Source organism: Nocardioides sp. InS609-2 (assembly GCF_023208195.1).
Taxonomy (GTDB): Bacteria; Actinomycetota; Actinomycetes; order Propionibacteriales; family Nocardioidaceae; genus Nocardioides.
This window is the reverse complement of record NZ_CP060034.1, coordinates 4,031,879-4,142,576: the sequence shown is the minus strand read 5'-3', so window position 1 is coordinate 4,142,576 and position 110,698 is coordinate 4,031,879. Positions and strand designations below refer to the sequence as shown.

Here is a 110,698-nt window from a genome sequence, read left to right as displayed (position 1 = left end):
CCGAACCCCTCGCGCGGCGAGCACCCCGACTGGGGCACCTACGTCTTCAACTTCGGCCGCCGCGAGGTGCGTAACTTCCTCGTCGCCAACGCGCTCTACTGGCTGGAGGAGTTCCACATCGACGGGCTGCGGGTCGACGCCGTCGCCTCGATGCTCTACCTCGACTACTCCCGCGAGCCCGGTCAGTGGACGCCCAACGTGCACGGCGGCCGCGAGAACCTCGAGGCGGTGCAGTTCCTCCAGGAGATGAACGCCACCGTCTACAAGCGGGTGCCCGGCGCGATGGTGATCGCCGAGGAGTCGACGTCGTGGCCCGGCGTCACCAAGCCGACGTCCGAGGGCGGCCTGGGCTTCGGCTTCAAGTGGAACATGGGCTGGATGCACGACTCTCTCGGCTACGTCGAGAAGGACCCGATCCATCGCAGCCACCACCACGGCCAGATGACGTTCTCGATGGTCTACGCCTACTCCGAGAACTTCACGCTCCCCATCAGCCACGACGAGGTCGTGCACGGCAAGGGCTCCCTGCTGCGCAAGATGCCCGGTGACCGCTGGCAGCAGCTGGCCAACCTGCGCGCCTATCTCGCGTTCATGTGGGCCCATCCCGGCAAGCAGCTCATCTTCATGGGTTCTGAGTTCGGCCAGGAGTCCGAATGGGCCGAGGCCCGCGAGCTCGACTGGTGGCTGCTCGAGCACCCCGAGCACGAAGGCGTGCGCTCCCTGCTGCGTGATCTGAACCGCGTGTACACGCAGACGCCGGCCCTCTACAAGCTCGACAGCGACCCCGCCGGGTTCGAGTGGATCGACGCCAACGACGCCACCCGCAACGTGTTCTCGTTCGTACGTCGGGCGCCCGGCGAGCCGGACCTGGTGTGCGTCGCCAACTTCGCGGCCGTCCCGCACGAGGGCTACCGCCTCCCGCTGCCCGCCGCCGGCTGCTGGGACGAGGTGCTCAACACCGACGCGTCGGTCTACACCGGCTCCGGGGTCGGCAACCTGGGCATCGTCGAGGCCGTCACGGGCGAGCACCACGGTTGCCCGGCGTACGCCGACATCGTCGTGCCGCCGCTGGCGACGGTGTGGCTGCGCCGCGAGTCCTAGAACCGGGGCTCGGGACGCATCCACTCGCGCAGATCAACTGATCAACTCAGGTGGATCATCTTGAGCATGCCCATGAGGGCGTGCGGCATGCCGTTCATCCTGGGGTCGGGAAAGAAGCACATGATGACGTACTGCCCCGGCGGCAGGTCGTAGTTCACCGTCATCTTCCGCCCGGAACTGAGCGTCGCCGTCTCCAGGCTGCCTGGCAGGAACCAGGGGGGCGGCGGCCCCTGCCCTCCACTCCTCAGTGCCTCGAGCACCTGGTCGGTCGTGGTGCCCTCCGCGACCTGCTGGAGGATCACGAAGTGCGGCGTGGTCCGGTCGGCGTTCTTGAACAGGAAGGTGCCCTTGGCCGGCAGCAGGTTGGAACCGCCCCACTTCGGACCGGTGCGGCCGATGATCTTGCCGTCCACGTTGGGGGTCCTGGCGCGCTTCACCGCGCCTGCGCTGAAGTCGGCGTGGCCGCGCGACGCGAAGGAGAACACGGTGTAGTCGCCGGCCTTCGGCAGCACCACCGTGCCGCTCCCCCCTGGCTGGAAGCCGCCGAGGAACTCGGTGTTGGCGATGGCGCGCCTGAGCGCCTTCACGTCGCCCTTGTCGGCGGCGGCGGCGTCCTTGGCGAAGTCGGCGTGGTCGTAGCCGGGGTCGAACATCAAGATCTCGGCAGTCCCCTTCCCCTTGACGTGGATCTTCACGCGACCGGCGCGGAGGCCCTGGGCACCACGGATGGTGATCGCCCTCTTGGCGACCGTGATGGTCATCGAATTGGCGGCAGCCTCGGCACGTACCGCCGAAGCGGCAAGGGGCACCAGGAGCGGTGCCGCCACGAGACTGGTCGTACACGCCACGGCGATGCCGCCGCGCACGGCCTTGAGTAACCGCATGAGCGACTCCTTCGGTCACGGAACATGGACCCCACAACCGTGCTCCGGAAGGGCCTGCCCCGCATCGCCCGCACGGGGTATTTTCCACGATCCTGGGGATGCCGAACTCGGGTCGATTGTGCGATAACTGGCCAGATGACCACGTCTCGCCGGCGCGCCGCCTGGCTTGCGGGCGCGCTGTGGGTCGTCCTCGCGCTCCCCCTCGCGGCGGGTCCACCGTCGGCCCCGAACGCCAGCGCCGTGGTGAGCCCGGCGTCGGCCACCCTCGTGGTCAACCGGGGCTCGCTGGCCTTCTCCCCGAAGGAGGTGACACTCGGCGGCGGCGGCACGCTCACCCTGGTCAACCTCGACTCCTTCGATCACACCGTCACCTCGGTGGCCACGGCCACCGACGGCACACCGCTGTTCGACGTCCGGGTGCCTGCCGGCACGAGTGCCACCATCACCGGCGTCGAAGCACTCGCCGAGGGTTCCTACGCTTTCTACTGCAAGCTCCATCCCCAGATGCGGGGGGTGCTCGTCGTCGAGGGCGGCGGTGGCTCCGTCACGCCTCAGCTGCCGTCATTCGACCAGCCGCTCGTGGTGCCACGAAAGAAGCGCGGCACCGAGATCACGATCCCGATGCGCCTGGCCCGGGTGCGGGTGCTGCCGACCGGCCCCGCGACGCGGATGTGGACGTACGGCGGCACCTACCCCGGCCCCACGATCGTCCGGCCGGCGGGCGGGGAGACGCGGGTGCGGTTCGTCCACCGGCTGCCGCGCCGGGCCGGTGCCCTGACCGTGCACCTGCACGGTGACCACCACGCATCCGAGCACGACGGGCAACCGACCACCCAGCTGGTGCGCCCGGGGCGCGCGCGGACCTACGAGTACCCGCTGACCTACGGCGGTCTGCCCGAGCCGAGCTCGTTCTTCTTCTACCACGATCACCGGATGAACCGGACGGCTCGCAACAACTGGCGCGGGTTGCAGGGCATGTTCGTGGTCAAGGACTCCTCCCAGGCATCGTTGCGACTGCCCACAGGCCTGCGCGACGTGCCACTCATGCTGGCCGACCGATCGTTCCGCACCGACAACGAGCTGACCAACCCGTTCGCACACGGACCCCGGATGGTGGGTCACCACGGGGCAATGGCGTGGCTGGGTCCGCGCGCACCGCCGGACGACGCCACGGTCGGGACGCACGTGCTCGTCAACGGCCGCTACGCGCCGTACCTTCGGGTCAGCGCGACCCGATACCGGCTGCGCCTGCTCAACGCGTCCCACTTCTCCAGCTACGCCATCGGCCTCTCCGACGGCCGGCCGTTGCTGCAGATCGGCACCGGCAACGGTCTGCTGCACAAGCCGGCGGTCCGCCAGCGGGTGCTGCTCGGTCCGGCTCAGCGAGCAGACGTGATCGTGGACTTCCACGGTGCGAACGGCAAGAACCTGGTGCTCGACTCCGTCCCCGCCGCCACCGGCGAGACGGGCGCGGACGCCCGCCAGGTGGCCCTCATGCAGTTCCGCGTGGGCGCCGAGGCACCCGACCGCTCGCGGCTACCGGCGCGGCTGCCGTCCCCCGATCTCGTGCGGGTCCCCGCGAAGGTGTCGAAGACCTGGACCTTCGACCTGGGCGGCAGCCATCGTCACGGCACCTTCTGGTCCATCAACGGGCAGGCTTTCGACCCGGGACGTGTCGACCACCGGGCACGTCTGGGCACGGTCGAACGGTGGCGGTTGCGCAACACGAGCGACATGACGCACTCCGTCCACATCCACGCCGAGCAGTGGCGCACCGTGCTGCGCGACGGCAGGCGTCCGCCACCGTGGGAGCGAGGCCTCGAGGACACCTGGCGCCTCGAACCCGGCGAGGTGGTCGAGGTGGCCACCCGGTTCGAGGACTACACCGGGCCGTTCATGATCCACTGCCACATGCTCGACCACGAGGACCACGGCATGATGGCTCGCTTCGACGTGGTCGACTGACGCGTGCACTTCGCGAGCACACGAGGTCTTTCGCTCGACCGGCAAGTCACGGCAGGATCACCCAGATGACCACCTTCGTGTTCGACTTCGCCGACGGCAACAAGGACCAGAAGGACCTACTGGGCGGCAAGGGCGCCAATCTGGCCGAGATGACCAACCTCGGGCTGCCGGTGCCACCCGGCTTCACCATCACCACCGAGGCCTGTCGGGCCTACCTCGAAAGTGGTGGCCAGCCCGACACCCTCGAAGCCGAGGTGAGCGAGCACCTCGCAGACCTCGAGAAGAAGATGGGCCGCACCCTCGGTGACGCGAGCGACCCGCTTCTGGTCAGCGTGCGTAGCGGCGCGAAGTTCTCGATGCCCGGGATGATGGAGACGGTTCTCAACATCGGCCTCAACGACGAGTCGGTCGCAGGGCTGGCGCAGCACAGTGACGACGAGCGGTTCGCGCTCGACTCCTACCGGCGGCTGCTGCAGATGTTCGGGTCGACGGTGCTCGACGTGGACGCCGAGCACTTCTCCGACGCCCTCGATGCGGCGAAGAAGGCCAAGGACACCACCGAGGACCTCGATCTCGACGTCGAGGACCTGCGCACCCTCGTCGAGGACTTCAAGGCGCTGATCCGCGAGCACGCCGGACGCGAGTTCCCGCAGGACCCGCGCGAGCAGATGGAGCTGGCCACGAAGGCCGTCTTCGACTCGTGGAACACCGACCGGGCGGTGCTCTACCGCCGCCAGGAGCGCATCCCCGAGGACCTCGGCACTGCCGTCAACATCCAGGCGATGGTGTTCGGCAACCGCGGGATGACCTCGGGCTCCGGCGTCTGCTTCACCCGGGATCCCGCCAGTGGCGACCAGGGCGTGTACGGCGACTACCTGCAGAACGCCCAGGGCGAGGACGTGGTCGCCGGCACCCGCAACACCGTGTCGCTGGCCGACATGGCCGAGATCGACAAGGAGTCGCACGACGAGCTCATCGAGATCATGGAGACGCTCGAGAAGCACTACAAGGACATGTGCGACATCGAGTTCACCGTCGAGGACGGCAAGCTCTGGATGTTGCAGACCCGCGTCGGCAAGCGCACCCCCGAGGCAGCCTTCCGCATCGCCGTACACATGGCGGACGAAGGCCTGATCGACATGGACGAGGCGCTGCGCCGGGTCAACGGCGAGCAGCTCGCCAACCTGATGTTCCCGCGCTTCGACGTCAACGCCGAGCGCACGCTGCTCGCCAAGGGGATGAACGCCTCCCCCGGTGCGGCCGTCGGCAGGGCCGTCTTCGACTGGGCGACCGCGGTCGAGTGGGCCGAGAACGGCGAGGACGTCATCCTGGTCCGCAAGGAGACCACGCCGGAGGACCTGCACGGGATGATGGTCGCCCGCGGCGTGCTCACCAGCCGGGGCGGCAAGACGTCGCATGCCGCCGTGGTCGCGCGCGGCATGGGCCGCACGTGCGTGTGCGGTGCCGAGGCTCTCGACGTCGACACCCGTGAGGGCGAGTTCACCGTCCGCGACGGCAAGACGATCCGCGAGGGCGACGTCATCTCCATCGACGGCTCGACCGGCGAGGTCTTCGACGGCGCGGTCCCGGTCGCCGACTCGTTCGTGGTCCGCTACTTCGAGGGGCAGGAGGTCGACGAGCCGCTGGTCGAGGCCGTCGCCCGGCTGATGGACCATGCCGATGCCGCCCGCCGGCTGCGGGTGCGCACCAACGCCGACACTGCCGAGGACGCTGCCCGGGCCCGCCGCTTCGGCGCCCAGGGCATCGGCCTGTGCCGGACCGAGCACATGTTCCTCGGTGAGCGTCGCGGCCTCGTGGAGAACCTCATCGTCGCGGAGAGCGACGATGAGCAGTCGGCGGCTCTCGACGAGCTGCTCCCCCTCCAGCGCCACGACTTCCTCGAGATCTTCGAGGCCATGGACGGGCTGCCGGTGACCATCCGGCTCATCGACCCGCCACTGCACGAGTTCCTGCCCGACCTCACCGACCTGTCGGTGGCGATGGCCGTCGCCGACGTGCACGGACACCGCAAGAAGCGCCAGCGCAAGCTGCTGAAGGCCGTCCAGCGCCTGCACGAGTCGAACCCGATGCTCGGCCTGCGCGGCGTACGCCTCGGCATCGTGATCCCCGGGCTGTTCACGATGCAGACCCGGGCCATCCTCGAGGCGGCCGCGGAGCGGATCAGGGGCGGCGGGTCCGCCGAGCCCGAGATCATGATCCCGCTCGTCGCGAGCGTCCGCGAGCTCGACCTGGTGCGCGCCAGGATCAAGCAGGTCGCCATCGACGTACAGGAGGAGACCGGGACCACCGTGCCACACAAGATCGGCACCATGATCGAGCTGCCGCGAGCCGCGATGACGGCCGGCGAGATCGCCGGGTCGGCGGAGTTCTTCTCCTTCGGGACCAACGACCTCACCCAGATGACGTGGGGCTTCTCCCGCGACGACGTCGAGGCGTCCTTCTTCAGCACCTACCTCGAGCAGGGTGTCTTCCCGGTCTCGCCGTTCGAGTCGCTCGACATCGACGGAGTCGGCTCGCTCGTACGACGCGCGGTCGAGGACGGCAAGGCGGCGAATCCCGAGCTCCACCTCGGTGTCTGCGGCGAGCACGGCGGTGACCCGGCGTCGATCCACTTCTTCGACGAGGTCGGCCTCGACTACGTGTCGTGCTCACCGTTCCGGGTGCCTGTCGCCCGGTTGGAGGCGGGTCGCGCGCGACTGACCTGAGCATCCACTGGCTAGGGTGACGACGTGACCGCACATCCCGAGCCGCCCACGCTCTCGGACGGCACGATCAGCTTGCGGGCCACGACGATCGGCGACAACCACCTGGCGGCGTTCATCGTGGAGTATCACGGAGCGCCCGTCGGTGCCGTCGAGGTCACACCCGAGGGCGAAGCCGGTGGCAGTCTGAGCTGGCGACTCGCGATCGACCAGCGAGGCCGTGGCTTCGCCACCCGCGCGGTCCGCGTGCTCGCCGACTGGGCGCTGACCGGGCGTGAACAGGGCGGCCTGGGCCTGCTGCGCGTCGAGGCCCGCGTCGACCCTCGCAACGAACAGTCCCTGCGCGTCGCAACGCGATCCGGCCTGCGCCGTGAGGGCGTGCAGCGCGTGGTCGCGGGCATGGGCGATGATGCCGACGCCACCGAGTACGTCGTCCTCGCGCGCCTTGCAGACGACCCGCCGCTCAGCGACCCGGCGAGCTTCCGGGCGCTGCTCAACTCGTTCCTGCCGCGCAAGCGTGCGATCAGCCAGCTGCTGGTGCGCGACCATGACGCCCGCGTGCTGCTCTGCCAGCTCACCTACAAGCACGACTGGGACCTGCCAGGCGGCGTTGTCGAGGTCGGCGAGTCACCACACCTGGCCGCCGGCCGCGAGGTCGAGGAGGAGCTGGCGCTCCACATCGAGCCCGGCAGGCTCCTGCTCACCGACTGGCTGCCCCCGTGGGGTGGCTGGGACGACGCGCTCTGCCTGGTCTTCGACGGCGGCGTACAGGATCCCGCGATCGTGGCCGACGTCGTGCGCCAGGAGCGCGAGATCCGCGACGTCGCGTTCTGCACTCCCGAGCAGGTGCGCGACCGGGCCGCCGACTTCACCGCCCGCCGTATCGAGTCGGCGATGAAGAACCTGACCGGCGGCCCGGCCTACACCGAGTCCGGCCGGGACCACCCCCCAACAACCGTTTGACAGTCGATCGACTGTCGGCAACACTGACCTCCCAACAACTCTTGGAGGGTCAGTGGAAAAGCAGATCTCGGCGCTCCGCGCCACCGCTCACCCGGTGCGCCTGCGCATCTTGTCGCTGCTGACCAATACCGCCATGAGCGCCGCCGAGGTGGCCCGTGAGCTCGAGATCAGCCATGCCAGCGCGTCGTACCACCTGCGCACGCTCCTCGACGTGGGCGAGCTCGTGGAAGCAGGCGAGGAGAAGATCCGGGGCGGCGTCGCCAAGCGCTACCGCTACCCGCACGAACACGGCGGACTCCCGACAGCCGGCCCCAAGCCGACGCGCGAGGAGTTCACCGCCTATCTCAAGGCGCTGCACCGCGAGGTCGAGCGCCGCTCGCAGCTCCCCCGCACGGGCAAGGTCGGCTACAGCTCCGACATCGAGGGCTGGGTGCCACCCGCGATCTACCAGGAGGCCGCCGCTCTGATCTCGCAGGCCTCCCAGCTGCTGCACGACCACAACGCCGCACCGCGCACGAAGGGCACCATCCACATCTCCGCCACCCTGACCGCGTTCACCCTGGACGGTGGATCGTGACATCCACGGGCACCTGGGGCGACGCCATGGCGCCCCTGCGCGAGCGCAACTTCCGCTACTACTTCGCCTCTCGCACGGTCAACCTGCTCGGCTCGATGATGGCCAGCATCGCGCTCGCCTTCGCGGTCCTCGAGATCACCGACGACCCCAAGGCGCTGGGCCAGGTGCTGGCCGCGCACACGATCCCGATGGTGGCGCTGCTGCTGTGGGGCGGCGTCGTCGCCGACCGCTTCCCACGCGAGCTGGTGCTCCAGTTCTCCAACCTCACGTCCGCGATCTCACAGGGCGCGATCGCGGTGCTTGTCATCGCAGGGGAGGCGGAGCTGTGGATGCTCGTGGTCCTGAGCGCGGTGCACGGCACCGTCTCGGCGCTCAGCTTCCCGGCGATGGCCAGCATCATGCCGCAGCTGGTGCCCCGCGACCAGCTGCAGCGGGCCAACGCGCTGATGTCTCTGGTGCGCGGCGGCCTCACGATCCTCGGACCCACGATCGGCGCCCTGCTCGTCGTCTCCGTCGGCGCGGGCTGGGCGCTGGGCGTCGACGCGGCTACCTGGCTCGTGTCGGCCCTGCTGCTGGGCTTCGTGCGCATCCCCCGCGCCGAGAAGACCGATGAGCAGCCGGGCACGCTGTCGGAGCTCGTCGCCGGCTGGACCTACGTGCGGCAGACCACCTGGCTGTGGGCTGTGGTCCTGGGGTTCGGCTTCCTCAACTTCATCCAGGCGGGCGCGTGGAGCACGCTGGGTCCGGCGGTCGCTGAGCGGACCTTCGGCCCGCAGGGCTGGGGGTTGATCCTCTCCGCCGAGGCCATCGGGCTCTTGCTCATGACGCTCGTGCTGCTGCGCATCCCGCTCCAGCGACCGCTGCTCTACGGCATGTGCGGAGTCGCCTGCCTCGGCCTGCCGATCTTCATGCTGGGCGCCCACCCGAATCTGTGGTGGCTGGTGCCGGCCGCATTCGTCGCCGGCGCCGGCACCGAGGTCTTCTCGATGGGCTGGAACCTCGCCATGCAGGAGCACGTGCCCGACGAGATGCTCTCGCGCGCCTACTCCTACGACGCGCTCGGCTCCTTCGTCGCGGTCCCGATCGGCCAGCTCGCCTTCGGGCCCCTCGCCGCGGCGTACGGCTTCAGGGACGTGCTGATGGTGAGCGGCGTGGTCTACGCGCTCATCTGCTGCCTGGTGCTGTGCTCCCGCTCCGCTCGACAGCTGCAACGGCTTCCTGCAGCGGACGACGTGGAGGTCGCACGGTGACCAGGAGGCCCACGAGCATCACCACGCCACCGATCGCCTCGGCAGTAGCCGGGGTCTCCCCCAGCAGCGCCCATGCCGCGGTCATCGAGACGACGGGCACGAGCAGGATCCACGGCACGACGGCGGCGGTCGGCCAGCGCGCCAGCAGCGAGTTGAAGATCGAGTAGCCCACCAGGCTCGCCAGCACCACGGTGTACGCCGTCGAGGCCGCCGCCTGCCACCCGAAGGCGGCGAGCCCGTCGGTCACCCCCTCGACGCCGTCGATGGCGAGCGCCAGCGCGAGAGCCGGCACGGGCACGAACACGGCCGACCACACGGTCACCGACAACCCCGCGCGCACCTTCGACGCCCTGACGACGACGTTGCCGACTGCCCACGAGAGCGCCGCCAGCACCGTCAGGAGCAGTGCCAGGAGCGGCACGTTGCCGCCGCGGCCGGCCGCGATGACGAGGAGACCGAGCGTCCCCAGGGCAACACCGCAGAACTGCGCCGTGCTGGGCCGCTCCCCCAGGGTCGCGGCGCTCAGCACGACCGTGAAGACGATCTGCGCCTGCAGCACGAGGCCGGCCAGGCCGGGCGGCATCCCGGCCGCGAGGGCGCCGTACAGAAGGCCGAACTGGCCGAGCGACATGGTCAGCCCGACCGCGGCGAGCACGCGCCACGACACCTGCGGGCGGCGTACGAAGAAGATCGCCGGCAGGGCCACGCCGACGAACCGGAACACCAGGAAGAGCAGTGGCGGCACCCCGACCATGCCCCAGTCGATGACCAGGAAGTTCACACCCCAGATGACCGCCACCGCGGCCGCCAGCATCGAGTCACGACGAGTCATGGGCTCATCCTGCGGCAACAGACAATGCAGCACCATCAAACGTTCGACCACCCAACCGTGTAGCGTTGCTGCATGATCGACCTCGCCGCCCTGGCCTCCCTGCGCGCTGTCGACCAGCACGGCTCGGTCGGCGGGGCGGCCGACGTCCTCGGCTACACCCCCAGCGCCGTCTCGCAGCAGGTGAAGCGGCTGGAGCGGCAGACCGGCGTCGCGTTGCTCGAGCGGGTGGGCAGGGGGGTGCTGCTCACGCATGAGGGACGACGCCTCGTCGAGCGTGGCGGCCGGCTGCTCGACGATCTCGAGTCCCTGCAGTCGGGGCTGCACGCCGACACCGGGCAGGTGTCGGCTCGTCTGCGCGTCGCGACGTTCTCGACCGCCCTGCGGGGCCTGGTGGCCCCGGTCGTGCGGGCACTGCTCGACGACCACCCCGATCTCCGGCTGACGCTCGTCGAGCACGAGCCCTGGCAGAGCATCGACCTGGTCGCCACCGGCCGGGCCGACCTGGCCATCGCGCACAACTGGGGCGACGTACCCCTGACCATCCCCGACCACCTCGTCAGCGACGTCGTCGCGCACGACCGCGCCGACGTCGTCATGCGCCGTGACCACCCGCTGGCCGGGCGGGCCACCGTCACTCCGCACGACCTGGTCAGCGAGTCGTGGATCGCCACCCCGGAAGGCACGATCTGCCGTCAGTGGCTGCGCCGGATGTACGACGACACCGGTCACCCGCCGCGGATCGCGCACGTGGCCGCAGACTTCGACAGCCACCTGGCGCTCGTGCAGGCGGGGCTCGGCATCGCGCTCGTGCCTCGCCTGGGTCGCTCGCCGCTCGGACCCGAGCTGGTCGCGGTGCACGCGCACCGACCCGAGCCCACGCGCGAGATCGTCGCCGTGCACCGGTCGTCGATGTCGGCCTCGCCCGCCATCAGGTGCGTGCTGGCGGCCCTGACGCCTCTCAGAACAGGGCGGATGCCAGGGCTCGTCGGCCGGTGAGGACCCGCTCGTCGTCGTTGCCGACGGCGGAGAACAACCCCAGCAGGTGGTCGCGCGCCTTCGTGCGCTCGTCACCGACCGTGCGGCGTACGACGTCGACCAGACGCGCGAACGCGTCGTCGACGTGGCCGCCCAGCATGTCGAGGTCGGCCACGAGGGTCTGCGCGTCGATGTCGTCGGGGTCGGCCGCGGCCGCGGCCCGCGCCTCGTTGAGGTCGACGCCCTGGGTGCGCAGCAGCACCTTCGCCATCGCGAGACCGGCCACCGCCTCCACGTCGGCGGGGTTGGCGTCGACGAGCTTCTGGTACTCCGCGACGGCGGTGTCGATGTCACCCTCGCCCAGTGCATCCTGGGCAGGCGCGTAGCGCGGGTCCACGGGCGGCTCGGCGTCCTCGTCCACGGCTGCCGGCGCTTCGGCTCGGCGCGGTTGGTGGCGCGTGGTGATGCCCTGCGTGGTGAACTGCTGGACCACGGTCGTCAGGGCGGTGCGCAGCTCCGCGATCGGCAGCGCGTCCTGGAACAGCGGCATCGGCCGGCCGTCGAGCACGGCCACGACCAGCGGGATCGACGGGATCTGCATCGCCTGGGCGATCTGCGGTGCGGCGTCGATGTCGACGAGGCCGACCAGGAACCGACCCTCGAACTCGCCCGACAGCGTCTCGAGGTCGTCGGCGAGCTGACCGCTCTCGGGCATCCGGGTGCGGGAGTAGAACGCCAGCAGCACCGGCGCCGACATCGAGCTCTCGATGACCTGCTGGAAGTCCTGCTCGGTCACGTGCACGGAGTACGCCGACCCGCCGGCGGGTCCGCCGGGGCCTCCGGTGGGAGCGCCGGCAGGCGCGGCCGGAGCCGCGGGGCGCTTCAGTGCCGACAGGTCGATGGCACCAGGACGGGAGAACGGTTGCTGCGTCATACGGCCATTCTCACCAACGGGTGGTCGCGGCCGCCAACCGCCTCCGTCCGGCACACCTCAGCCGAGTGCTGCCCCGACCACCTCACGCGCCTCCGCCTGCACCCGGGCGAGGTGCTCGGGCCCCCGGAACGACTCGGCGTAGATCTTGTAGACGTCCTCGGTGCCCGACGGCCGGGCGGCGAACCAGGCGCTCTCGGTGGTCACCTTGAGGCCGCCGATGCCGGCTCCGTTGCCGGGCGCCTCGGTGAGCTTCGCGGTGATCTCCTCGCCGGCCAGGGACGTCGCCGCCACGTCGTCGGGCGACAACGCCGCGAGCTTGGCCTTCTGCGCGCGGTCGGCCGGCGCGTCCACCCGCGCGTACGCCGGGTCGCCGTGCTGGGCGACCAGGTCGGCGTAGTGCTGCGAAGGGCTCAGACCCGTCCGCGCCAGGATCTCCGAGGCGAGGAGCGCCAGGATGATGCCGTCCTTGTCGGTCGTCCACGTGGTGCCGTCCATCCTCAGGAACGACGCCCCCGCGGACTCCTCGCCGCCGAACCCGAACGAGCCGTCGATGAGTCCGGGCACGAACCACTTGAAGCCGACCGGCACCTCCACCATCGGCCTGCCAAGCGACGCGGCGACCCTGTCGATCATCGACGACGACACCAGCGTCTTGCCGATCCGCGCGGTGTCCGGCCAGCCCGGCCTCGCTCCCCCGAAGAGGTAGCCGATCGCGACCGCCAGGTAGTGGTTGGGATTCATCAGGCCGCCGTCCGGGGTCACGATGCCGTGCCGGTCGGAGTCGGCGTCGTTGCCGGTCGCGATGTCGTACGCGGCTCCGCCTTCCAGCAGCTCGACCAACGAGGCCATCGCCGACGGCGACGAGCAGTCCATCCGGATCTTCTCGTCCCAGTCGAGCGTCATGAACCGCCACGTCGGGTCCACCAGCGGGTTCACCACCGTCAGGTCGAGACCATGCCGTTCTCCGATCTCTCCCCAGTAGTGCACCGAAGCACCGCCCAGCGGGTCGGCGCCGATCCGGACGCCGGCCTCCCTGATGGCCGCGAGGTCGACCACCGACGGCAGGTCGTCGACGTAGGTCCCCAGGAAGTCGTACGACGAGCAGCCGGCGCGTGCCCGCGTGAACGGCGTACGCCGCACGTCGGCCAGGCCGCCCCTGATCAGCTGGTTCGCCCGGGCCGCGATCACCGACGTCGCGTCGGTGTCGGCTGGCCCGCCGTGCGGAGGGTTGTACTTGAAGCCGCCGTCGGACGGTGGGTTGTGCGAGGGCGTGACGACGATCCCGTCGGCCAGTCCCGGACCCGTCGACCGGCCGGCGTTGGCGCGCAGGATCGCGTGCGACACCGCAGGCGTTGGGGTGTAGCCGTCCGCTGCGTCGACCAGCACCGTCACATCGTTGGCGTCCAGCACCTCTATCGCGGATGCCCACGCCGGCTCGGAGAGCCCATGGGTGTCGCGGCCGATGAACAGCGGGCCGTCGTACCCCTGCTCGCGGCGGTAGTCGCAGATGGCCTGCGTCGTCGCGAGGATGTGCGCCTCGTTGAACGACGTCTTCAGGCTGGTGCCACGGTGGCCGCTGGTGCCGAACGCGACCTGCTGGTCGACGTCGTCGGGATCGGGGACGCCCGTGTAGTAGGCCGTCACCAGGTGGGCGACGTCGACGAGGTCGGAGGGCTGGGCCGGGGTGCCGGCTCGTTCGTTGCTCACACAGCGAAACTAGCGACGCGCGCAACGACCCGGCCAGGGCCCCCGGTCAGAAGCGCGCCGGCTCGCGGTACTCGCCCCACTCCGCACGCAGCGCGTCGCAGATCTCGCCGAGCGTGGCCTCGACCCGGCAGGCCTCGAGCATCGCCTCGATCATGTTCTCGTCGGTGCGGCCGACCTCGACCATCCTGGTCAGCGCAGCCGCCACCACGGCATCGTCGCGGCCGCTCTTGCGCTCGGCCAGCAACCGCACCTGCTCGACCTCGACCTCGTGGCTGACCCGCAGGATTTCGAGGTCGTGGGTGACGGACTCGTGGTGGCAGTTGACGCCGACGATCCGCTTCTCCTTCTTCTCGAGCGCGACCTGGTACTGGAAGGCCGCCTCGGCGATCTCGGACATGAACCAGCCGTCCTCGATGCCGCGCAGCAGCCCCTTGGTCATCGGGTTCTCGTCGCCGCGCGAAGCGGCCGCCAGCCCCTCGATGTCGTCGTGGGTGAGCCCAGAAGTCGTAGGGCCGCCCATCGAAAGAATCTTGTCGAAGATCGCGTTGGCCTCGGCCTCGATCTTGTCGGTGAGCGCCTCGACGTACCAGCTGCCACCGAGCGGGTCGGCGACGTTGACGACGCCGGTCTCCTCCATGATCACCTGCTGGGTGCGCAGCGCGATCTCGGCGGCCTGCTCGCTGGGCAGCGCGAGAGTCTCGTCGAGGGCGTTGGTGTGCAGCGAGTTGGTGCCACCGAGCACGGCCGACAGCGCCTCGATGCCCGTGCGTACGACGTTGTTGTACGGCTGCTGGGCCGTGAGCGAGACACCGGCGGTCTGGGTGTGGAACCGCAGCCACTGCGCCTTCTCGGTCTTGGCGCCGTAGACGTCGCGCAGCCAGCGGGCCCAGATGCGGCGGGCCGCGCGGAACTTGGCGATCTCCTCGAAGAAGTCGACGTGCGCGTCGAAGAAGAACGACAGGCCGGGCGCGAAGACGTCGACGTCGAGACCGCGCGAGAGGCCCAGCTCGACGTAGCCGAAGCCGTCGGCGAGGGTGAAGGCGAGCTCCTGTGCGGCCGTCGAGCCGGCCTCGCGGATGTGGTAGCCGGAGACCGAGAGCGGCTTGTAGGCCGGGGCCTTCTCGACGCAGTACTCCATCAGGTCGCCGATCAGGCGCAGGTGCGGCTCGGCGCCGAAGATCCACTCCTTCTGGGCGATGTACTCCTTGAAGATGTCGGTCTGCAGCGTGCCGTTGAGGACGCTCGTGTCCACGCCCGCACGCTCGGCGGCGACGATCATCATGCAGAACACCGGCACCGCAGGGCCGCTGATCGTCATCGACGTGGTGACCTGACCGAGGTCGATGCCGTCGAAGAGCGTCTCCATGTCGGCCGCGGAGTCGATGGCCACGCCGCAGTGCCCGACCTCGCCGAGCGCCTTGGGATCGTCGGAGTCGCGGCCCATCAGGGTCGGCATGTCGAAGGCGACCGAGAGCCCGCCACCACCGCGACCGAGGATCATCTTGTAGCGCTCGTTGGTCTGCTGCGCGTTGCCGAAGCCCGCGAACTGGCGGATCGTCCAGGTGCGCCCGCGGTAGCCGGTCGGGTAGAGACCGCGCGTGAACGGGAACTCGCCCGGCCACTCGGAGTCGTCGGCGCCGTAGGCGGGCTCGACCTCCACGCCGGAGAGCGTGCTGAAGTCGACGTCACGCACGCGACCCGAGTCGACCGAGCCGTCGTAGCGCTTCTGCCAGCGCTCGCGCGCAGTGTCGTCTGTCATGACCCGATACTAGGACGTCCTAGTATTTTTTCCCAGCCGCACTTCCCGCTCCACCGCCAGGGAGGCACCGACTGCCGGCAGACCCGGGACCAGCTGGCGGGTACGGCGGTCGTCCACGGGGCTCATGACGTCCATCGAGAGCGCCGTCAGGCAAAGGCGCCGGACCTGCGGGAGAGCCAGTCCGACCGACATGGCCGCGGCGAGCAGGACGGCACGCGGCACCCGGCGCGGTTGCCCCGCCCAGCCACGGGCCAGCATCAGGCGACGTGCCAGCTGCTCGAGCGTCAGCAGCTCCGGCCCGACGATGTCGAGTGTCGCGCCGCGCAGACCCGGGTCCTCGACCGCACGCACGACCAGCGCCGCCACGTCTCCGACGTCGACCCACGGGATCGGGTTGTCTCCCCGCCCGAGGACGACCGGCCGCCCGGAGCGCCCCCCGGACTGCGTGAGCACGTCGAGCCAGGTCTGCACGAAGGCACTGGGCCGGATCACCGTGCCGGCACAGCCGGAGCCGGCCAGGCGTCGTTCCGCAGCATGCTTCGCCCGCGCCAGCTCCCAGCCGGCATCTGCCGCGGCGCCCCCGACCGAGAGCAGGACGACGTCGGCGCCCTCTCGCGCGGCCGCGTCGATCAGCGGCACGTTGCCGTCGCGGTCAACCGAGGCCGGGCTCACCCTTCCCTTGCCGACGAGCCCCTGCACCACCGACACCACCACTCGTGCGCCGCTCACCGCGCGCGCGACCGCGTCGGCGTCGCGGATGTCGCCCTGAACACTCTCGACCATCGGGGACACCGGACCCGAGTTCACGCCGCGGCTCAGCGCGCGGACCTGGTGTCCGTGGCCCGCCAAGGTTGCGGTGACCTGACTACCGAGACGGCCAGTCCCTCCGGCCACAAGGATCACGGGCGTGGTCCGACCAGGTTGACGACGGCCTCGTCGGCCGACGTCGCCTCGGTGTCGACCGGCTCCATGAAGAAGCGTGCAGCCTGAGCCCGGTCGTCGACCAGGTCGAAGATGATCACACCTCGCGGCTGGTGTCGTCCGCCGTCGAGTCGAACTCCGTTCATCGTCCACTCACTCCAGACACGCTGGCCGCTCTGGGCCGTCGCCAGGACGCGCACCTCCAGGTTCGGCACCCGGGCGAACATGCCCGTCCAGTTGCGACGTACCTGGCCGGTCCCGATGAAGTCGCGCCCGGGGTGACAGGGGTTGGTCAGCGTGTAGTCGTCGTGGAAGCAGTCCACGATGCCGTCGACGTCGTGGGCGTTGGTGACGTCGCGCAAACGCTCGGCGAATCCGCGACCGTCCATGGGCCAGCTCCATTTTGATATAGTCCGCTGTAATCAATACTAGGAGTGTGGACCCGCGTGACAGGGACCGTCGAGACCCGCGCGTACGACACGTCGTCGCGGCGCGCCCGCGCGCAGGAACGTCGTACGCGCGTGCTGGACGTCGCGTGGGAGCAGTTCCGAAGCCAGGGCTACGCAGCGACGACCGTCGGCGCCGTTGCGCGCGCGGCCGGGGTCTCCGAGCAGACCATCTACAAGACGTACGGCGGCAAGGCCGGGCTGGTCCGGCACCTACGCCTCCGAGCGCTCGAGGGCGACGAGCACTCGGAGCCAGCCGAACGCCGCTCCGACCGCCTTCGCAGCAACCCGGACCCGCGCCGGATCGTGGCCGGCTGGGCGCGGCTCGCCAGCGAGGTCGCACCCCGCGTCTCCCCCATCCTGCTGCTCGTCCGCGACGCGGCGCTCACCGACCCGGGCCTGCAGGGACTCGCCGTCGAGGTGGACGACGAGCGCAGGCGCCGGATGCGTGAGAACGCCGAGTCCCTTGGGCGAGCAAGTCACCTGAGAACCGATGTGTCGACCGAGCAGGCGACCGACGTGCTGTTCGCGGTCAGCTCGCCCGAGATGTTCGAGCTGCTGGTCATCCGCTGCGGCTGGGACCTGCCTCGCTACGCGACGTACGTCGAGGACACGCTCTGCGCCGCGCTACTGCCGGGTTGAGCCTCTCTCAGCGAACCCATCCGTACAGCTGTCCGTCCCGCACCTCGACCTGCGTGGGCGGGCGCGGGGTCGGATGGTCGCGCAGATGCGCAAGCAGGTTATTCCGGCCGCGCACGGACACGTCACCGTCGGTGAACCTCACGTAGGGATGCAGCAAGGACCTCACGTCGGCCCATTCCTGCTGCTCCACGAGGTCCCACACCCGCGCCGCAGGAGCCGGCAGCTCCGGCAGCTCATGCAGCATCTTCGGCGTGCACATCCGCCAGGCGTCCACCACCAGCTCGCGCATCTCGGCCTCGTCGAGCCGCGCCAGGTGCGCGCAGACCCACTGGTAGCGCAGGTCCGATGTCGGCGGCAGGAAGAACGTCTCCGGGTCCGACGCGACCAGCCCGTCACGCTCCGCCAACGGGTACCCGAACCCCATCGCCAGCTCGTCGCGGGAGAACGCGACGTAGACGATCTGCTTCACCTTGAGCTTCCAACGACCGCGCACCTGATGCTCGTAGGTGCGCGGCAGCGCGAGTCCCACGCGGCGTACGTCGTCGGAGGTCGCCATCTCAGAAGTCTCCGGCTGCCCGCCGTACCGGAGTCAAGAGGTTCGAGACCGCGGCCAGCTGGTCGTCGTCGAGGGCACCCAGCCCGAAGTCGGCCGCGGTGAGGTCACGCGTCGCTGCCTCGACCAGCGCACGGCCCTCGTCGGTGATCTCCGCCAGCACGGCCCGCGCGTCATCAGGATGCTTGCGTCGTACGACGAGGCTCGAGGCCTCGAGCCGCCGCACGATCGACGTGACCGATGTCGGGTGCACCTGGAGTCGCTCCCCCATCTTGCCGAGCGGCAGCGAGCCACGCGACGAGAACGTCAGCAGCACCAGGGCTTCGTAGCGGGCGAACGTGAGCCCGTGTGGCTTCAACAGGGCGTCGAGCCGACCGATCACGAGCTGCTGCACGCGCATCAAGGAGGTGACCGCGTGCATGGCGCGCACCCCGTCCCAGCGCAGCCCCCACTGGCGCGCGGCCTCGGCGATAGGGTCGAACGGCAGCGTCATCAGTTGACCGCGCGGGGCCCGCGCAGGCCGGCGCGCTGCACCACCCGCTGGATGGCGAGGTCGCGCTGGTCGGGCCGGCCGACGAAGCGGATGTCGCGCAGCCCCTGCTCCTGCGCGGCCGACTCGAAGATGAAGTGGCCGTAGCCGAGGATCCGGCCGATCAGTGGCTTGGCCACGGTGATGTCGAGGATCCGCGAGAGCGGCATGGTGGCCAGCTGCTGCGAGAGCACGCCGTGCACCCGGAAGACCCGCATGTTGGTGATCACGAAGACGTCCATCTTGGCGTGCAGCGCCAGCCAGCCGGCGTGCGCGGCGATGCCGCCGGCCAGCAGGAACGGGAACCACGCCAGGTCGAGGTCGACGAACGGGAAGGCCACCAGCAACACGACAGCCAGCAGCGCCTCCAGGGCCGGCCGGAGGTAGGCCACCGGGTGCTTGCGCACCTCGTCGACGACGACCTCACCCTCCTCGCGCAGGAGGTGGCGACGGATGTCCGGCTCGGTCACGGAGGCGATGAGACCCATCAGGGACTCAGAGCGCGTCCACGAAGTCGATGATCGCCCGGAACAGGTTCTGCGTGAGCTCCCAGGTCTTGCCGGCGCCGTCGCTGGCAGCCACGGCGAGCCCGTTGGGGTCGGTGAACATCCAGAAGCCGAGGAACACCACGACCAGTACGAGGAGCACCTTCTTGACGTTCATCGATGACTCCAATCGTTCGCGGTCGTTGCATGGTCCAGCGCGCCCGAGGTCGAAACCGGGACGCGCACAGGTCGCCACATTGGTACCACCCGTCCTGCGACCGGGCCGGGAGGCGCGCCCTGCGGCATTCCTGAGACACCGGCACCCGGTTGGTGTCAGGCTGGACACGTGACTCTTGCACTGCCCTCTCGGGCCGCAGCCACCGTCTGCCGGCTGGTCGTCTGCGTGCTCCTCGGCACCTTCCTGAGCGTGGCCGGGCCTGCCCACGCCGCCGACACCGCTCCCCCGGATACCGCCATCACGATGGGCCCGGCTGCCACGCTCACGCCCGGCCCGGTCTTCTTCGAGTTCACCAGCACCGAGCCCGGCACCTTCCAATGCGCGATCGACGGCGGAGGCAGGTTCCCGTGCGAGACGCCGTACGCCGCGACGGTCACGACCCTGGGCCCGCACACGTTCACGGTCGCCGCCGTCGACCCGTCCGGCAACATCGACCCGTTGCCGGCGACGTACGGTTTCACCATCGTGGCGCCGACGCCGGTGCCCGCGACCGTGAGCGCCAAGGCCGTCTCCGGGAAGCGCAAGCTGCGGGTCGACGTGGATCCTGACTGGGACACCGGTGACTACGAGCTGACCGTGCAGAAGCAGAAGTCCGGGACGTGGAAGACCATCCGGCGCTCGAGCACCCGCGGCAGCCGCGACGTACGCACGATGGACCTGCGGGGCGGCAGGTACCGCGTCGTGACCAGCCCAGCCAACGGGCTGGCCCCCGCCACCAGCGGGACGGTCCGGCTCAGGCGCTGATCGCGTTGACCAGCTCGTCGGCGGCGGAGTAGGGGTCGGTCGTGCCCTCGGCCACCGAGGCCGCGAGGCCGTCCAGCGACGCGTGGCCGTGCAGGTCGCCCCAGCGCGCACGCAGCGCGGTCATCGCGATCGCCTCGATCTCGTCGCGGGCCCGGCGGGCGCGGCGTACTTCGAGCTGACCCGACTCGATCAGCCAGGCGCGGTGCTTGTCGATCTCGACCACCACCTCGTCGAGACCCTCGTTCTTGGCGGCGATGGTCTTCACGATCGGCGGCTTCCACCAGCCTTCGGGTCGCTCGCCGAGCGCGAGCATCGAGCGCAGGTCGCGTCTCACCTGGTCGGCGCCGTCACGGTCGGCCTTGTTGACGACGTACAGGTCACCGATCTCGAGGATGCCCGCCTTCGCGGCCTGGATGCCGTCGCCCATGCCCGGCGCCATCAGCACCAGCGTGGTGTCGGCGAGCCCGGCGATCTCGACCTCGCTCTGGCCGACACCCACCGTCTCGATGAGTACGACGTCACAGCCGGCCGCGTCGAGCACCCGGAGCGCCTGCGGAGTCGTCCAGGCGAGGCCGCCGAGATGCCCGCGCGAGGCCATCGACCGGATGTAGACGTCGCGGTCGGTCGCGTGGTCCTGCATCCGCACCCGGTCGCCGAGCAGCGCGCCACCGGAGAACGGGGACGACGGGTCGACCGCCAGCACGCCCACTCGCTTGCCGGCCTTGCGCAGCTCCGTGACCATCGCGTTGGTGGAGGTGGACTTGCCGACGCCGGGCGAGCCGGTGATGCCGACGATCTGCGCGTGGCCGGTGTGCGGCGCCAGCGCCGTCATCACCTCGCGCAGCAGCGGCGACTCGTCCTCGACGAGCGAGATCAGCCGGGCCACCGCACGGGCGTCACCCTCACGCGCCCGGGAGACGAGGTCGGGGACCGACGCCGTCGAGCGGCGCCGTCCCCTACCTTCGCTGGTGGCGCCACTCACGCCTGGGGGACGCGAATGATCAGCGCGTCGCCCTGACCGCCGCCACCGCACAGGGCAGCAGCGCCCACGCCACCGCCGCGGCGCTGGAGCTCGAGCGCGAGGTGCAGCACGATGCGGGCGCCCGACATGCCGACCGGGTGGCCGAACGCGATGGCGCCGCCGTTGACGTTGACCTTGTCCTGGTCGACGCCGAGCTGGCGGGCCGACTCGATGCCGACGGCCGCGAACGCCTCGTTGAGCTCGAAGAGGTCGATGTCGGCGACGTCGATGCCTTCCTTGGCGGCCGCCTTCGCGATCGCGTTGGCCGGCTGCAGCTGGAGCGTGGAGTCGGGGCCGGCGACCTGGCCGGAGGCGCCGATCTCGGCGAGCCAGGTCAGCCCGAGCTCCTCGGCCTTCGCCTTGCTCATGACCACGACCGCGCACGCGCCGTCGGAGATCTGAGAGGCGGAGCCTGCGGTGATGGTGCCGTCCTTGGAGACCGGGCGCAGACCGGCGAGCGACTCGGTGGTCGTGTCGCCGCGGATGCCCTCGTCCTGCGAGACGATGACCTCACCCTTGCGGGTCTTGATCGTGACCGGCACGACCTCGTCGTCGAAGAGGCCGTTCTTCCAGGCAAGCGCCGCCCGCTGGTGCGACTGGGCGGAGAAGGCGTCCTGCTCCTCGCGGCTCAGGTTGGTGCCCGCGGAGTTGCACGTCTCGGTCAGGTTGATCATCGCCTGGTCGGTGAACTGGTCGTAGAGCGCGTCGTAGGCCATCGAGTCGACGAGCTTCGTGTCGCCGTACTTGAAGCCCTCACGCGACTTCGGCAGCACGTGCGGGGCCTGAGTCATCGACTCCATGCCGCCGGCGACGACGATCTCGTGCTCGCCCGCGCGGATCAGCTGGTCGGCCAGCGCGATCGCGTTGACACCCGACAGGCAGACCTTGTTGATGGTGATGGAGGGGACGGTCATCGGGATGCCGCCCTTGACGGCCGCCTGGCGCGCGGTGATCTGGCCGGTGCCTGCCTGGATGACCTGGCCCATGATCACGTAGTCGACCTGGTCGCCCGTGACACCGGCCTTCTCGAGCGCGCCGGCGATGGCGACGCCGCCCAGGTCAGCGGCCGACTGGTCCTTCAGACCGCCGAGCAGGCGGCCGATCGGGGTACGTGCCCCGGCGACGATGACGGATCCGGTGCTGCCTGACATGCGGTGCCTCCACTGGAAGTTCGGGTGTTGCTCTCGACGATACCCATCGGGGACCCGCCTTCGGGAGGGTGTACGGACGGCTCGGGATGTCTCACATGTCACACCCCCTCGCGCCCGGACCTGTCGTCGTACGACGATGTCGGCCATGACCGCACCAGTCCCCCCACTCGACAGCTCGGGCCTCGAATCCGTGCAGCACCTGTTCACCGCGATCGACCACGTGGGCGTTGCCGTGCCCGACCTCGACGAGGCGATGGCGTTCTACCGCGACGTCTACGGCATGGAGGTGCTCCACGAGGAGACCAACGAGGAGCAGGGCGTCCGCGAGGCGATGGTGGGCGTCGGCGGCACCGGGTCCTGTATCCAGCTGCTCGCTCCGCTGTCGGCGGAGTCGACGATCGCGAAGTTCCTCGACCGCTCCGGCCCGGGGCTCCAGCAGCTCGCCTTCCGGGTCGTGGACGTCGAGCAGGTGTCGATGATCCTGCGCGAGCGCGGCCTGCGTCTCCTGTACGACGAGGCGAAGCGCGGCACGTCCGACAGCCGCGTCAACTTCATCCACCCCAAGGACACCGGCGGCGTGCTCGTCGAGCTGGTCCAGCCGGCCGGGTGACCTCCCCCACACCACTAGCCGGGTGAAGTTACCTCCCGGTAGCCTTCGCTCGATCCGCATCAGACTGCCCCCCGCCAGGAGACAAGCCAGTGCAGAACATCCTCGACGCGATATCAGCCAGCCAGGCCGGCAACGCCCTGACACCCGACGACTTCGCCAACCTCGACCTTCCCGAGTCCTACCGTGCCGTCACGATCCACAAGGACGAGGCGGACATGTTCGAGGGGGTGGCCTCGAAGGACAAGGACCCCCGCAAGTCACTGCACGTCGAGGACGTCGCGCTCCCCGAGCTCGGCCCCGGTGAGGCCCTGGTCGCGGTGATGGCAAGCGCCATCAACTACAACACCGTCTGGACCTCGATCTTCGAGCCGGTCTCGACCTTCGGCTTCCTCGAGCGCTACGGCAAGCTCTCCCCTCTCAGCAAGCGCCACGACCTGCCGTACCACGTGGTCGGCTCCGACCTGTCCGGCGTCGTGCTCAAGACCGGCGTAGGCGTGCACTCCTGGAACCCCGGCGACGAGGTCGTCGCCCACTGCCTCTCGGTCGAGCTCGAAAGCTCCGACGGCCACAACGACACGATGCTCGACCCGGAGCAGCGCATCTGGGGCTTCGAGACCAACTTCGGCGGACTGGCCCACGTGGCACTCGTGAAGTCCAACCAGCTGATGCCCAAGGCGGCCCACCTCACCTGGGAGGAGGCCGCCTCCCCCGGCCTCGTCAACTCCACGGCGTACCGGCAGCTCGTCAGCCGCAACGGCGCCGGCATGAAGCAGGGCGACAACGTGCTGATCTGGGGTGCGAGCGGCGGCCTCGGTGGCTTCGCGACGCAGTACGCCCTCAACGGCGGCGCAACCCCGATCTGCGTGGTCTCCAACGAGGAGAAGGCCGAGATCTGCCGGTCGATGGGTGCCGAGCTGATCCTCAACCGCTCCGAGGAGGGCTGGAAGTTCTGGAAGGACGAGAACACCCAGGACCAGAAGGAGTGGCGTCGCCTGGGGATGAGCATCCGCGAGCTCACCGGTGGCGAGGACGTCGACATCGTCTTCGAGCACCCGGGCAAGGAGACCTTCGGCGCCTCCGTGTACGCCGCCCGCAAGGGCGGCACGATCGTGACCTGTGCCTCGACGAGCGGCTACATGCACCAGTACGACAACCGCTACCTGTGGATGAACCTCAAGAAGATCGTCGGCTCGCACTTCGCCAACTACCGCGAGTCGTGGGAGGCCAACCGGCTGATCTCGAAGGGGATGATCCACCCGACCCTGTCGAGGACCTACGCGCTCGAGGACGTCGGCCAGGCCGCGCTCGACGTGCACAAGAACGCCCATCAGGGCAAGGTCGGCGTGCTCTGCCTGGCGCCCGAGGAGGGGCTCGGCGTGCGCGACACCGAGATGCGTGACAAGCATCTCGACCAGATCAACCGCTTCCGCGGGGTCTGAGGCGCCCCACCCGTCCCACCCCACCCCGGTTCGTCGACTGGATGCCCTTCGGTCCGCGAGCCGGGGTGTCTCAGCGACCCGACATCAGGGACACTGACCAAGTTGGGGTCGCCGGACCCTGCCACACACGCGACGAGAAGGGTGCGCAACACATGAGCCGCGACGAGGGCCTGTCCATCTTCGACGAGGAGCCCGACGAAGAGACCGGGAATGCCGACGAGGAGCCCACTCAGGTGCTGCCCGTGGCGTCGAAGCAGGCTGCTCCCGAGAAGGCCGCGCCTGCGAAGGCTGCCGCGCCTCCGGCTCCCGCGAAGCCCGCCGCCGAGAAGCCCGCAGTCGAGAAGCCTGCGGAGCGCACCCAGCAGGCTCCGGCCGTGCCGGCTGCCGCTCCTGCCGTGACGACCCCTCCGGCCCAGAGGCCCGCGCCGGTGATCCCGCCGATGCCCGCTCCCCGTGCGGCGCCCAGCACGCCTGCGCCGGCCGCTCGCCCGGCTCCGGTGGCTGCCGCGACCGGACCCACGCTGTCCACCGCCACCTCGAGCGTGCCGACCTTCCCCGCCGTACGCCGCGGGGGCTACGACAAGGACGCCGTCGACGCAGGAGTGCGCCAGCTCCTCTCGGAGAAGTCCGGCCTCGGCAGCAGCCTGAGCCAGTCCGAGCAGCGGGTGATCGACCTGCAACGTGAGCTCGAGTCGGTCAAGGCCCAGCTCGCCGAGAACGAGACCCCGTCGTATGCCGGTCTCGGTGGTCGGGCGACCTCGATGCTCAAGCTGGCCGAGGACGAGGCCGCCGACGTCCGCGAGGCGGCCCTGCGCGACGCCGACGAGATCCGCTCGCAGGCCAACCGGGATGCCAAGGCGATCCGTGCCGACGCGGCGCGGGAGGCCGAGGACATGCGGCTGGTGCAGCTCAAGGAGCTCGACGAGACCCGCACCCGCATCACCGCCGATGCCGAGCAGGAGCGGGTGCTGGCCAAGACCGAGGCTGACGACCACCGTGCCTCGGCGCAGCGCGAGGCCGACCAGGTGCGCCTGGCCGCCCAGCAGGAGACCAATGAGTTGCGCACGTCCGCCAAGCGCGAGGCCGAGCAGGCCCGAGCCGCAGCCGACCGAGAGGTGCAGGAGGCCCGGCGCACTCTCGCGGTGGAGAAGGAGCGGCTCGCCCGCGAGGCCACCGACCACCACTCCAACGCGACCGCCGAGACCGCTCGACTGGTCTCCGAGGCCGAGCAGCGCGCGACCGCTGCCGAGCAGCGCGCCCGCGAGGCCATCACCCAGGCCACCGCCCATCGTCAGCAGGCCCAGTCGGAGTCCGAGGCGCTGCTGGCTCGCGCCCGCCGCGAGGCCGAGCAGATCGTGGCCACGGCCAAGACCCAGGCCGACTCCGTCGCGTCGAGCGGCACGGCCGAAGCCGAGCGTGAGCTCGCCGTGGTCAGGGCCGAGGTCGACCGGATGACCAAGCGCCGCGACGCCATCGCCGCCCAGCTTGGCGCGCTGCGCGACGTGGTGTCGGGCTTCGCCGAGGACGAGTCCTGAACCCGCTGCTGCGTCCCGGCAAGGCAGCGGCCGAAAGAGCTGAAGCCGCAGCGGCCGACGCGACGAAGCAGGCCGAGTCGGCCGAGGTCGCACGCGAGGCGGTCGAGACCAGGGCGACGGAGTTCGGGGCGCCCGGGAAGCCCTTCGAGCGCCACTCGCCGTTCTACATCGGCTTCTTCGGCGGCGTCGGCGCACTGCTGGCGTTCTGGCTCGGCACCCAGATCCTGGCCATCGGTTCCACGCTGATCCTGATCGTCGTGGCGCTGTTCCTCGCCGCCGGCCTCAACCCGGCCGTCGAGTGGTTCCAGGCCCGTGGCCTCAAGCGGTCGTGGGCGGTCTTCGCCGTCATCACGATCGTCGTGGTCGCCCTGGTCGGCTTCGTGATGGCGATCGTGCCGGTGATCTCCGACCAGGTCGCACAGATCACCCAGAACTCCCCCGGCTGGCTCGACAACCTGCAGCAGAACAAGCAGGTCCAGCGCCTCGACGACAAGTACGACGTCATCGCCAAGATCAAGGAGAAGGTCGAGCAGGGTGACCTCGTCTCGAGCATCTTCGGCGGCGCACTCGGCATCGGCCTCAAGGTCGTCTCGACGCTGCTCAACGGCTTCGTCGTCGTGGTCCTGATGCTCTACTTCCTCGCCGGCCTCGACGCCACCAAGAGCGCGATCTACCGTCTGGCCCCGGCCTCGCGTCGACCGCGCGTCGCGAAGCTCGGCGACCGGGTGATCCGGAGCGTCGGCGGCTACGTCTCCGGGGCGTTCATCGTCGCCCTGTGCGCCGGCGTGACCAGCCTGATCTTCCTGTTCGTCGTGGGCCTCGGCAAGTACGCCGTGGCGCTGGCGTTCGTCGTCGCGCTGCTCGACGTCATCCCGATGATCGGCGCCAGCATCGGCGCGGTCGTCGTCACGGCGATCGGCTTCGCGACCGACCCGAAGATCGGCATCGCCTGCCTGATCTTCTACGTCGTCTACCAGCAGCTCGAGAACTACCTGATCTACCCGCGGGTGATGTCACGCTCGGTCGACATCCCCGGGTCGGTCACGGTGATCGCGGCGCTCGTCGGCGCCGGGTTGCTCGGCGTCGTGGGTGCGCTCCTCGCGATCCCCACCGCGGCCGCCGTACTCATGCTGACGCGGGAGATCTTCATCCGCCGGCAGGATGCGCGCTGACCACCGTCGTACGACGCTCCCCCAGCTTGACGACCACCACACCGGCCAAGATCAGCACACCGCCGAGCACCTGCACCTGGTGCGGCACCTCGTCGAGCAGCAGCCACGCGAAGAGCAGCGCGAACAGCACCTCGACCAGCGCGACGAACGACGCGAGTCGTGAGCCCAGCCGTCGGGATGCCGCGATGCCGGTGACGTAGGCGAGCGCGGCGGTCACCACGCCCAGGCCCAGCAGCGGCAGCCACCAGGCCACCGTGGTGCCGTTGTAGGTCACCGGCTGGGTCGAGACCGCCATCGGCACGATGCCGACAGCACCTGCGACCAGCAGCGCCAGCGCGCCCAGCGTCATCCCACCGGCTGCCAGCACGATGGGCGGCAGCCCGGTGGTCTCGCTGGCCGACAGCACGAAGTAGACCGCCGCCCCGGCCGTCGCGCCGAGTGCCCAGAACACACCGACAGCGCTCAGGTCTGCACCGGAGAGCAGGTCGAGGACGAGCACCAGGCCGAGTGCCGCCAGCACCGCACCGGCCAGCGTCAACCGGCTCGGACGCTCGCCGTGCCGTAGCCAGAGCCAGCAGATGACCGCGACGGGAGCCGTGTACTCGATGAGGAGAGCGACCCCGACCTGCATGTGTGACACCGCGTTGAAGTAGGCGAGCTGGCAGCCCGCGATCGCCACGAGCCCGAAGCCGGCCATGATCGGCAGGTTCTTGCGCAGCAGGTGCCAGCGCCCGCCCAGCAGGACCAGCGCCGGGACCATCAGCACGACCGTCGCGATCGAGACCCGGACCGCCACCGCGGCACCCGCACTCCAGCCGGCATCGAGCAGGCCCCTGGCGAGGTTGCCCGAGAGGCCGAACGACGCGGCCGAGACGACGGCCAGGCCCAGCCCGGCCCCCAGCCGGGAACCACTCACCACCGTGTTGTCATGAGTCATTGTCGTCATGACGCATGACGTTAGTCCGCGATGTTGTAACCTGTCAACATGCTTTTCACCCATGACACCGAGGTGAGCCTCCAGGCTGCGGTGGTGCTCGCCAACTCCGCCGAGGAGCCCGACACGCTCACCACGGTGGCCGAGCTGGACGCGTTCTACGAACAGTTCGAGTACACCGGTCGCCGCGACGGCGACGAGGCCGAGCTGGCTGACGTCCGTGCGCTGCGTCCCGCGCTACGCACGCTCCTGACCAGCACGCGCGACGAGGCGGTTGCCCTGGTCAACCTGATGCTCAGCGAGGCCGACGCGCTCCCCCAGCTGGTGCGGCACGACGAGTGGGACTGGCACCTGCACGCTGTCGGCCCCGACCGGCCGCTGCGCACCCGGATCGCCGTCGAGACGGCCATGGCCATGATCGACATGATCCGCGCCGACGAGACGTCGAGGCTGGGCGTGTGCGCCAACGACACGTGCGATGGCCTGGTGCTCGACCTCTCACGCAACCGCTCGCGCCGGTTCTGCAGCACCACCTGTGGCAACCGCGTTGCCGTTGCCGCATATCGATCGCGCCAGAAGGGCTAGGCGGATGTCTTCTTGATCGCCGACGGCGAGCCGCTCTAGAAGTCGAACCCGTCGAACATGTCGCCGATGCCACCGAAGGCGTCGCCGACGCCTTCGCCGATCGCGCCGATGCCCTCACCGAGGCCGTCGAAGCCGCCGCTGAAGAGCATGCCCATGAACATCCACTCCATCGGGCCGAAGGCGCCGTAGTAGCCCATGGCGTAGGGCTGGTAGGCGCGACCACCCTGCCAGTAGGGCACCCGCTGCGACCCGACCATCACCTTGCGGATGTCGGGCTCGGCACCGGCCCGGACGCGCTCGGCATCGAGCTCGCAGGCTGGTACGTCGCGTTGGGCGCCGCCGGGCGGCGTGTACGACACGTCGGCCACCGACAGGCCGTGCCGTGGGTCGAAGAAGCACGGTGGCCGGCGCGTAGGCAGCGGCAGGCCGTCGACCCGGGCCCGTACACAGGCCATTGCGTAGCGGCCGTCCTCGAGGATCTCGGTGACGTGCCGGACCTGCTCGGGCTCGGTGAGGTAGTCGGCGGCGTGCTTGGCCGACTCGTAGGAGTCGAGCGCCCGCTGGTAGTCGGCGTTGGCGCCTTCGGTGAGCTCGCGTCCTGACATCTCCACGTCGAAGTGCTGGAGCTCGACGCCCAGGGCGGTGACGTCCTCGTCGACGAGGCGCTTCACCGGGGCCAGCTCGGTGACCTTCTTCTCTGCCGCGCGGCGCTTGCCGTTGCGCGACATGAGCGCGACGCCACCGATAGCGGCCACGATGACGAGGATCAGGACGACGTACTCCATGGCGACAGCGTACGTGGCTGGGGCAACCGGCTCGGCGCCCGGAAACCCCCGAAATGACCCGGAATGAAAGGCAGGCCACGACTCTCGCATCGAGTCGCGGCCTGCCGAGGGCACTGTCCCCCGGAGTAGGCCAACCCCTGTGTGGCCTACTCCTGTGGTGCCTGGCATGAGCCTTCCGCAGGAAGGCATTTGCGGGCATCGGTAGTCCTACCTAAACCTTGAGCGGGTAGACCGATAAGTTCTGCACTGTGCTGACACCGTGCATCGGTCGCGAGCGGGTCCGGGAGCTCCTGGATTCCGCACTGTCGAGCTCGCGCTGGGTCAGCATCGTGGGCCCTCCCGGCAGCGGAAAGACGCTGCTCGCACGGCACGCCACGGCCGGGACCTCCGGTGCCGCGTGGGTCAACGCCCGCGGCCTGCGAGACACCGACGCGGTGCTGACCGCGTGCCTCGACGTGCTCGATGTGGAGGCCGCCCCCGGCGACACTCCCGAAGGTGCGCTCTGCCGCGCCCTCGACGGCTCCGACACCCTGCTCGTCGTCGACGGTGTGGACGTCGACGCCCCCGGACCCGACACACTCGGGGCGACCTTCCAGCAGGTGCTGGAGACCACGAGCACCGCCCGGCTCGCCATGACCGCGCTGACGATGGCCGGCCAGCCCGCCGAACGCGTCGTACGCGTCGGGCCGCTGCCGGTGCCCGGCATCCACGAGCCGCTCGCCGGGCCGGCGGTGGACCTGATGCGCAACCGGGTCGAGACTGCCGGCGGCTACCCGATCGACCTGGTCGCCAACGAGTCCGACGTACGCCGCCTGCTCACCGCCGCGGGCGGGTTACCGCTGCTGATCGAGCAGTTCGCGGTGCAGATCGCCCTGGTCGGCATCGCCAACGTGGTCCCGGCCGCCTCCCTGTCTGAGGCCGTGCACGCGTCGTACGAGCTTCTCGACGACGACCAGCAGCTGTGCTTCCGGCGGATGGCGCAGATGTCGAGCCCGGTGGGCATCGACGTGCTCGCCGAGATCGCCGGCGTGACCCGCGAGGTCGCGGCACCTCTCGCCGCGCGGCTGGTGCGGCGCAGCCTGCTCGAAGTGCTGCCCGACGGGCGTTTCGACATGCTCTCGCCGATCCGTCGGCACGGCGCGTTCCTCACCGCGTCGACCGACGACGGTGCGCAGGCGCGCGCCGGGCTGCTGCGCTGGGCCGACCGGGCGGCTCCCGACCACGAGAACTTCGGCGCCGCCGACGCACCCTGGCTGGGCGACCTGCCGGTCATGCGTACGGCGATCCTCGGGGCGTGTGCCGACGCAGCGACCCGCGACACCGGCTACGCGCTCGCCAACCGCATCTTCTCCTCGCTCTACACCTCCATGCGAGCCCGCGAGGCCGTCGAGATCCTCGAGGCGGCGCTCGTCAGTGGCGATGGGCCGGCGGCCATCGGCGCGCAGGTGGCTCGCCGGGCTGGCATCGCGGCTTCCGAGGTGCGTGGCACCTACGAGGGCCTGTGGTTGCTCGACCGGGCCGACGAGCACGCTCTCAACGCCGATGACACCGACCTGCAGCTGGCCAACACCGCCTCGATCCGCGCGGAGATGCACCTCGACGCCGGCGACCTGACCCGGGCCGAGAAGGAGGCGCAGCGCGCCATCGACCTCGACGCCGTCAGCCGGTCCATCGTCCGTCAGGCCACCCGCACGCTCACTGACATCGCCGTCTCGCGCGGCAACTTCCCGGCCGCGACCCGCGCAGCGGCGTCGATCATGGCCAGCACCGACGCCAACGACGAACGCTGGATCACGCTCTCGGCCCGCACCCTGCTCGGCAAGGTCGCGCTCGAGCAGGGCCGCACGGTCGAGGCCGCGTCGGCCGCGCGCGCAGTGCTGCGCGATGCCCGCGAGCTCGCCGAGGACCGCGTCGCCCTGCTCGCCGAGACCCTGCTGCGCACCCTCGACCACGACTACACACCGATGGACGTCGACCGCGAGACCCTGCCGTGGGCCGTCCGGCTGCCGGTGCTCGCCCAGGACGCACGCGACCTCTTCGCGGCCGGCGACCTGCCGCGAGCGGCCGGGCTCGCCGCCGACGTCGTCGTACTCGCCGACAGCAGCCGACTCGGCCGCGACGCCGTCGACGGCAGGCTGCTGCTGGGCCGCGCCTTCATCGCGCTCGGCGACATCGACCAGGCCGCTACGACGCTGCTCAACGCCCTCGACCAGGCCACCACCATGCCGATGCCGCTGCGCATCGCAGACGCGCTCGACGGCCTGGGGTACGTCGCGGAGCAGCGTGGCCAGTCGGAGAGCAGGCTGCTCGCCGCGGCCGCCGTTGCGCTGCGGGCGCCACGGCACGCGACGGCCTGGGGCTACTCCGCTGACTATCCCATCGAGCCCGCACGAGTGGCCCCCCACGGCTGGATCGAGCGCGGCGAGTTCACCCAGGCCGGCCTCCGCAGCGTGGCCGCCATCTTCACCGGAGCCCCCGACCCCGACTCGCTGCGCGCCACTCCCCTGGCGCTGCTGACGCGGGCCGAGCGCCAGGTGGCCGACAAGATCGCCGACGGGCTCACCAGTCGCCAGATCGCCGACCAGCTGTTCATCTCCCCGCGCACCGTCGATGCCCATCTCTCGCACATCTACCGCAAGCTCGACATCAGTACCCGGGCCAAGCTCGCCGCCATGGTGGCCGACGACCGCGCGAGCTGAGACGCGCTAGCGTCGTGCGATGACCCCGCTCGCCGTCGTCGTCGCCACCTGTCTCCTTTCGCTGTCCACGATGTCGCCTTCGGCAACGGCGCGGCTGAGCCGCTTGCGTCGCCGAAGGCCCGGGCCGAGCGGGCCGATGCGCCCGCCCTGCGCGTCAAGCCCCTCGTGACCGGGCTCAGCACCCCGTGGGACGTCCAGTCCCTCGGCGGCGGACGCCTGCTGATCACCGAGCGCGAAGGACAGCTGTCGCCGTGGCGCCGCGGCACGCGTCGTACCGTCGCGTTGCCGACCGACCTCGTCTGGGCGCAGGGCGAGACCGGCCTGATGTCGCTGGCGATCGACCCGGGCTTCGCAGACAACGGCCGCATCTACACCTGCCTCGGTGGCTACGCCAAGAGCGGCAACGACGTGCGCGTGCTCGCCTGGAAGCTCGACACCGAGGCGGCCACGGTCAGTGACCCACAGGTCTTGATCTCCGGTCTGCCGGCCACCAGCGGGCGGCACGGCGGCTGCCGGTTGCTCATCACGCGCGATGGCGCGCTGCTCGTCGGCACCGGCGACGCCGCCGTCGGCACCAACGCGCAGGACCTCGGGTCGCCGGGCGGCAAGACGCTGCGACTGAACCGGCGCACCGGCGCCCCGTGGCCGGGGAACCGCTGGATCGACTCGTCGGTCCCTGCCACCCGCTACGTCTTCACCTACGGTCACCGCAACGTGCAGGGACTGTCCCAGCGCACGGACGGCAGCCTTTGGTCGGCCGAGCACGGCCCCGACCGCGACGACGAGGTCAACCGGCTGCGCAGCGGAGGGAACTACGGCTGGAACCCCGTGCCCGGCTACAACGAGTCGGTCCCGATGACCGACACCTCGCTGCCCGGTCGGCAGATCAAGGCCCGCTGGAGCTCCGGCAGTCCCACCGTGGCCACCTCGGGCGCCGCGTGGGTCGCCGGCCGTGAGTGGGGGGCGTACGCCGGCACCCTCGCCGTCGCGGCACTCAAGGGCGAGCGCGTGCTGTTCATGAAGTTCGATGCACAGGGCAAGCTGCGCAACGTCCGCACGCCCCCTGCCCTGCGCAAGTACGGCCGACTGCGCTCGATCACGCAGACACCTCGCGGTGACCTGTTGATCACCACCGGCAACGGCACCGGTGACCGGGTGCTGCGGGTGCGGCCACGCCGGAGCCCCTGACGGCTGTCAGCGGGCGGAGTAGTCCCTGAACCCGCGCTTGGTCTTGCGACCGAGGTAGCCCGCGGTGACCAGGTGCTCGAGCAGCGGCGCCGGTGAGAACCCGGGCTCGCGGAACTCCAGGTAGAGCTCGCGCTGGATCGCAAGCGAGACATCGTTGCCGACCACGTCGAGCAGTTCGAACGGGCCCATCGGCAGAGCGCAGCCCTGCTTCATGGCGACGTCGATGTCGTCGGCGGTCGCGTAGTGCGCCTCCAGCATCTTGACGGCGTCGTTGAGGTAGGGGAACAGCAGCGCGTTGACGATGAAGCCGGCGCGATCGCCGCACGAGACGGCCACCTTGCCGAGCTTCCCGCACAGCGCGCGGGTGGTCTCGGCGACGTCGTCGGAGGTCGAGACGGTGGTGACCACCTCGACGAGCTTCATGATCGCGGCCGGGTTGAAGAAGTGCATGCCGACGACGTCCTGCGGCCGCGACGTGGCCTTCGCCAGCGCGATGATCGGCAGGGACGAGGTCGTGGTGGCCAAGATCGCGCCCGGCTTGCAGATGTCGTCGAGGTTCTCGAACAGCGTCGTCTTGACCGCGAGGTCCTCGGCGATAGCCTCGACGACGATGTCTACGTCCTTGAGGTCGTCGAGCGTCGTCGTACCGGTGAGCCGGCCGAGCACCTCGACCTTGGTCGCCTCGTCGAGCTTGCCGCGGCCGATGGCCTTGTCGAGCGAGCGTTCGATGGTGGCGCGGACGCCGTCGACCTTGTCCCGCGAACGGCCGACGTAGAGCACGTCGTAGCCGCCCTTGGCGAACACCTCGACGATGCCCGAGGCCATGGTGCCCGTGCCGACGACGCCGACGCGGCCGATCGCGTGCTGCAGCTGGGGGGCGCTGTCGGCCGACGGAGTGCGCTCGTCGGGTACGACGGCCGAGGAGTCCGGACCGTCGTAGGTGTAGAAGCCGCGGCCGGTCTTGCGGCCCAGCAGGCCGGCGGTCACCATCTGCTTGAGGATCGGCGCCGGCGCGTGCAGGCGGTCGCGGCCCTGCTTGTACATCGTGTCGAGGATCTCGTACGCCGTGTCGAGGCCGATCAGGTCGAGCAGCGCGAGCGGGCCCATCGGGTAGCCGCAGCCGAAGCGCATGGCGGCGTCGATGTCCTCGCGGGTGGCGTAGTGGCCCTCGAAGAAGGAGACCGCGTGGTTGAGGTAGCCGAAGAGCAGGGTGTTGGCGATGAAGCCGGCCTTGTCACCGCACACCACGGGATTCTTGCCGAGCTGGCCGACCAGGCCCGTCACGGCGTCGAGCACGTCGGGCTCGGTGACGACCGTGCGCACGATCTCGACGAGGTTCTGCACGGGGGCGGGGTTGAAGAAGTGCACGCCGACGACCCGGCCGGGGCTGTGGTTGGCCGTGGAGATCTCCGTGACCGAGAGCGACGAGGTGTTGGTGGCGAGGATCGCGTCGGGGCGGACGACCGCGTCGAGCCTGCGGAAGATGTCCTTCTTGATCTCGATCGACTCCACCACCGCCTCGACGACGAAGTCGGCGTCGGCCAGCCCGTCGATGCTCGTGGTGAAGCTGATGTGGCCGAGGATCTCGGCCTGCTCCGCCTCGGTGATCTTCTCGCGCTTCACCGCGCGGCCGGTGGAGTGCTCGAGGTGCTGGCGGCCCCGCTCGATGGCGTCCTCGCTCAGCTCGACACCGATGACGGTGAAGCCGTTACGGGCGAAGACCTCAGCGATGCCAGCGCCCATGGTGCCCAGGCCGATCACGCCGATGGTCTTGAAGACACGCTGCTCTGCGGGGGTACTCGTCATGGCGGGCATCCTCCCACGGGTCCCTCAGCGGCCGGGCGTGTGATCGCCCACACCGCCCGCTCGCATGGCGATCCGCCGGCCGTGCTGGTCAAGCCCCAGCTCCTGCTCGTGCTCCCTGATCGCCCTCAGATGGTCCGCCGGCTCGACTTCGGTGAAGCCGAGACGTGCGTAGAAGGGACCGTTCCACGACAGGTCGGCATAGGTCGTGAGGGTGATCTCGTCGAACCCGCGCTCGGTCGCCTCGGCCACGGCTGCCCGCACCAGCGCCGTTCCCACGCCGCGTCGCCCGTGTCCCGGGAGCACCGAGATCTGCTCGAGGTGGGCGTGGCCGTCGAGCTCCACGACATGGACGAAGCCGACCGCCGGGTCGCCGGAGACGAGCAGGAACCCCGGCTGCGTCGCACGCTCCTCCCCCGACGGTGCAGGCGAGGCGAGTACGTTGCCGGTCAGGTCGCCGAGGGCTTCCTCGAACAACGCGAGGCCCGAGTCCTCGATCGTCGCGATGCCGGGCAGGTCGGCTGCGGTGGCCGGGCGGACGTCGTACATGAGGAGGACTGTAGATTCCTCGCCGTGAGATTGGTAGTCGCTCGTTGCCAGGTGGACTATGCCGGACGGCTGTCGGCGCACCTGCCGATGGCCACCCGAGTGCTGATGCTCAAGTCCGACGGATCGGTGCTGGTGCACTCCGACGGCGGCTCCTACAAGCCGCTGAACTGGATGAGCCCGCCGTGCACCGTCAAGGAGGGCACCACCGAGGACGGCCGGGTCGAGTGGACGGTCACCTCGAAGACTGATGACACGCTGCGCATCCTGGTCGAGGAGATCTTCCACGACTCGACCCATGACCTCGGGATCGATCCCGGCCTGCAGAAGGACGGCGTCGAGAAGCACCTCCAGGAGCTGCTCGCCGAGCATCCGGCCACGCTGGCCGACGGCCTGACGCTCGTACGACGCGAGTACCCCACCGCCATCGGCCCGGTCGACCTGATGTGCCGCGACGCCGCAGGTGCCTCCGTCGCCGTCGAGATCAAGCGGCGCGGCGACATCGACGGGGTGGAGCAGCTCACTCGCTACCTCGAGCTGCTCAACCGCGATCCTCTGCTCCGTCCCGTGCGCGGCATCTACGCCGCCCAGGAGATCAAGCCGCAGGCCCGCGTGCTCGCTACCGACCGCGGCATCGTGTGCGCGATCGTCGACTACGACTCCCTGCGCGGCATGGACGACTCCGAGCACCGGCTGTTCTAGGCGGGTCAGGCTCCGCCGCGGTCCAGCAGTCGTTGGCGAGCCCGGCGGACCAGGTCCTGGTAGTTGGTTGCGAACGGCTCGAAGAGCACCAGCGCCTCGTCCTTCGAAAGCTCCACGCTCACCGAGTCGATTTCGCTCATGGCTCACCATCACTGCGTTCGTCGGAGAGCCCCCGCCGAGAGTCGAGGAGGGATGCTTGCCACGAGACTCGCGCAGGCGGGGTCATCAAGTCGAGCGCGCCGACAGCCCAGCCGGTCAAACACTGGCGGGGTGTGGGGCGCGGTGGTCAACCGGGATCGGTGCCCGCGGGGCCGCGGACGAAGATGTGGCCATGCGGACTGGTCCAGGTGTACGTCGCGGGGCCGGTGCGCTTGTAGCGCCAGGCGGAGTGGGTCTTCAGGCGGTGGTGTCGTCGGCAGAGCGCGGCAAGGTTCGCCGTCGAGGTGGGGCCGCCGGACTCCCACGGAGTGATGTGGTCGAGGTCGCCGGCTCTGGCGGGTCTGGTGCACCACGGGAAGACACAGGTCTGGTCGCGCAGGCTGACTTGCTCGCGAAGCCGGGCCGAGGGTTGGTAGCCCTCGCAGACAATGTGTTCGTTGAGGTCGATGACCGGCTTCACCACCACCTCGGTGGAGGACTGGCCGCACCACTGCTGGATCTGGTCGACGGTGGCGAGGTTGCCGCGTTCGAGGCGAGCGATCGGGTCGTCGTCACGCATGTGCACGTGGAGGACCACCTGCCGGGCCGCCGGAGCCGCATCGCTGGTTGAGGAAGGCGCCCTGGCGCCTGTCTCCAAACCCGCGGACAGGTCGAGCGAAAGCTGGGACCGCGCCATCTCACCGACCGCGGACGCCCGCCGGGCATCGAGCGACTCTTCGGACCCGAGGCTCTTCAAGACGTCTGCACCGTGGGTGACGGCGGCGCCGAAGTCGAGGGCGTCGGCCAGGTCGAGCTCGGCGGTCACCCGGATGGTGCCGGCGAAGGAGACCTGCTCCTCCTCGATCGTCACGTGCCGCCTGTCGGCAGCGAGCCGGGCTTCGGCAGCAGCGCGTTCGGGGTCGAACCGGGCGATCGCCGCATCCACCAACCGATCGACGGCCGAGGTCGAGGTGCGATGCGCGAACGGGGCGAGCTGGGCGTCGACGTACGACGCCGCCTCACGGGACAAGTCAGCGTGGATGGTGGTCTCCGCGACCCGGCGAGCACGCCAGGCCGGGAGGTTACCGGCGTGGACGAGTCGCCACAGCCGTGGGAGGCGGTGCCGCAGCTCGATCGCCTGGCCAATCAGGTGCTTCGCTGACACCGTCGAGATGACCAGGACCGCACCGACCCTTCGAGACGGGCCTAGCGGCCCTCCTCAGGACAGCGCCTCGGCGATGCAGAACTCCGCCACCAACGGCGCCCCCGGGCCAGCGACCGGCTCCTCATGCTCCGAGCCACCCGGGATCAGGAACGCGGCCGCATCCGACACCGACTCGGCCGGGTGCAGGTCAGCCCACTCACACGCCGCGACCAGCAGCTCGGCCTCCGCACGATCGGCAGCAACCCGGCTCGAGCGCGCGAACACCAGCACCGCGGATGCGGTGCCGGGAAGCTCGCTCGTCATGATCGCCATACGAGAAGCCAACCAGGGACCACCGACATTCCGTGCCAGATTCAGCCTGATCGGCTGCACTGTGGACAACTAGTCAAAATTCTCTCTTCACCACGCGTGAGGCCCTCTCATGGGTGCGTCCCATTTGTTCGTGACTGCACCGGGCAGGCTGGTCGGCAGGTGTGGGATGGCGTACTCCAGTGATCTGACCGACGAGCAATGGGCGTTGCCGGAACCCGAGTCGTTCGAGAACACCACCACCTCGGTGACCGGCTGGCTCCAGGTCGCCTGCATCGCGACCACTCTCCGCACCTGTCACGTGCACGGGCTTACCGGCGTTCTCCCGGCCGCAGTGTGCATGGGCGTGCCCGCGCGGAATGCGGCACGTGAGGACGTTGTGCCCACCATGGCCCGGCTCGAACGGGCTGCCTCCCCCTCCATGTGCCAGCAGACCCTTGGGGTGACCACCCGCTAGGGCTGGGCCACAGGAGACGATATGTGGCGAGTGGACGACTCGTCAGCCGATCCCGGCCATCGCTCACTGCGGCATGTGGGGAGGGCCGCAGCACACGCTATCTGCGCCCGATCAGGGAGTCCGCTCAAGCATTCGTCTCACCCAATGGGTCTGCCCAGACTTGAGTTGACTCCTAACCGCGAGGAGAGTGCGTTGCACGCCGTCGGCGTGCACCAATCGAGGCGTGCGCTCGAAGACAAGTCCTAGCTGTTTTCGTCGCGACCCCGTCAAAGTCAGGGAGCGCGATAGGGGGCCTCGTAGGACGGCCCCGTGACCTGAGTCCCGTGCTGCCAGCCTTGTGTATAGGTGATCTCTATCGCCGACATGTTCACTGCACCGTCGGTCCGTGGCGTGATGGCCATGACGATGTCTTGGTGCGCCGAGTCATCTGGCTCAAACCAAGCCCCTTCGGCGGGCACGGGTTCGGGACACGTCTTGTTGAACGAGCGTCGACCTACCAGGCCGACTCCACCGACCCCGCTGGCCGGGTCGATGGTGCAGACGAGGAAGCGCACCTCTGCGCGAGCCGTGTTCTTCATGAAGACTGGCGTGACCCGGTCAATGCGCACTCTCTCGGCGTCCTCCAGATGGCCGACCATTGCCACATAGTGCGTCTTGCCCACCGGGAAGCTCTCCGATCCCCATCCATTTCCGGCGGACGGGAACGCGGTGGGATGGGTCCGCCAATGCCAACCGGTCATGGCGGACCCTGCCAGTAGCACCGCGAACGCGGCAGCGGCACCCATACGGGCGGTCGAGCTTTTCTGGAACCGGCCGGATGCCGCTGCTTCGCTGTCTCCTGACATGCGGCGACTCCTCCGAAAGCTGCGGGTGTAGGACAGCGCTGAGACTAGCTGTCCCATGTCGGTCGTCGGCAGAAAGCACACGACTCTTCGCGGCATGACCGGATGGCCGCAGCGCACGCTATCTGCGGCAGATCCCGATGTGCCCGACTGCTGCCGGTGATGTGTTCCAGCTAGTGATGAGTTTTCGCTCCTGCGCCCGTCATACCTGCAACGGGACACGATGAGGCGGAAGGATGACGTAATGAGTGCGGATACGCGGCTGGAGGGGCTGGACGTGAGCGGTCTGGGCGAGGTCGACGAGCCGGCGTTCTCGGGGCTGGCGGAGCGTCACCGGCGGGAGCTGCACGTGCACTGCTACCGGATGCTCGGGTCGTTCGAGGACGCCGAGGACACCGTGCAGGAGACGTTCTTCCGCGCCTGGCGGCGGCGGGAGACCTTCGAGGGGCGGTCGACGTTCCGGGCCTGGCTGTACCGGATCGCCACCAACGCCTGCCTCGACCTGCTCGCCAAGCGCCGCCCGGAGCCTGCGACCGGCGGCGAGGTGCTGTGGCTGCAGCCCTACCCGGACCGGCTGCTCGACGAGCTGCCCGCGGGCGACGCGGACGAGCCGGAGACCCTCGCCGTCGCGCGGGAGACGATCGAGCTGGCGTACCTGGTCGCAGTCCAGCACCTCGCGCCGCGCCCCCGGGCCGTGCTGATCCTGCGGGACGTGCTCGGCTGGCCGGCCAAAGACGTCGCAGAGCTCCTCGGGGACTCCGTCAACTCCGTGAACAGCGCGCTGCAGCGTGCCCGCGCCGGCATGCGGGAGCACCTGCCCGCCGAGCGGCAGGACTGGACCGGCGGCGAGGAGGACGCAGAGACGCGCGACCTCATACGTCGCTTTACCGACGCGAGCGTGGCCACGGACGTCGAAGGGCTCGCTGCCATGCTGCGGGACGACGTCCGCTGCTCGATGCCGCCAACGCCGGGCCTGTACGTCGGCCGCGACGCGGTGGTGAGCAGCTGGGTCGAGGATGGCTTCGAGGGCATGAAGGGCCTGCGCGGCGTCCTCACCTCCGTGAACCGGCAGCCGGCCATCGCCTTCTACCTGTGGCAGAAGCAGGAGGACGCGTACCTGCCACTGACGATCGACGTCCTGCGGATCGCCGGCGGGGCGATCACCGAGATCCTCATCTTCCACGACGACCAGTTCCCGCGGCTCGGGCTGCCGGAGCGCCTGCTGGCGGACGGCACGGAGTAGTCCCGGTGCGGACGCTCGAGCTGCGCGGTGGCGCGCGTCTCGCGGTGGTCACGGCGGAGTGGTACGACGCGTTCGGCGTCGTCACCTGCGGGCGAGTGCAGCTGGAGCTGCGCGAGGGCGAGCCCGGGCCGGTCCTCGGACGGGACGCCGGGCTGGCTCCTTGGCACCGGCGTCCGCGCCCTGCGGAACCCCGGCCGTCGCACGGCGAGGGTGCGCATCGTCACCCCAGGGCCCGGCCTTCGCATGCCAGTCAACACACCCCGTACCTCAGTCACCGAACGATGGAGGAACGACATGGACAGCGTGAATGACACCCGAGTCGCCGCAGGCCCAGAATCGGGCCAGACCAGCGACACCCGCCGACTCCGCGGGCTCGCCGCCACCGGCTTCATCGCCACGCTCGTAGCGATGGTGGCCACCACCCTCGCCGCTGCGCTTGCCCAGGCCGTTGGCGTCGACTTCGCGGTCACCGATGGCGGCGAGACGATCCCGTTGTCCGGCTTCGCCGTGGTGACCGGTTTCTTCTCGGTCGTTGGCATCGTCATTGCCGTCGCGCTACTTCGTTGGAGCGCTCGCCCCGCCGAGCGATTCGTCTGGACGGCAGTGTCGCTGACAGCGATCTCACTGGTCCCGCCCCTCCTCTCCGGAGCAGGCACCGCCACCACCACCGCCCTCCTCGGGCTGCACCTCGTCCCAGCGACGGTGATGATCCCGACCCTAGCGGGGAGCCTTCGCACCCGGACCGATTGACGAACCACCCACGGGAGACAGGTGCGAAGGTACGCGCGCTACCGAGAACGACTCGCGGGAAGCGATGCACGGACCTCGACATGAGAGTGCGACTTCAAGGGCTCGACGACCCGAGAATTGGGACACATCCAATCAGAGCAACGCATGCCAGCGCACCTCCGCGTCATCGACCAGGCCGACTCGTAGGCTGACCGCGATGAACCACTCAGAGCGGCCACGCTGATGCAGATCTTCCACATCGCCACGGCGGGCGACTGGGAGGCCGCGAAGGCCTCCGGCGCCTACACGACCTCGACGCTGGGCCGCACTCTCGACGAGGAAGGCTTCATCCACGCGTCGCGCCGCGAACAGGTGAAGCCGACGTTCACGCGCTACTACGGCGACGTACACGAGCCACTGCTCCTGCTGACCATCGAGACGGACCGGCTCGACGTGCCGTGGCGCGAGGACCCGGTGGGTGACGACACGTTCCCCCACTTGTACGGCGCCCTGTCGCCGTCGGCGGTCGTCCGCACGCAGCCCCTCGACCGACGGGGCGGCACCGGGTCGCTGACGTCCGTGTTCGTTCAGGAGATGGCCTGGCGGATCGGTCCACTCCTGCTGGTGATGATCGTCAGCGGCATCGGCGCGGCGCTCGGCGGGCGCAGCGAGAGCGAGTGGGGGCCCTTCCTGGGCGCCATGGTCGGCCTGGTCGTCGGCGGTGCCGCAGCGGTGGCCGTCCTCAGACGACGCGGATGACCCGGCCTCAGACGCCGGCGACCCGCGGAGCCGTCGGGTCGGCTGCGGCGCCGCCCTGCTCGCGCGCGACGTACTCCTCGATGTCCGCGATGTCTTCCTTGTTGCGCGACACCACGGCCAGCAGGTCGCTCATCGTGGCGATCTCCTCGACCTGCTCCTTGATGAACCACTGCATGAACTGCTCGGAGGCGAAGTCTGACTCCTCGCGGGCGATCTTGAGCAGCGCGTTGATCTGCTCCGTGACCCGCCTCTCCTGGTCGAGCGCCAGCTGGATCGGCGCGACCAGCCCGTCGAAACCGGACGTCGGCGCCTCGACGGCGGGCATCACGACATCGGAGTCGGTGTCGAGGAGGTACTGCACCATCATCAGCGCGTGCTGGCGCTCCTCGAGGGCCTGCGTGTAGAAGAACGTCGCCATCTGCGGCATCGTCAGCGCGTCGTAGTAGATCGCGCAGGCCAGGTACTGGTTGTGAGCGGCGAGCTCGTTGCCGATCTGGGTGTTGAGCTGCTCGACGAAACGGGGTGCGGGCACGTTCACTCCTGCGGGGTACGGCGGCGGTCAGGCCGCGATCTTCTTCGACTTCTTCTTCTTCGCCCCGGCCAGGTCGACCTTGACGAGCTTGCGCTTCTTGACCGTATAGCCCTCCGGCAGCGTGCCTTCCTTCAGCATGCGCAGGGGGCACCGGTTGCACCGCGGCGTGGAGACGCAGCACTTCTTCTTGGGGAGCTTGGCGACCTTGTTCTTGCCCACACACGCACTTTACATCCGATAAGGCATGCCTAACCTAATCGTTCCAAAGTGAGAATGTCGGGTCTTCACGCTGTCCGTGGCGAGGGCTACCGTCATCGCCAACCCTACGAAGGAGACCTCCATGGCATCGCGGTTGAACCCCTACATCAGCTTTAAGGACAACGCCCGATGGGCGCTGGAGTTCTACCAGTCGGTGCTCGGCGGAGAGTCGAGCTCCAACACGTTCGGCGAGTACGGCGACCCGGCGGCGCCCGGCGCGGACCTGCTGATGCACGGGTCACTAGAGACACCGGCCGGCTTCACCCTGATGCTCGCCGACACCCCTCCCGGCAACCCGCACAACCCGGGCGACAACATCGCCATCAGCCTGTCCGGCGACGACAGCGAAGACCTGCGCGGCTGGTTCGCCGGGCTGTCCGAGGGTGGCACGATCACGGTCCCGCTCGAGAAGCAGACGTGGGGCGACGAGTTCGGCATGCTCACCGACAAGTTCGGCATCACCTGGATGGTCAACGTCGCGGGTGAGCCGGGTTGAGACGCCAGCCTTCGCCGTCCCGGTCCAGGGCGATGAAGCCGCCGCCGGGCAGCACGTGGTCCCACGCCGAGAGGCGCGGCTGACCTAGCAGCTCCGGCACAGTCGCCATGATGACTCCCCCGTGGCTGACGACCACCACGGCCTCGCCCTGGTGCTGGTCGGCGATGTCGTCGAGCACGCGGGTCATCCGCGCCACGATGTCGGCGATCGCCTCTCCGCCCTCGATGGTGGCGGTGTCGTCCCCGGCCGCCCAGGCACCGAAGACCGGCCCGATCACCTCCGACTCATCGGCGTCGGTGCCGGCCAGCGCCCCCACGCCGTACTCCCGCAGGGCCTCGCGCACCACCACGTCGACCCCGAGGTCGCAAGCGGTGATCTCGGCCGTCTGCACCGCCCGCGACAACGGGCTGCACCACACCCGCGAGATCCGCTCACCGCGGAGCGCCGCGGCCAGGCCGCGCGCCTGCGACCGGCCTTCGACCGAGAGGCTGCCGCCGTCGTCGGTGACGACCTCGGTCTAGTAGTCGGCAAGGCCGTGCCTGGCCAGGAAGATCCGCGAGCTGCTCACCAGACGCCCGCCCGCCAACCGCTGGCGTCGCCTTCCAGCCGGTACGACGCACAGTTGGCGACCTCGCGGGACAGCTCGGATGCCCCGGCGTACGCCAGTGATGCACACATAGCGCCGCCATGGCTGACCACCAGCAACGCCTCCCCGCGGTGGACGTCGGCCAGGCTGTCGAGCACGGCGAAGACACGCGCCGAGATCTCGGCGCCGGACTCACCACCGGGGACCCGGCGCTCCGCGTCCCCGGTCCGCCAGGCATCCATGACGTCCTCGAAGAGTCCGTGACCAGCCGCCAGGCCGAGCAGGTCACCGGGTCCGAACTCCTGCAGCCCCTCCCGCACGACCACGTCCACGCCCAGCCGAGCAGCGGCGAGCTCGGCCGTCTGGACGGCCCGGGCGACGGGGCTGGAGTAGACGGCCGCGATCCGCTCGCCGGCCAGCCTTCGCCCCAGCTCGCGCGCCTGCTCGCGACCCTGCAGGGTCAGCGAGCCGCCGGCGTTCGTCAGCAGGTCCGACTCGTACTCCGCCTCGCCGTGCCGCGTCAGGAAGACAGTGGTCGGGCACTGGAGGTCACTCATGCCGACACGCTACGCGAGATCGGTCGACGTCAGTCGAGGTCGTTGGCCCGCCGGATCACGTCGACGATGCCACCCATGATCTCGGTCAGCCCGAAGTCCTTGGGGGTGTAGACGGCGGCGACGCCGAGCTCCTTCAGCCTGCGCCCGTCGGCATCTGGAATGATCCCGCCGACGATGACAGGCAGGTCACCGAGACCCTCCTCGGCCAGCCCGTCGAGCACCGACGGCACAAGCTCCATGTGCGAGCCAGACAGGATCGAGAGGCCCACGCAGTGCACGTCCTCGGCCACGGCGGCGGCCACGATCTGCTCTGGCGTTAGCCGGATGCCCTGGTAGATGACCTCGAAGCCCGCGTCCCGAGCGCGTACGGCGACCTGCTCGGCGCCGTTGGAGTGACCGTCGAGTCCGGGCTTGCCGACGAGCAGGCGCAGCCGTCCGCCGAGCTCCTCGCCTGTCTGCCTGACGCGCTCGCGCACACCGCGCAGTTCGGCGCCGGCCTCGGCGACCCCCACGGCCCCGGAGACGCCCGTGGGTGCCCGGAACTCGCCGAACACCTCACGTAGCGTGCCGGCCCACTCCCCCGTCGTCGCACCCGCGCGGGCGGCGACCAGGGTCGCCTCCATCAGGTTCTTGGTGGTCTTGGCATCCGCGGCCAGCTGGCTCAGCGCCGCCTCGACGGCGGCGCCGTCACGCTCGGCCTTCCACTGCTCGACCGAGGTGAGCGCCGACTGCTCGGCCTGCGGGTCGGCGGCCATGATCGAGCCGTCGACGTCGGCAGTGAGCGGCGATGGCTCGGTGGTCTCGTACTTGTTGACGCCCACGATGACCTCGGCGCCCGACTCGATCCGGGCCCGCCTGGCGGCGTGCGCCGACACCAGCTCCGACTTCATGTAGCCCGACTCGACGGCAGCGATCGCCCCGCCGAGTGCCTGCACGCGGTCCATCTCGGCCTTCGCGCCGGCCACCAGGGCGGCCACCTTGGCCTCGATGACCTTCGAGCCGTCGAAGATGTCGTCGTACTCCAGCAGGTCGGACTCGAACGCGAGCACCTGCTGCATCCGCAGCGACCACTGCTGGTCCCACGGCCGCGGCAGGCCCAGAGCCTCGTTCCACGCCGGCAGCTGTACGGCGCGGGCTCGGGCGTTCTTCGACAGCGTCACCCCCAGCATCTCGAGCACGATGCGCTGCACGTTGTTCTCCGGCTGGGCCTCGGTGAGCCCCAGCGAGTTGACCTGCACGCCGTAGCGGAACCGCCGCATCTTGGCGTCCTCCACGCCGTAGCGCTCACGGGTGATCTCGTCCCACAGCTCGACGAACGCGCGCATCTTGCACGTCTCCTCGACGAACCGCACGCCTGCGTTGACGAAGAAGGAGATCCGACCGACGACCTTCTCGAAGTCGGCCTCGTCGACCTGCCCGGAGCTCTTCACCTGGTCGAGCACCGCGATCGCCGTACACAGCGCGTAGGCGAGCTCCTGTGCGGGCGTGGCGCCGGCCTCCTGCAGGTGGTAGCTGCAGATGTTGATCGGGTTCCACTTCGGGATCTGGTGGACCGTGTAGGCGATCATGTCGCTGATCAGCCGCAGCGAGTGCTCGGGCGGGAACACGTAGGTCCCCCGGGAGAGGTACTCCTTGATGATGTCGTTCTGGGTCGTGCCGGCCAGCTGGCCGGCGACCTCGGCGGGGTCCAGGTCGCCCCCTGGAACAGCACCAGCCTGCTCCTCCGCAGCGACCTGATACAAGGCCAGCAGCCACATCGCGGTGGCGTTGATGGTCATCGAGGTGTTCATCGCGGTGAGCGGGATGTCGTCGAAGAGCCGGCGCATCTCGCCCAGGTGAGGCACGGGTACGCCGACCTTGCCGACCTCGCCGCGCGCCAGCGGGCTGTCTGGGTCGTAGCCGGTCTGGGTCGGCAGGTCGAAGGCGACCGAGAGACCGGTCTGCCCCTTGGCGAGGTTCGAGCGGTATAGCGCGTTGGAGGCCGTGGCGGTCGAGTGACCGGCGTAGGTGCGCATCACCCACGGCTTGTCCTTTGGCGCGGGACCGGCCGGGTCGATCGGGGAGGGATCGGTCATGGCCACGAGCGTAGGCCCACGGTTACCACCGCGTAACCGCCTGCGCGAGTGGCATATCCCACGCGTGGATCAGGCCGAGGCAGCCTGGCGCTCGACCTCGACGACCCGGATCAGCCGGGAGATGTGCAGCATCCGGCGCACCTGCGGACCGCAGCCGCGCAGGGTGAGGTGGTGACCGTGGCGCATGGCCTCGCGCGTGGCGACGGCAAGGACCTTGAGTGCGGTGACGTCGATGGTGGTCACGTCGGTCATGTCGATGACGACGTCCTCGTCGTGGCCCTCGAGGTGTTCCTCGAGGTGCTGGTAGAGCGCGGCCCGCACCTCCCAGGTGCTGCGCACGTCGAACTCGCCACTCAGCACGAGCATCGGACCATCGGTGATGATCTCCATGTCCCAGTTCCCCTTCCGACGTCCCGAGCTCGTCGGTCTGGCAGCCACCACCGTCGACAGCTGCCTCTGACCACTATGACGCTGTGATACGCCGGTCGGTTGCCTCCGCGCCACATCTTTTCGGGCGGGTCTCGGGGATCACGGCGGTCACCGCCGGATAGCGGACGCCGTTTCCGCGCGCAGTTCGGCATGTGACGCATGTGGCGGATGGGACTTCCGAACCACGGGGCACTCGCCTCGCTGACGGCGCACTACGCTCGGTCCCATGGTCAACCTCACCCGGATCTACACCCGCACCGGCGATGCCGGCACCACCCGCCTGGGCGACATGAGCGAGACGTCCAAGAACGACCTCCGGCTCGCGGCGTACGCAGATGTCGACGAGGCCAACGCCTCGCTCGGTGTGGCCATCGCCTGCGGCGACCTCGACGACGACGTCGTCGCGCTGGTCACCCGGGTACAGAACGACCTGTTCGACGTCGGCGCCGACCTCTGCACCCCGGTCGTGGCCGAGCCGCAGTTCCCGCCGTTGCGCGTCGAGCAGGACTACGTCGACCGGCTCGAGGGCTGGTGTGACGCCTACAACGAGCCGTTGACCAAGCTGAGGTCGTTCATCCTCAACGGCGGCACCGTCGGCGCTGCCCATCTCCACGTGTCGCGCACCGTCGTACGACGCGCGGAGCGGTCGGGCTGGGCGGCCTGGCGCGAGCACGAGGACACCATGAACGTGCTTGCCCTGACCTACCTCAACCGGCTCTCGGACCTGCTCTTCATCCTCGCCCGGCACGCGAACCGCGCGAACGGCGATGTGTTGTGGGTTCCTGGTGGCGAGCGGGGCTGAGCCCCACCCAGCCCAGCCAGCCGGTGGCCAGCCCGATGAAGGTCATGCCCAGCACCCCGTTGGGCGCGAAGATGTGGTCGCTGTGCACCAGCACGGCGCCCGGCACGAGCAGGACGCCCGGCACGGCGACCGGGCCGCGCTGCCGTATCGCGTCGGCTGCGACGACCACGGTGCAGGCGATGAGTGCCCACGAGCCGACCTCCCCGAGTCGCCCGCCGATGACGAACAGGTAGCGCACCTCGTCGGGACGGATCACGTTCTCGCCGAGCCGCCAGGTGACGTAGCCGGCCCCGATCCCGCTGATCACGTCGAGTGCGGAGTACGCCGCGGCGTACACGAAGGCCGTCACGCGCACGAGCCAGCCGACCACGTCGTCGCGGCCGCTCATCAGCATGACCAGCGCGACGCCGACCAGCGGGAAGACGAACAAGCCGGCGACGTGCAGCATCGTCCAGCGCTCGGCCGTGCCGATGACCAGGTAGCGCGGATGGAACAGGCCGACGACGGCGAGCGCCAGCCCCGGTACGGCGAGCAGGGCGGCACGCCCGAGCGCACGGCGTTCGACAGTCATGGATTCGACCGTAGCCGCCACCACCTCACCGGCGTGCAGGCTCCCGGGCAGCGGGTACGGCGAGCGCTGCCGGCATCAGGACACACGCGACCACCAGCAGCGACTCGAGCGTCCCGACCTCGTCACCCACGAAGCCGAGCAGAGGCGGGCCGGCCAGGAACGCCGCGTAGCCGACCGTCGACACCACGCTCACCCGGGCGGCGGCGCGCACCGGGTCGTCGGCTGCCGCACTCATGCCGACCGGGAACCCGAGCGCGGCGCCCCCACCCCAGAGCACGATCCCGCTGGTCACCACAGCGGGGTGCTGGCCGAACACGATCAGCAGCACTCCGACGCCCGCGGCCGCCATCGTCGACCACAGCACGGCCACGCGACCGAAGCGGTCGATCAGGCCGGTGCCGACGAACCGGCACACCGTCATCGCCGCCACGAAGAGGGCGAAGCCCGCGACACCTGCCGAGTGCGACACGTCGTAGCCGTCGACCAGGGCGACCGCGAGCCAGTCGTTGGCCGTGCCCTCGGTCAGGGCGAGGGCGAGCACCATGATGCCGATGACGACTGTGCGGGGCTCGAGCCAGGCGCGCAGGGCGCCGGAGCCTTCCTCGTGCCCCAGGTCCGCGACCGGCAGGAACGACATGGAGGTGAACCACACCAGCGTGAACGCGATCACGGCCACCACCGAGAGGTGCCACGCGGCCGGAGCGTCGAGGGCCACCAGGCCCGCCCCGGCAAGGGCGCCGACGACGGTGCCGAGGCTGAAGCCGGCGTGGAAGCGCGGCATGATCGTGCGGCCGAGGTGGCGCTCGACCTCGGCCCCCTCGACGTTCATCGCGACATCCCACGCCCCGATGCCCAACCCGTACACGAAGAGGCCGGCTGCCGTCAGCGGCAAGAAGTTGCCCAGTCCCGCCGCGGCACCGACCAGCCCGAGCGCAGCGGACGTCGCACCCAGGCGTACGACGCGGACCGTGCCGAACGCCGCGATCGCCGCTCCCGTGGTCGGCAACGCGAGGAGTGACCCGATGGCGATGTTGAGCAGGAGCAGACCCAGCGCACCGTTGGACAGGTCGAAGTCGGAGCGCGCCTCGGGGATGCGGGAGACCCAGGTGGCGAAGCACAGACCGTTGAGGAAGAACGACACGGCTACCGCGTTGCGGGCCGGGACGAGGGCCTCGGTCACAGGTGTCGCGCTCCGCCGGGTGGCCCGGCTTCCAGCCAGGACTGGAACCCGGTCAGTGACGAAGGATCCATCGCCAGCTCCAACGGGCCGTCAGGTGTGGAGCAGGACACCACGACATGGTCGGCGTACAGGGACATCTGCTCGACACCGGACGGCTCTCGGCGGCCCGCGTAGGTGACCTGGCCGCGCTGCCACTCCCGCTTGGGTCGCGGGGAGAGTGAGAAGATCCGGAACCACTCGAGGGAGTCGCCGGAGTAGCGGCCGAGCCCGAGCAGCCAGCCGCGCCCAGGATGCGTGGTGCGGATGCGGTAGCTCAGCTCGAAGGTGCCGCCGTTGCGAGACAGCACGCGGCGACGCGAGATCAGCGCGATCCCGTAAGCGAGGAAGAGCGCCAGCAGGAGGCCGGCTGCATCCAGCAGCCATTGCCACACCGGCATTCAACCCTCCTGCACGATCCGCTTGTCGAGACACCAGTCCCGTAGCCCAAAGCCGCCCCGGAAACGCAGCAGGGTGAGCCACGGTTTCCCGTGCGCTCACCCTACTGGTGGTCGTTCAGTCTTGATTCAAGAGGCCATTTCGACGGCGCGGATCCGGGCCTCTGCCCGGCGGACTGCCTCTTGCGCAGCGTCGTCGTTCTCGCCCGAGGCCTTGTGCCGCTCGAGATCGTGGCGTGCCTTCTCCAGGTCGATCTCGTGTGACATCTCGGCGTGCTCGGAGAGGATCGAGACACGGTTGTGGGCCACCGACAGGAAGCCGGCGTCCACGGCAGCGACCCAGGTCTCGCCGTCGGCGGTCTGCACGTCGACGACACCCTCGATGATCACCGACAGCAACGGAGCGTGGTTCGGCAGGATGCCGACGTCGCCCTCGGTGGTGCGGGCGATCACCATCTTCGCCTCCCCCGACCACACGAGGCGGTCGGCGGCGACGAGCTCCACCTGCAGCTGGGAGTCACTCATCAGAAGCTCTTCTGGATCTCAGCCCACTTGGCCTCGACGTCGTCGAGTCCACCGCACATGAAGAACGCCTGCTCGGCGACGTGGTCGTAGTCGCCGTTGGCGATCTTGTTGAACGCCTCGATGGTGTCGGCCACCGGGACCGTCGAGCCCTCGATGCCGGTGAACTGCTTGGCGACGTAGGTGTTCTGCGACAGGAACCGCTGGATGCGGCGGGCCCGCAGCACGATGACCTTGTCCTCCTCGGACAGCTCGTCGACCCCGAGGATCGCGATGATGTCCTGCAGCTCCTTGTTGCGCTGGAGGATCTGCTTGACCCGGATCGCGGCCTGGTAGTGGTCGTTGCCGATGTACTGCGGGTCGAGGATCCGCGAGGTCGACGTCAGCGGGTCCACCGCGGGATAGATACCCATCGAGGCGATGTCACGCGAGAGCTCGGTGGTGGCGTCGAGGTGCGCGAACGTCGTGGCGGGCGCGGGGTCGGTGTAGTCGTCGGCGGGCACGTAGATCGCCTGCATGGAGGTGATCGAGTGACCACGCGTCGAGGTGATCCGCTCCTGGAGCTGACCCATCTCGTCGGCGAGGTTGGGCTGGTAGCCCACGGCTGACGGCATCCGGCCGAGCAGGGTGGAGACCTCGGAGCCGGCCTGCGTGAACCGGAAGATGTTGTCGATGAACAGGAGCACGTCCTGCTGCTGCACGTCGCGGAAGTACTCCGCCATCGTCAGCGCCGACAGGGCGACGCGCAGGCGGGTGCCCGGCGGCTCGTCCATCTGGCCGAACACGAGGGCGGTCTGGCCGATGACGCCGGCCTCCTCCATCTCGGCGATGAGGTCGTTGCCCTCACGGGTGCGCTCACCGACACCAGCGAACACCGACACGCCACCGTGATCCTTGGCGACGCGGGCGATCATCTCCTGGATCAGCACGGTCTTGCCGACACCGGCACCACCGAACAGGCCGATCTTGCCGCCCTGGACGTACGGCGTGAGCAGGTCGATGACCTTGATGCCGGTCTCGAACATCTGGGTCTTCGACTCCAGCTGGTCGAAGGCCGGCGGGCGACGGTGGATGCCCCACCGCTCCTTGACGTCGAGCGTCTCGCCCTCGGCGAGGTTGAGGCAGTCGCCAGTGGTGTTGAACACCTTGCCGAGCGTCACGTCGCCCACGGGCACGCTGATCGACTCACCGGTGTCGGTCACCTGCGAGCCACGCACCAGGCCGTCGGTCGGACGCATGGAGATGGCGCGCACCATGCCGTCGCCGATGTGCTGGGCGACCTCGAGGACGATGGTCTGGGTCTCGTCGTTCAGGGTCAGGTCGACCTTGAGCGCGTTGTAGATCGCGGGCATCGCGTCGGTCGGGAACTCGATGTCCACGACCGGGCCGATGACGCGGGCGATGCGGCCGACGCCGCCGCCCGTGGTGCCTTCCGTCGTCTCTTCAACAGTGGCAGTCATGTCTCTCACTCACTCCCGGCTTGTGCGTCGGCAAGGGCGTTCACGCCGCCGACGATCTCGCTGATTTCCTGGGTAATGCCAGCCTGACGAGCCTGGTTGGCAATTCGCTTGTACTTCTTGATGAGCTCGTCGGCGTTGTCGGTCGCGGCCTTCATCGCCTTCTGTCGGGCAGCCAGCTCGGAAGCGGCGGCCTGCAGCAGGGCGAAGAAGATCCGGCTCTGGACGTAGCGCGGGAGCAGGGAGTCGAGCACCTCGGCAGGCGAGGGCTCGAACTCGTAGAGCGGCAACAGCTCCTCGTCACCGGGCTTCTCCTCGCCCTCCACGACCTCGAGCGGGAGGAGGCGGACGGCGGTGGGCTCCTGGACGAGCATCGACCGGAAGCGCGTGTAGACCACGTGCACTTCGTCGACACCCTGAGGAGCGTCCTCCGGGGTCTCGTCGTCGTCGCCGAGGAACGCCTCGATCAGCGTGGCGCCGATGTCGGCGGCCACGTCGTACGTCGGCTGGTCGGAGAAGCCCGTCCACGCCTGCACCACGGGGCGCTGGCGGAACTTGAAGTAGGCCTGGCCCTTGCGTGCGGTGACGTAGAGGTCGACCTCCTTGCCCTCACCCTTCAGCTTCTCGATGAGGCGCTCGGACTCCTTGAGCACGTTGGACGAGTAGGCACCAGCGAGACCCCGGTCGCTGGTCACGACCAGGACTGCGGCCCGCTTCGGGTTCTCGGGCTCGGTGGTCAGCGCGTGGTCGACGTTGGAGAACGTCGCCACGGCAGACACCGCTCGGGTCAGCTCACGGGCGTACGGCGCGGCCGACTGGGCCCGCTGCTGCGCCTTGATGATGCGGGACGCGGCAATGAGCTCCATGGCACGCGTGATCTTCTTCATCGACTCCGTCGACTTGATCCGCGCGCGGTACTCACGTACCGAGAGAGCCATCGTCAGCCCCGCTTCTGCTTGACGATCTGCTCCTGCTCGACGTCCTCGTCCTCGAGAGCGACGTGCTCCTCCTGGCCGGGCTTGATCGACTGGCCGTCGGACGTCTCGAACTGGTCGAGGAAGGAGTCGTACGCCGAGGAGATCTCGGACTCGGTGGAGTCCTCGAACTTCTGCGACTCACGGATGCCGGCGAGGATGCCGTCGTGCGAGCGGCGCAGGTAGTCGATGAACTCGTGCTCGAAGCGGTTGACGTCCTCGGTCGGGACCTTGTCGAGGCGGCCGGAGGTGCCGATCCACAGCGAGACCACCATCTCCTCGAGCGGGTACGGCGAGTACTGCGGCTGCTTGAGCAGGGCCATCAGCCGCTGGCCACGGTCGAGCTGCTGGCGCGACGCGGCATCGAGGTCGGACGCGAACATCGCGAAGGCCTCCATGGCGCGGAACTGCGCCAGGTCGACCTTGAGCGAGCCGGTGACCGACTTCATCGCCTTCGTCATCGCCGAGCCACCCACACGCGACACCGAGACACCCACGTCGATGGCGGGGCGCTGGTTGGCCGCGAACAGGTCGGACTGCAGGAAGATCTGGCCGTCGGTGATCGAGATGACGTTGGTCGGGATGAACGCCGAGACGTCGTTGGCCTTGGTCTCGATGATCGGCAGCCCGGTCATCGAGCCCTTGCCCATGTCGTCGGACAGCTTCGCGCAGCGCTCCAGCAGGCGGGAGTGCAGGTAGAAGACGTCACCCGGGTATGCCTCACGGCCCGGCGGGCGACGCAGCAGCAGCGACACGGCGCGGTAGGCCTCGGCCTGCTTGGTCAGGTCGTCGAACACGATCAGGACGTGCTTGCCGTCGTACATCCAGTGCTGGCCGATGGCCGAGCCGGTGTAGGGCGCGAGGTACTTGAAGCCCGCGGAGTCGGACGCCGGGGAGGCGACGATGGTGGTGTATTCAAGCGCGCCGGCCTCTTCGAGGGCGCCACGCACCGACGCGATGGTCGAGCCCTTCTGACCGATCGCGACGTAGATGCAGCGCACCTGCTTGTCCGGGTCACCGGACTCCCAGTTCTGCTTCTGGTTGATGATCGTGTCGATCGCGATGGTCGTCTTGCCCGTCGCCCGGTCACCGATGATCAGCTGGCGCTGGCCGCGGCCGATCGGGGTCAGTGCGTCGATCGCCTTGATGCCGGTCGCGAGCGGTTCGTGCACCGACTTGCGCGCCATCACCGAGGGGGCCTGGACCTCCAGGGCGCGGCGGCCGGTGGTCTCGAGCTCGCCGAGGCCGTCGATGGGCACGCCGAGCGGGTCGACGACCCGGCCGAGGTAGCCGTCGCCGACGGGCACCGAGAGGATCTCGCCGGTACGGCGTACGGGCTGGCCCTCCTCGATCTTGTCGAAGTCGCCGAGGACGACGACGCCGATCTCGCGGGTGTCGAGGTTCAGGGCGATGCCCAGCGTGCCGTCCTCGAACTCGAGCAGCTCGTTGGCCATGACCGAGGGCAGGCCGCTGACGCGGGCGATGCCGTCACCGGCCTCGGCCACTGTGCCGACCTCTTCCTTGCTGGCCGTCTCGGGCTTGTAGTCCGACACAAATTGCTGCAGCGCGTCCCGGATCTCGTCCGGACGAATCGTTAGCTCCGTCATTTCTAGTCCTGACTTCTCGTCTGCTCGATGAGTTCTGGGTAGTTCAGCCGGCAAGTTGACGGCGGGCGTCGTCGAGGCGGCTGACCACGGTGCCGTCGATGACGTCGTCACCGATCTCGACACGGATGCCGCCGATGACGTCGGGGTCGACGACGACGTTGAGATGGATCTCCCGGTCGTACTGGCGCGACAGGGCGTCGTTGAGGCGCTGGCGGTCACCGTCTGCAAGCGGCCGGGCCACTCTCACGGTGGCGACCTTCTCACCGTGCACCTCGGCGGCGACGTGCTGGTAGGTCGACAGCGCGACGGTCACGGTGCGGTAGGTGCCGGCGAGTGACTGCTTGGCCAGGGTGATCGTGGCCGGCAGTGCCCGGTCGGACAGCAGCCCGTCGAGGAGGGTCACCTTGTCGTCGACCGACCGAGACGGGTCCGAGAGCGCATCGCGCAGCTCGGGGGTGCCGTTGACGGTCTGGGCGAAGGTGAACAGCTCGTCGGCCAACCGGCCCGAGTCGCTGCCCGCCGACTTGACGACGGCGACCTCGCCGAGGCTCTCGAGGGCGTCGGAGAGGTCACGCGTGCGGGTCCAGCGCTGGCCGACTGCCGAGTCGACGACCGCCGCGGCCGGAGCCGCGATCTTGCCGTCGAGGATCTGGCGCACCAGGCCCTGCTTGGCCTCCGCCGGCAGCGCCACGTCGGTGGCGACGCGGCGCAGGCCCGCAGCACCGCGGAGCAGCTGCGAGACGCCGAACAGGTCGTCGCCGGCCCGCTTGGCCGCGTCCACGTCGCTGGAGAGCTGCTGGTCCAGCAGCTCCCTGAGCACGGCGTAGGCCCCGGCCGAGGCACCTCGGAAAGCCATCAGCTGGCGCCTTCCAGCTCAGCGAGGAAGCGCTCGACCACACGGCTCTGACGAGCCTCGTCGTCCAGGCTCTCGCCGACGATGCGACCGGCCAGGCCGGTGGCCAGGCTGCCGACCTCGGCGCGCAGTGAGGTGACCGCCTGCTGGCGCTCGGCCTCGATCTGTGACTTGCCGTGCTCGATGATGCGGGTGGACTCGGCCTGGGCCTGCTCCCGCATCTCCGCCACGATCTGGGCGCCCTGCTCACGTGCTTCCTCGCGGATGCGCGCGGCTTCGTGCCGGGCGTCGGCCAGCTGCTTCTCCAGCTGGGCGAGCTTGGCGTCGGCCTCGGCCTGCTTGGTCTCGGCCGCGGCCAGGCCACCCTCGATTGCCTGGGTGCGCTCGGCGAAGGTCTTCTCGAAGCCCGGAACGACGTACTTCTTGACCAGCCAGAAGAGGATGCCGAAGACGACCAGCGAGAGGACGATCTCGACGGGGTGCGGGAGGACGGGGTTGGGCTTGTGCGCTTCCACGCCTTCCCCGCTCGCGAGGAGGATCAGAGTCTGCATGTGCAGGTCCTTCTATCGGTCGGTACGGACGTCAGAGGACGAACGCGAGGGCGATACCGATGATCGCGAGCGCCTCGGCGAGCGCGAAGCCGAGGATGGCGATCGACTGCAGGCGGCTCTGGGCCTCCGGCTGACGCGCGACACCACTGATGTATGCAGCGAAGATCAGGCCGATGCCGACACCGGGGCCGATGGCCGCCAGTCCGTAGCCGATCATGTTCAGGTTGCCGTTGAGATCACCGGTCACGGCGAGTTCCTTTCGGTTGGTTCTGCTTGGTTCGAACGAGTGGATCTGACAGGGGTGGAGCGGTCTCTCAGTGCTCGTCGGCGACGGCACCGGAGATGTACATGGCGTTCAGGAGCACGAAGACGTAGGCCTGCAGGAACTGCACCAGCAGCTCGAGGAAGGCGATGGCGATGAAGAGCAGCCAGGCCAGGATGCCGACCGGGGCGTACTGGATGGACATCTCCAGGACGAGGTACTCGCCGCCGAGGGCGAAGAGGATCAGCAGCAGGTGGCCGGCGAACATGTTGGCGAAGAGTCGCAGGGCGAGCGTGACCGGGCGGACCACGATGTTGGAGAGGAACTCGAGCGGGATGAGCAGCCCCAGGATCGGGCCGGTGACGCCGGCCGGCACGGACTGGAGCTTGAGGTAGCCCAGGAAGCCGTGCTTCTTGACGCCGACCGCGTTGTAGATGACCCAGCTCAGCAACGCGAGGCCGTAGACCATGCCGGAGCGTGAGAACGTCGGGAACTGGATGAACGGGATCGACGCGAAGACGTTGTTGACCAGGATGAAGAAGAACAGCGCGAAGAGGTAAGGCACGAAGCGCATGAAGTCGTGGCTGCCGATGATGTCGCGGCCCATCGAGTTGCGCACGAAGCCGTAGGCCTCCTCGCCGACGAACTGCAGCTTGCCGGGCACCATGGCCTGACGCCGCGAGGCGATGTAGAAGAACCCGAAGACGAGTACGGCGGCCAGCACGAGCTGGAGCATCGGCTTGGTGACGCCGAGGTACATCGTCTCGCCCATGAACTCGAACGTCTTGTCCGGGCCGATCGGGGGCAGGTTGAAGTCGCCGGGGCCCGGGGGCGTGAAACCACTCTTCAGTGACATGGCGATCATGCTCACGGTGTCTCCTGTGTCTGCGTCTGCGTCTGCTGCGAAACGGTGGTTCGTGCTGTGGGCACTACTGCTTGGTGTTCCACGGTGCGTTGAAGCGTTTCCAGGTCATGTAGATCCCGAGACCGATGCCCGCGAGAATCCCGACGACCACGAGGAAGCTGGTGTCCAGCCAACGGTCCAGCGCCCATCCGATGAGTCCGTAGACGAGCACCCCGGAGACGAGATACCCGAATGCGTGCCACGGGTCGCCCTTCGGCAGGTCGTCGGGGTGCGGTGACGGAGGAGTCTGCTGTGCCATCGCGCCCCGGACAATAGCAGTCGGCCCGGGTCATCGCGCACCCGCCTCGGGTCGCTCGCCGGCGCTTTCGGACACCGGAGAGGCAGGCAGGTCATAGACCGGAATCCGGGCTCGTGCGGTCAGCCAGACCTGGCCGACCAGCCAGGTCACCGTGACCGCGATGACCCCGGCCGCGAGCCAGCGGCGGTCGAGCGTGTCGTCGAGCAGGCCGGACCGGCTGAGGGCCACGAACACCAGCGCCATGACCACGACCTGGAGCGTGTAGGTCAGCATCGCCACGAGCAATGAGGCACTCGGCATCACGCGGGCGACGGCGTCGACCGAGAACGAGCCGATCATGAAGACCACGAGCGCGATGCCGGCGCCGGTCAGGGCGCCGTACGCAGCGGTGGATCCGGAGGCAAGGGCGCCGACCACGGTGATGACGGTCGCGACGACGAGGGCGGCAGCGGCCGCACCGAGGAGCAAGGATGCGCCCTGCGGGCGGGTGACCTGCTTCGACTCGGTCGTCATGACGGCGGCCGTTCTGTGGAGGGACTGCGGGCGGCTCCCGGGGTGTTCTCCGGATGCTCGTGAAAACTATCACAAAGTCCGGGACGGGTAAAAGTCAGCTCTCCTCAGCCTCCCCCAGCCGCGTGAGGACCGGCTTGTTGACCCGCGGCAGCAGGAAGGTCATGACCGCCGTGAACGCCGTCATGAGCGCGAGCGACGACCACATCAGGGGCCCGGTGTAGAGGCTGACGATCACCACGCCGAAACCGACCAGGCCTGCCCACAGCCACATGATGAACACGGCCCGGCGCTGCGAGTGCCCGATCTCGAGCAGCCGGTGGTGCAGGTGCTGCTTGTCGGGCGAGAACGGCGACCGGCCGGCCCGGGTGCGGCGTACGACGGCCATCAGGAGGTCGGCGAGCGGCACCAGGCACAGCGAGACCGGGAGCAGCAGCGGCAGGAGCAGCAGCGGGCCGGAGCGGCTACCACCGGCTCCGCTGGTGATCTCGCTGCCGTCGAACTGGCCGGTGATGGTGACCGCGCTGGCCGAGAGCACGAGGCCGATGAGCATCGAGCCGCTGTCGCCCATGAACAGCCGGGCCGGATGGAAGTTGTGGGGCAGGAAGCCGATGCAGGCGCCGGCCAGCGCCGCCGAGAGGAGTGCTCCCGTGGTCGCCAGGGTCACGTGGTTCACGCTCGCGAGCTGGTAGCAGAAGACGAAGAAGGCCAGCGCGCCGATGCCGACGACACCGGCGGCCAGGCCGTCGAGACCGTCGACGAAGTTCACCGCGTTCATGGTCGAGACGACGATGAGCACGGTCAGGAGCGCACCCTGCGCCGGGTCGAGAGCCAGCTGTCCGCCGTCGGAATTGGGGAAGAAGTAGAACTGCACCCCGAAGTAGACGAGCAACCCGGCGGCGAGCACCTGGGCGCCGAACTTGGTGAGCGCATCGAGGTCGAAGAGGTCGTCGAGCACGCCGACGGCGCAGATCAGCGCCCCGGCGATCAGCACGATGCCGGCGTCGCGGAACACGAACGGGTCGCTGGTGGAGAGGAACGGCAGCTGCTGGGCGACGAAGTACGCCGCGGCCAGACCGCCCAGCATGGCCAGCCCGCCGAGGTACGGGATCGGCTCGGCATGGACGTCGCGGTCGCGCACCTGGGCCACCGCGCCCATCCGCAGCGCGATCTCGCGGGCGATGACGGTCAGCAGGTAGGTCGCGGTGGCGGCGACGAGGAAGACGAGGAGGTACTCGCGCACTCGGTCGTCTCTCCCTCAGCCCTCGTCGGTGAGGGTGGCGCCCAGCGGTTCGAGCACTCCGTTGAGCTCTTCGAGCGTGAGCGCCCCCGGCCGCAGGACACGGCCCTGGTCACCCGTGGCGTCGATGATCGTGGACGGGTCGGACCCGGCGGTCGTGCCACCGTCGATGATGACCGAGACCTTCTCGCCGAGCATCGTCTCCGCGGCGCCGGCGTCGAGCGCGGCCCGGCGGCCGGTGATGTTGGCCGAGCTCACCGCGAGGGGCCCGGTGCGCTCGAGCACGGCCAGCGCGATCTCGTCGTCGGGCATCCGGATGGCGACCGTGCCGCGCGTCTCGCCGAGGTCCCACTGCAGCGACGTCTGCTGGTGGAAGACCAGGGTGAGCGGACCTGGCCAGAACTCGGCGACCAGGGCCCGGGCCCAGCCGGGCACGTTGACGGCCAGGGCGTCAAGCGTGGTGGAGGCGCTGACGAGCACCGGCGGCGGCATGCTGCGGCCGCGGCCCTTCGCGTCGAGCAGCCTCTGGACGGCGTCGGCGTCGAACGCGTCGGCGGCGATGCCGTAGACGGTGTCGGTCGGGAAGACCACCAGCTCACCCTTGCGAACGGCCAGGCTGGCCGCCTCGATTGCCGCCTCGAGTTCGTCGTCCGTGCTTGTCGGATAGCGCATAGGGGTCATCGTGCCAGTCGTGCCGTGACGAACCGCGCTCGCCCGGCCAGGTCGTCGTGGTCGCGGATCTCCGACCAGCGTCCGGCTTGGCTGAACACCTCGGGGGCCGAGGTGCCCTGGGCGTCGGCGTGCTCTGCGCCCACCACTCCCCCGGGCCGCAGGAGCAACGCGGCTCGCGCCTCGAGCACCCGTATCGCGTCGAGGCCGTCCATGCCGGAGAACAACGCCAGATGGGGGTCGTGGTCGCGCGCCTCGGCGGCCACCGACTCCCAGGCCTCCAACGGGATGTACGGCGGGTTGCAGACGACCACGTCGACCTGGCCGAGCAGGTCGTCGAACGCGGTGGCCATGTCGCCCTGGCGCAGGTCGACGCCGGTGCCGGCGAGGTTGCGCTCGGCCCACGCGTGAGCGGGTACGTCGAGCTCGACAGCGTGCACCACGGCGGCCGGCACCTCGTCGGCCACCGCCTTGGCGATCGCGCCCGAGCCGGTGCAGAGGTCGACCACGACCGGTGCCTCGAGCGCGAGCGCCGTCTCGATCGCCCAGCCCGCCAGCAGCTCGGTCTCGGGCCGCGGCACGAAGACACCAGGGCCGACGGCCAGGTCGACGTGCCGGAATCCGGTGGAGCCGGTCAGGTGCTGGAGGGGTTCGCGGGCCGCCCGACGCCACACCAGGGCGTCGAAGGCCTCGCGTTGGGGCCGACCGACGACGTCGATCTCGAACAGGCGGCCCCGCGGGACGGCGTACACGTGGGCAAGGAGCTCGGCGGCGTCGTGCTCTGGGCTGGCGACCCCGCCTTCCCGGAGCCGGCGTACGGCCTCGGCCAGGACGCTCGATCGACGCTCCATCACGACTCGAGTGCGTCGAGCCGGGCCGCCAGGTCGGTCTGCACGCAGCTGTCGAGCACCGGCTGCAGGTCACCGTCGAGCACCGCGTCGAGGTTGTAGGACTTGTAGCCGGTGCGGTGGTCGGAGATGCGGTTCTCGGGGTAGTTGTAGGTGCGGATCCGCTCAGAGCGGTCGACCGTCCGGATCTGGCTCTTGCGCGCAGCGCTGGCCTGAGCGTTGGCCTCCTCCTCGGCGGCGGCGAGCAGCCGGGCCCGCAGGATCCGCATCGCCGACTCCTTGTTCTGCAGCTGGCTCTTCTCGTTCTGGCAGCTGACGACGATGCCCGACGGCAGGTGGGTGATGCGCACCGCGGAGTCTGTCGTGTTCACGCTCTGGCCGCCGGGACCCGACGAGCGGAAGACATCGATGCGCAGGTCGTTCTCGTCGACCGTCACGTCGACCTGCTCGGCCTCGGGCATCACCAACACGCCCGCCGCGGAGGTGTGCACGCGGCCCTGGCTCTCGGTCACCGGCACCCGCTGCACGCGGTGCACGCCACCTTCGAACTTCAGCAGTGCGTACGGCGCCTCGCCGGGCTCCGGAGCGCCCTTGGCCTTGACCGCGACGGTGACCGACTTGTAGCCACCGAGGTCGGACTCGGTCGCGTCGAGGACCTCCGTCCGCCAGCCGCGCGTCTCGGCGTAGCGGGTGTACATGCGAAGCAGGTCACCGGCGAACAGCGCCGACTCCTCGCCGCCCTCACCCGACTTCACCTCGAGGATCGCGTCCTTCGAGTCGGTCGCGTCGCGCGGCACGAGCAGGTACCGCAGCCGCTCCTCGGCGGTGGCCCGGCGATTCTCTAGCGGCTCGATCTCGGCCGCGAAGGAGGAGTCCTCCTGCGCCAGCTCACGGGCTGCCTCGATGTCCTCGCCGATGGCGACCCACTCGCGCCAGGTGCCGATGATGCCGGTCAGCTCGGCGTACCGCTGGTTGAGCTGCTTGGCCAGCCGCTGGTCGGCGTGCGTCTCGGGCTCCGCGAGGCGTCGTTCGAGCTCGCCGTGCTCGCTGACGAGCCCCTCAACTGCTTCGAACACGCGTGCTCCTCGTCGACCGCCGTACCGAACCGATGGGTGAAATGGCGAACGCCGGTCGCCCACATGGAGGTGGGGACCGGCGTTCGGTGGAAGCTACTTGTCGGCAGTCTTCTTGGCGTAGCGAGCCTCGAAGCGGGCCACGCGGCCGCCGGTGTCGAGAATCTTCTGCTTGCCGGTGTAGAACGGGTGGCACTGCGAGCAGACGTCGGCGCGAAGCGTGCCGGACGTGGCAGTGCTGCGGGTGGTGAACGCCGCGCCGCAGGTGCAGGTGACCGCGGTCTCGACGTACTCCGGGTGGATGTCCTTCTGCATGTGATGTCCTCTCAAGAGGTCGCCGGGTCGTTTCCGCCTGATGCGGACCCGTGAACCGGAACCAGCGCACAAGTGTGCCACCGTGGTCAACAGCGAGGCCAATCGGGACATTCCCTGCCGGATCACGCCTGGAGCGGCAAGCGCACCGTGACCGACGTCCCCTCGTCGACGACCGACTCGATGGCCATCGTGCCGCCGTGCTTGGCGATGATCGTCTGCACGATCCGCAGCCCCAGGCCGGTGCCGGAGACGTGCTGGGTAACAGCGTTCGAGGCCCGGAAGAAGCGTCCGCCGAGCTTGTCGAGGTCGTCGGCCGGGATGCCGATGCCCTGGTCGCGGACGACCACCGCGACCTCGTCACCGGATCGCTCGACGATCACCTCGACCGATCCATCGTCGCGACTGAACTTCACCGCGTTGCTGAGCACGTTGAGGAACACCCGGGTCAACATCGCCTCGTCGCCCAGGACCAGATGGTGGCCCGTGCCCCCGCCGGGAGCGCCGGTCGACAGCGTGACGCCGATGCCACGTCGTGCGGCGGTCATCCGCAGGTCGGCCACGCAGTCCTGCACGAGGTGGAGTACGTCGACCTGCTCGAGGTCGGTAGCCCGGTTCTCGGCCCGCGAGAGCGTCAGCAGGTCGTTGACGAGCCCCATCAGCCTGTCGACGTTGCGGCGCGTGGCGTCGTACATCTTCTGGTGGCGGTCGGGCATCCCGTCCGCGAACTCCTCGCCGAGGAGCTCGAGGTAGCCGGAGATCGTCGTCAGCGGAGTGCGCAGCTCGTGGGTCACGTTGGAGACGAAGTCGCTCTTGGCGGTGTCGAGCACCCGCATCTCGTCGGTGATGTGCTGCTCGACCGCCCGGCCGCGCTCGTTGACCTCGGCGAGCCCGTTGAACGACCGGGCGACCGCGCGCAGCTCGTCGGGCCGCGATCGAGGTCGGCGCGGACCCCGAAGTCGTTGGCGGCGAGTGCCTGTACGACGCGCTCGAGCTCCACGAGCGGCTCCTGCAGCTCTGCAATGACGCGCGTGCGCACCCGGGTGATGGCAGCCACGGCCGACACGGCGAGCAGGGCGAGCACACCCAGGGTGCCGCGGAGCCACCAGTCGGCCCGGCTCGCCGCGTCCTCGACGCGCACCGCGAAGACGTCGTCCACGGCCGCGTTGGCAGCTCGCAGCTCGTCGAACCTGCGGGTGCCGCGGGCAAACCGCTCGGGGTTGTAGGTGCCCGGACCACCGGGACTGGAGATGCGCGGCACGGCGTAGTCGTTGAGCCACGCGCGGACGGCATCGTCCTGGATGCGGACCGCGGCGAGCAGTTCGGCGTCGGACTCGGCAAAGTCCCCCAAGGTGCGGCGGTTCTCGGTGTAGGTGTCCTGCGCAGCGCGGTAGGGCCGCAATCCGGACGACAACCCGCTCTGCGCGTAGGCGCGGACGCCGGTCTCCATGTTGACCATGTCAGCCATCAGCGCGCGGCTGGCATCGGCGGCCGGCTCGATGCTCCGCGTCAGCTCAGCGAAGGCCCGGTCGACGGCGAGCAGGCCGGCGATGCCGATCCCGGCCATGAGCAGGAACAGCACCAGCAACGTCGTCGTCAGCGGTCGCAGGAGGCGCGCCACGGGTCGCACGTCGGTCATCTGTAGATGTCATCCATTCGGGGGCGGATGACCCGAAGCGTCGCACACGTCGGTACCCGCGAGCGGAGACGCGCCCTCAGGTACGAGACAGGAGGTTCTGGACCCGGGTGGCGAGCTCGCGCGGGCTGAACGGCTTGGTGATGTAGTCGTCCGCGCCGGACTCGAAGCCGGTCTCGACGTCGGTCTCCTGTGCCCTTGCGGTCAGCAGGATCACCGGGAGGTCGGCGAGCGCGGGGTCGTTGCGGATGACCCGCACGGCCTCGAGACCGGACATCCCGGGCATCATCACGTCGAGCACCGCCAGGTCGGGGCGCTGCGCCTGGCACGCCTCGATGGCGGCTGCACCATCGGCGACCGCCACGATGTCGTGACCCAGTGTCGACAACTTGAACTCCACCAGTTCCCTGATGTCGACGTCGTCGTCGGCTACCACAATCCGGGCCATTGCCCTGCCTTCCTTGTTGCGAGCTTGAGGCCAGACCCTACCGGCCAGCTGCCCGCCGCAAGGGGTAATCCAAGGACTGGCGGACGCAGTTCGTGGGTACGCCGGTCAGTCGCCCTTCCCGGTCACCGAAGGCGTGGTCTTCTGGACCTGCATGAGGAACTCGATGTTGGTCTGCGACTTCTTCAGCCGCTCCAGCAGCAGCTCCAGGGCCTGCTGTCCGTCGAGGCCGGAGAGCACGCGTCGCAGCTTCCACACGATCGCGATCTCCTCCTTGCTCATCAGCAGCTCCTCGCGGCGGGTGCCGGACTGGACCGCGTCGATGGCCGGGAAGATCCGCTTGTCGGCGAACTCGCGGCGCAGGCGCAGCTCCATGTTCCCGGTGCCCTTGAACTCCTCGAAGATGACCTCGTCCATCTTGGAGCCGGTCTCGATCAGGGCCGTGGCCAGGATCGTGAGCGAGCCGCCGTTCTCGATGTTGCGCGCGGCGCCGAAGAACTTCTTCGGCGGGTAGAGCGCGGACGAGTCGACACCACCGGAGAGGATGCGCCCGCTCGCCGGAGCAGCGAGGTTGTAGGCGCGGCCGAGCCGGGTGATCGAGTCCAGCAGCACGACGACGTCGTGGCCGAGCTCGACGAGGCGCTTGGCCCGCTCGATGGCCAGCTCGGCGACCATGGTGTGGTCGCTGGCGGGGCGGTCGAACGTCGAGGCGATGACCTCGCCCTTGACCGTGCGCTGGAAGTCGGTGACCTCTTCGGGCCGCTCGTCGACGAGCACGATCATCAGGTGGCACTCGGGGTTGTTGGCGCTGATCGAGTTGGCGATCGACTGCAGGACCATCGTCTTGCCGGCCTTCGGCGGGGAGACGATGAGACCGCGCTGGCCCTTGCCGATGGGCGCGGCGATGTCGATGACGCGACCGATCAGGTTGGTCTGCTCGGTCTCGAGGCGCAGCCGCTCGCTGGCGTGCAGCGGGGTGAACTTGGAGAAGTCGGGCCGGTCCTTCATCGACTCCGGCTCGGCACCGTTGACGCTGTCGATGCGCACCATCGGGTTGAACTTCTCCTTGCGCTCGCCCTCACGGGGCTGGCGCACCTGGCCGAGCACGGCGTCCCCGCGGCGCAGACCGAACTTGCGGACCATCGACAGCGAGACATAGACGTCGTCGGTGCCGGGCAGGTAGCCGCTGGTGCGGACGAAGGCGTAGTTGTCGAGTACGTCGAGGATGCCGGCTGCGGGCACCAGCACGTCGTCCTCGAGGATCGTGGTGTCGGGCTCGTTGCGGTTGCTCCGACCGATCGGCGCACCCTGGCTGCGCTCGCGCTCGTTGCCCTGCGGACGGTCGTTGCCCTGCGGACGGTCGTTGCCCTGGGGACGGTCCCGGTCCCGGCCACGACGGCGACGGTTGCGGCGGCTGCCGCCTTCCTCTTCACGAAGGTCCGCGCGGTTGTCGGTCCGCGTGTCATTGCGGTTGTTGTCGGCGCGGTTCTCGACGCGGTCGTTCCGCTCGGTGCGCTCGACCCGCTCGGTGCGCTCGACCCGGTCGGTGCGCTCGACCCGCTCGGCGCGGTCGTTGCGGTTCTCGTTCTGGTTGCCGCTCTGACCGCGGTCGCGCTCGCGGCCCTGCTGGCGGTCCTGCTGGTCCTGGCTCGCCCCGCCCGAGGTCTCGGCCGGCTTCTCAACCGGCTTCTCAACCGGCTTCTCGGCCGGCTTCTCGGCCGGCTTCTCAACCGGCTTCTCGACCGGCTTCTCGGCGGCCTTCTGCTTCCGCTCGACCTGCTTCCGCTCGACCTGCTTCTCGGGTGCCGTCTGCTTCTGCTCGGCCTGCTTGCCGTTCCGGCCACCGGCCTGGGCCGCCTTGATGGCGTCGACCAGCTGGGCCTTCTTCATGGAGGAGACGCCGGAGATTCCCATGCCGCCGGCCATCGACTTCAGGTCGGCGAGCAGGAGGGAGTTGAGGCCCCCGCCGCGCTTCTTCGAGGCACTGGCCTCGGGCGCGGGGACGGATTCGATGGTTTCTGTCACGTGAGGTCCTTCCCACGTATCTGTGCCGACGAGTCTGGGCCGTCGGCAACGTCTGCGGTGCTCCCCATCCCCGTGGCCCCGCCGGGCCACAACGAGGCAGCCGTGTCGGCAGGTGCAGAGGCGAAGTCGCCCGCGAAGATGAAGGAGGTTGCGCACTTCTTGCGATGGCGTTGACGTCATCGGATGGAGTGCTCACGCCGAGTGGCGCAGGCCCAAGATACCACCGGCGTGCCGAAAGGTGACACACGGCACGACATCGGCGGTCAGCCGACGACCACACCCCTGGACTCGACGGCAAGGTGGTGGACCACCCACCCTTCCGGGCATCGGGACCGGAGCACAGCGACCGAGCCGGCGTCGGTGAACGCCAGCACCGTCGGTCCGGCCCCCGACACGACGGCGGGCACCCCGTCGGCACGCAGCGCATCTACGAGGGCGAGCGACTCCGGCATCGCCGGGGCCCGGTAGGACTGGTGGAGGTGGTCGCACGTCGCGCGCAGGAGGAGTTCCGGCCGCCCGGCGAGCGCGGCGACGAGCAGCGCCGTACGACCGGAGTTGGTCGCCGCATCCGCGTGCGGTACGACGTCTGGCAGCAGCCCGCGCGCGACCGACGTCGCCACCGGGGTCGGTGGCACGAAGACCACCGTCGTCACGCGAGGGTCGACCGAGGACGCGACCGTGAAGAACTCGCCCTCCTCGCAACCGGAGATCGTGAAGCCACCGAACAGCGCCGGCGCGACGTTGTCGGGGTGTCCCTCGAGGTCGGCGGCGAGCCGGAAGAGCGCGTCATCGTCGAGCAGCAGCGAACCACCGGCCACCAGCCCACGTGCCAGCGCCAGGCCGGCAACGATCGCCGCCGACGACGAGCCGAGCCCGCGGCTGTGCGGGATGACGTTGTGGCAGCTCAGCACCAGGCCCGGCGGATCCGCGCCCATCGCGGCGAAGGCGGCGCGCATGGCGCGCACCACCAGGTGGGTCTCGTCGCGAGGCACGTCGTCGGCACCGGCACCATCGACGGTGATGGCCAGTCCGCTCGGCGCGATGGACGCCGTCAGCTCGTCGCGCATCGACAGCGCCAGCCCGAGCGAGTCGAAGCCGGGGCCGAGGTTGGCCGAGGTGGCCGGCACCGTCACAGTGACGGCGTCGTCGACGAAGGAGACCATCAGGGCGTGACTCCTTGCTCTCGGCCGTCACGAGCGTCGTCCTGCGGAGTGCATCGCAAGGCGGAGGAGGGAGGCGATGCGCCAGCATCGACGACTGACGACAACGCAGCGAGGTGCCCGCAGGGCGGCGCGCAGTAGGCCATGGAGTAAGGAGCCACGTCCTAAGTCAGGCCGGCGGCGGCCGCAGCAGCGTCGACATCGGCGTCGACCACCACGTCGACGAGGTCGCCGGTGCCTTCGAGGGCAGTGGCCGTGTCCTTGAGACCGTGGCCCGTCACGGTGATCACGACGGTCGAGCCCGCGAACGACTCCCCCGCCGCGATCGCAGCCAGGAGGCCGGCGACGCCGGCCGCCGATGCCGGCTCGACGAAGACGCCGTCGCGCCGCGCGAGCTCGGCCTGGGCCGACAGGATCTGACCGTCGGAGAGGGCGGTGAACCCGCCACCCGACTCGGCAGCGGCGGCCTCGGCGAGCTTCCACGAAGCGGGGTTGCCGACGCGGATGGCGGTGGCCTTGGTCTCGGGATCGGGGAACGGCTCACCCGTGACGAGCGGCGCCGCACCCTCGGCCTGGAAGCCCAGCATCCTCGGCTTCTTCGTCGAGCGGCCGAGCGCGGCGTACTCCTCGTAACCCATCCAGTAGGCCGAGATGTTGCCGGCGTTGCCGACCGGGAGCAGGTGGTGGTCGGGGGCGTCGCCGAGGAAGTCGACGATCTCGAACGACGCCGTCTTCTGCCCTTGCAGGCGCACCGGGTTGACGGAGTTGACGAGCGCGACCGGGTAGTTCCAGGCGAGCTGGCGGGCCAGGGTCAGGCAGTTGTCGAAGTTGCCGCGCACCATGATCACCTGCGCGCCGTGCATGATCGCCTGCGCCATCTTGCCGGCGGCGATCTTGCCCTCCGGCACTAGCACGAGCGGCTTGAGGCCGGCCTTCGCGGCGTACGCCGCCATCGAGGCCGACGTGTTGCCGGTCGACGCGCACACCACAGCGGCCGCGCCCTCGTGCTTCGCGACCGAGATGGCGGCGGTCATGCCGCGGTCCTTGAAGGAGCCGGTCGGGTTGTCACCCTCGACCTTCAGCCAGACCTGGGCCTGCGCCTGCGCGCTGAGCCAGCCCGAGTGCACGAGCGGGGTACCGCCCTCGCGCAGGGTGATGGCCTCGACGTCCTTGGGGATGTCGAGGAGGTCGCGGTACTCCTCGATGACGCCCCGCCACTGGTGGGTGCGGCCGCTCATTCGGCGTCTCCCTCGACGCGCATCACCGAGGTCACCTCGCGCACGATGTCCATCGAGCGCAGCTGCTCGACGGTGGCGGCGAGCTGGGCATCCGTGGCCTGGTGGGACACGACGACGAGCTGGGCGTCGGCGCCGCGCCCTTCCTGGCGCACGGTCTGGATCGAGACACCGTGGTCGGCGAACGCGTTGGCCACCGTGGCGAGCACGCCCGCGCGGTCGTCGACGTCGATGGCCACGTGGTAGCGGGTGAGTGTCTCCCCCATCGGCAGCACGACCCGGTCGGCGTACGCCGACTCGCCGGGACCGCGGGTGTTGCCGAGCCGGTTGCGGGCCACCGTGACGAGGTCGCCCAGCACGGCAGACGCGGTCGGCGGGCCACCGGCTCCGGGGCCGTAGAACATCAGCTGGCCGGCGGCCTCCGACTCGACGAACACCGCGTTGTAGGCGCCGCGCACCGAGGCGAGCGGGTGGCTGAGCGGGATCATCGCCGGGTGCACGCGGACCGCGACGGCGCCGTCCTTGAGCTCACAGATCGCGAGCAGCTTGACGACGCTGTCCATGTCGCGGGCCGACTGCACGTCGGCAGCGGTGACCTCTGAGATGCCCTCGCGGTGCACGTCGGAGGCGGTCACTCGGGAGTGGAAGGCGAGGCTGGCGAGGATCGCGGCCTTCGCTGCGGCGTCGAAACCCTCGACGTCGGCGGTCGGGTCGGCCTCGGCATAACCGAGGTCCTGGGCCTCCTCGAGCGCCTCGGCGAAGCCGGCGCCGGAGGTGTCCATCTTGTCGAGGATGAAGTTGGTGGTGCCGTTCACGATGCCGAGCACCCGGGTCACCTTGTCACCGGCGAGGCTCTCGCGCAGCGGACGCAGGATCGGGATGGCACCGGCGACGGCGGCCTCGTAGTAGAGGTCGCGTCCCGCCTTCTCGGCCGCCTCGAACAGGGTCGGTCCGTCCTCGGCGAGCAGCGCCTTGTTAGCCGTCACGACCGAGGCACCGTGCTCGAGAGCGCTGAGGATCAGGCTGCGCGCTGGCTCGATGCCGCCGATGACCTCGACGACCAGGTCGACGTCGTCACGGGTCACGAGGCCGGCGGCGTCGGTGGTGAGCAGCCCGTCGGGCACCTCCACCTCGCGCTGCGCGTCGAGACGTCGTACGGCGATGCCGGCGAGCTCGACGGGCACACCGATGCGCGCGGCCAGGTCGTCGGCCTGCTCGGTGAGCAGCCTCACGACCTGGGAGCCCACCGATCCGCACCCGAGAACTGCCACCCGGAGAGGCTTTTCGCCCTCGTTCATCAAGCACCCACGTCCGTCGCCAACAAATCGTCCTCAGTCTCTCGCCTCAGCACCACTGTCGCGACGCCGTCCCGCACAGCGATCACCGGCGGTCGGAGCGCGTGGTTGTAGTTGGAAGCCATCGAGCGGCAGTAGGCACCCGTGCCGGGCACGGCCACGAGGTCGCCCGGCGCGAGGTCGGCCGGCAGGAACTCGTCCTTGACGATGATGTCACCCGCCTCGCAGTGCTTGCCGACGACCCGCGACAGCACCGGCGGCGCCTCGGACGCGCGGTTGGCGAGCGTGCAGGAGTAGTCGGCGTCGTACAGCGCGGTGCGGATGTTGTCGCTCATGCCGCCGTCGACGCTGACGTAGGTGCGTACGGCGCCGCCGTCGAGGGTGACCGCCTTGACGGTGCCGACGGTGTAGACCGTGCACATCGACGGGCCGACGATCGCGCGACCGGGCTCGATCGAGAGCCGTGGCTCGGCGACACCGAGTGACCGGCACTCGTGTTCGACGATCTTGCTCATCTCGATCGCCAGCTGAGCGGGCTCGGAAGGGTCGTCCTGCGTCGTGTAGGCGATGCCGAAGCCGCCGCCGAGGTCCATCTCGGGCATCGTCACGCCCAGCTCGTCGGAGACCCGGGCGTGCAGCGCCAGCACGCGACGCGCGGCCACCTCGAACCCGGACGAGTCGAAGATCTGGCTGCCGATGTGGGAGTGCAGGCCGAGCAGCTCGAGACCATCGGCCTCGTGCACCCGGCGTACGGCGTCGAGGGCGTCGCCGCTGGTGATCGAGAAGCCGAACTTCTGGTCCTCGTGGGCGGTGGCGATGTACTCGTGGGTGTGCGCCTCGACGCCGGCGGTCACCCGCACCATCACTCGGGCGGTGGAGCCGATGTCGCTGGCAGCCGAGGACAGTCGCTCGATCTCGGCGAAGGAGTCGACGATGATGCGGCCGACGCCGGCCGCGACCGCGCGCCGCAACTCCGGCAGCGTCTTGTTGTTGCCGTGGTAGCCGATGCGCGCCGGGTCGAAGCCCGCTCGCAGGGCGACCGTCAGCTCCCCGCTGGAGCAGACGTCGAGGGAGAGCCCCTCCTCGGCGATCCAGCGGGCGACCGTCGTACAGAGGAAGGCCTTGCCTGCGTAGTAGACGTCCCAACCGGCGTCGGCGGCGAACGCCTCGCGGAACGCCCGGGCCCGGCGCCGGAAGTCGGTCTCGTCGAGGACGTACGCCGGGGTGTTGTGGTTGGCCACGAGGTCGGCGACCGCGATGCCGCCGACCACCAGGTCACCGTGGACCTTGCGTGCCGTCGACGACCACAGCTGTGGCACCAGAGCGTTGGCGTCGCCGGGAGGCTGCAGCCAGGACGGGCCGCGGAGAGCGCCGGGCGCGTGCGCCCAGCCGGCTTCGTGAGTCACATGCGCTCCGGTGCGGAGACGCCGAGGAGAGCAAGGCCGTTGGCGAGTACGACGCGGGTCGCCGCCACCAGGGTGAGGCGGGCGCGGTGCAGGTCGCTGACCTCTTCGTCGCCCATGGGCAGCACCCGGCAGGCGTCGTAGAAGCGGTGGTACGTCGCGGCGGTGTCCTCGAGGTAGCGGGCCACCCGGTGCGGCTCGCGGAGCTCCGCGGCCGCGGCCACGACCCGGGGGAACTCGGCGAGAGCGCGCAGGAGCTCGCCCTCCTTCTCGTGCGCGAGCAGGCTCGGGTCGAAGTCCTCGCCCTTGGCCGGAGCCAGCTCGAGGTCGACAGCGTTGCGCAGGATCGAGGCCACCCGGGCATGGGCGTACTGGACGTAGTAGACGGGATTGTCACTGCTCTGGCGTGTCATCTCAGCCGCGTCCAGCGTGAGCGGGGAGTCAGCCGGGTAACGAGCCAGCGTGTAGCGCAGGGCATCGATCCCGATCAGCTCGATCAGCTCCTCGAGAGTGACGAGGGTGCCGGCGCGCTTGGAGAGCTTCAGCTCCTCGCCGTTCTGCATGATCTTGACCAGCTGGCCGATCAGCACCTCGATGTTGCGGTCGGGGTCGTCGCCCGCGCAGGCCGCCATCGCCCGCAACCGGTTGACGTAGCCGTGGTGGTCGGCACCGAGCAGGTAGATGCACCGGTCGAAGCCACGCTGCCGCTTGTTGACGTAGTAGGCGGTGTCGCTGGCGAAGTAGGTCAGCTCTCCGTTGGACCGAATGAGCACCCGGTCCTTGTCGTCGTCGAAGTCCGACGTCCGCATCCACAAGGCGCCGTCGGCGTCGAACAGGTGACCCTGGGCGCGCAGCTTCTCGAGCTGAGCCGCGACGTCGTCCGAGCTGTGCAGGGTGCGCTCCGAGAACCACACGTCGAAGTGCGTCTGGAAGGCGTCGAGCTGCTCCTGCTGCTGCTTGAGCTGCAGGGCATATCCGGCCTCGCGGAAGGCGGCGGTCCGCTCCTCGCCGTCGAGCCCGAGCAGGCCAGGGTCGGCCGCCACCGCCTCGGCAGCCAGGTCGGCGATGTAGGCCCCGTGGTAACCGTTCTCGGGCGTGGGCTGCCCCAGCGCCGCCGCCTCGAGCGAAGCACCGAACAGGTTCATCTGGTTGCCACGGTCGTTGATGTAGAACTCGCGGGTCACGGCTGCACCTGCGGCCTCCAGCACGCGTGCCAGTGCGTCGCCCACGACTGCCCAGCGCGTGTGGCCGAGGTGCAGCGGACCGGTCGGGTTGGCAGAGATGAACTCGACGTCGATCTTCTCGCCGGCGTGCACCTTCCCGCTTCCGTACGCCGCCCCGGCAGCGACGATGTCGGCCGCGACCTGCCCCTGCGCCCCGGCCTCCACGAAGATGTTCAGGAACCCCGGCCCGGCGATCTCGACTCCTGCGATGCCGTCAGCAGCGGTCAGCTTGGCGCTGACCAGCTCGGCGAAGGCCCGCGGGTTGGTGCCGGCCTTCTTCGCGAGCTGGAGCGCGACGTTGGTGGCGTAGTCGCCGTGACCCTTCTGGCGGGGTCGCTCGACCGTGACCTCGCTCGGGGCGCCGTCGGGCAGCACCACGGCGCCCTCGGCCACCAGGGCCTCGAGCGCGGAGACGATCACGGAAGAGAGTTCCTCGGGAGTCACCGGCTCAGCCTATCGGCGTACAGGCGCAGTCCCCGAACCGGTTTCACTCACGGACACGCACGCCTGTAAGGTCAGTGCTGCACCACGCGACAACAGTGGCCAGCATGCTGGCCCCCGTAGCTCAGGGGATAGAGCACCGCCCTCCGGAGGCGGGGGCGAAGGTTCGAATCCTTCCGGGGGCACCAGTACTTCACATGCGACAGCCGGACCCACCTCGTGGGTTCGGCTGCTGTCACTCTGGCGGCGCTTGCCCAGGTAACGCGCCATTGCTGCATCTGCCGCGCCCACCGGTGGGCGCAGTAGTCGGAGTATCGGCGCGTTACATGGAAGCCAGGACGCGGCTGTCTCAACGCGGTGGACCTGTCCGGGCAACAAGGTCCCGGCGTGCGCCTGCCACCGTGGCCCGTTCGGACCAACTTTCCCTGTTCCTCTGCACCGCGGGCTTGTTTGGCGCACTCTGAGCGAGGCCCGCTCGACCGACGAGCGGGTGAAGCTGCCAAGGGGACCACGTGAAGTTCAGAACCAGCATCGTCAGCATCCTGATCTCACTCATCGCCATCGCGGCGCCGGTCGCCCTCATCTCAGGTCCAGCCCAAGCGTCCGCCAGCTATCAATCCAGCACAGAGGCTCAGGTCCGCACGTGCACGAAGACGTCGTCGGGGACCTGCATCCGAGGCGGTCAGTTCTGCCCGCAGGCGAGCTACAACCGCAATGGGTGGGACGCGATGGGTCGCAGGTATGTCTGCAAGGGAGACCGCCAGCACCCGCACTGGATGAAGCCCTGATCGCACGCGGTTCCACTCACGGCGGGCGTCGGGCGACTGCGTCCGGTCGCAGATCCGTCAGGGCCCGATCAGCAGTGCTCGAGGCGGGCGTCATTGCGCGCCTCACGGCCCCAGCGCTGGGCCTGCGCGACGTTGGGGAAGACCACGCTGGCCGCGCCGGCGTACCCGACGCGTCCCGAGACGACACACGTGGTGATCTTGCGCGGGTCGACGAGCGCCACTGCCTGGGCGATCCGGAACAGCTCGGCCGGCCCGGCGTCGGTGCCCAGGTGCTTGAGGACGGTGAGCACTCCGCGCTCGATGAAGCCCGGGCGTTCGGCCTCGGACGCGACCTTGGCCTGGATGCCGCGCAGGGTCCGCTGCTGGTTGGCCGATCGTTCGAAGTCTCCCCCGGCGAGTGACTTGCGGATCCGCGAGAAGGCCATCGCGTTGTAGCCGTCGAGGTGGATGCGGCCCTTCCTGAAGCCGTTGTCCTTGAGGTACTCGTCGGAGAAGGGTCGCGGGTTGGACACGGTGATGCCACCGATGTCGTTGACCATCCGCTCGAAGAACGGGAACCGCGTCACCATCACGTAGTCGGCGGTGATGCCGGTGAGGTTGCGCATGCTCGACGCCATCAGCTGCGGGCCGCCGAAGTAGAGCGCCGCGTTGATCTTCTCCTTGCCGTAGCCCGGGATGCTCACCCACGAGTCACGTGGTACGCCGATCGCCGTGGCCGCGCCCGTGTGGGTGTTCATGCCGACGAGCTGGAGGGCGTCGCCGCGGCTGCGCATCATGTCCTGGCCGGGCCGCGCGTCGGAGCCGACGGCGAGGATCCAGATGACGTCGGGGTTGTTGGCGACACCGGAGGCCTTGGTGACCCGCACGAGGGCGACGTCGGTCGGCTGCACCGCCGAGTCGGGCACGGTGAGCCCGCACACCGACAGCACGACGGTGAGTACGACGGTGCGCGCGGCGCCCCGCCAGGTCAGCCACGTTGGCCGGCCGGTCACTTCACGGCCTTGCGGACGTCGTACCCGAAGATGCGCCATGCGCCCGCCTTGCGGGTCAGGAACACGCGGCCGCGCACCGACACCTTGTGCGACTGGTCGCCGGTCGCCTCGAAGTCGAGCGCGATGCGGGCGGTGACGCCGGCGACGCGACCCGAGGGCGCGATGACGTCGAGGCGTACGTCGCGCTTCGTCGCCGTGACGGCGGTGGTCGTTGCGCCGATGTCGGCGTTGCTCAGCAGGTCCTTGTCGCGCTTGGCTTCCTTGGTGGCGCCCTGCGTGAAGCCGGGGAACGCGTCGCCGAACGTGGTGCGCGGCCAGGTGCCACCGACGTACGCCGCCTCCCACCACGTGTCGATGACCGGCACGATCTGGCGGACCAGCTGGCCACGTCCGCCCGTCTTCAGCTTGCCGACGACCTTCTTCACCTCGGCCTCGGTGGTGAGAGGCGCGGCGGCTGCCGACCCGGTCGCACTCGGCTCGGTGACCGTCGCCGTGGTGGCCGACGGCTCCGACGGCGCCTGTCGTGACGGCTCGTCGCTGGAGCACGCGGTCATCATCGTCAAGCAGATCGCGGCGACAGTTCTGGCCGCGACGCGCCCTTGGATCGGCCTTCTCATCTGCTGCTCATTCCCTGCTCGTGTGGCACTGGTAACACCCTGCCGCAATCGGACCCCTCGCCCCTGCATTTGTTCGCGCGTGGGTCTAGCCTTGTCGCGTTGCCATACACACCGCGCGCGATCCCGGAAGAGGCGAACAAAGCCGTGCCGCAGTCCTCTCGTCCTGACCAGACCTCCACCGAGTCAGCAGGCGCTGACCCGGGCACTGACCTGGGAGCCAACGAGTGGCTCGCGGAGGACATGCTCGAGCAGTACCAGAAGGATCCCGGCAGCGTGGCCCCCGAGTGGGTGGCCTACTTCACCTCGCACGGCATGGGCGCCGCTGGTGCATCGCGCAACGGTACGACGGCCGCGCCAGCCGCAGAGAAGGCGGCCCCCCAGCGGTCGACGCAACAGGCAGCTCCCGCGGCAGCGAAGAAGGCCGCGCCGGAGAAGAAGGCCGAGACTGCGCCGGAGGCCAAGCCCGCTGAGACGAAGCCCGCTGAGGCCAAGCCCGCCAGCACCCCCACGCCGAAGGCGAAGCCGCGCCCGGCTGCTGCCGCCGCCGAGCCGGCGCAGGGCACGAGCACGCCGGTCGCCAAGGACCCCACGCCGCCCGCCCGCTCCGAGGCCAGCGACCAGCCCACGTTCACAGTGTTGCGCGGCGCGCCGGCCCGCACCGTCGTCAACATGGACTCCTCGCTGACCGTGCCGACCGCGACGTCGGTGCGCTCGGTGCCGGTCAAGCTGCTGTGGGACAACCGCACGGTCATCAACAACCACCTCGCCCGCGCCCGCGGCGGCAAGGTCTCGTTCACCCACCTCGTCGGCTACGCGCTGGTGAAGGCCGTCGCCTCGATGCCCGAGATGAACGTCGGCTTCGACATGGTCGACGGCAAGCCCAACCTGATCACCCCGGCCCACATCAACCTCGGTCTGGCCATCGACGTCCCGAAGCCCGACGGCAGCCGGCAGCTCCTCGTCCCGGCCATCAAGGCGGCCGAGAACATGGACTTCGCGGCCTTCTGGACGGCGTACGAGGAGATCGTCCGCAAGGCGCGCGACAACAAGCTCGCCGTCACCGACTTCCAGGGCACCTCGATCTCGCTGACCAACCCGGGCGGCATCGGCACCAGCCACTCCGTGCCCCGGCTGATGAAGGGCCAGGGCGCGATCATCGGCGTCGGCGCGATGGAGTACCCGCCCGAGTGGCAGGGCGCCTCCGAGGAGGCCATCGCCCGCAACGCGATCAGCAAGGTCATGACGCTGACCTCGACCTACGACCACCGGGTCATCCAGGGCGCCCAGTCGGGTGAGTTCCTCAAGCGTCTGCACGGCCTGCTGCTCGGCGAGAACGACTTCTACGACGAGATCTTCCGCTCGCTGCGCATCCCCTACCAGCCGATCCGCTGGGCCAAGGACATCGCGACCTCGCACGACGAGGACATCAGCAAGCAGGCCCGCATCCTCGAGCTGATCCACGCCTACCGCGTGCGCGGTCACATGATGGCCGACACCGACCCGCTGGAATACCGCCAGCGCAGCCACCCCGACCTCGAGATCGAGTCTCACGGGCTGACCATGTGGGACCTCGACCGCGAGTTCGCGACCGGCTCGTTCGGTGGCGAGGGTCGCAAGTTCCTCAAGCTGCGCAGCATTCTCGGCATCCTTCGCGACTCCTACTGCCGCACCACCGGCATCGAGTACATGCACATCATGGATCCCGACCAGCGCCACTGGATCCAGGAGCGGGTCGAGCGTCCGCACACCAAGACCCCGCGCGAGGAGCAGCTGCGCATCCTGCTCAAGCTGAACCAGGCCGAGGCGTTCGAGACGTTCCTGCAGACCAAGTTCGTCGGGCAGAAGCGCTTCTCGCTCGAAGGTGGCGAGACGACCGTCCCGCTGATCGACGAGATCTGTGAGGCCGCCGCCGAGGTCAAGCTCGACGAGGTCACGATGGGCATGGCTCACCGCGGCCGCCTCAACGTGCTGGCCAACATCGTCGGCAAGAAGTACTCCCAGATCTTCCGCGAGTTCGAGGGCAACATCGACCCGCGCACCGTCCAGGGCTCCGGCGACGTGAAGTACCACCTCGGCGCCGAGGGCACCTTCGTGTCGGGCAAGGGTGACGAGATCAAGGTGTCGGTCGCGGCCAACCCGTCACACCTCGAGGCTGTCGACCCGGTGCTCGAGGGCATTGCCCGCGCCAAGCAGGACGTCCTCAACAAAGGCGTCGAGTTCCCCGTGCTGCCCCTGCTCATCCACGGTGACGCGGCGTTCGCCGGTCAGGGAGTCGTCGCGGAGACGCTCAACCTCTCGCAGCTGCGCGGCTACCGCACCGGCGGCACCATCCACGTGGTCGTCAACAACCAGGTCGGGTTCACCACCTCCCCCGGCTCGTCGCGCTCGTCGCTCTACTGCACCGACGTCGCGCGGATGGTCCAGGCGCCCATCTTCCACGTCAACGGCGACGACCCCGAGGCCTGCATCCGCGTGGCCCGTCTGGCGTTCGAGTACCGCCAGGAGTTCAAGAAGGACGTCGTCATCGACCTCGTCTGCTACCGCCGTCGCGGCCACAACGAGGGCGACGACCCGTCGTACACGCAGCCGCTGATGTACGACCTGATCGAGCAGAAGCGTTCGGTGCGCAAGCTCTACACCGAGTCGCTGATCGGTCGCGGCGACATCACGCTCGACGAGGCCGAGCAGGTCCTCAAGGACTACCAACTGCAGCTCGAGCGCGTCTTCACCGAGGTGCGCGAGGCCAGCTCCGACGCGGTGTCGGAGTGGACCACGGTGCCCGACTACCCCGAGAAGCCGACCGGCGACACGGCGACGGCGGTCACGCCCGAGGTGCTCAAGCGGATCGCCGACGCCTACATCACTCCGCCCGACGGCTTCACCGTCCACCCGAAGGTGATGCCGCAGCTCCAGCGTCGTGCGGCCGCGATCGCCGACGGCCCGATCGACTGGGGCACCGGCGAGATCCTCGCGCTCGGCGCGCTGCTGATGGACGGCCGCCCGGTGCGGCTGGCTGGCCAGGACTCCCGCCGCGGCACCTTCGTCTCGCGCTTCGCCACGATCATCGACCGGGTCAACGCCGACGAGTGGACGCCGCTGACGAACCTCACCGAGGACCAGGCGAAGTTCCACATCTACGACTCGCTGCTCTCCGAGTACGCCGCGCTGGGCTTCGAGTACGGCTACTCGGTGGCCCGTCCCGACGCGCTCGTGCTGTGGGAGGCGCAGTTCGGCGACTTCGTCAACGGCGCCCAGACGGTCATCGACGAGTTCATCAGCGCCGGCGAGACCAAGTGGCGCCAGCAGTCGGGCGTCGTACTCCTGCTGCCGCACGGCTACGAGGGCCAGGGGCCCGACCACTCGTCGGCCCGCATCGAGCGCTTCCTGATGATGTGCGCCGAGGAGACCATGACGGTTGCCCAGCCGTCGACGCCCGCGTCGTACTTCCACCTGCTCCGGCGGCACTCGCTGGGCGAGGAGCACCGGCCGCTGATCGTCTTCACGCCGAAGTCGATGCTGAAGCGGAAGGAGGCGGCCTCGCAGCCGTCCGACTTCACCGAGGGCACGTTCCGCCCGTTCATCGGCGATGACAACGCTGATGCCGCCAAGGTCGAGACGCTGCTGCTCTGCTCTGGCCGCGTCACCTGGGACCTCATGGTCGAGCGGGCAAAGCGCGACAACGCCGAGGCCTTCGCCATCGGCCGCGTCGAGCAGCTCTACCCACAGCCGATCGACGACATCCGGGCCGAGATCGCCAAGTACCCCAACCTCAAGGCGATCCGCTGGGTGCAGGACGAGCCGGTCAACATGGGCCCGTGGCCGCACTTCGCGCTCAACGTGTGGCCCGGTCTCGACGTCGACGTCGAGCCGGTCACCCGGCTCGCGTCCGCGTCACCGTCGGTCGGCACCATCAAGCGGCACGCCGAGGAGCAGAAGTCGCTGATCGCGGCTGCCTTCGCTCCGGCTCGTGGCGCGTCCGGCGCCGACTACTGAGCCCGGCCGGGACTGCGCGTGTACTTCACCGATCGGGGGATCGAGGAGCTCCAGACCAGGCGGGGCGACGAGGAGGTCACCCTCGCCTGGGTGGCCGACCGGCTCCAGGAGTTCACCGACACGCATCCGGAGTTCGAGAGCGCCGTCGAGCGCTTCGCCACGTGGCTGGCGCGCGAGGACGATCCCGACGACTGAGTCGCCCGGGCGCGGGCGGCGCTGAGCTCGCGGCGGACGCGCGCCAGGTCGGCGTCTTCCGCGTCGGCTCCGAACGGCGCGTGCGGCAACCCCGCCGTACGACGGTGATTGTGCTCGAGGGCGACGACCAGTCCGATCAGGACCAGCGACATGGTGACGACTGCGATGACTGCGTTCAGGTCCGCAAAGATGTTCATGGCAGTAACTTTGCCACCGCCGCATTGCTGCCACGAGTGGCACGAATGACCACGTTCGCAAACTTTCTGCCATACTCGTCCGCATGGCTCTCACCCGTGTCGCCGTGGTGCTCCCCGGCCGCCCCACCCTCTTCGAGCTCGGCGTCGTCCATGAGGTCTTCGGCATCGACCGCACCGACGATGGCGTGCCGCTGATCGAGTTCCTGCTCTGCTCCGAGACCCCGGGTGTGCCGCTCGAGGTCTCGCACGGCATCACCATCACCGCGCCGCACGGGCTCGACGCCGCCCGCGGCGCCGACCTGGTCGTGGCGCCGGCCTACGACTACACGCTCGGCACTCCCAGCGAAGCGGTGCTCGACGTGTTCCGCCAGGCCCACGCCGAAGGCGCGTATCTGCTGTCGGTCTGCTCCGGCGCGTTCGCGCTGGGCGAGGCCGGGCTGCTCGACGGTCGGTGCAGCACCACCCACTGGCGGCACTCCGACGAGCTGAAGCACCGATTCCCGGCCACCCGAGTGGACCCCGACGTGCTCTTCGTCGAGGACGACAGGATCCTGACAAGCGCCGGCACTGCCGCCGGCATCGACGCCTGCCTGCACCACGTGCGCTGCGAGCTCGGCGCCGCGGTCGCCACCCGCATCGCCCGCCGCATGGTCGTGCCGCCGCAACGCGACGGCGGACAGCGACAGTTCATCGACATGCCCGTCCCCGAGGTCGCCGGCGACACCCTGCAGCCCGTGCTCGAGTGGATGCGTGAGCACCTCGACGAGGAGCAGCCGGTGCGGCTGCTGGCTCGTCGGGCATCGATGTCGGAGCGCACGTTCGCCCGCCGCTTCGCCGCCGAGACCGGCACCACGCCGGCGAAGTGGCTGCTGGCCCAGCGGCTGCACCACGCCCGGATGCTGCTCGAGGGCACCGACCTGCCGATCGAGACCGTCGCCGACCGCGCCGGCTTCGGCTCCGCTGCCCTGCTGCGGCACCACTTCGGCAACCGGGTCGGGCTGGCGCCGGCGGAGTACCGCAAGACCTTCCGGTCAGCCGACACGCGGGCCGGATGATGGGGCCTCTCCTCACGTCGTACACGCATGACGGGCTGACGTTCGACGTCCGCGACGAGGGTCCGGCCGACGGCGACGTCATCGTCTTGCTGCACGGCTTCCCGCAGACGTCGACGTCCTGGGCCACTGTGGTGCCGCACCTGCATGCGGCCGGCTTCCGCACGGTCGCTCCCGACCAGCGCGGCTACTCCCCCGGGGCGCGTCCGTCCGGGCGGCACGACTACCGGCTCGACCAGCTCGTCGGCGACGTCGTCGCCCTGATCGAGGCGACCGGCCACGACGCCGTACACCTCGTCGGCCACGACTGGGGCGGCACCGTCGCCTGGTCCACGGCCGCCTCCCGACCGGAGGTGGTGCGCACCCTCACCGCCGTCTCGGTGCCGCATCCGCGCGCGATGGTGCAGACGTTCCGCACCGTGAGGCAGCTCCGCAAGAGCTGGTACATGGTGGCGTTCCAGCTGCCCTGGTTGCCGGAGCACGTGCTGTCGGGCAGATACGGCGAGAGCTTCCTGCGCGCTTCGGGCATGACCGCGGAACAGATCAGCCGCTACCGCGACGAGGTCGTGCTCACAGGTGCGCTGCCGCACGCGCTGGGCTGGTACCGCGCCATGCTTCTCCCCACCCCGCGCGGCCTGGGTCGGCGGGTGAGCGTGCCGACCACCCATGTGTGGAGCGACGGCGACACCGCGATTGCTCGCGAGGGCGCCGAACTGACCGCGTCGTACGTCGAGGCCGACTACCACCTCGAGGTGCTCGAGGGCGTCAGCCACTGGATCCCCGAGGAGGCGCCGGAGGAGCTGGCGGCCGAGGTCATCCGCCGGGCGCGCTCGGTCTGAGGGCTGAGGGCTGAGTCCGCATGATCGCGACCTCCACGGGTACCGCACGGCATGCACAGGGACGAAGAACGGCCCGTCGACACGGTCGTGCTGGATGTGGACGGCACCCTGGTCGACTCCAACTACCACCACGTCCGCGCGTGGGCCGACGCCTTCGCCGAGGTCGGCAGGGTCATCCCGGAGTGGCGCATCCACCGCGCCATCGGCATGACCGGCGAGCTGCTGGTGCCACATCTCGCCGGCGACAGCACCGAACGGGCCGCTGGTGACGAGATTCGCAAGCGTCACGACGCCCACTACTCGCAGGCGATGCACCACGTCGAGGTGATGCCCGGCGGACACCGGCTGATCAGCTCGCTCAAGCAGCACGGCTTCCGGGTGGTCGCGGCGAGCTCGGGGTCCGAGGAACAGACGCGGGCGGCACTCGAGAAGATCGACGATGCCGGCGATCTCGACGGGTGGGTGGCCGGCGACCAGGTCGACACGGGCAAACCGGCACCCGAGCTCCTCGAGGTGGCCCTGGCGCGAGTCGGTGGTGATCGGGGGTTGGCCGTCGGGGACTCCGTGTGGGACATGCGTGCCGCCGGCGACCTGCGGTGGTACTCGGTGGGTCTCAGGTGCGGCGGGTTCTCCGCCGACGAGCTCGTGCACGCCGGTGCCGACGTTGTCCACGATGACCCGGCCGACCTAGTCGCCCACGTCTCGGCCCTGCCGTCTCGCTGAGCACGCTGGGTCGGCCCCGTTTGAGCAGCGGGATTCGGGATACCGGGTGATGTCGGCGACCCGCCGCGGTGAGGCCTCACGCAGGCCACGCCGTCTCGGGTTGCCGACACCAACTTCAGCCGGCTGCCGCGTGTAGCTTCTCCAGCAGCGGTTCTGCCGCCTTGTCGAGGAAGGTGCCGCACGACTCGCCACCCACCTGGACCAGGGCGATGTCGGTGAAGCCCGCATCCCAGAACGGCCCGACCTTCTCCACGATGACGTCGAGGTCGGGGCCGCAGGCGATCTGGTCGGAGGCGTCTTCGGGTCGTACGAGCTTCGTCGCCCCCGCGAAGCCGGCAGTGGTGGGCAGGTCCGCGCTGACGGCCCACCCGCCCACGAACCAGCGGAACTGCTGCGCTCGCCGTACGGCGATCCCCTCGTCGGCATCCCAGCAGACCGGGATCTGACCGATGGCCCGCGCACCCGCACCGATCTTCGCCGCGCCGTCGGTCGCGTCACGCGAGACGGCAATGCCGATAGGTATCGGCTCGTCCGGCAGGTCCCACAGCCGCACGAAGTCCACGCGGAACAGCTCACCGTCGTAGGTGACCAGGTCGCCCGTGAACAGCTCCCGGATGGTCTCGACCGCCTGTCAGCCTGCCTGGAGAAGGTCTGGCTCGAGCTGGTCGCGAAGCTGTTGAAGGATGCCGCTCAGCCACCGCGAGACCTGCATCTGGGCGACGCCGTACTCGTCGCCGATCTGCTGCTGGGTGAGTTCCTCCACGAAGCGCAGGTGCAGGATCCGGCGCTCCCGCTCGGTGAGGCCACGCAACAGCGGCGCAAGCACCAGGCGCGCCTCCACCGCACCTCTCCAGTTGTCGGAGTCGGCCAGGGCCTCTCCCACCGTGAGCCCGCCCAGATCTGCGACCGGCTGGTCGATCGACGGCGGTCGGAAGGACCCGTAGGCGGAGACTGCCTCGGCGTACTCGGCGTAGCCGATGTCGAGGTCGGCCAGCACGTCCTCCTCAGTGGGCTCCCGCCCCAGCTCGGACGAGAGCCGGTCGACGCACTGGCTGACGTGCCACTGCAGCTCCTGGATGCGCCGCGGCGGTCGGACGGTCCAGCTGTAGTCGCGGAAGTAGCGCTGCACCTCACCGCGGATCGTGGGGACGGCGTAGGTCAGGAAGTCCTTGCCATGCGCCGGGTCGAAATTCAGCACCGCCTTGACCAGGCCGTGCGAGGCGGCCTGCTGCAGGTCCTCCTCGTCGACGCCCCGACCGCGATAGCGGGCCGCGACCGCGGTGGCGATGCGCAGGTTGAGGCGAACGATCTGATCGACCAGGTCGTCCGGATCGGGCGCGGCCGGGTCGGCGTGAAGTCGGGCGAACAGGTCGTGGGTCAGGGCAGAACGTTCGGCCCGGGAAGGCTGGGCACCACGAGATCGGTCAACGAGAATAGTCATCAGGAACTCCACAGAGTGTGAAGGGATCCCGGCCGGCTGCCTGACGCGGTAGCCCGACCATACCCCTCTCCCGAATCACCGCAAGTCCTGCAGAGCGGTTGATATCTGTCAGGCACTCTCCGGGGCGGTTGGGACATCAGCCAGCGACAACTCGTCGCACCCGGCTTCTGCACCTAGGAATCGCACCATGATGACTGACCTCTACGATGTCGCCGCCGTGAGAACCACGACCTGTGCGACGCGCTGAGCAGCCAACCCGTGATCGACCAGGCCAAGGGCGTGCTGATGTTCGGTTACGGAGTCGACGCCGACACCGCGTTCGGCCTCCTGATGCGGTGGTCGCAGAACACCAACACCAAGGTGCGCGATCTCGCCGCGGCCCTAGTGCTCTCGCTCAGCAACGGCACCGGCGACCTACCCGCCTTGGCGCGCGTGGTGGAGCAGGTGCTGCGCCGGGCCACCCCCCACGGCCAGGAGCCGGCCGACTGAGTCGGGTCAGGTAACGGTGTCGCCCGAGCGGCGGAACGTCGGCGTCGGACTCAGCGGGCGGCCGGTCTGCCGCTCGATCAGCTCACGGGCCACGTCACGCAACCGCTTGTTGTTGTTCTGCGAGTGCGTCCGCAGCAGGGCGAACGCGCTGTCTGCGTCGCACTTCTGCTGTCCCATCAAGAGGCCGATCGCCTGGTCGATCACCGAGCGTGACTGGAGTGCGCCCTCGAGCTGGGTGGCGTGCTCCCCCTGCTCGATGTGGCGCAGGGTGAGCGACAGAGCCGTCGCCGCCTGCGCTGCGAACACTCTCGCGCGCGCGATCTCGTCCTCGTTGAAGTCCTCCGGCCGTTCGAAGCCGTAGATGTTGAGCGCCCCGCGTCGCTCACCGCGGACCACGAGAGGCATGGACAGGATGCAGCGCACCCCTCGTTCGCGGGCTGCGGTGACGAACTCGGGCCACCGCTCCTCATTGTCAAGGTCCCGGATCTCCATGACCTCGCCGGTGCGCATGGCGGTCAGGCACGGCCCGTCACCGGCGCCGTACTGGACTTCGTCGATGAGGGAGGCGCGCAGGTCACTGGTCGCGGCTGTCGCCGGGCGACCGTCGTAGTGGGTGGTGATGCCGCAGGAGGCCGGCGGCTCCACGAGACTGGCGGCGAGCCGGGCCACCTCCTCGAGGAAGGTCTGTACCTCGTCGATGCTGAGCGCAAGCGAGTGCAGCGAGCCGAGCAGCTCGGGGAAGTCGTACTCGGGTGGCGGTTCGGTGGTGGTCATCGTGGTGCTCCAGCTCCGGCCCGTGTGCTTCTCATGCGGCAGATGCCGGCAACGCATGGTCCGTCACGATGACGGCCCTCCGACGTGACCCGATCATGTCACACGACCCTGGCCCACGGGGGCTCGCTGCTGAACCCCCGCGGGTGCCCGAGACCCGTCCCTCAACGGGAGTCCAGTCCGTGCTCCGTCACCCACCGGACCGCCTGCGTACGTCGTTCCACGCCCATCTTGCGGTAGGCCGACCGGATGTAGGTCCGCACGGTGTTGACCGACACGAAGCTGCGCTCGGCGATCTCCTGGTTGCTGAGGCCGTCCGCCACCAGCACGATCACCTCGAGCTCGCGGGCGCTGAGGCCGTGCTCGTGCACGGGTCGGCCCGCCGCATCGGCACAGGGATCTGGCATGACGACGACGGAGCCACCGGCGACCTTCTCGAGCGCGGTCACCAGATCGACGGCGTCGAGCGACTTCGACACGCACGCCTGTACGCCGGCCGCGAGGCTCTCGCGGGCGAGCCGCGGCGAGAAGCCCCACGTGTAGAGGACGACGGGCATCTTGAACGCGCCGATGATCTGACGCAGCGGAACGTCGGTGTCGGCCAGCCGCGCGTCGTACAGGACCATGTCGATGCCGGGTCCGGCGACCTGGCCCCGGTTGAGGGTCACGACGGTGACGCGGTCGGCGTACGGCTCGAGCATGGCCCGGAGTCCGGAGACGACGACGGGGTAGTCGTCGAGGATGGCAACACGAAGCATGCAGTCAAGTACCCGTTGCCGCGGGAATCATGCAGCCGGTCAGGCCTCGACATCCCGCTCGTCGTCTTCGGCCGCCTGGCGGGCTGCGTCCTTGATCTCGAACACCTCCGTTGCGAATCCGCCCAGCACCCCAGCGAGTTGTCGCACCGCGCCGGTGATGATCGTCGTCACCTGGCCGACGGTGTCGGCGGCTGCCTCGACGACGTTCTGTACGGCGTCCTTGCGGATCTCGCCCTTGCTGAGGTGATCCTTCATGTCCTCAGTCTCAGGCAGCCAACGCCGGCTCGACAACCGGCTCCGGATCGTGGGATCGCGACCTGCCCGGCAGCGCGAGGCGGCAGATCTTGCTGGCCACGCTCCAGAGCTGCTTGCCCAGCGGCCCGGTGTTGTAGGGCAGGTCGTAGCGCTCGCACAGTGCCTTCACCTCGGGCGCGATCGCGGGGTATCGGCGGGCCGGGAGGTCGGGGAACAGGTGGTGCTCGATCTGGTGACTCAGATTGCCGCTCATCAGGTGGAAGAGCGGGCTGCCGGTGATGTTGGCAGAGCCCAGCAGCTGCCGGTAGTACCAGTGACCACGCGACTCGTCCTCGCACTCCTCCTCGGAGAACGTCGCGACGCCCGCCGGGAAGTGACCGCAGAAGATGATGTTGAAGGCCCAGATGTTGCGGACCAGGTTGGCTGTGGCGTTGCCTGCCAGCGTCAGCGGGAAGAAGGGGCCGGTCAGCGCCGGGAACAGCACGTAGTCCTTCAGCGCCTGACGCTTGACCTTGCGCATGATGCCCCGGTGCAGGGCCTTGTTCTCGGAGACCTTGCGCTTGCCCGCGACGAGGTTCTCCACCTCGAGGTCGTGCATCGCCACGCCCCACTCGAAGAACACCATCAGCAACACGGCGTACAAGGGGTTGCCGAGGTAGTAGGGGTGCCACTTCTGGTCCTCGTCCATCCGCAGCACGCCGTAGCCGATGTCGCGGTCCTTGCCGAGGATGTTGGTGAACGTGTGATGGATGTAGTTGTGGCTGTACTTCCACTGCTCGCTCGGGCAGACGTTGTCCCACTCGTACATCCGCGAGCTCAGGCCGGGGTCGCCCATCCAGTCGTACTGCCCGTGCATGACGTTGTGGCCGATCTCCATGTTGTCGAGGATCTTCGACACGCTCAGTGCAGCGACAGCCAACGGCCAGGCGGGCGGCAGGTAGAACAGCGCCCGGCCCGCGATCTCGAACTGGCGCTGCTTCTTGACGATGTCGCGGATGTACGCCGCATCGTCCTCGCCGAGGTCGGCGATCACGCGCTGACGGATCGCGTCGAGCTCGTTGCCGAACTCCTCGAGCTGGTCGGGGGTCAGGGTGGTGGTCATGGTGTTCCTTCCGTTCATTCGGTGGTCGAGTAGGGCCGCAGGCCCACATCGAGACGTCAGAGGTCGACGACGCAGTCGCCGACCGGGGCAGAGACACAGATGCGGATGTCCTCGTCGGGCAGCGAGGACTCCTCGCCCGTGAGCACGTTGCGGACCGTGCCCTCGGTCTTGCGGGAGATGCACGTGAAGCAGATGCCCATCCGGCAGCCGAACACCGGCGTGAGACCGACTGCCTCCGCCTGCACGAGCAGTGGGGTGCCGGTGTTGGCGGCCGATCGGTCACTGGTGGTGAATGTGACGTCGCCGTCGGCGGAGCCGGAGGCCACGCTCGGCGGCTTGAAGAACTCGAGGCGCAGCCGGTCGCTCGTGTCGTACGCCGCGCACACGAGGTCGATGAGTCCGGCCGGCCCGCAGGCCCAGGTGTCGACGTCGCGGAAACCGGGCACGAGCCGGGCCAGCGCGATGGCCGAGAACCGGTCGTCACCGTGGTGCACGTGCACATCGATGTCGTTGTCGGCTGCGGCGATCTCGGCGAGCTCGTCGGCGAAAATCTGGTCGCCGGCCGACCGCGCGTAGTGGACGAACGTGACCGGTCGGTTGGCCCGACGGTCGTACCCGTCACGCAGCAGCGTGCGGACCATCGACATGACCGGCGTGATGCCCGATCCGCCGCTGATCAGCAGGACCGGGTGCGGGCTGGGCGTTGCCGGGCTGCCCGTCAGCGTGAACTCACCGTCTGCCTGGCTGAGGTGCAGGACCTGGCCGAGCCGCGCGTCGCGCACCAGGAACTTCGACACCTGGCCCTCGTCGTGGGCGCGGATGGTCAGCGTGAACTGCTCCCCCGGCGCCGACGCGGCAGAGGAGATCGAGAAGCACCGGGCGAGGCGACGCGAACTGCCGGGCAGCTCGACGCCGACCTGGACGTACTGGCCGGCCCGGTGGCCGCGCCACGTCGAGGTCGGCTGCAGCGTCAGGGTCGCGACCGGGTGCTCCCCCGACGTCTCGCGGCGTACGTGGACCACCCGGGCGCGCACCTCGGCGGCTGCCCACATCGGGTTCACGATCTCGAGGTAGCGGTCCACACCGTGCGGCGACGTGAGCGCGGCGACGGCCCGGGAGCGGAGCAGGGACTGGGCCAGGCTCATCGGTCTCCCTCACATTTCAGTGAACGTGTGTACACCAAAACTATGACCAGGTACCGCGGGTACGGTCAACCACCGACTGGAGTGACGTGGCCCACGCCCACTTCGTTCGTGGACGTTCGTTCACTCATCGATATCCTGACCCGGTGAGCCGTACGGAGCAGAAGGAGCGCACCCGCCGCGCGATCCTCGACGCGGCTCTGCGGCTGTCTGCCGAGGGGACGCTCGCGGCCGTCTCGCTGCGTCAGGTCGCCAAGGAGGTCGGCATCGTGCCGACCGCGTTCTACCGGCACTTCGCGTCGGTGGATGCTCTCGGACTGGCTCTGGTCGACGAGTCGTTCGTGTCGCTGAGGGAGCTGCTCCGCGACGTACGCCACCGCGACCCCGACTTCGCCGACATCATCGACAACTCCCTGGCGGTGCTGGTCGAGCACGTCCACGCCCAGCGCGCGCACTTCGGTTTCATCACCCGCGAGCGCACGGCCGGGCCGCCGGGCGTGCGCGAGCAGATCCGGCACCAGATCGAGCTCTTCGAGCGAGAGCTCGCGATGGACCTCGGTCGGCTGCCGGCCACCGACGCCTGGTCGAGCGACGACCTCCAGGTGCTCGCACACCTCATCGTCGGCTCGGTCGTGATGACCGCCGAGGCGCTGATCGCGGCCGGGCCCGAGAGCGAGGCCAAGATCGTCGAGCGCGCGCGCACCCAGCTGCGGATGGTGCTGATCGGCGCGCTCAACTGGCAGTCCCGGACATAGCACCGCTGCTACCTTGCGGGCATGGGGCTCGCCACCGACCTGGGCTACGTCCACTCGAGGCCGAACGTCTTCCAGCGCGTCGTACAGGTGTTTGCGTCGACCCGGCCAGGTGCGTGGACGTTCTCGAAGACGCTCCCCCGCCTCGACAAGGCGGTCGGCAAGGTCACGCGTGGCCGCCACAGTGCGCCCGGGCTGCTGGCCGGGCTGCCGGTGCTCGACATCACGACGACCGGGCGCAAGTCCGGCGCCCGGCGCACGACCCACCTGATCTCGATCCCGGTGGACGACAACCTCGCCCTGCTCGGCACCAACTTCGGCCAGCAGGCCACCCCCGCCTGGGTGCTGAACCTCGAGGCCGACCCGCATGCGTCGGTCACCTTCCGCGGTGCCATGCGCGACGTGGTCGCGCGCCCGGCCGACGACGACGAGCGTGCCGCGGTGATGGCCAACGCAGCCGGCATCTACGGCGGCTACCTGAAGTACCTGTCCCGCATCAGCGGGCGGGCCGTCCGGGTCTTCGTCCTCGAGCCGAGTTCCTAGCTCGCGGGCCGCGGCACGACCGGCCGCACGGTCACCTCGGGGATCGTCGCGTCGGCAGGCAGATCGAGGACATGCAGGATCGTGCCGGCGACCGTCCCCGGCTGGATCCAGTGGGCCGGGTCGTAGACCCTGCCCTCCTGCTCGTGCACCTTCTCCTGCATCGGGGTGGCCGTGCGGCTCGGAAACACCGTCGTGACCCGCACTCCGTGCTCGACCTCCTCGGCCCTCAGCGCGTCGGCGAACGCACGCAGCCCGAACTTCGACGCGGCGTACGCCGCCCACATGGGGCCTGCGGTCAGGCCGGCTGAAGAGTTCACGAACACGAACGTCCCGCGCGCGCGGCGTACGGCGCGGAGCGCGGCGCGACTGAGCAGCGCCGGGGCGACGAGGTTGACGTCGAGCTGGGACCGCAGCTGCGCGAGCGGAAGGTCAGCGACCGGCGAGAGGTCGACTACGCCGGCCACGTGCAGCACCGAGTCGAGCCGGTCGGGCAGCCCGGTGAGGGCGCCGACGGCAGCGGGGTCGGCCAGGTCGACCACGAGCACCGTCGCCCCGGGAAAGCGCCGACGCAGGTCGTCGGCGCGCTCGTCGCCGCGCGCCAGCAGGCAGAGTGCGTCGCCTCGCTCGTGGAGCCGGTCGGCGACGGCGGCGCCGATGCCGGACCCCGCACCCGTGACCAGATGGGTGCGCGTCATCGCGTGAAGACGACCTTGCCGAAGATGTCACCACCGGCCATCGCGGCGAACCCTTCGCGGGCCTGGTCCATCGCGATGGTGCGGTCGATGAGCGGGCGGGCGCCGGTGGCGTCGAGCAGGTTGATCAGCGAAGCGAGCTCGCCGCGGGTGCCCATCGTGGAGCCGACGATGCTGAGCTGGAGGAAGAAGATCCGGGTCAGCTCGGCGTTGTCGACGTCGGGGCCGGACGTCGTACCGGAGATGACGATGCGGCCACCGGGACGCAGCGCACGCACCGAGTGGCCCCAGGTCGCCTTGCCGACGGTCTCCATGACGGCGTCGACCTTGACCGGCAGCCGGGCGCCGGACTCGAAGACGTCGTGGGCACCCAGCTCGAGTGCCCGCTCGCGCTTGCCCTCGTCACGGCTGGTGGCGAGCACGGTCAGTCCGCCCGCGCGGGCCAGAGTGATCAGCGCGGTCGCGACGCCGCCGCCGGCGCCTTGCACCAGCACAGCGTCACCCGGCTTGAGATCACCCTGCACGAACAGCATCCGGTAGGCCGTCAGCCAGGCGGTCGGCAGGCACGCGGCTTCTTCGAACGACAGCGATGCCGGCTTGGGCACCACGTTGGCCTTCGGCACGACGACCTTGTCGGCGAACGTGCCCTGGTGCCGCTCCGACAGCAGCGAGCGCCGCGGGTCGAGAGTCTCGTCGCCGGTCCAGAGCGGGTCACTGACCACAGCGTGTACGACGACCTCGTTGCCGTCCTCGTCGAGGCCGGCCGCGTCGCAGCCGAGGATCATCGGCAGCGCCTCCTGCTTGAGGCCGACACCGCGCAACGACCAGAGGTCGTGGTGGTTGAGCGAGGCCGCCTTCACCTCGACGGTCGTCCACCCGTCGGGCACCTCCGGATCGGGGCGCTCACCCACTACGAGGGCGGACAGCGGGTCGTCGGAGGAGAAGGACTCTGCGTAGACGGCGAACATGTGTCGACCCTAGCCGGGCACGACGGAGGAGTGCGCGGCGTGGGGAGACAGGTTGAGCAAGCCTGTGGGCGAGCCTGCGAGGCCGCAACGGCGCGTCGAAACCCAACGCTAGCGGGCGCGGCTCAGCGTCGCGCGACACCGTCCACACGCGCAGCGGCCGCGACGGCCGCGGAGACGGCTGGGCCCACGCGCGGGTCGAACGGTGACGGGATGATCAGGTCCTCTGCCAGCTCGTCGCCGACGAGGTCGGCCAGCGCTGTCGCAGCGGCGAGCTTCATGCCTTCGGTGATCGCGGTGGCGTGCACGTTGAAAGCACCCCGGAAGATGCCCGGGAACGCGAGCACGTTGTTGATCTGGTTGGGGAAGTCCGAGCGACCGGTGGCGACCACGCGGGCGTAGCGGTGGGCCACGTCGGGGTGCACCTCGGGGTTGGGGTTGGCCAGTCCGAAGATGATCGAGTCGGGTGCCATCGAGGCGACGACCTCCTCGGGCACGGTGCCTCCGGAGACACCGATGTAGACGTCGGCGCCGGCCATCACGTCGGCCAGCGTGCCGCTGCGGTCGAAGCGGTCACCCGTGTCGCGGGCCAGGGCCGCCTTGACCTCGGTCAGGTCGGTACGCCGTGAGTTGAGCACGCCCTGGCGGTCGGTGACCGCGATGTCGCGCACCCCGGCCTCGATCAGGATCCGGGCCACGGCGACACCAGCCGCGCCGGCACCCGAGATCACGACGCGGGTGGTCGCGGCGTCCCGGCCGGTCAGCCGCAGCGCGTTGGTCAGCGCGGCGAGCGCGACGACCGCCGTACCGTGCTGGTCGTCGTGGAAGACCGGGATGTCGAGCATCGCCTTGAGCCGGCTCTCGATCTCGAAGCAGCGGGGGGCCGAGATGTCCTCGAGGTTGATGCCGCCGAAGCTCGGGGCCAGCCGCGCGACGGTCTCGATGATCTCCTCGGTGTCGGTGGTGTCGAGGCAGATGGGGATCCCGTCGACGCCGCCGAACTGCTTGAAGAGCACCGCCTTGCCCTCCATCACCGGCATCGCCGCAGCGGGCCCGATGTCACCGAGGCCGAGCACGGCCGTGCCGTCGGTGATGATCGCGACGGTGTTGGGCACCCACGTGTAGTGCTGGGTCAGCGACGGGTCTGCGGCGATGGCCTCGCAGACCCGGGCGACGCCGGGCGTGTAGGCCATCGACAGCTCGTCGCGACCGGTCAGCGCGACCGTCGAGACGATCTCCATCTTGCCGCCTACGTGCAGGTCGAAGACGGGGTCTCCGGCGTGCGGGTGTGCGGGCGTCAGATCGGCAGACATGCCGGTCAGTCTGGCACGCGTCCCGAGCGTGAGACCGCCGTGTCCATCTCGTACGGGGCCTCCGTGGCAGGCGTCACGCGAGGTCTCGCAGCCGCGTCGGGCGCGGCCACACGCGCAGCAGTACGACGCCCGCGACGGCCTCCGCCGACACCGGGCCCCGGTGCCGGCTGTCGATCCCGACGTGCGGGTTGTCGCTGAGCAGCCACCAGCCGTTGGTCCCGTCGCGCAGCAGCCGTCGCTCGTCCACCCGTTTGACGCTGAGGACGCCGTCGGGGAAGCGAGCGAGCACCAGGTCTCCGGGCCGCACCTCGGCGCCGTACCGGACCAGCAGTCGGTCGCCAGGAAGCAGCGTGGGGCGCATGGAGTCACCCGTGACGCGGGCCAGGCCGACCCGGCTGCGTCCCAACTTTCGGGGTGGGTGAAGGTCGTCCGTCACGGCGAGTAGTGTCGCAGGCGTTACCTGGCCAACGATCGAGAGGAACCCGATGTTCTCGCGTTTCATCGCCCCCACCGTCGACGTTTCAGCCCACTGCGACCTTCCGTGCGGGGTCTACGACCCCGCGCAGGCGCGCATCGAGGCCGAGTCGATCAAGGGCATCATCGCCAAGGTCGCCGACAACGACGACCCCGACTTCCGCACCCGTGCGATCGTCATCAAGGAGCAGCGCTCCGAGCTGGTCAAGCACCACCTGTGGGTGCTCTGGACCGACTACTTCAAGCCCCCGCACTTCGAGAAGTACCCGCAGCTGCACACGCTGGTCAACGAGGCCACCAAGCTCGCCGGCGCCAGTGGCACCAAGGGTGAGCTCGACGCGGCCAAGGCCGACGAGCTGCTCGCGAAGATCGACGAGATCGCTGAGATCTTCTGGGAGACCAAGAAGGCTTGAGCGAGCAGCGGCGGAGCCGCTGCTGCTCAAGCCTTGGCCGTCCAAAGCACGACTGAGCTTGCGAGGTCGTGACCGTCGACACCGGTCATGAGCAACGGTCGGCAGCAGGCTGCTTGAGCGACACGCTGGACGCCGTTCCCATCGGGAGCGGCGTTCAGCACGTTCGGGGGTTGTGTCCTTCAGGACATCACCCTCGTACCTGAGACGGAGGCGGCCCACGTACTCCCCCGGTCAGCCTGAGGACATGACGATCCTCCTCTCGGACCCCCGGGTGTCCGCAGTGGCTGTCCACGAGAACGGCGAGCAGCTGGTGGCCCTCGACGCGTCCTTCGGCGCGGCCCGCGCACTGGTGCGCAGTGGCCTGGCCGACCGGCTGGCGGGCGCCCAGGACCTGTTGCCGTCCGGTCTCCGCCTCCGCGTGGTCGAGGGTCACCGCCCGGTCGACGCGCAGCGCGCGATCATCGCCCGCTACTCCGCCGAGGTCTGCTCGGCCCGACCCGGTATCTCCGCCGACGAGCTGCACCACCTGACGAGCCGGTACGTAGCACCTGTGGACGTCGCGCCACACGTCGCGGGTGCGGCGGTCGACGTGACGCTGGCCGACGTGTGCGGCATCGACCTCGACCTCGGCACCGCGATCGACGCGACGCCCGAGGAGTCCGACGGAGCCTGCTACTTCGCGGCCGACGGGATCGGCGCAGATGCCTACGCGCACCGTCGTCTGCTCGCGGCGGTCCTGATGCCGTTCGGCCTGGTGAACTACCCGACCGAGTGGTGGCACTGGTCCTACGGCGACCGCTACTGGGCGTTGACCACCGGCGCACCAGCGGCGCTATACGCGCCGGTCGAGGTGCCGGTCGGCCTGCGCAGCGACGCGGCATGACCGCCCTCGCGCTCGCGACGTCCAACACCGTCGCGGGACCTCGCCTGACCGTCGACCTGGCTTCTGTCGCGGCCAACACGCGCCTCTTCGCACGCCGTACTCCCGGGGAGGTGATGGCGGTCGTCAAGGCCGACGGCTTCGGCCACGGGGCGGCCGACGTCGCCCGTACGGCGCTCGCGAACGGCGCCTCCCGGCTCGGCGTGACGAGCATCGACGAGGCGCTGGCCCTGCGTGCGGACGGCCTCGCCGCACCGGTGCTGAGCTGGCTCAACGTCGTGGACGCCGACTGGGCGACCGCGGTGGCACGCGACATCGAGGTGGCCGTGCCGTCCCGGGACCACCTGGACGCGATCGTGCGGGCGACGACGGGCGCGCGAGTGCACCTCCATCTCGACACCGGGATGGCCCGCGACGGAGCGTCCCCCACTGAGTGGGCGGACCTGTGCCGGGCGGCCCGGCTGGCCGAGCGCCAGGGTCGGCTGCAGGTGGTCGGAGTGATGGGCCACCTCGGCTGTGCCGACGACCCGGCGGACCCGTGCAACGCGACCGGCCGGACCCGCTTTGCCTGGGGGCTCCAGGCCGCGCGGGCCGTCGGGCTCCGCCCCCAGCACCGGCACCTGGCTGCCACCACCGCGACCCTCACCGACCCCCGCTCCCACCACACGATGAGCCGGATCGGGGCCGGACTGGTCGGCATCGACCCGTCGCGGACCACCGCACTGCGCGCGGCGCTCACCCTGACGGCGCCACTGGTGAGCGTCCGCACGGTGCGGGCCGGCACCGGCGTCGGCTACGGCCACACCTGGACCGCCCCGGTGGCGACCCGCCTCGGACTGCTCCCAGTGGGGTACGCCGATGGCCTGCCGCGCGTCGCGTCCGGACGGGCCGAGGTGCTCGTCCGTGGTCGTCGTCGACCTCTCGTCGGCCGGATCTCGATGGACATGGCGGTCGTCGATCTCGGCGACGAGCCGGTGACCAGCGGCGAGACCGTCACCATCCTCGGCCCCGGTGCCGACGGGGAGCCCACCGTCCGCGAGTGGGCCGGGTGGTCCGACACCCTCGAGCACGAGATCGTCACCGGCCTCGGCGCCCGCCTGCACCGCACCGCCGTCGCCGGCACCACGGCCCCGACCCTCAGGAGCCTGTGATGGACCTCCGTATCGCGGTCATCGGCGGCGGCCAGAACTGCGAGCACGACGTCTCCCTGGCCTCCGCGGCCGCCGTGGGGGACGCCCTGGCGTCCGACGGCCACGACGTCGTCCGGCTCACCATCGGCGCCGACGGCACCTGGTACCGCGAGGGCGGCCATCCGCTCGGTCTCGCCGGGGCCGTCCACGTGCTGCGCACCTGCGCGGTCGCCGTCCCGGTGCTCCACGGACCTCGTGGTGAGGACGGCACCGTCGCTGCTCTCTGCGAGCTCGCCCGCGTGCCGTACGTCGGCTCCGGCGTCGGTGCCGGCGCCCTGGCGATGGACAAGTGGGCGACCAAGCTCGTCGCAGGCGCGCTCGACATCGTCACCGCTCCCGGCCGACTTCTCACGGCCGCGACTGCTGCGTCGTTCGTCTGGACGCACCCAGTCGTCGTGAAGCCGGTCGCCGCTGGCTCCAGCCACGGCGTCGCCCTCGTGCGCACGCACGACGAGCTCGCGCCTGCCCTCGAGGCGGCCCTGGCGCTCGACGGTCGGGTGCTGGTGGAGGACCTGGTGGTGGGCCGCGAGATCGACCTGGCCGTGCTGGGTCGCCCTGACGGCAGCCGTGTCGTCGCGCCGGCGCTGGAGATCGTGGTCGACGGAGTCTTCGACTTCGACACCAAATACGACGGCTCCGCCGACTTCCGGATCCCGGCCGTGCTGGCCGACGGCGAACGTAGGGCGCTCGAGCAGGCAGCCGTGGCGGTGTACGACGCCCTGGGCTGCGCCGGTGTGGCGCGGGTCGACTTCTTCCTGACCGTCGACGGGCCGGTGCTCAACGAGGTCAACACCATGCCCGGATTCACCGAGCAGTCACAGGTGCCCAAGATGTTCGCGGCGGCCGGCACGTCGTACGTCGAGCTGCTCGACCTGCTCGTCCGCGACGCCCTGGCCGCATGAGCGGGACCACGACGAGGATCGCCGGGCTCGACGTCCTGCGCGGGGTCGCCATCGGTCTCGTGATGCTCCGGCACGCCTTCCCGGCCCCGTTCGCCGGAGCAGGGGTGGTTGGCGTGGTGATGTTCTTCGCGCTCAGCGGCTACCTGATCACCGGACTCCTGATCGGCGAGCTCGGGCGCACCGGACGAGTTGACCTGCGTCGCTTCTACGTACGCCGAGCGCGGCGGCTGGTGCCGGCGCTGGTGGTGCTGGTCGCGTGCGTCGTGGTCGTCACGCTCGCGCTGGATCCTCTCGGCGACCGCGCCGAGCTCGGCAAGACCGTGCTCGTGGCGCTGACCTGGACCGGAAACCTGCCGTTCGGCTACGCGAGCGACGCGACGTTCCACCTGTGGACCCTGGCGACCGAGGAGCAGTTCTACCTCTTCTGGCCGGCCGTGCTCGCGTTCGCCTTCACCCGCCGCCGGGTCGGCTCGAGCCTGGTGCTGGCCGCCGTACTCTGCCTGACCGCCTGCCTGGCGACCGTGCTCTGGCTGTGGGAGGACCCCGACCTCGCATACGCGCTGCCGACGTCCTGGGCGCTCTGCTTCGTGGTCGGCGCCGCCGCGCGGCTGTTCCAGGACCGGCTGCGCGTGCCGCCGTACGTCGTGCCTCTCGCGCTTGCCGGACTGGCCGTGCTGAGCGTGGTTCCATTGCGGGGACATGCCCTCACCTACCTGGCAGGAGGCCCCGCCATCGCCGCGCTGACCGCGGTGCTGCTGCTGTCGTGGCGCACCTGGACCGACGTCTCGGCCCCCGCACTGCGCGGCCTCTGCTGGCTGGGCACGGTGTCGTACGGCGCCTACCTGTGGAACTACCCGCTCACGCTGTGGCTGCACCCGTCGCTCGGCGGAGTCGCGGGTCCGGTGGCTGCGACGCTCACCCTGGTCGCAGCCGCAGCGAGCTGGCACCTCGTGGAGCGGCGGTGGCAGGCCCGCCCCGTGCGAGAGCCGGCACCGGCATGACCCACGACTGGCGGGACTGGGCTCCCGACCTCGCCGCCGGTGGGGCGGTCCTCGTGATCGGGCTGCTCGAGATCCAGTGGGGCAGCTTCTACACGGCGTCCGGAGTTCTGCTGCCGGTGCTCCTTGGCACGGTCGTCGCGGTCAGTCTCAGCCGACATGCTCCTGGCGCCGCCCTGGCCATCGTCTGGGTGGTGTGCGGTCTGCAGGTCCTCACCGTCACGCCGACCCTGCTGACCCAGCTCTCCATCGGGTGCGTGGCGTTCGGCACGGCGCGCTGGGGCAGCACGCTCACGGTCTGGCTCAGCGGTCTGTCGATCCCTGCGGCCGGGCTGGTGGGGGCGTTCTTCTTCGTGCTCGACCAGTTCACCTGGGTCGAGGTGCCCAACTACCGCAACCTGCTCGACGCGGCGTACGGCTTCGGCGACACCTGGCAGGTGGGAGCCGTGCTGCTGGGTGTCCTGGTTCTGGCAGCGCCCTGGCTGCTCGGCCTGGCGCTGCGCTTCGGCGCTCGCGCCCGGGACTCGAAGGTCTCCCAGCTGGCCGCGGAGGAGGACGCCGCACTCGCCCAGGTCCGGACCACGCAGGCCCAGGAGATCGCGCAGCTGCGCGAGGAGCAGGCCCGGCTGGCACGCGACGTGCACGACGTGGTGGGGCACTCGCTGGCGGTGATCCTGGCGCAGGCCGAGTCCGCGCAGTACCTCCCCGACGGCGACCCCGAGGCACTCAAGAAGACGATGAGCACGATCGCCACCTCTGCGCGCAGCTCGCTGCAGGATGTGCGTCAGGTGCTCACCACCACCCAGCAGCCGACCGCTCGACCGGCTGGGCTCGACAGCCTCGTCGACGGGGTCCGCTCCAGTGGCCACGAGGTGGTGTCGACCGAGGTCGGGCAGCCGCAGCCGCTCCCGCCCGAGCTGGAGACGGTGGCCTTCCGGGTGCTGCAGGAGATGCTCACGAACGCCATAAAGCACGGCCGCCGCGACGCCCCCGTGACCGTGGAGCGGCACTGGGAGGGGGACCTGAGGCTCGAGGTCCGCAACGGCGTGGACACGAGTGGCGACGACACCCGGCCGATCACGGCGCTCGACTCCGGCGCCTCGCCCGGGCAGGGGCTAGAGGGCATGCGCCGCCGGCTCGAGTCGGTCGGAGGACGCCTCGACGTACGCCGCCGCGACGACGACTCCGGGCCGACGTTCACCGCGACGGCATGGGTGCCGTTGCGTACGGTCGGTCCGTGACCGCTGACATCCGGGTGCTGCTCGTCGACGACCAGGAGCTGTTCCGCGCCGGGGTGGCCGTCATCGTCGATGCCCAGGACGGAATGGCGGTGGTGGGTCAGGCCGGTGACGGCCTCGAAGCCCTGCGCCTGGTCGACGAGCTCGAGCCCGACGTGGTGCTGATGGACATCCGGATGCCCGAGATGGACGGGGTCGAGGCAACCCGACGGCTCTTCCTGCCCGATCGGGTCGGCCGCCGGTCGTCGCATTGCCACGTGGTGGTGCTGACGACGTTCAACCTCGACGACCGCGCCGCCACCGCGATCCGGCACGGCGCCAGTGGCTTCCTCGTCAAGGACACCACTCCGGTGATGCTTCGCGACGCGATCCGCACCGTGTACGCCGGCAACGCGGTGCTCGCACCACGCGACCTGTCCGCATTGCTCGACAACCAGTTCCGGGCGGCGACGCCCGTGCCCCCGGCGTACCTCTCTCTGACCGACAAGGAGAAGGAGGTCTTCGGCGCGGTGGCCCAGGGACTGTCGAACACCGAGACAGCAGGCCGGATCTTCGCCAGCGAGTCGACGGTGAAGAGCCACGTGGGCGCGATCCTGCGCAAGCTCGGCCTGAGGGATCGCGTGCAGATCGTCGTCTTCGCGCACGAGCACGGGCTGACCCCCACGGGGTGATCGGCGCCCGGCATCCACCACGTGGAGGCCGGCCCCCGTTAGTGTTTCCATCGCCAGTTAACGCGAGGACGGTGCGAACCCATGAGTGACGACTCCAGCAGCGCGAGGCCCGACGTCGAGCTTCGGCTGCCTGCCGACGGCGCCTATGCCTCGGTGCTGCGCACCACCGCCGCGGGGCTGGCCGCCCGACTCGACTTCACGATGGACGACATCGAGGACCTCCGGATCGCGATCGGCGAGGCCAGCGCCATGGTCCTGCCCGACGCCGACCCGGAGTCCGACCTGACCTGTGTCTTCTTCCTCGAGCCCCGGCGGATGACCATCGAGGTGGTCGTCGACAGCGCCGAACCTCCCGAGCCCGACCTCGACAGCTTCGCCTGGCAGGTCCTCAGCACCCTGGCCACCGAGGCCGAGGTCCTCACCGACGGGGGTCGCCTGCGGGTGCGGCTCACCATGGAGTCCAGTCTCGCCGGGGCTGGCTTGTGACATGAGCCAGGAAACCTCGGGGGACGGGCTCGACGACCAGGAAGACGCGGTGCCGACGCGCATCGAGTTGACCCGGCGACGCAGTGCCGAGTTCTTCATCATCTTTCGCGACGAGGATGAGAGCGACGCCGTGCGCAGTGCGGCGCGCGACGACCTCGTCCATCTCCACCTGCCCCTGGTCGAGCACTGCGCCCGCCGGTTCCGCAACCGTGGCGAGCCGTTCGAGGACCTCGTGCAGGTCGGCACGATCGGGCTCATCAAGGCCGTCGACCGGTTCGAGACGGATCGCGGCGTCGAGTTCTCGACGTACGCCACTCCCACGATCATCGGCGAGATCAAGCGCTACTTCCGCGACAAGGGCTGGGCGATCCGGGTGCCCCGCCGGTTGCAGGAGCTGCGCATGCAGATCGGCGCCACGACCGGCGAGCTGACTCAGAAGCTCGGTCGCTCCCCCTTGCCGCGCGAGCTGGCCGAGGCGATCGGCTGCTCTGTCGAGCAGATCATCGAAGGGCTCGAGTCGGCCAACGCCTACTCCACCTTGTCGCTCGACGCCGGTGACGACTCCGACGAGGGTCCCCCGAGCATGCTGGCCACCCTCGGCATCGACGACGAGGGCATGGAGCACGTCGAGATCCGCGAGTCGATCAAGCCGCTCCTGGAGGGCCTCGACCCGCGCGAGAAGAGGATCCTGCTGTTGCGGTTCTTCAAGAACATGACGCAGTCGCAGATAGCCACCGAGATCGGGGTCTCGCAGATGCACGTGTCGCGACTGCTGACCAAGACTCTCGACCAGCTGCGGACGTCGCTCGAGGCCGACTGAGCCCGCAGGTCAGCCCTGGTCGACCAGGGCGCGGGTGCTGGCGGGGTGCAGGATGCCGGCGAGCACGATGACGGCCACGACGACGAGGGCCACGGCAAGCGGGGTGGTGTCGCCGCCGCGGAAGTTCCACGCGACGCCGAGCTGGATCAGCTGGCCGAGAACGATCGGGCTGCGCCCCCACTGACGCAGCCGGCTGACGCCCCAGGCACAGAAGACCAGCGCCGCGCCGTACGCGACGAAGAACGCCGCGGTGGTGACTCCCATCGTGACCCGGGCCGACGACAGCGCGAACATTTCGAGGATTCCGAGCATCACGAGCAGTGCGCCCTCGACCGCGACCACGGACGCGGCGACCGTCAGCGGCGCCGGCCGGACTAGTCCATCGGGGCCGAAAGAGGCGGTAGGGGTCACGACGAGAAGGGTAGTTGTGACGGACACGACGGCGAATGGGGGTTGTGTGAAGGGCGATCTCTTGGGAGTCTGGACGACGCGCTAGTGAATGCGTTCACATCGGCGCGCCCCCAAACGACTTCTTTGTGGAAAGTGGGAAACCCCAGCCATGGATTGGCGCCACCGCTCTGCCTGCCTCGACGAGGACCCGGAGCTGTTCTTCCCGATCGGCAACACCGGTCCGGCCATTCTCCAGATAGAAGAGGCCAAGCAGGTGTGCCGTCGGTGCGAGGTGCGCGAACAGTGCCTTGCGTGGGCGCTCGAGGCTGGTCAGGACCACGGTGTCTGGGGCGGCCTCAGCGAGGACGAGCGTCGGGCGCTCAAGCGCCGCAACGCCCGCGCCCGCGTCCGCACCGCCTGACACCCGGCTTGACTCTTCGCGTCGACTCTTCGGGCCGTGGGTCAGTCGATCGGTACGTCGATGCTGACCCGCACGCCTCGGGCGTGCGGCACCGACCCCAGCTCGAGCTGACCGCCGAGCTCCGACTCGACCAGGGTGCGCACGATCGAAAGCCCCAGGTGGGTCGACGTGTCCAGGTCGAAGTCGTCGGGCAGCCCGACACCGTCGTCGTCCACGGTGACGTGCAGTCGGCCGACCAGGCGGCGCACTGTCACGGTGATCTCGCCCGGCTCGGTGCCGTCGACGTCATAGCCGTGCTCAACGGCGTTCTGGACGACCTCGGTGAGCACCATCGCCAACGCGGTGGCCTTCTCCGAGACGAGCTCTCCGAAGGTGCCCACGCGACGGGTTCGGACCCGGTCCCCCGAGGAGCCGACATGGGTCACCATCTGACCGAGGCGATCGGCGATCTCGTCGAACGCGACCTCTTCGGTGGCCGTCTGGCTCAGCGTCTCGTGCACGATGGCGATCGAGCCGACACGGCGTACCGCTTCGTCGAGGGCGGCCTTGGCGGCTGGTTCGTCGATGCGGCGGGCCTGTAGCCGCAGCAGCGCGGCAACGGTCTGCAGGTTGTTCTTCACCCGGTGGTGGATCTCGCGGATCGTGGCGTCCTTGGTGACGAGCTCGCGGTCGCGCCGGCGCAGGTCGGTCACGTCGCGGAGCAGCACCAGGGCACCGATCCGGTCGCCGTGCGGGCGCAACGGGATCGATCGCACGATCAGCGACACCTCGTCGGTGCCGAGCTCGGTGTCGCGGTGCGCACGCCCGCCGAGTACGGCGCTCAACGTCTCCTCGTCGGGCCGCCGCCGGGCCGGCACCAGCTCGCGCGTCAGCTCGGCCAGGTCGAGGCCGTCGAGGTCACCGGTGACGCCCAGCCGCCGGTAGACCGAGAGGGCGTTGGGGCTCGCGTAGGTGACCCGGCCGGCGGCATCGACGCGCAGGAAGCCGTCGCCCACCCGCGGCGAGTCGGCGTGGTCGCTGCGCTGCGCCCCACCGGGCGGAAAGAAGCCGTGCGCGATCATCTGGGTCAGGTCGGCGGCCGTCTGCAGGTAGGACAGCTCGAGGCGGCTCGGCGTGCGTACGCCGAGCAGGTTGGTGTTGCGCGCGATGACCGCGACCACGCGGTCGCCGCGTCGTACGGGAATCGTCTCGACCCGTACCGGCACGTGGTCGCGCCACTCGGGATCGCCGTCGCGCACGAGCCGGCCGTGCTCCCAGGCCTGGTCGAGCATCGCGCGCCGACCCTTCGGGACGAACTGCCCGACGACATCGTCCACGAGCGCCGTCGGACCGGTCGTGGGGCGCATCTGGCTGCCCGCCCAGAACCCGGTGCCCTCGCGATCGGGCAGCCACAGCACGAGGTCGGCGAACGACAGGTCGGCGATGATCTGCCAGTCGGCCATGATGAGCTGCAACCACGCGATGTCGGCGTCGTCGAGGTCGGTGTGCAGACGCACCAGCTCGTTGAGTGAAGGCACCAGCCCAACCTAGTGGGGGGTGGTGGCTGGCAGGATGGGCGTCATGGCGACGGCGTACTGGCAGCAGGTCCTTTCAAAGGGACTCGCCGTCCCGACCGACCGGCCACTCGACGACCTCACCGCAGAGCTGGCCACGATGCTCGGCTCGCCCGACCCGGCGGTGCGCGACGGCATCGCCTATCCCACGATGGCCACCTGGATCGGCCGCGGCGTGTACGACGACCTGCTGGTGGGGCTGGGCGACGGGCTGGCCACCGGGCTCGGTGTGGGCCTTGGCGAGCGCGACACCGACTCTGTGTTCCGGCGCTCGTTCTCGGCGCTCGTTCTCGGCGCTCGTGCTGGCGGAGGTCGTCGAGCGCGACAACACCGCTCGGCTGGTGCCGGCCGGCAAGGTGCTCGAGTGGGCCGACCGCATCGTCACGTGGTATCTCCGCGAGCAGGACCTGCGGGGCTACGTGCCCGGCAGCGGCTGGGCCCATGCGGGGGCGCACGGCGCCGACGCGATCGGCGTACTCGCGAAGTCGCCGCACGTCGCGATGAACGAGCTCACCGTGCTCCTCGACGTACTCGCAGACCGGCTCATCTCGGCCGAGACGGCGATGCTCGGCGGCGAGCCCGACCGGATGGCCTCGGTCGTGATGACGGTGCTGCGCCGTGACCTGGTGCCGCTGAAGGTGATCGAGCCGTGGATCGCCCGGATCGCGGGCACCGGCAGTGCGTTCGGGAGCACCGGGGACCGCGATCCGTTCCTCGACACGGCCAACCCCCAGGCGTTCCTGCGGGCGCTCTACCTGCAGGTCGCACTCGCCGCCGACCCGCCGCCGGTGCGCGCCGATCTGTTGCTCGTGCTCGTCGAGGCATTGCGGATGACCAATCCGTTCACGCTGGCCAAACCTCGCGGTTAGTCAGCGCGCCGGTCATGTGACCAGCCGGTAGCCTGCGGTCATGGACGACGCACCGGACCAGAAGACCGAGGCCGATCCCGGCACCGACAGCTCCGGGGAGATCTCCGGCCACAGCGGAGAGCTCGCCGTGGCCGTGGCCAGGGCACACGGTGTCGAGACGATGTTCACCCTGTCGGGCGCGCACGTGTTCCCGATGTACGACGGCGCGGTCAAGGCCGATCCGCCGATGCGGCTCCTCGACGTACGCCATGAGCAGACCGCCGCATTCGCTGCCGAGGCCACCGGCAAGCTGACCCGGCGTCCGGGTCTCGCGGTGCTCACCGCCGGCCCGGGTGTCACCAACGGACTGAGCGCGATCGCGCAGGCGCAGTTCGCCGGCTCGCCGATGGTCGTCGTCGGCGGCCGTGCCCCGGCCAACCGCTGGGGCAGCGGCAGCCTGCAGGAGCTCGACCAGCCGCCCATCATCGCGCCGGTCGCCAAGATGGCACGGACTCTCCACACCGCGGGCGAGGTGCTCGGCGGCATGGACGAGGCGTTCACCCTCGCCGGCAGCTCGCACCGCGGCCCGGTCTTCGTCGACGTCCCGATGGGCGAGTTCTTCAACTCCGCCAGTGGGCCGGCCCCGATCGGTGGCACCACACCCGGCGAGGCCCCCGACACCGACCTGGTCGGGGAGATCGCCGAGCTGATGGCCGGCGCCCAGCGCCCGGTGCTGATCCTCGGCACCGACGTGTGGGCCGACGGCGCCGAGGAGGCCGCGCTGCGCCTGGTCGAGCACGCCGGCATCCCGTCGATCACCAACGGCATGGGTCGCGGCGTCGTACCCGGTGGACACCCGCTGCTCGTCACGAAGGCCCGCGGGCAGGCCCTCGGCACCAGCGACCTGGTCGTCGTGGTCGGCACGCCGCTCGACTTCCGGCTCGGCTACGGCGTCTTCGGCGGCAAGGACGGCGCCCCGGCTGCGCAGGTCGTGCACATCGCCGACTCCCCCGGCCAGATCTCCGGCCATGCCGACCTTGCTGCGTCGGTCTCGGGTGACCTGACCCGCATCCTCGACGGACTGACGCAGGCCCTCGACCAGGTCGTACGACGGCCCGACTGGTCGGCGTGGGTTACCGACCTCCAGGCGGCTGTGAAGGCCGGCGTCGAGCGCGACGCCGCCCTGTTGGGTGCGGAGGCCGACCCGATCCACCCGGCCCGCATCTACGGCGAGCTCGTGCCGCGGCTGGCCGACGACGCCGTGGTCATCGGCGACGGTGGCGACTTCGTGAGCTTCGCCGGCAAGTTCGTCGAGCCCAAGCGGCCCGGCGGCTGGCTCGACCCCGGCCCCTACGGCTGCCTCGGCGCGGGCCTGGGCTCGGCCATCGCAGCACGCATCGCCCGGCCGTCGGCGCAGGTGGCGCTGCTGCTCGGCGACGGCGCGGCCGGCTTCTCGCTGATGGACGTCGACACCCTGGTGCGGCACAACCTGCCGGTGGTCATGGTGATGGGCAACAACTCCGCGTGGGGCCTCGAGAAGGGCCCGATGCAGATGCTCTACGGCTACGACGTGGTCGCGGACCTGGCTCCGCGCACGGCGTACGACAGTGTGGTCAAGGCCCTCGGTGGCGCCGGCGAGACGGTCACCGACCCGAAGCAGATCGGCCCCGCACTCGACCGGGCGTTCGCGTCGGCGGTGCCATACCTCGTCAACGTGATCACCGACGTGAACGCGGCGTACCCGCGCACCACCTTCGGGATCTGAGGTGCGCATCCGGCTGGCCGAGGACGCCGACCTGAAGGTGATCGCCGACGTCACCGTGGCGGCGTACTCCGACTTCACACTGGGTCCGGACGACCCCTACATATCGCACCTCCGCGACACCGCCGCACGGGCCAGTCAGGCGGAGCTCTGGGTGGCCGAGGACGCCGACGGCACGATCGTCGGCACCGTCACCCGCTGCCCACCCGGCTCGCCATGGCGGGAGATCTCGGAGCCCGGCGAGGGCGAGTTCAGGATGCTGGCGGTCGCGCCCGAGGTTCGGGGTCGCGGAGTCGGCGAGACACTGGCCCGGCACGTCCTGGCGCTTTGCGCCGGGGCCGGCGAGGACGTCGTGGTGATGTCGAGCCTGAACGAGATGTCGGCCGCGCACCGGATCTACGAACGACTCGGCTTCCGACGGCTGCCCGAGCGCGACTGGTCTCCCCAGGAAGGCGTCGACCTGATCACGTTCATCCGCGACGGGCGGTCGGCATGACCATCGAAGCGACCCTGACGTTCACCGTCACCGACGACGACACCGCCATCGTCGTGGGCAGCGGCACCCTGCCGGTGCTCGGCACCCCGCGCCTGCTGGCGTGGTGCGAGGCGGCGACCTGTGCTGCCCTCGAACCGACGCTGGCCGCGGGCGCGACGAGCATGGGCACGAGGGTGGCTCTCGAGCACCTGGCGGCCTCGCCCGTCGGCGCCGAGGTGGAGGTGACCGCTGCCGCGTCGTACGTCGATGGCCGGCTGCACCGCTTCACGGTCTCGGCCAGGCACGTCGGCGATGCCAAGCTGGTCGGGACCGGGGAGATCACCCGGATCGTGGTCGACGCCGAGCGGTTCCTCTCGCGCCTCTGAGGCCCTTGGGGTGCTGAGAAGCAACTCAAGCGCTTGATCGCGTGCTTCTGCGCTCTGCCGGCGTCGAGATACTCGCCTCTCCGGGGACTCCGACGGAAACAACGCCAGAAGCACACCCCGAAATGCAACCGACCCGCCCGAGGATCTCGGGCGGGTCGATGAACTGCGCTGTCTGGAACTGCGCTCAGGCGTTGGGGCGCTTGCCGTGGTTCGCGCCCTTCTTCTTACGAGAGCGGCGCTTGCGGCCAGTCTTGCCCATGATGTCTCCTCGATCGGATCGAATGCGGGGTCAGTGTCTCAAATGCCCGGGCGCAGGGCGAATCAGCCCCCGGCACGGGAACTTTCAGCGCTGTTCGGTGATCTGGATCTGCACTTCGCGGATCTGCACGCGCACCCGGTCCATCAACCCGTCGGGCGCCCGCTCGGAGCACGAACGCGCCACGATCGTCTTCACCGTGCGCTGCAGGTCGTACTTCTCCAGGCAGGGTCCGCACTCGTCGAGATGGACGCGTACGGCGGCGCAGTCTGCCGTGTCGAGCTCGTTGTCGAGGAAGTAGACGATCTGCTCGAGGTAGTCGGCGCAGTCATGCTCGCGGCTCATGACTGGTCTCCCTTGGACGACGAACCGCTCTGGGAGCCCACCGGCAGCAGTGAGCCTGCGCGGACGTAGTCGGAGAGCATGTCGCGCAGCTGGCGACGGCCCCGGTGCAGGCGGGACATCACGGTGCCGATGGGGGTGTCCATGATCTCGGCGATCTCCTTGTACGGGAATCCTTCGACATCGGCGAGGTAGACCGCCATGCGGAACTCCTCGGGCAGACGCTGCAAAGCGTCCTTGACCTGCGAGTCCGGCAGGTGCTCCAGCGCCGAGGTCTCCGCCGACTTGAGGCCACCGGAGGTGTGCGACTCGGCACGCGCGAGCTGCCAGTCCTCCACGTCCTCGGCCATCGACTGCTGCGGCTGGCGCTGCTTCTTGCGGTAGGTGTTGATGAACGTGTTGGTCAGGATCCGGTACAGCCAGGCCTTGAGGTTGGTGCCCGGCCGGAACTGGTGGAACGACCCGTACGCCTTCGCGAACGTCTCCTGCACCAGGTCCTCGGCGTCGGAGGGGTTGCGCGTCATCCGCATCGCGGCGGAGTACAGCTGGTCGAGGAAGGGCAGCGCGTCACGCTCGAAACGGACGGAGCGCTCGGCATCGGTCTCGGTCGCGACGTCGATCTCCTCGGCGGGAGTCACGTCGTCTGTCAGGGATTCGGTCATCGCATCCCAGACTAGCCGTGAGGCCTCATCGAGGGGTGGGTCGACCGGCTTCGGTCGTGAGGTCAGCACGTTCACGAAGACAAGAACGCGTCCGTGGCCCGGCTGATTCCCTCACTGGTTGCCGGCCACCTCGCGCACGATCCACTCGAGCGTCGACTCGACCACGATGCCGTGCGCCTCGTCCTGGCTGACAGCTCCCCGCTTGGGCACCTTGAAGCTGTGGTCGGCCCCAGGCACCACGCAGAGGTCGACATGGGCCGGGAACTCGTCAGGCCTGCCGAACATGTCGCGCTCCCCCTGTACGACGAGGGTGGGTACGCCGGCACCGGTGAGCTCGCCGAGTCGCGACTTCTCCGGCCGGCCCGGTGGGTGGAGCGGGAAGGACAGTGCCAGGCATCCCTGCGCCCCCAGGCGCTTGGCGGTGCGGGCTGCGGAACGGGCGCCGGCAGACCGCCCGCCGACCACCAGCGGCGTGCGCACCCGCATGAAGTCGGCGGCCGCGGTGAGTGCGTCGTCGAGCGTCGGCGGTGCGGTCGCGACCTTGCGCCCGGCCACCCGCCACGGCTGCTCGAACAGCACCACGGTGATGCCCTGACGAGGCAGGTCCCTGGCGAGCGCGTCGAGGTCACCGGCACCGATGCCGCCGCCGGCGCCATGGCTGAGCAGCAGCGTCGCGAACGGGCTCTTCGAGCGTCGCGTCACCAGCCGGCCCTCGCCGTACGGGGTCGCGATCATCCGTTCGACGCCGCTCACTCGACCACCTCCTCGAGCGGGAGCGGCTCGACCAGCTCGGGACCGTTGTTCTTGACGTTGCCGACCGCGGTCGACACCGGGAACGCCTCCAGCCCACCCGGAGCAGCCGGCACGAGCAGGTCGAGGCGACCGGCGACACGCGGGTCGAGCCAGTCGGACCATCGGTCGCGCTCGACCATCAGCGGCATCCGGTCGTGAATGTGGCCCAACGAGTCCTCGGCCTCGGTGGTCAGCACCGTGCAGGTCCAGCGGAACCGGTCGTCGGCGTCGTCGGCCTTCGACGGATCCCGCCAGATCTCGTAGAGGCCGGCCATGGCGAGCACCCCGCCGTCACGCGGCCGGATGAAGAACGGCTGCTTGCGGGGCTTGCCGGCCCCGGTGAGCTGGGAGGTGGGGTACCACTCGAAGTAGCCGTCAGCCGGCAGCAGGCAGCGTCGTACGGCGAAGGCACGCTTGTACGCCGGCTTCTCGGCCACCGTCTCCATCCGCGCATTGATCATCCGGCTGCCGATGCCGGGATCCTTGGCCCACGAGGGCACCAGCCCCCAGGTCAGCACCCGCAGCTGGCGCTCGGGCGGCTCGGGACTGTCGTCACCTTCAGCCGGCGGCCGCGCTCCCCTTTCCAGCACGGCGTAGACCTCTTTGGTCGGGGCCACGTTGTAGTCGGGCTCCAGGGGCGCACCGACGCGGCTCTCGACGATCTCGAACTCCTCGAGGAGATCCTCTGGCTTTCGGCTCGACGCGTAGCGACCGCACATGCAGGCAGCCTAGGGGGCCGGGCCGACACCCGCCCCTACCTCAGCCAGCGACACGGCCGGGGCCGCTGGCTGAGGGTCAGGGACGGGCCAGCTCGTCGAGCAGCATGGTGGCGCCGGCGTCGGTGCCCGGCAGGCCCTCGATCCAGATGCGAGACGAGTGTCCGTCGAGCTCCACGCCTTCGACGAGGCGGCGCAACAGCCGTACGCGCTTGCCGAGGCGTTCGTCGCGCTCGGCGATGACGACGACCCGGTTGGGGCTGATCCGGCCGATGGTCTCGGCGCCACTGAAGACGGTGCGGGCGGCTTCGCCCAGCCGGGCCATCCGCAGCGAGCGGGTGATCGACTGGCCCCTGGCGGCGGCGACCATGTCGTGCCGGTCGTGCGGGAGATCGAGTACGACGAGGCAGTAGCGATCGCCGAGGTAGGTGTGCGCCGCCTCCCGGAGCTGACCCCTGAACAGCTCCGCGAGGCGGCTCCGTACGTGAGCCGGACTGGCCAGGCCGGTCATGGGCTCCTCGCACGAGATCTGGTGGAGATAGGCCAGCGTCGCGTCGCTCCAGGCGACCAGCAGCGCCGAGACGTCGTCGTACGACGGGTCGCGGTCGCACACGGACCGCGAGGTCATGCGCAGCGCGTCGAGAGCCTCCTCGAGTGAAGCGCCGTCCCGGGCCAGGTCCTCGCCGACGACGCGACAGGCGGACACCGAGCCCGAGCCCGAGGCGAGGGCCTCCGCAACTGCCTCGAACCGAGGCGGCAACCCCAGCCGCAGCTCGGGCGACAGCTCCCCGCTCACCCCGGAGTCGGCCACGGGGATGGTGCGCGCACGCAAAGCAAAAATCCCCACAGGAGCTCCCTCGATCGGTGTTCTACGACCGAGAAACGGTGACCGGAGCCATCCATGACGCCGAACCGCGAGGTTTTTACCTTCGAGTTCCGGAGGCCGGATCCGGAGCGCGCGACGCGCCGAACGAATACAGTGAGCGCAACCTTTCCGCAACTTGAACGTTGAGCCATGGTGAGCAACACGCTGCAGGCCATTAACGGCCCCGGTGACGCCGAGCTGATCTCGGCCGTCCGGGGTGGGGACATCCACGCCTACGGACGGCTCTTCGAGCGCCACGTCGACTCCGCGCGGCGGCTCGCCAGGCAGCTGGTCTCCCCCGGAGACGTCGACGATCTCGTCTCCGACGCGTTTGCGAAGGTGCTCGTCGTCCTGCAGCGCGGTGGCGGGCCGGACATCGCGTTCCGCGCCTACCTGCTCACCGCCGTTCGTCGCCTACGGGTGGACAGGTTCCGCGCCGCCGCGAAGGTGCAGGTCACCGACGACATGGAGGCGTTCGACCCCGGTGTGCCGTTCCGCGACACGGCGGTCGAGGGCTTCGAGAACGCGGCCGCGGCGAGGGCGTTCGCGTCGCTGCCCGAGCGCTGGCAGGCGGTCCTGTGGCACACCGAGGTCGAAGGACAGAAGCCGGCCGATGTGGCCGTACTGCTCGGCATGACCCCCAACTCCGTGTCCGCGCTCGCCTACCGGGCTCGC

The 110,698-nt window shown here is 69.6% G+C and carries 119 protein-coding genes, 1 tRNA gene and 1 pseudogene (2 of these 121 cut by a window edge); 47 read left to right on the top strand and 74 right to left on the bottom strand.

Annotation, left to right across the window (positions count from 1 at the left end):
- A protein-coding gene (gene glgB, locus H4Q84_RS21285) for a 1,4-alpha-glucan branching protein GlgB (RefSeq protein ID WP_248581065.1) crosses the window boundary here: on the top strand, positions 1–1,101 show its 3' portion. 768 nt of this gene lie to the left of the window's left edge; 1,101 of the gene's 1,869 nt are visible here — the last part of the coding sequence; its start codon lies beyond the left edge, outside the window; it ends in the stop codon at positions 1,099–1,101.
- A gap of 41 nt (positions 1,102–1,142) precedes the next feature.
- Here glgB and H4Q84_RS21280 read toward each other — a convergent pair whose 3' ends face one another.
- Positions 1,143–1,985, bottom strand: a complete 843-nt coding sequence (locus H4Q84_RS21280; protein ID WP_248581064.1) for a hypothetical protein — start codon at positions 1,983–1,985, stop codon at positions 1,143–1,145.
- A gap of 135 nt (positions 1,986–2,120) precedes the next feature.
- Between H4Q84_RS21280 and H4Q84_RS21275 the strand changes: the two genes are divergently transcribed.
- From H4Q84_RS21275 to H4Q84_RS21255, 5 genes are all read left to right on the top strand, one after another.
- A complete protein-coding gene (locus H4Q84_RS21275; protein WP_248581063.1) occupies positions 2,121–3,950 on the top strand; it encodes a multicopper oxidase domain-containing protein in 1,830 nt (609 codons plus the stop codon).
- 65 nt (positions 3,951–4,015) lie between these two features.
- Positions 4,016–6,676 (top strand): pyruvate, phosphate dikinase, encoded by a 2,661-nt coding sequence (gene ppdK, locus H4Q84_RS21270; RefSeq protein ID WP_248581062.1) that lies wholly within the window; start codon positions 4,016–4,018, stop codon positions 6,674–6,676.
- 24 nt (positions 6,677–6,700) lie between these two features.
- Positions 6,701–7,636, top strand: a complete 936-nt coding sequence (locus tag H4Q84_RS21265) for a GNAT family N-acetyltransferase (RefSeq protein WP_248581061.1) — start codon at positions 6,701–6,703, stop codon at positions 7,634–7,636.
- Positions 7,637–7,688: 52 nt separating this feature from the next.
- Positions 7,689–8,213 carry a helix-turn-helix domain-containing protein gene (locus H4Q84_RS21260; protein WP_248581060.1) on the top strand — a complete coding sequence of 175 codons (525 nt, stop codon included), beginning with the start codon at positions 7,689–7,691 and terminating at the stop codon, positions 8,211–8,213.
- Positions 8,210–9,463 carry an MFS transporter gene (locus tag H4Q84_RS21255; RefSeq protein WP_248581059.1) on the top strand — a complete coding sequence of 418 codons (1,254 nt, stop codon included), beginning with the start codon at positions 8,210–8,212 and terminating at the stop codon, positions 9,461–9,463. The genes H4Q84_RS21260 and H4Q84_RS21255 overlap by 4 nt, the downstream gene beginning before the upstream one ends.
- Here the strand turns inward: H4Q84_RS21255 and H4Q84_RS21250 are convergent.
- Positions 9,378–10,295, bottom strand: coding sequence for an EamA family transporter (locus tag H4Q84_RS21250; RefSeq protein WP_248581058.1), 918 nt, complete (start codon positions 10,293–10,295; stop codon positions 9,378–9,380). The two genes, H4Q84_RS21255 and H4Q84_RS21250, sit on opposite strands and share 86 nt — an antisense overlap.
- 72 nt (positions 10,296–10,367) lie before the next feature.
- On the opposite strand from H4Q84_RS21250, the gene H4Q84_RS21245 reads away from it, so the two are divergent.
- Positions 10,368–11,291, top strand: coding sequence for a LysR family transcriptional regulator (locus H4Q84_RS21245; protein WP_248581057.1), 924 nt, complete (start codon positions 10,368–10,370; stop codon positions 11,289–11,291).
- On the opposite strand, the gene H4Q84_RS21240 is transcribed toward H4Q84_RS21245, so the two are convergent.
- From H4Q84_RS21240 to H4Q84_RS21220, 5 genes are read right to left on the bottom strand one after another with little or no spacing between them, the layout of a single operon-like run.
- Positions 11,254–12,204: a tetratricopeptide repeat protein gene (locus H4Q84_RS21240; protein ID WP_248581056.1), complete on the bottom strand. Its 951-nt coding sequence runs from the start codon at positions 12,202–12,204 to the stop codon at positions 11,254–11,256. The genes H4Q84_RS21245 and H4Q84_RS21240 overlap by 38 nt on opposite strands.
- A 57-nt stretch (positions 12,205–12,261) precedes the next feature.
- Positions 12,262–13,911 carry a phosphoglucomutase (alpha-D-glucose-1,6-bisphosphate-dependent) gene (gene pgm / locus H4Q84_RS21235; RefSeq protein ID WP_248581055.1) on the bottom strand — a complete coding sequence of 550 codons (1,650 nt, stop codon included), beginning with the start codon at positions 13,909–13,911 and terminating at the stop codon, positions 12,262–12,264.
- A gap of 46 nt (positions 13,912–13,957) precedes the next feature.
- A complete protein-coding gene (locus tag H4Q84_RS21230; RefSeq protein WP_248581054.1) occupies positions 13,958–15,670 on the bottom strand; it encodes a methylmalonyl-CoA mutase family protein in 1,713 nt (570 codons plus the stop codon).
- A gap of 9 nt (positions 15,671–15,679) precedes the next feature.
- Positions 15,680–16,564 carry an NAD(P)H-binding protein gene (locus tag H4Q84_RS21225; RefSeq protein ID WP_248583699.1) on the bottom strand — a complete coding sequence of 295 codons (885 nt, stop codon included), beginning with the start codon at positions 16,562–16,564 and terminating at the stop codon, positions 15,680–15,682.
- Between the two features lie 5 nt (positions 16,565–16,569).
- Positions 16,570–16,980, bottom strand: coding sequence for a nuclear transport factor 2 family protein (locus H4Q84_RS21220; RefSeq protein WP_248581053.1), 411 nt, complete (start codon positions 16,978–16,980; stop codon positions 16,570–16,572).
- 57 nt (positions 16,981–17,037) lie between these two features.
- Here H4Q84_RS21220 and H4Q84_RS21215 point away from each other — a divergent pair, with 57 nt between their 5' ends.
- Positions 17,038–17,679: a TetR/AcrR family transcriptional regulator gene (locus H4Q84_RS21215; protein ID WP_248581052.1), complete on the top strand. Its 642-nt coding sequence runs from the start codon at positions 17,038–17,040 to the stop codon at positions 17,677–17,679.
- Positions 17,680–17,686: 7 nt separating this feature from the next.
- Here the strand turns inward: H4Q84_RS21215 and H4Q84_RS21210 are convergent, their stop codons facing one another.
- From H4Q84_RS21210 to H4Q84_RS21195, 4 genes are read right to left on the bottom strand one after another with little or no spacing between them, the layout of a single operon-like run.
- On the bottom strand, positions 17,687–18,235 hold the full coding sequence (locus tag H4Q84_RS21210; RefSeq protein ID WP_248581051.1) for an MmcQ/YjbR family DNA-binding protein: 549 nt from the start codon (positions 18,233–18,235) through the stop codon (positions 17,687–17,689).
- 1 nt (position 18,236) lies between these two features.
- Positions 18,237–18,725 carry a MarR family transcriptional regulator gene (locus H4Q84_RS21205; protein WP_248581050.1) on the bottom strand — a complete coding sequence of 163 codons (489 nt, stop codon included), beginning with the start codon at positions 18,723–18,725 and terminating at the stop codon, positions 18,237–18,239.
- Entirely contained in the window at positions 18,725–19,231 is a 507-nt protein-coding gene (locus H4Q84_RS21200; protein WP_349238382.1) for a PH domain-containing protein, read from the bottom strand. The genes H4Q84_RS21205 and H4Q84_RS21200 overlap by 1 nt, the downstream gene beginning before the upstream one ends.
- Before the next feature lie 25 nt (positions 19,232–19,256).
- A complete protein-coding gene (locus H4Q84_RS21195) occupies positions 19,257–19,424 on the bottom strand; it encodes a hypothetical protein (protein WP_248581048.1) in 168 nt (55 codons plus the stop codon).
- Between the two features lie 168 nt (positions 19,425–19,592).
- On the opposite strand from H4Q84_RS21195, the gene H4Q84_RS21190 reads away from it, so the two are divergent.
- The gene (locus H4Q84_RS21190) at positions 19,593–20,228 is read left to right on the top strand and encodes a hypothetical protein (RefSeq protein WP_248581047.1); all 636 of its coding nucleotides are present in this window, start codon (positions 19,593–19,595) and stop codon (positions 20,226–20,228) included.
- Here the strand turns inward: H4Q84_RS21190 and meaB are convergent.
- Together meaB and H4Q84_RS21180 are read right to left on the bottom strand one after the other, a co-directional pair.
- A complete protein-coding gene (meaB, locus tag H4Q84_RS21185; protein ID WP_248581046.1) occupies positions 20,218–21,210 on the bottom strand; it encodes a methylmalonyl Co-A mutase-associated GTPase MeaB in 993 nt (330 codons plus the stop codon). The two genes, H4Q84_RS21190 and meaB, sit on opposite strands and share 11 nt — an antisense overlap.
- Entirely contained in the window at positions 21,207–22,400 is a 1,194-nt protein-coding gene (locus H4Q84_RS21180; protein WP_248581045.1) for an acetyl-CoA C-acetyltransferase, read from the bottom strand. The genes meaB and H4Q84_RS21180 overlap by 4 nt, the downstream gene beginning before the upstream one ends.
- A 145-nt stretch (positions 22,401–22,545) precedes the next feature.
- On the opposite strand from H4Q84_RS21180, the gene mce reads away from it, so the two are divergent.
- The 4 genes from mce to H4Q84_RS21160 all read left to right on the top strand — a co-directional run bounded on the left by mce (position 22,546) and on the right by H4Q84_RS21160 (position 27,156).
- Positions 22,546–23,010 (top strand): methylmalonyl-CoA epimerase, encoded by a 465-nt coding sequence (gene mce / locus H4Q84_RS21175; RefSeq protein ID WP_248581044.1) that lies wholly within the window; start codon positions 22,546–22,548, stop codon positions 23,008–23,010.
- An 89-nt stretch (positions 23,011–23,099) separates the two neighbouring features.
- On the top strand, positions 23,100–24,449 hold the full coding sequence (gene ccrA, locus H4Q84_RS21170) for a crotonyl-CoA carboxylase/reductase (protein WP_248581043.1): 1,350 nt from the start codon (positions 23,100–23,102) through the stop codon (positions 24,447–24,449).
- A gap of 152 nt (positions 24,450–24,601) precedes the next feature.
- Entirely contained in the window at positions 24,602–25,984 is a 1,383-nt protein-coding gene (locus tag H4Q84_RS21165; RefSeq protein ID WP_248581042.1) for a hypothetical protein, read from the top strand.
- A complete protein-coding gene (locus tag H4Q84_RS21160) occupies positions 25,981–27,156 on the top strand; it encodes an AI-2E family transporter (RefSeq protein WP_349238430.1) in 1,176 nt (391 codons plus the stop codon). The genes H4Q84_RS21165 and H4Q84_RS21160 overlap by 4 nt, the downstream gene beginning before the upstream one ends.
- On the opposite strand, the gene H4Q84_RS21155 is transcribed toward H4Q84_RS21160, so the two are convergent.
- A complete protein-coding gene (locus H4Q84_RS21155; protein ID WP_248581040.1) occupies positions 27,131–28,102 on the bottom strand; it encodes a DMT family transporter in 972 nt (323 codons plus the stop codon). The genes H4Q84_RS21160 and H4Q84_RS21155 overlap by 26 nt on opposite strands.
- A gap of 39 nt (positions 28,103–28,141) precedes the next feature.
- Between H4Q84_RS21155 and H4Q84_RS21150 the strand changes: the two genes are divergently transcribed.
- A complete protein-coding gene (locus H4Q84_RS21150; RefSeq protein WP_248581039.1) occupies positions 28,142–28,675 on the top strand; it encodes a CGNR zinc finger domain-containing protein in 534 nt (177 codons plus the stop codon).
- 35 nt (positions 28,676–28,710) lie between these two features.
- On the opposite strand, the gene H4Q84_RS21145 is transcribed toward H4Q84_RS21150, so the two are convergent.
- On the bottom strand, positions 28,711–29,460 hold the full coding sequence (locus H4Q84_RS21145) for a hypothetical protein (protein ID WP_248581038.1): 750 nt from the start codon (positions 29,458–29,460) through the stop codon (positions 28,711–28,713).
- A gap of 248 nt (positions 29,461–29,708) precedes the next feature.
- Between H4Q84_RS21145 and H4Q84_RS21140 the strand changes: the two genes are divergently transcribed.
- The gene (locus tag H4Q84_RS21140) at positions 29,709–32,159 is read left to right on the top strand and encodes a helix-turn-helix transcriptional regulator (RefSeq protein WP_248581037.1); all 2,451 of its coding nucleotides are present in this window, start codon (positions 29,709–29,711) and stop codon (positions 32,157–32,159) included.
- A 165-nt stretch (positions 32,160–32,324) separates the two neighbouring features.
- Entirely contained in the window at positions 32,325–33,347 is a 1,023-nt protein-coding gene (locus H4Q84_RS21135) for a PQQ-dependent sugar dehydrogenase (protein WP_248581036.1), read from the top strand.
- 6 nt (positions 33,348–33,353) lie between these two features.
- Here H4Q84_RS21135 and H4Q84_RS21130 read toward each other — a convergent pair whose 3' ends face one another.
- Both H4Q84_RS21130 and H4Q84_RS21125 read right to left on the bottom strand, forming a co-directional pair.
- Positions 33,354–35,153, bottom strand: a complete 1,800-nt coding sequence (locus H4Q84_RS21130) for a 3-hydroxybutyryl-CoA dehydrogenase (RefSeq protein WP_248581035.1) — start codon at positions 35,151–35,153, stop codon at positions 33,354–33,356.
- A 24-nt stretch (positions 35,154–35,177) separates the two neighbouring features.
- Positions 35,178–35,699 carry a GNAT family N-acetyltransferase gene (locus H4Q84_RS21125; RefSeq protein WP_248581034.1) on the bottom strand — a complete coding sequence of 174 codons (522 nt, stop codon included), beginning with the start codon at positions 35,697–35,699 and terminating at the stop codon, positions 35,178–35,180.
- Between the two features lie 24 nt (positions 35,700–35,723).
- Between H4Q84_RS21125 and nucS the strand changes: the two genes are divergently transcribed.
- Positions 35,724–36,398 (top strand): endonuclease NucS, encoded by a 675-nt coding sequence (gene nucS / locus H4Q84_RS21120; protein ID WP_248581033.1) that lies wholly within the window; start codon positions 35,724–35,726, stop codon positions 36,396–36,398.
- 5 nt (positions 36,399–36,403) lie between these two features.
- Here nucS and H4Q84_RS23265 read toward each other — a convergent pair whose 3' ends face one another.
- From H4Q84_RS23265 to H4Q84_RS21110, 3 genes are all read right to left on the bottom strand, one after another.
- Positions 36,404–36,538, bottom strand: coding sequence for a hypothetical protein (locus H4Q84_RS23265; RefSeq protein WP_282580283.1), 135 nt, complete (start codon positions 36,536–36,538; stop codon positions 36,404–36,406).
- A 146-nt stretch (positions 36,539–36,684) separates the two neighbouring features.
- Entirely contained in the window at positions 36,685–37,701 is a 1,017-nt protein-coding gene (locus tag H4Q84_RS21115) for an HNH endonuclease signature motif containing protein (protein ID WP_248581032.1), read from the bottom strand.
- A gap of 54 nt (positions 37,702–37,755) precedes the next feature.
- The gene (locus H4Q84_RS21110; RefSeq protein WP_248581031.1) at positions 37,756–38,004 is read right to left on the bottom strand and encodes a hypothetical protein; all 249 of its coding nucleotides are present in this window, start codon (positions 38,002–38,004) and stop codon (positions 37,756–37,758) included.
- A 139-nt stretch (positions 38,005–38,143) separates the two neighbouring features.
- Here H4Q84_RS21110 and H4Q84_RS21105 point away from each other — a divergent pair, with 139 nt between their 5' ends.
- Complete coding sequence (locus tag H4Q84_RS21105) at positions 38,144–38,467, top strand: hypothetical protein (RefSeq protein WP_248581030.1); 324 nt, start codon at positions 38,144–38,146, stop codon at positions 38,465–38,467.
- 272 nt (positions 38,468–38,739) lie between these two features.
- Here H4Q84_RS21105 and H4Q84_RS21100 read toward each other — a convergent pair whose 3' ends face one another.
- Entirely contained in the window at positions 38,740–39,312 is a 573-nt protein-coding gene (locus H4Q84_RS21100; RefSeq protein ID WP_248581029.1) for a hypothetical protein, read from the bottom strand.
- Positions 39,313–39,553: 241 nt separating this feature from the next.
- Between H4Q84_RS21100 and H4Q84_RS21095 the strand changes: the two genes are divergently transcribed.
- From H4Q84_RS21095 to H4Q84_RS21085, 3 genes are all read left to right on the top strand, one after another.
- The gene (locus H4Q84_RS21095; RefSeq protein WP_248581028.1) at positions 39,554–40,552 is read left to right on the top strand and encodes an RNA polymerase subunit sigma-70; all 999 of its coding nucleotides are present in this window, start codon (positions 39,554–39,556) and stop codon (positions 40,550–40,552) included.
- Between the two features lie 294 nt (positions 40,553–40,846).
- The gene (locus tag H4Q84_RS21090) at positions 40,847–41,302 is read left to right on the top strand and encodes a DUF6069 family protein (RefSeq protein ID WP_248581027.1); all 456 of its coding nucleotides are present in this window, start codon (positions 40,847–40,849) and stop codon (positions 41,300–41,302) included.
- Between the two features lie 222 nt (positions 41,303–41,524).
- Positions 41,525–42,040 (top strand): DUF952 domain-containing protein, encoded by a 516-nt coding sequence (locus tag H4Q84_RS21085; RefSeq protein WP_248581026.1) that lies wholly within the window; start codon positions 41,525–41,527, stop codon positions 42,038–42,040.
- Positions 42,041–42,047: 7 nt separating this feature from the next.
- Here H4Q84_RS21085 and H4Q84_RS21080 read toward each other — a convergent pair whose 3' ends face one another.
- Positions 42,048–42,572 (bottom strand): ferritin, encoded by a 525-nt coding sequence (locus tag H4Q84_RS21080; RefSeq protein ID WP_248581025.1) that lies wholly within the window; start codon positions 42,570–42,572, stop codon positions 42,048–42,050.
- Between the two features lie 27 nt (positions 42,573–42,599).
- Positions 42,600–42,791, bottom strand: coding sequence for a hypothetical protein (locus H4Q84_RS21075; RefSeq protein ID WP_248581024.1), 192 nt, complete (start codon positions 42,789–42,791; stop codon positions 42,600–42,602).
- Positions 42,792–42,912: 121 nt separating this feature from the next.
- On the opposite strand from H4Q84_RS21075, the gene H4Q84_RS21070 reads away from it, so the two are divergent.
- On the top strand, positions 42,913–43,326 hold the full coding sequence (locus H4Q84_RS21070) for a VOC family protein (protein ID WP_248581023.1): 414 nt from the start codon (positions 42,913–42,915) through the stop codon (positions 43,324–43,326).
- Here the strand turns inward: H4Q84_RS21070 and H4Q84_RS21065 are convergent.
- The 4 genes and pseudogenes from H4Q84_RS21065 to H4Q84_RS21050 all read right to left on the bottom strand — a co-directional run.
- Positions 43,301–43,804 (bottom strand): annotated as a pseudogene (locus H4Q84_RS21065) (histidine phosphatase family protein); the annotation flags it as partial. The gene H4Q84_RS21070 and the pseudogene H4Q84_RS21065 overlap by 26 nt on opposite strands.
- 86 nt (positions 43,805–43,890) lie before the next feature.
- Complete coding sequence (locus H4Q84_RS21060) at positions 43,891–44,469, bottom strand: histidine phosphatase family protein (RefSeq protein WP_248581022.1); 579 nt, start codon at positions 44,467–44,469, stop codon at positions 43,891–43,893.
- 29 nt (positions 44,470–44,498) lie between these two features.
- Positions 44,499–46,544, bottom strand: a complete 2,046-nt coding sequence (locus tag H4Q84_RS21055) for a protein meaA (protein ID WP_248581021.1) — start codon at positions 46,542–46,544, stop codon at positions 44,499–44,501.
- A gap of 69 nt (positions 46,545–46,613) precedes the next feature.
- On the bottom strand, positions 46,614–46,934 hold the full coding sequence (locus H4Q84_RS21050; protein WP_248581020.1) for an STAS domain-containing protein: 321 nt from the start codon (positions 46,932–46,934) through the stop codon (positions 46,614–46,616).
- 265 nt (positions 46,935–47,199) lie between these two features.
- Between H4Q84_RS21050 and H4Q84_RS21045 the strand changes: the two genes are divergently transcribed.
- Positions 47,200–47,775, top strand: a complete 576-nt coding sequence (locus tag H4Q84_RS21045) for a cob(I)yrinic acid a,c-diamide adenosyltransferase (RefSeq protein ID WP_248581019.1) — start codon at positions 47,200–47,202, stop codon at positions 47,773–47,775.
- Here the strand turns inward: H4Q84_RS21045 and H4Q84_RS21040 are convergent.
- The 27 genes from H4Q84_RS21040 to argS all read right to left on the bottom strand — a co-directional run bounded on the left by H4Q84_RS21040 (position 47,705) and on the right by argS (position 72,867).
- Positions 47,705–48,346: a hypothetical protein gene (locus tag H4Q84_RS21040; protein WP_248581018.1), complete on the bottom strand. Its 642-nt coding sequence runs from the start codon at positions 48,344–48,346 to the stop codon at positions 47,705–47,707. The two genes, H4Q84_RS21045 and H4Q84_RS21040, sit on opposite strands and share 71 nt — an antisense overlap.
- A 25-nt stretch (positions 48,347–48,371) precedes the next feature.
- Complete coding sequence (locus H4Q84_RS21035; protein ID WP_248581017.1) at positions 48,372–49,526, bottom strand: MFS transporter; 1,155 nt, start codon at positions 49,524–49,526, stop codon at positions 48,372–48,374.
- The gene (locus H4Q84_RS21030) at positions 49,523–49,963 is read right to left on the bottom strand and encodes a DUF2550 domain-containing protein (protein WP_248581016.1); all 441 of its coding nucleotides are present in this window, start codon (positions 49,961–49,963) and stop codon (positions 49,523–49,525) included. Before H4Q84_RS21030 ends, H4Q84_RS21035 begins: the two co-directional genes overlap by 4 nt.
- Before the next feature lie 126 nt (positions 49,964–50,089).
- The gene (locus tag H4Q84_RS21025; protein ID WP_248581015.1) at positions 50,090–50,485 is read right to left on the bottom strand and encodes a F0F1 ATP synthase subunit epsilon; all 396 of its coding nucleotides are present in this window, start codon (positions 50,483–50,485) and stop codon (positions 50,090–50,092) included.
- A complete protein-coding gene (gene atpD / locus H4Q84_RS21020; RefSeq protein WP_248581014.1) occupies positions 50,485–51,942 on the bottom strand; it encodes a F0F1 ATP synthase subunit beta in 1,458 nt (485 codons plus the stop codon). The genes H4Q84_RS21025 and atpD overlap by 1 nt, the downstream gene beginning before the upstream one ends.
- Positions 51,943–51,947: 5 nt before the next feature.
- Positions 51,948–52,877: a F0F1 ATP synthase subunit gamma gene (locus tag H4Q84_RS21015; RefSeq protein WP_248581013.1), complete on the bottom strand. Its 930-nt coding sequence runs from the start codon at positions 52,875–52,877 to the stop codon at positions 51,948–51,950.
- A gap of 2 nt (positions 52,878–52,879) precedes the next feature.
- Complete coding sequence (gene atpA / locus H4Q84_RS21010; RefSeq protein ID WP_248581012.1) at positions 52,880–54,520, bottom strand: F0F1 ATP synthase subunit alpha; 1,641 nt, start codon at positions 54,518–54,520, stop codon at positions 52,880–52,882.
- Positions 54,521–54,563: 43 nt separating this feature from the next.
- Positions 54,564–55,376: a F0F1 ATP synthase subunit delta gene (locus H4Q84_RS21005; RefSeq protein WP_248581011.1), complete on the bottom strand. Its 813-nt coding sequence runs from the start codon at positions 55,374–55,376 to the stop codon at positions 54,564–54,566.
- Entirely contained in the window at positions 55,376–55,924 is a 549-nt protein-coding gene (locus H4Q84_RS21000) for a F0F1 ATP synthase subunit B (RefSeq protein WP_248581010.1), read from the bottom strand. The genes H4Q84_RS21005 and H4Q84_RS21000 overlap by 1 nt, the downstream gene beginning before the upstream one ends.
- A gap of 31 nt (positions 55,925–55,955) precedes the next feature.
- Complete coding sequence (gene atpE, locus H4Q84_RS20995) at positions 55,956–56,141, bottom strand: ATP synthase F0 subunit C (protein WP_082550515.1); 186 nt, start codon at positions 56,139–56,141, stop codon at positions 55,956–55,958.
- Positions 56,142–56,238: 97 nt separating this feature from the next.
- The gene (gene atpB / locus H4Q84_RS20990; RefSeq protein ID WP_248583697.1) at positions 56,239–57,051 is read right to left on the bottom strand and encodes a F0F1 ATP synthase subunit A; all 813 of its coding nucleotides are present in this window, start codon (positions 57,049–57,051) and stop codon (positions 56,239–56,241) included.
- Positions 57,052–57,115: 64 nt separating this feature from the next.
- Positions 57,116–57,349, bottom strand: a complete 234-nt coding sequence (locus H4Q84_RS20985) for an AtpZ/AtpI family protein (RefSeq protein WP_248581009.1) — start codon at positions 57,347–57,349, stop codon at positions 57,116–57,118.
- Between the two features lie 30 nt (positions 57,350–57,379).
- Positions 57,380–57,862, bottom strand: coding sequence for a hypothetical protein (locus H4Q84_RS20980; RefSeq protein ID WP_248581008.1), 483 nt, complete (start codon positions 57,860–57,862; stop codon positions 57,380–57,382).
- A 94-nt stretch (positions 57,863–57,956) separates the two neighbouring features.
- Positions 57,957–59,102, bottom strand: coding sequence for an MraY family glycosyltransferase (locus tag H4Q84_RS20975; RefSeq protein ID WP_248581007.1), 1,146 nt, complete (start codon positions 59,100–59,102; stop codon positions 57,957–57,959).
- Positions 59,103–59,117: 15 nt separating this feature from the next.
- Positions 59,118–59,771, bottom strand: a complete 654-nt coding sequence (locus H4Q84_RS20970; RefSeq protein ID WP_248581006.1) for an L-threonylcarbamoyladenylate synthase — start codon at positions 59,769–59,771, stop codon at positions 59,118–59,120.
- A gap of 5 nt (positions 59,772–59,776) precedes the next feature.
- Positions 59,777–60,619 (bottom strand): peptide chain release factor N(5)-glutamine methyltransferase, encoded by an 843-nt coding sequence (gene prmC / locus H4Q84_RS20965; RefSeq protein WP_248583696.1) that lies wholly within the window; start codon positions 60,617–60,619, stop codon positions 59,777–59,779.
- On the bottom strand, positions 60,619–61,692 hold the full coding sequence (prfA, locus tag H4Q84_RS20960; RefSeq protein ID WP_248581005.1) for a peptide chain release factor 1: 1,074 nt from the start codon (positions 61,690–61,692) through the stop codon (positions 60,619–60,621). The genes prmC and prfA overlap by 1 nt, the downstream gene beginning before the upstream one ends.
- 93 nt (positions 61,693–61,785) lie before the next feature.
- A complete protein-coding gene (rpmE, locus tag H4Q84_RS20955) occupies positions 61,786–62,004 on the bottom strand; it encodes a 50S ribosomal protein L31 (RefSeq protein ID WP_248581004.1) in 219 nt (72 codons plus the stop codon).
- A gap of 122 nt (positions 62,005–62,126) precedes the next feature.
- On the bottom strand, positions 62,127–62,831 hold the full coding sequence (locus tag H4Q84_RS20950; RefSeq protein WP_248581003.1) for a HAMP domain-containing sensor histidine kinase: 705 nt from the start codon (positions 62,829–62,831) through the stop codon (positions 62,127–62,129).
- A complete protein-coding gene (locus H4Q84_RS20945; protein WP_248581002.1) occupies positions 62,792–63,640 on the bottom strand; it encodes a CHASE3 domain-containing protein in 849 nt (282 codons plus the stop codon). Before H4Q84_RS20945 ends, H4Q84_RS20950 begins: the two co-directional genes overlap by 40 nt.
- Before the next feature lie 76 nt (positions 63,641–63,716).
- Positions 63,717–64,085 carry a response regulator gene (locus tag H4Q84_RS20940; RefSeq protein WP_248581001.1) on the bottom strand — a complete coding sequence of 123 codons (369 nt, stop codon included), beginning with the start codon at positions 64,083–64,085 and terminating at the stop codon, positions 63,717–63,719.
- A gap of 105 nt (positions 64,086–64,190) precedes the next feature.
- Positions 64,191–66,107: a transcription termination factor Rho gene (gene rho / locus H4Q84_RS20935; protein ID WP_282580282.1), complete on the bottom strand. Its 1,917-nt coding sequence runs from the start codon at positions 66,105–66,107 to the stop codon at positions 64,191–64,193.
- A 263-nt stretch (positions 66,108–66,370) separates the two neighbouring features.
- Positions 66,371–67,270 (bottom strand): homoserine kinase, encoded by a 900-nt coding sequence (gene thrB / locus H4Q84_RS20930; RefSeq protein ID WP_248581000.1) that lies wholly within the window; start codon positions 67,268–67,270, stop codon positions 66,371–66,373.
- A gap of 161 nt (positions 67,271–67,431) precedes the next feature.
- Positions 67,432–68,505 carry a threonine synthase gene (gene thrC, locus H4Q84_RS20925; protein WP_248580999.1) on the bottom strand — a complete coding sequence of 358 codons (1,074 nt, stop codon included), beginning with the start codon at positions 68,503–68,505 and terminating at the stop codon, positions 67,432–67,434.
- Positions 68,502–69,800 (bottom strand): homoserine dehydrogenase, encoded by a 1,299-nt coding sequence (locus H4Q84_RS20920; protein ID WP_248580998.1) that lies wholly within the window; start codon positions 69,798–69,800, stop codon positions 68,502–68,504. The genes thrC and H4Q84_RS20920 overlap by 4 nt, the downstream gene beginning before the upstream one ends.
- Positions 69,800–71,203 carry a diaminopimelate decarboxylase gene (gene lysA / locus H4Q84_RS20915; protein ID WP_248580997.1) on the bottom strand — a complete coding sequence of 468 codons (1,404 nt, stop codon included), beginning with the start codon at positions 71,201–71,203 and terminating at the stop codon, positions 69,800–69,802. Before lysA ends, H4Q84_RS20920 begins: the two co-directional genes overlap by 1 nt.
- Positions 71,200–72,867, bottom strand: coding sequence for an arginine--tRNA ligase (gene argS, locus H4Q84_RS20910; RefSeq protein WP_248580996.1), 1,668 nt, complete (start codon positions 72,865–72,867; stop codon positions 71,200–71,202). Before argS ends, lysA begins: the two co-directional genes overlap by 4 nt.
- A 110-nt stretch (positions 72,868–72,977) precedes the next feature.
- On the opposite strand from argS, the gene H4Q84_RS20905 reads away from it, so the two are divergent.
- Positions 72,978–73,052: transfer RNA gene (locus H4Q84_RS20905), tRNA-Arg, on the top strand.
- Between the two features lie 668 nt (positions 73,053–73,720).
- Here the strand turns inward: H4Q84_RS20905 and H4Q84_RS20900 are convergent.
- Together H4Q84_RS20900 and H4Q84_RS20895 are read right to left on the bottom strand one after the other, a co-directional pair.
- Positions 73,721–74,644, bottom strand: coding sequence for an LCP family protein (locus tag H4Q84_RS20900; RefSeq protein ID WP_248580995.1), 924 nt, complete (start codon positions 74,642–74,644; stop codon positions 73,721–73,723).
- Entirely contained in the window at positions 74,641–75,261 is a 621-nt protein-coding gene (locus tag H4Q84_RS20895; protein ID WP_248580994.1) for a hypothetical protein, read from the bottom strand. Before H4Q84_RS20895 ends, H4Q84_RS20900 begins: the two co-directional genes overlap by 4 nt.
- A 99-nt stretch (positions 75,262–75,360) precedes the next feature.
- On the opposite strand from H4Q84_RS20895, the gene H4Q84_RS20890 reads away from it, so the two are divergent.
- The 5 genes from H4Q84_RS20890 to H4Q84_RS20870 all read left to right on the top strand — a co-directional run bounded on the left by H4Q84_RS20890 (position 75,361) and on the right by H4Q84_RS20870 (position 82,260).
- Positions 75,361–79,254, top strand: coding sequence for a multifunctional oxoglutarate decarboxylase/oxoglutarate dehydrogenase thiamine pyrophosphate-binding subunit/dihydrolipoyllysine-residue succinyltransferase subunit (locus H4Q84_RS20890; protein ID WP_282580281.1), 3,894 nt, complete (start codon positions 75,361–75,363; stop codon positions 79,252–79,254).
- An 18-nt stretch (positions 79,255–79,272) separates the two neighbouring features.
- Positions 79,273–79,449, top strand: coding sequence for a DUF6104 family protein (locus tag H4Q84_RS20885; RefSeq protein ID WP_248580993.1), 177 nt, complete (start codon positions 79,273–79,275; stop codon positions 79,447–79,449).
- A 280-nt stretch (positions 79,450–79,729) separates the two neighbouring features.
- Positions 79,730–80,701, top strand: coding sequence for a helix-turn-helix domain-containing protein (locus H4Q84_RS20880; protein ID WP_248580992.1), 972 nt, complete (start codon positions 79,730–79,732; stop codon positions 80,699–80,701).
- On the top strand, positions 80,698–81,537 hold the full coding sequence (locus tag H4Q84_RS20875) for an alpha/beta fold hydrolase (protein ID WP_248580991.1): 840 nt from the start codon (positions 80,698–80,700) through the stop codon (positions 81,535–81,537). Before H4Q84_RS20880 ends, H4Q84_RS20875 begins: the two co-directional genes overlap by 4 nt.
- Before the next feature lie 51 nt (positions 81,538–81,588).
- Positions 81,589–82,260, top strand: coding sequence for an HAD family hydrolase (locus H4Q84_RS20870; RefSeq protein ID WP_248580990.1), 672 nt, complete (start codon positions 81,589–81,591; stop codon positions 82,258–82,260).
- Positions 82,261–82,375: 115 nt separating this feature from the next.
- On the opposite strand, the gene H4Q84_RS20865 is transcribed toward H4Q84_RS20870, so the two are convergent.
- Positions 82,376–82,822, bottom strand: a complete 447-nt coding sequence (locus H4Q84_RS20865; protein WP_248580989.1) for a hypothetical protein — start codon at positions 82,820–82,822, stop codon at positions 82,376–82,378.
- A 69-nt stretch (positions 82,823–82,891) separates the two neighbouring features.
- Complete coding sequence (locus tag H4Q84_RS20860; RefSeq protein WP_248580988.1) at positions 82,892–83,701, bottom strand: sigma-70 family RNA polymerase sigma factor; 810 nt, start codon at positions 83,699–83,701, stop codon at positions 82,892–82,894.
- Between the two features lie 231 nt (positions 83,702–83,932).
- Between H4Q84_RS20860 and H4Q84_RS20855 the strand changes: the two genes are divergently transcribed.
- Positions 83,933–84,190 (top strand): ANTAR domain-containing protein, encoded by a 258-nt coding sequence (locus tag H4Q84_RS20855; protein ID WP_349238429.1) that lies wholly within the window; start codon positions 83,933–83,935, stop codon positions 84,188–84,190.
- 6 nt (positions 84,191–84,196) lie between these two features.
- Here the strand turns inward: H4Q84_RS20855 and H4Q84_RS20850 are convergent, their stop codons facing one another.
- From H4Q84_RS20850 to H4Q84_RS20830, 5 genes are all read right to left on the bottom strand, one after another.
- Complete coding sequence (locus H4Q84_RS20850; protein ID WP_248580986.1) at positions 84,197–84,964, bottom strand: GAF and ANTAR domain-containing protein; 768 nt, start codon at positions 84,962–84,964, stop codon at positions 84,197–84,199.
- A gap of 161 nt (positions 84,965–85,125) precedes the next feature.
- A complete protein-coding gene (locus H4Q84_RS20845) occupies positions 85,126–85,719 on the bottom strand; it encodes a response regulator transcription factor (RefSeq protein ID WP_248580985.1) in 594 nt (197 codons plus the stop codon).
- Positions 85,720–85,758: 39 nt separating this feature from the next.
- Positions 85,759–85,974, bottom strand: a complete 216-nt coding sequence (locus H4Q84_RS20840; protein ID WP_248580984.1) for a hypothetical protein — start codon at positions 85,972–85,974, stop codon at positions 85,759–85,761.
- A gap of 10 nt (positions 85,975–85,984) precedes the next feature.
- On the bottom strand, positions 85,985–87,076 hold the full coding sequence (locus H4Q84_RS20835) for an acyl-CoA desaturase (RefSeq protein ID WP_248580983.1): 1,092 nt from the start codon (positions 87,074–87,076) through the stop codon (positions 85,985–85,987).
- Between the two features lie 56 nt (positions 87,077–87,132).
- The gene (locus tag H4Q84_RS20830) at positions 87,133–88,221 is read right to left on the bottom strand and encodes a ferredoxin reductase (protein ID WP_248580982.1); all 1,089 of its coding nucleotides are present in this window, start codon (positions 88,219–88,221) and stop codon (positions 87,133–87,135) included.
- 143 nt (positions 88,222–88,364) lie between these two features.
- Here H4Q84_RS20830 and H4Q84_RS20825 point away from each other — a divergent pair, with 143 nt between their 5' ends.
- Together H4Q84_RS20825 and H4Q84_RS20820 are read left to right on the top strand one after the other, a co-directional pair.
- Positions 88,365–88,973 carry a TetR family transcriptional regulator gene (locus H4Q84_RS20825; protein ID WP_248580981.1) on the top strand — a complete coding sequence of 203 codons (609 nt, stop codon included), beginning with the start codon at positions 88,365–88,367 and terminating at the stop codon, positions 88,971–88,973.
- Positions 88,974–88,994: 21 nt separating this feature from the next.
- Positions 88,995–89,513, top strand: coding sequence for a nitroreductase family deazaflavin-dependent oxidoreductase (locus tag H4Q84_RS20820; RefSeq protein ID WP_248580980.1), 519 nt, complete (start codon positions 88,995–88,997; stop codon positions 89,511–89,513).
- Here H4Q84_RS20820 and H4Q84_RS20815 read toward each other — a convergent pair.
- From H4Q84_RS20815 to H4Q84_RS20800, 4 genes are all read right to left on the bottom strand, one after another.
- Positions 89,510–90,208 carry an SDR family oxidoreductase gene (locus H4Q84_RS20815; RefSeq protein WP_248580979.1) on the bottom strand — a complete coding sequence of 233 codons (699 nt, stop codon included), beginning with the start codon at positions 90,206–90,208 and terminating at the stop codon, positions 89,510–89,512. The two genes, H4Q84_RS20820 and H4Q84_RS20815, sit on opposite strands and share 4 nt — an antisense overlap.
- Positions 90,205–91,173 carry a zinc-binding dehydrogenase gene (locus H4Q84_RS20810; protein WP_248580978.1) on the bottom strand — a complete coding sequence of 323 codons (969 nt, stop codon included), beginning with the start codon at positions 91,171–91,173 and terminating at the stop codon, positions 90,205–90,207. Before H4Q84_RS20810 ends, H4Q84_RS20815 begins: the two co-directional genes overlap by 4 nt.
- Before the next feature lie 122 nt (positions 91,174–91,295).
- Positions 91,296–92,483 (bottom strand): NADP-dependent malic enzyme, encoded by a 1,188-nt coding sequence (locus tag H4Q84_RS20805; protein ID WP_248580977.1) that lies wholly within the window; start codon positions 92,481–92,483, stop codon positions 91,296–91,298.
- A gap of 73 nt (positions 92,484–92,556) precedes the next feature.
- Positions 92,557–92,919, bottom strand: coding sequence for a S24/S26 family peptidase (locus tag H4Q84_RS20800; protein ID WP_248580976.1), 363 nt, complete (start codon positions 92,917–92,919; stop codon positions 92,557–92,559).
- Between the two features lie 49 nt (positions 92,920–92,968).
- Here H4Q84_RS20800 and sodN point away from each other — a divergent pair, with 49 nt between their 5' ends.
- The 9 genes from sodN to H4Q84_RS20755 all read left to right on the top strand — a co-directional run bounded on the left by sodN (position 92,969) and on the right by H4Q84_RS20755 (position 100,555).
- Positions 92,969–93,370: a superoxide dismutase, Ni gene (sodN, locus tag H4Q84_RS20795; RefSeq protein WP_248580975.1), complete on the top strand. Its 402-nt coding sequence runs from the start codon at positions 92,969–92,971 to the stop codon at positions 93,368–93,370.
- 244 nt (positions 93,371–93,614) lie between these two features.
- Positions 93,615–94,253 (top strand): M15 family metallopeptidase, encoded by a 639-nt coding sequence (locus H4Q84_RS20790; protein WP_248580974.1) that lies wholly within the window; start codon positions 93,615–93,617, stop codon positions 94,251–94,253.
- On the top strand, positions 94,250–95,401 hold the full coding sequence (alr, locus tag H4Q84_RS20785; protein WP_248580973.1) for an alanine racemase: 1,152 nt from the start codon (positions 94,250–94,252) through the stop codon (positions 95,399–95,401). The genes H4Q84_RS20790 and alr overlap by 4 nt, the downstream gene beginning before the upstream one ends.
- Positions 95,401–96,342 carry a D-alanine--D-alanine ligase gene (locus tag H4Q84_RS20780; protein WP_248580972.1) on the top strand — a complete coding sequence of 314 codons (942 nt, stop codon included), beginning with the start codon at positions 95,401–95,403 and terminating at the stop codon, positions 96,340–96,342. Before alr ends, H4Q84_RS20780 begins: the two co-directional genes overlap by 1 nt.
- Complete coding sequence (locus H4Q84_RS20775) at positions 96,339–97,343, top strand: acyltransferase (RefSeq protein ID WP_248580971.1); 1,005 nt, start codon at positions 96,339–96,341, stop codon at positions 97,341–97,343. Before H4Q84_RS20780 ends, H4Q84_RS20775 begins: the two co-directional genes overlap by 4 nt.
- The gene (locus H4Q84_RS20770) at positions 97,340–98,581 is read left to right on the top strand and encodes a histidine kinase (RefSeq protein WP_248580970.1); all 1,242 of its coding nucleotides are present in this window, start codon (positions 97,340–97,342) and stop codon (positions 98,579–98,581) included. The genes H4Q84_RS20775 and H4Q84_RS20770 overlap by 4 nt, the downstream gene beginning before the upstream one ends.
- Complete coding sequence (locus tag H4Q84_RS20765) at positions 98,578–99,249, top strand: response regulator transcription factor (RefSeq protein ID WP_248580969.1); 672 nt, start codon at positions 98,578–98,580, stop codon at positions 99,247–99,249. The genes H4Q84_RS20770 and H4Q84_RS20765 overlap by 4 nt, the downstream gene beginning before the upstream one ends.
- A gap of 81 nt (positions 99,250–99,330) precedes the next feature.
- Entirely contained in the window at positions 99,331–99,735 is a 405-nt protein-coding gene (locus tag H4Q84_RS20760; protein WP_248580968.1) for an anti-sigma factor, read from the top strand.
- Position 99,736: 1 nt separating this feature from the next.
- Positions 99,737–100,555, top strand: a complete 819-nt coding sequence (locus tag H4Q84_RS20755; RefSeq protein WP_248580967.1) for an RNA polymerase sigma factor SigF — start codon at positions 99,737–99,739, stop codon at positions 100,553–100,555.
- Between the two features lie 9 nt (positions 100,556–100,564).
- Here H4Q84_RS20755 and H4Q84_RS20750 read toward each other — a convergent pair whose 3' ends face one another.
- Positions 100,565–100,966 carry a hypothetical protein gene (locus tag H4Q84_RS20750; RefSeq protein ID WP_248580966.1) on the bottom strand — a complete coding sequence of 134 codons (402 nt, stop codon included), beginning with the start codon at positions 100,964–100,966 and terminating at the stop codon, positions 100,565–100,567.
- A gap of 148 nt (positions 100,967–101,114) precedes the next feature.
- On the opposite strand from H4Q84_RS20750, the gene H4Q84_RS20745 reads away from it, so the two are divergent.
- Positions 101,115–101,366: a WhiB family transcriptional regulator gene (locus H4Q84_RS20745; protein ID WP_011755173.1), complete on the top strand. Its 252-nt coding sequence runs from the start codon at positions 101,115–101,117 to the stop codon at positions 101,364–101,366.
- A 41-nt stretch (positions 101,367–101,407) separates the two neighbouring features.
- On the opposite strand, the gene H4Q84_RS20740 is transcribed toward H4Q84_RS20745, so the two are convergent.
- A complete protein-coding gene (locus H4Q84_RS20740) occupies positions 101,408–102,883 on the bottom strand; it encodes a PAS domain-containing sensor histidine kinase (RefSeq protein ID WP_248580965.1) in 1,476 nt (491 codons plus the stop codon).
- 335 nt (positions 102,884–103,218) lie between these two features.
- Here H4Q84_RS20740 and H4Q84_RS20735 point away from each other — a divergent pair, with 335 nt between their 5' ends.
- The 4 genes from H4Q84_RS20735 to H4Q84_RS20720 are packed head-to-tail and all read left to right on the top strand — an operon-like array spanning position 103,219 to position 106,390.
- On the top strand, positions 103,219–103,788 hold the full coding sequence (locus H4Q84_RS20735; RefSeq protein ID WP_248580964.1) for a DUF2785 domain-containing protein: 570 nt from the start codon (positions 103,219–103,221) through the stop codon (positions 103,786–103,788).
- A 40-nt stretch (positions 103,789–103,828) separates the two neighbouring features.
- Entirely contained in the window at positions 103,829–105,532 is a 1,704-nt protein-coding gene (locus H4Q84_RS20730) for an acetolactate synthase (protein WP_248580963.1), read from the top strand.
- 1 nt (position 105,533) lies between these two features.
- Positions 105,534–106,025: a GNAT family N-acetyltransferase gene (locus H4Q84_RS20725; RefSeq protein WP_248580962.1), complete on the top strand. Its 492-nt coding sequence runs from the start codon at positions 105,534–105,536 to the stop codon at positions 106,023–106,025.
- The gene (locus H4Q84_RS20720; protein WP_248580961.1) at positions 106,022–106,390 is read left to right on the top strand and encodes a thioesterase; all 369 of its coding nucleotides are present in this window, start codon (positions 106,022–106,024) and stop codon (positions 106,388–106,390) included. Before H4Q84_RS20725 ends, H4Q84_RS20720 begins: the two co-directional genes overlap by 4 nt.
- 343 nt (positions 106,391–106,733) lie before the next feature.
- Here H4Q84_RS20720 and rsrA read toward each other — a convergent pair whose 3' ends face one another.
- From rsrA to H4Q84_RS20695, 5 genes are all read right to left on the bottom strand, one after another.
- Complete coding sequence (gene rsrA / locus H4Q84_RS20715; RefSeq protein WP_248580960.1) at positions 106,734–106,991, bottom strand: mycothiol system anti-sigma-R factor; 258 nt, start codon at positions 106,989–106,991, stop codon at positions 106,734–106,736.
- Positions 106,988–107,650, bottom strand: coding sequence for a sigma-70 family RNA polymerase sigma factor (locus H4Q84_RS20710; RefSeq protein WP_248580959.1), 663 nt, complete (start codon positions 107,648–107,650; stop codon positions 106,988–106,990). The genes rsrA and H4Q84_RS20710 overlap by 4 nt, the downstream gene beginning before the upstream one ends.
- A gap of 111 nt (positions 107,651–107,761) precedes the next feature.
- On the bottom strand, positions 107,762–108,403 hold the full coding sequence (locus tag H4Q84_RS20705; protein WP_248580958.1) for an alpha/beta family hydrolase: 642 nt from the start codon (positions 108,401–108,403) through the stop codon (positions 107,762–107,764).
- Entirely contained in the window at positions 108,400–109,161 is a 762-nt protein-coding gene (locus H4Q84_RS20700) for an SOS response-associated peptidase (RefSeq protein WP_248580957.1), read from the bottom strand. The genes H4Q84_RS20705 and H4Q84_RS20700 overlap by 4 nt, the downstream gene beginning before the upstream one ends.
- Positions 109,162–109,237: 76 nt before the next feature.
- Entirely contained in the window at positions 109,238–110,005 is a 768-nt protein-coding gene (locus H4Q84_RS20695) for a hypothetical protein (RefSeq protein ID WP_248580956.1), read from the bottom strand.
- 168 nt (positions 110,006–110,173) lie between these two features.
- On the opposite strand from H4Q84_RS20695, the gene H4Q84_RS20690 reads away from it, so the two are divergent.
- Positions 110,174–110,698 carry the 5' portion of a sigma-70 family RNA polymerase sigma factor gene (locus tag H4Q84_RS20690; protein WP_248580955.1) on the top strand. The gene runs 1,263 nt beyond the window's last position, so the window shows 525 of its 1,788 coding nt (coding positions 1–525); it begins with the start codon at positions 110,174–110,176; its stop codon lies beyond the right edge, outside the window.

What these genes read in the sequence shown, in the direction of transcription:
- H4Q84_RS21280 (WP_248581064.1), bottom strand. Translation starts at nt 1,985, where the DNA reads ATGCGGTTACTCAAGGCCGTGCGCGGCGGCATCGCCGTGGCGTGTACG.
- H4Q84_RS21275 (WP_248581063.1), top strand. Translation starts at nt 2,121, where the DNA reads ATGACCACGTCTCGCCGGCGCGCCGCCTGGCTTGCGGGCGCGCTGTGG.
- ppdK (WP_248581062.1), top strand. Translation starts at nt 4,016, where the DNA reads ATGACCACCTTCGTGTTCGACTTCGCCGACGGCAACAAGGACCAGAAG.
- H4Q84_RS21250 (WP_248581058.1), bottom strand. Translation starts at nt 10,295, where the DNA reads ATGACTCGTCGTGACTCGATGCTGGCGGCCGCGGTGGCGGTCATCTGG.
- H4Q84_RS21245 (WP_248581057.1), top strand. Translation starts at nt 10,368, where the DNA reads ATGATCGACCTCGCCGCCCTGGCCTCCCTGCGCGCTGTCGACCAGCAC.
- H4Q84_RS21240 (WP_248581056.1), bottom strand. Translation starts at nt 12,204, where the DNA reads ATGACGCAGCAACCGTTCTCCCGTCCTGGTGCCATCGACCTGTCGGCA.
- H4Q84_RS21230 (WP_248581054.1), bottom strand. Translation starts at nt 15,670, where the DNA reads ATGACAGACGACACTGCGCGCGAGCGCTGGCAGAAGCGCTACGACGGC.
- H4Q84_RS21220 (WP_248581053.1), bottom strand. Translation starts at nt 16,980, where the DNA reads ATGGACGGTCGCGGATTCGCCGAGCGTTTGCGCGACGTCACCAACGCC.
- H4Q84_RS21210 (WP_248581051.1), bottom strand. Translation starts at nt 18,235, where the DNA reads ATGGCGACCTCCGACGACGTACGCCGCGTGGGACTCGCGCTGCCGCGC.
- H4Q84_RS21205 (WP_248581050.1), bottom strand. Translation starts at nt 18,725, where the DNA reads ATGACGCTGCCGTTCGACCCTATCGCCGAGGCCGCGCGCCAGTGGGGG.
- H4Q84_RS21195 (WP_248581048.1), bottom strand. Translation starts at nt 19,424, where the DNA reads ATGAACGTCAAGAAGGTGCTCCTCGTACTGGTCGTGGTGTTCCTCGGC.
- H4Q84_RS21180 (WP_248581045.1), bottom strand. Translation starts at nt 22,400, where the DNA reads ATGTCAGGCAGCACCGGATCCGTCATCGTCGCCGGGGCACGTACCCCG.
- mce (WP_248581044.1), top strand. Translation starts at nt 22,546, where the DNA reads ATGACCGCACCAGTCCCCCCACTCGACAGCTCGGGCCTCGAATCCGTG.
- H4Q84_RS21165 (WP_248581042.1), top strand. Translation starts at nt 24,602, where the DNA reads ATGAGCCGCGACGAGGGCCTGTCCATCTTCGACGAGGAGCCCGACGAA.
- H4Q84_RS21155 (WP_248581040.1), bottom strand. Translation starts at nt 28,102, where the DNA reads ATGACGACAATGACTCATGACAACACGGTGGTGAGTGGTTCCCGGCTG.
- H4Q84_RS21150 (WP_248581039.1), top strand. Translation starts at nt 28,142, where the DNA reads ATGCTTTTCACCCATGACACCGAGGTGAGCCTCCAGGCTGCGGTGGTG.
- H4Q84_RS21145 (WP_248581038.1), bottom strand. Translation starts at nt 29,460, where the DNA reads ATGGAGTACGTCGTCCTGATCCTCGTCATCGTGGCCGCTATCGGTGGC.
- H4Q84_RS21130 (WP_248581035.1), bottom strand. Translation starts at nt 35,153, where the DNA reads ATGACGAGTACCCCCGCAGAGCAGCGTGTCTTCAAGACCATCGGCGTG.
- H4Q84_RS21125 (WP_248581034.1), bottom strand. Translation starts at nt 35,699, where the DNA reads ATGTACGACGTCCGCCCGGCCACCGCAGCCGACCTGCCCGGCATCGCG.
- H4Q84_RS23265 (WP_282580283.1), bottom strand. Translation starts at nt 36,538, where the DNA reads ATGAGCGAAATCGACTCGGTGAGCGTGGAGCTTTCGAAGGACGAGGCG.
- H4Q84_RS21110 (WP_248581031.1), bottom strand. Translation starts at nt 38,004, where the DNA reads ATGACGAGCGAGCTTCCCGGCACCGCATCCGCGGTGCTGGTGTTCGCG.
- H4Q84_RS21100 (WP_248581029.1), bottom strand. Translation starts at nt 39,312, where the DNA reads ATGTCAGGAGACAGCGAAGCAGCGGCATCCGGCCGGTTCCAGAAAAGC.
- H4Q84_RS21095 (WP_248581028.1), top strand. Translation starts at nt 39,554, where the DNA reads ATGAGTGCGGATACGCGGCTGGAGGGGCTGGACGTGAGCGGTCTGGGC.
- H4Q84_RS21090 (WP_248581027.1), top strand. Translation starts at nt 40,847, where the DNA reads ATGGACAGCGTGAATGACACCCGAGTCGCCGCAGGCCCAGAATCGGGC.
- H4Q84_RS21085 (WP_248581026.1), top strand. Translation starts at nt 41,525, where the DNA reads ATGCAGATCTTCCACATCGCCACGGCGGGCGACTGGGAGGCCGCGAAG.
- H4Q84_RS21070 (WP_248581023.1), top strand. Translation starts at nt 42,913, where the DNA reads ATGGCATCGCGGTTGAACCCCTACATCAGCTTTAAGGACAACGCCCGA.
- H4Q84_RS21060 (WP_248581022.1), bottom strand. Translation starts at nt 44,469, where the DNA reads ATGAGTGACCTCCAGTGCCCGACCACTGTCTTCCTGACGCGGCACGGC.
- H4Q84_RS21055 (WP_248581021.1), bottom strand. Translation starts at nt 46,544, where the DNA reads ATGACCGATCCCTCCCCGATCGACCCGGCCGGTCCCGCGCCAAAGGAC.
- H4Q84_RS21050 (WP_248581020.1), bottom strand. Translation starts at nt 46,934, where the DNA reads ATGGAGATCATCACCGATGGTCCGATGCTCGTGCTGAGTGGCGAGTTC.
- H4Q84_RS21045 (WP_248581019.1), top strand. Translation starts at nt 47,200, where the DNA reads ATGGTCAACCTCACCCGGATCTACACCCGCACCGGCGATGCCGGCACC.
- H4Q84_RS21040 (WP_248581018.1), bottom strand. Translation starts at nt 48,346, where the DNA reads ATGACTGTCGAACGCCGTGCGCTCGGGCGTGCCGCCCTGCTCGCCGTA.
- H4Q84_RS21030 (WP_248581016.1), bottom strand. Translation starts at nt 49,963, where the DNA reads ATGCCGGTGTGGCAATGGCTGCTGGATGCAGCCGGCCTCCTGCTGGCG.
- H4Q84_RS21025 (WP_248581015.1), bottom strand. Translation starts at nt 50,485, where the DNA reads ATGAGTGACTCCCAGCTGCAGGTGGAGCTCGTCGCCGCCGACCGCCTC.
- atpD (WP_248581014.1), bottom strand. Translation starts at nt 51,942, where the DNA reads ATGACTGCCACTGTTGAAGAGACGACGGAAGGCACCACGGGCGGCGGC.
- H4Q84_RS21015 (WP_248581013.1), bottom strand. Translation starts at nt 52,877, where the DNA reads ATGGCTCTCTCGGTACGTGAGTACCGCGCGCGGATCAAGTCGACGGAG.
- atpA (WP_248581012.1), bottom strand. Translation starts at nt 54,520, where the DNA reads ATGACGGAGCTAACGATTCGTCCGGACGAGATCCGGGACGCGCTGCAG.
- H4Q84_RS21005 (WP_248581011.1), bottom strand. Translation starts at nt 55,376, where the DNA reads ATGGCTTTCCGAGGTGCCTCGGCCGGGGCCTACGCCGTGCTCAGGGAG.
- H4Q84_RS21000 (WP_248581010.1), bottom strand. Translation starts at nt 55,924, where the DNA reads ATGCAGACTCTGATCCTCCTCGCGAGCGGGGAAGGCGTGGAAGCGCAC.
- atpE (WP_082550515.1), bottom strand. Translation starts at nt 56,141, where the DNA reads ATGATCGGCTACGGACTGGCGGCCATCGGCCCCGGTGTCGGCATCGGC.
- atpB (WP_248583697.1), bottom strand. Translation starts at nt 57,051, where the DNA reads ATGATCGCCATGTCACTGAAGAGTGGTTTCACGCCCCCGGGCCCCGGC.
- H4Q84_RS20985 (WP_248581009.1), bottom strand. Translation starts at nt 57,349, where the DNA reads ATGGCACAGCAGACTCCTCCGTCACCGCACCCCGACGACCTGCCGAAG.
- H4Q84_RS20980 (WP_248581008.1), bottom strand. Translation starts at nt 57,862, where the DNA reads ATGACGACCGAGTCGAAGCAGGTCACCCGCCCGCAGGGCGCATCCTTG.
- H4Q84_RS20970 (WP_248581006.1), bottom strand. Translation starts at nt 59,771, where the DNA reads ATGCGCTATCCGACAAGCACGGACGACGAACTCGAGGCGGCAATCGAG.
- prmC (WP_248583696.1), bottom strand. Translation starts at nt 60,619, where the DNA reads ATGGAGCGTCGATCGAGCGTCCTGGCCGAGGCCGTACGCCGGCTCCGG.
- rpmE (WP_248581004.1), bottom strand. Translation starts at nt 62,004, where the DNA reads ATGCAGAAGGACATCCACCCGGAGTACGTCGAGACCGCGGTCACCTGC.
- H4Q84_RS20945 (WP_248581002.1), bottom strand. Translation starts at nt 63,640, where the DNA reads ATGACCGACGTGCGACCCGTGGCGCGCCTCCTGCGACCGCTGACGACG.
- H4Q84_RS20940 (WP_248581001.1), bottom strand. Translation starts at nt 64,085, where the DNA reads ATGGCCCGGATTGTGGTAGCCGACGACGACGTCGACATCAGGGAACTG.
- thrB (WP_248581000.1), bottom strand. Translation starts at nt 67,270, where the DNA reads ATGGTCTCCTTCGTCGACGACGCCGTCACTGTGACGGTGCCGGCCACC.
- thrC (WP_248580999.1), bottom strand. Translation starts at nt 68,505, where the DNA reads ATGAGCGGCCGCACCCACCAGTGGCGGGGCGTCATCGAGGAGTACCGC.
- H4Q84_RS20920 (WP_248580998.1), bottom strand. Translation starts at nt 69,800, where the DNA reads ATGAACGAGGGCGAAAAGCCTCTCCGGGTGGCAGTTCTCGGGTGCGGA.
- H4Q84_RS20895 (WP_248580994.1), bottom strand. Translation starts at nt 75,261, where the DNA reads ATGAGAAGGCCGATCCAAGGGCGCGTCGCGGCCAGAACTGTCGCCGCG.
- H4Q84_RS20880 (WP_248580992.1), top strand. Translation starts at nt 79,730, where the DNA reads ATGGCTCTCACCCGTGTCGCCGTGGTGCTCCCCGGCCGCCCCACCCTC.
- H4Q84_RS20875 (WP_248580991.1), top strand. Translation starts at nt 80,698, where the DNA reads ATGATGGGGCCTCTCCTCACGTCGTACACGCATGACGGGCTGACGTTC.
- H4Q84_RS20870 (WP_248580990.1), top strand. Translation starts at nt 81,589, where the DNA reads ATGCACAGGGACGAAGAACGGCCCGTCGACACGGTCGTGCTGGATGTG.
- H4Q84_RS20860 (WP_248580988.1), bottom strand. Translation starts at nt 83,701, where the DNA reads ATGACTATTCTCGTTGACCGATCTCGTGGTGCCCAGCCTTCCCGGGCC.
- H4Q84_RS20850 (WP_248580986.1), bottom strand. Translation starts at nt 84,964, where the DNA reads ATGACCACCACCGAACCGCCACCCGAGTACGACTTCCCCGAGCTGCTC.
- H4Q84_RS20845 (WP_248580985.1), bottom strand. Translation starts at nt 85,719, where the DNA reads ATGCTTCGTGTTGCCATCCTCGACGACTACCCCGTCGTCGTCTCCGGA.
- H4Q84_RS20840 (WP_248580984.1), bottom strand. Translation starts at nt 85,974, where the DNA reads ATGAAGGATCACCTCAGCAAGGGCGAGATCCGCAAGGACGCCGTACAG.
- H4Q84_RS20835 (WP_248580983.1), bottom strand. Translation starts at nt 87,076, where the DNA reads ATGACCACCACCCTGACCCCCGACCAGCTCGAGGAGTTCGGCAACGAG.
- H4Q84_RS20830 (WP_248580982.1), bottom strand. Translation starts at nt 88,221, where the DNA reads ATGAGCCTGGCCCAGTCCCTGCTCCGCTCCCGGGCCGTCGCCGCGCTC.
- H4Q84_RS20820 (WP_248580980.1), top strand. Translation starts at nt 88,995, where the DNA reads ATGGGGCTCGCCACCGACCTGGGCTACGTCCACTCGAGGCCGAACGTC.
- H4Q84_RS20815 (WP_248580979.1), bottom strand. Translation starts at nt 90,208, where the DNA reads ATGACGCGCACCCATCTGGTCACGGGTGCGGGGTCCGGCATCGGCGCC.
- H4Q84_RS20810 (WP_248580978.1), bottom strand. Translation starts at nt 91,173, where the DNA reads ATGTTCGCCGTCTACGCAGAGTCCTTCTCCTCCGACGACCCGCTGTCC.
- H4Q84_RS20805 (WP_248580977.1), bottom strand. Translation starts at nt 92,483, where the DNA reads ATGTCTGCCGATCTGACGCCCGCACACCCGCACGCCGGAGACCCCGTC.
- sodN (WP_248580975.1), top strand. Translation starts at nt 92,969, where the DNA reads ATGTTCTCGCGTTTCATCGCCCCCACCGTCGACGTTTCAGCCCACTGC.
- H4Q84_RS20790 (WP_248580974.1), top strand. Translation starts at nt 93,615, where the DNA reads ATGACGATCCTCCTCTCGGACCCCCGGGTGTCCGCAGTGGCTGTCCAC.
- alr (WP_248580973.1), top strand. Translation starts at nt 94,250, where the DNA reads ATGACCGCCCTCGCGCTCGCGACGTCCAACACCGTCGCGGGACCTCGC.
- H4Q84_RS20780 (WP_248580972.1), top strand. Translation starts at nt 95,401, where the DNA reads ATGGACCTCCGTATCGCGGTCATCGGCGGCGGCCAGAACTGCGAGCAC.
- H4Q84_RS20775 (WP_248580971.1), top strand. Translation starts at nt 96,339, where the DNA reads ATGAGCGGGACCACGACGAGGATCGCCGGGCTCGACGTCCTGCGCGGG.
- H4Q84_RS20770 (WP_248580970.1), top strand. Translation starts at nt 97,340, where the DNA reads ATGACCCACGACTGGCGGGACTGGGCTCCCGACCTCGCCGCCGGTGGG.
- H4Q84_RS20760 (WP_248580968.1), top strand. Translation starts at nt 99,331, where the DNA reads ATGAGTGACGACTCCAGCAGCGCGAGGCCCGACGTCGAGCTTCGGCTG.
- H4Q84_RS20755 (WP_248580967.1), top strand. Translation starts at nt 99,737, where the DNA reads ATGAGCCAGGAAACCTCGGGGGACGGGCTCGACGACCAGGAAGACGCG.
- H4Q84_RS20745 (WP_011755173.1), top strand. Translation starts at nt 101,115, where the DNA reads ATGGATTGGCGCCACCGCTCTGCCTGCCTCGACGAGGACCCGGAGCTG.
- H4Q84_RS20730 (WP_248580963.1), top strand. Translation starts at nt 103,829, where the DNA reads ATGGACGACGCACCGGACCAGAAGACCGAGGCCGATCCCGGCACCGAC.
- H4Q84_RS20720 (WP_248580961.1), top strand. Translation starts at nt 106,022, where the DNA reads ATGACCATCGAAGCGACCCTGACGTTCACCGTCACCGACGACGACACC.
- rsrA (WP_248580960.1), bottom strand. Translation starts at nt 106,991, where the DNA reads ATGAGCCGCGAGCATGACTGCGCCGACTACCTCGAGCAGATCGTCTAC.
- H4Q84_RS20710 (WP_248580959.1), bottom strand. Translation starts at nt 107,650, where the DNA reads ATGACCGAATCCCTGACAGACGACGTGACTCCCGCCGAGGAGATCGAC.
- H4Q84_RS20700 (WP_248580957.1), bottom strand. Translation starts at nt 109,161, where the DNA reads ATGTGCGGTCGCTACGCGTCGAGCCGAAAGCCAGAGGATCTCCTCGAG.